A 113882-nucleotide genomic window follows, 5' to 3' on the forward strand; every position below is an offset into this window, starting at 1 on the left:
TCCCGGACCCGGCGAGACGCGAACGGGCCCACCGCCGGGCGCGACCCACTTCAGCGGGGTCGGGCCGGATCTCCAACTGCACTTGAAGCACCTGCACCGCTCACACCATCCGAACCGGCGGACACATGGCCGCGCGCCACGTGAGCCACGCAAGCCACGCGAGCACCATGACGACGAGGGCCACGATCGTAGCCATTTTCCGCATGGCCAGGACAACGGCCAGAGGCGGAGTGACGGAACGTGATTCCCTTACGAGACAGCTTGGTTGACCTACAGTCACCTCAACAAGCGCTTCGGGCATATTCCAGCGCGAAGGAGTACGCGTGCGGCATACTGTGCGACGCTTGTCGCGGGGAGTCGAACAGGCAACGCTCCCGCGCCCGTCCAGCCTGCGAGCAGGGGCGCGCACCGTCGAATCCGGCACTGCCCGGGGGGCACCACCGGCACGGCTCGCGCTCGTAGCCACTCGCATCCCACAGAAGGTACCGGAGCGGCTCCCCGACTCCGGCCCGTGACGGGTCACGCCTAGGCCACAACCGCGTTTCACCCTCCGTGTCCGGCCGCTGCCACGATCATCGACACGGCTCCCGGCCGCAACCCGTCACCGCAGGCCGACGCCCCCGGAATCCGTCAGGGACAGCAGCTCACCGGCCAACAGCTCCTCACTCGGGGTGCCGCCTCCCGCACGCCGCGTGCGCACCCACGCCCGCTTCAGCAGCAGGTGCACCTCCGCCTCCCAGGTGAATCCCATTCCGCCGTAGACCTGAAGACAGTCGCGCGCGCCGCGTACGGCGGCCTCGTCGGCGAGCAGCCTGGCCGCCGCGATGTCGGCGGGGTCGGCGGTGACCGCGGCGGCGTACACGGCCGCTCGCGCCACCTCCACCCGCACCAGCAGCTCCGCGCACAGATGCTTGACGGCCTGGAACGCGCCGATCGGCTGCCCGAACTGCTCGCGCGTCCGGGCGTGTTGCACGGCCAGCTCACACGCGCGCGCGGCACCCCCGAGCTGCTCGGCGGCGGAGAGGAGAACGGCGACGGGGTCGGGGGCGGGTCCGGGACTGGGACGGGGGCCGGGGCCGAGGTCCGGGCCGGGGTCCGGGGTGACTCCCAGAACCCCGGGCGCCCCGGGTGCCATCGGCGCCACGGGTGCCACGGGTGCCACGTGCCCCACGGATGCCACGGGCACCCGGTGCAGCGGCGTCAGCGGATCCACCGACCGCATCGCCACCGCCACCTCCCGGACGGCCCCCTCCGCCTCTCCCTCCACGTTCCCCGACACCACTTCCGCCTCCGCCAGCCACTCCACCAGGCCCCCGTCGACGGCCGTCACGACGGTCTCGCCGCTCGCGGCGCCCGGAACGCTCCCCGCCGCGAGGTGCGTGGTGATCAGCGGTCCGGGCAGCAGCACCCGCCCGGCCTCCTCGAACGCCAGCACCGCCTCCGGCAGACCGAGTCCCACGCCTCCCTCGGACTCGGGCAGCCGCAGTGCGAAGAACCCGGCGTCGCCGAGGGCCCGCCACAGGGTCCGGTCGAGCGTGCCCGGCCGACGGGTCGCCGTCCGCAGCTCGGCGGGCCCGAAGCGGCGCGCGAGCACCTCCCGCACCCCGTCACGCAAGGCCCGCTGGTCCCCGCTCAGTTGGAAGCGCACGTCATCGTCCCTTCGGCAGCCCCAGGATCCGTTCGCCCACGATGTTCCGCTGGATCTGCGAGGTCCCGGCCGCGATGGTGTACGACAGGGAGGTCAGGCGGTCGAGGACCCAGGGCCGGTCGAGGTCGAGGGCCGCGTCGCCGAGGACGTCGGCGGCGGCGTCGTACAGGTCCTGACGCGCCTGCGAGTACCTCAGTTTGAAAACTGAACCGGCCAGGCCCGGCACTCCCCCGGAGGCCTCCGCGGCGCTCACGTTCCACTGTGCGAGCCGCCACAGCGCCCGGAACTCGGCGTGGAGCCGGCCGAGCCGGCGGCGCAGCGCGGGGTCGTCCCAGCGGCCGTTGCGCCGCGCCTCGTGGGCGAGTTCGCCGAGCACCCGCCGACAGGCGACCACCTCGCCCGCGAACGCCGTGCCGCGCTCGAAGGACAGCGTCACCATCGTCACCCGCCAGCCGTCGTTCTCCGCCCCGATCCGGTGGTCGACCGGCACCCGCGCCTCGTCGAGGAACACCTCGGCGAACTCGGTGGACCCGGCGAGCGTCCGCAGCGGCCGTACGGTGATGCCGGGTGCGTCCATGGCCAGGGCGAGCCAGGTGATGCCGCGGTGCCGGGGTGCCTCCGGGTCGGTGCGCACCAGCAGTTCGCACCAGTCGGCGACCTCGGCGTGCGAGGTCCAGATCTTGGAGCCGCTGACCACGTAGTGGTCGCCGTCGCGCCACGCGCGCGTGCGCAGTGCCGCGAGGTCGGAACCGGCGCCGGGCTCGCTGAACCCCTGGCACCAGACCTCCTCGCCGCGCAGGATCGGCGGCAGCCAGCGGGCCCGCTGTGCGTCCGTCCCCTCGGCGGCGACGGTCGGTCCGGCGTGCAGCAGTCCGACGAAGTTGGCGCCCACGTAGGGCGCGCCCGCCTTCTCCGTCTCCTCCAGGAAGATCAGCCGGACGCCGGGCGGGGCGTCCCAGTGGACGTGCCCGTACCCGGCGTCGTACAGCATCCGCTGCCAGCCGAGGTCGTACGCCCGGCGCCCCGGCCAGTCGGCGCTGGACGGTCTCGGCGGGAGGGTGGGGAGCGCCTTGCCCAGCCACTCCCGCAGCCGGGCCCGGAACGCGGCCTCCTCGGCGCTGTCGGCGAGGTCCATCAGCGGTCGAGGTCGAGGCCGAGCATGCGGATGGCGTTGCCGCGCATCAGCTTGTGGACGGTCTCGTCGTCGAGGCCCTCGACGTGCTCGAGGGCGACCTCCTTGGTGTGCGGGAAGGTCGAGTCGACGTGCGGGTAGTCCGTCTCGAAGGTGGCGTTGTCGCGTCCGACGACGTCCAGCGAGGCGATCCCGTGCTTGTCGCGGAAGAAGCAGCAGAAGATCTGCCGGTAGTAGTACGTCGACGGCGGCTCGGGGACGAGATCGCGGACGCCGCCCCAGGCGCGGTGCTCCGCCCAGACGTCGTCGGCGCGTTCCAGGGCGTACGGGATCCACCCCATCTGGCCCTCGGAGTAGGCCAGCTTGAGCGTCGGGAACTTCACCAGCACCCCGCTGAACAGGAAGTCCATCATCGAGGCCATCGCGTTGTTGAAGCTGAGCGCGGCCTGCACGGCGGGCGGGGCGTCCGGGGAGGCGGCCGGCATCTGGGACGAGGAGCCGATGTGCATGTTGACGACCGTCCCGGTCTCCTGGCAGACCGCGAAGAAGGGGTCCCAGTAGCCGGAGTGGATGGACGGCAGGCCCAGGTGGGTGGGGATCTCGGAGAAGGTCACCGCGCGCACCCCGCGGGCGGCGTTGCGGCGGATCTCCGCGACCGCGAGGCCGACGTCCCACAGCGGGATGAGGCACAGCGGGATGAGCCGGCCGCCGCTGTCGCCGCACCACTCCTCGACCATCCAGTCGTTGTAGGCGCGCACGCAGGCGAGGGCGACCTCCTTGTCGTGCGCCTCCGCGAAGGTCTGCCCGCAGAAGCGGGGGAAGGTCGGGAAGCAGAGGGAGCCCTCGACGTGGTTGAGGTCCATGTCCTTCAGCCGCTCCGCCGGGTCCCAGCACCCGGGCCGCATCTCCGCGCGCGTGATGCCCTCCAGGGTCATCTCGTCGCGGTCGAAGCCGACGGCGGCGATGTTGCGCTTGTACGGGAACCGCAGGTCCTCGTAGATCCACCAGTCGGTGGGCGGGCCGTCCGGATCCATCGTGATCCGGTACCTGCCGCCGACGTAGGCCAGTTCGCCGATGCCCGCGGTGAGCGGTTTCGGCCCGCGGTCGCGGTACTTGTGGGGCAGCCAGGTCTCGAAGAGGTGTGCGGGCTCGATGACGTGGTCGTCGACGCTGATGATGCGGGGCAGTTCGGTCATGGGTCCCCTCCGCCGGGCCGACACGATCCGCTTTTCTGACGGTACGTCAGATGGGCTCTGTGGGCAGGCTAGCCCCGCACCCCTGGACCGACAAGGCGCCCGGCCCTACGCTCTGCGCACTATCTGACTGACCGTCAGCTGAATCCGGGGGTCCGCCGTGCCCGAGCCCGAGACCGACACCGAGACCACGACCGGCACCGCCGCCACGACCACGACCGGCACCACGACAGCTGCCACGACGGCCGCCGCCACCGCCACCAGCGCGGCCACCACCGACCTGAGGGCGTCCCGCACCCTCTGGGACCTGCTCGCCCGCCGCGCCGCCCTCACCCCCGACCGGCCCGTCCTCCTCCAGGGTGACCGCACCCTGACCTTCGGCGCCCTCCACGACCGCGCCGAACGCACCGCGGCGGGCCTGTACGCCATGGGCGTACGCCCCGGCACAGTCGTCGCCTGGCAGCTTCCCACCCGCCTGGAGACGGCCGTCCTGTCCTTCGCCCTGGCCCGCCTGGGCGCCGTCCAGACCCCTCTCATCCCCTTCTACCGGGACCGCGAGGTCGGCTTCGCACTGCGCGGGTCCAAGGCGCGGTTCTTCGCCGTACCGGGCGTCTGGCGCGGCTTCGACCACACCGAGATGGCCCGGCGGCTCGGCGCGCAGGGCGTCTTCGAGGCGTACGACGACCTGCCCGACGGCGACCCGGCGGCACTCCCCGCCCCACCCTCCGAGGGCACCTCGGTGCGCTGGATCTACTGGACCTCGGGCACGACGTCCGACCCCAAGGGCGTCCTGCACACCGACCGTTCCCTCATCGCGGGCGGCACCTGCCTGGCCGACGCGCTGCGCCTCTCGGCGGCCGACGTCGGCTCGATGGCCTTCCCCTACGCCCACATCGCCGGTCCCGACTACACGGTGATGCTGCTCCTGTACGGATTCCCGGCGGTGATGTTCGAGCACTTCGCGCTGCCCGACGCCCTCACGGAGTACCGCCGGCACGGCGTCACGGTGGCGGGCGGCTCGACCGCGTTCTACTCGATGTTCCTCGCCGAACAGCGCAAGCGGCCGGGCGCCCCGGTGATCCCGACCCTGCGCCTCCTCGCGGGCGGCGGCGCCCCCAAACCCCCCGAGCTGTACCACTCGGTGGTCCGCGAGATGGGCGTACAGCTCACCCACGGGTACGGCATGACCGAGGTCCCGATGATCACCATGGGCTCCCCCGACGACACGGCCGACAACCTGGCGACGACGGAAGGGCGCCCCCCGGAGGGCATGGAGATAAGGATCGTGGACGGCGAGGTACGCCTGCGCGGAGAGGCCGTCTGCCAGGGCTACCTGGACCCGGCCCAGACGAGGGAGGCCTTCGACACGTCCGGCTTCCTCCGCACGGGCGACCTGGGCCACCTCACGGACACCGGCCACCTGGTCCTCACCGGCCGCCTGAAGGACGTGATCATCCGCAAGGGCGAGAACATCTCGGCGAAGGAGATAGAGGACCTCCTCCACACCCACCCGGCGGTGGCGGACGTGGCCGTCATCGGCCTACCGGACCCGGACCGCGGCGAACGGGTCTGCGCGGTGGTGGAACAACCGCCGGACACCGAGCCACTGACCCTGGAGAAGGTGACGTCCTACCTACGAGCGGCAGGCCTGTCGACACACAAACTCCCGGAACAACTGGAGGTGACGGAGGCACTGCCACGCAACGAGACGTTGAGGAAGGTACTGAAGTACAGGTTGCGGGAGAGGTATTCGGGGGTGGTCGGAGGTTGAGGGTGGGGGACGGCGACCCTCGGGAGAGGTCCCCGCGCCGGGCGCAGGGGGCGCGGCCCCCGTGAGGGGCGCGGCCCCCGTGAGGGGCGCGCTCCCCGTGAGGGGCGCGCTCCCCGTGAGGGGCGCGGTCCCCGTGAGGGGCGCGCTCCCCGTGAGGGGCGCAGGGGACGCAGTCCCCGCCGGGGTCCGGGGCGGAGCCCCGTGACGGCTCCTCCCAACTGGCCGAGTCGGGCGGCGGGTGGGCGAGGACGGGGTCCGGGGCGGAGCCCCGTGGCGGTCGCTCTCGACCCACCGAGACGGGCGGGCGGGTGGGCGAGAACCGGGGTCCGGGGCACAGCCCCGCGACGGTCGCTCTCGACCCACCGAGACGGGCGGGCGGGTGGGCGAGGACCGGGGTCCGGGGCACAGCCCCGCGACGTCCACCTACTCCGGCACAGTGAAGTAGCGGGCGAACGCCGGCACGACCTCCGCCTCCCCCACCCTCCCGTCCGCGTCCCCGTCCAGCGCCGCCGCGACCCCCCGGGCGACTTCCTCGCTCGCGCCCAGTGCCCTCAGCACCCGCACCGTGTCGTCGACGGTGGCCCGCCCGTCCCCGTCGCCGTCCGCGACGGCCAGCGCCGCGTGCAGGAACGGCCGGGCGATCTCGGCGAACCGTTCGGGACTGTCGTGGAGCCGCTTGACCGCCCCGCCGACGAACTCGTCGCGGGTGATGCGCTGGTCCCCGTCCCGGTCGGCGATCCCGGCCATGCCCTGCCAGAACGCCTCGGCGCCGACGTACAGCGCCTGCCCCTTGTCGGACCGGGCCGGTACCCCGAACTCGGCGAGCACGGCCTTCGCCGCGGAGGCGAAGTCCAAGCGGTCGATGTAGCCGTTGCCGTCCTGGTCGAAGGTGGCGAACCGGGCGGCGATCCTGCGCTCGTACTCGCTGCTCACCATGTCTGTGGCCGCCTTACGTCATCACGTCGGGTGTGGGTCTGGTGTGGGTGTCCGCAGGGGAGCGTACGACGCCGGCGGCACCGGGACATCGGGAAGGCGACTCCTGTGCCAGGACCGGGAGGATTCCGGTACGGGAATGTGGCGGAAGCCGTGACGCGGCCCACCGGGGCCGGCTCCCGGTCTCAGGCCGACAGCGGCTCGGTCCGGTCGTCCACGGCATCGGCGACATCGACGTACACGTCGAACAGCCGGCGCACGCCCAGCGCGCCCAGGACCCGGTTGACGTGGGACTCCTCGACCGCGCCGCGTGCCGGCAGGATCAGCCGGAGGCGTCCCCGGCAGGAGCGGATCAGCCGCCGGGAGGCGATGAGGACGCCGACTCCGCTGGAGTCGCAGAAATGCACCTCGGAGAGGTCCAGGACGAGACTGTGGCGGCCTTCGGCCACCTCGTCGTGGACCCGTTGACGCAGCAGGGGCGACGTCACCAGGTCCAGCTCGCCCGACACGCGGAGCACGGCCCATCCGTCCTGCTCACCGCCGGTCACTTTGAAAGCCACCACCACGCCTTTCATCCGCCCGAACGGAAGCTGTCCCTTCGCTTCCTCGCAGCGCGGCTGCCCAGCGGCCGTTCCCCGAAACTCCGGGCGGAAAACGGCAGATAAGAGGAAGAGGCTTGTTCTGATCGCTGTCAGTCCTGTTCGATCTCATGACGTCAAGAAAGCTCGCCTCATCTCGCTCCAGCCCGATCGCCATTGATCTCGCCCAATCCCACATGATCGAATTCCAGCTCAATTCGATCCTCTTTGATCCGACTAGATCCAACCCGATCCAGTCTGACCACGCCCACGACGGGTACGCGGGCCCGCACGACGCCTTCACCACCCTCGAAGCCGCAGGGGGCGCACAATGCACCAAAGGGGCGTGCGTCGTCGGACGTGCCGACTACATTCGAGGTGACGACGCACGCAGGCTGGACAGGGACAGGCCCCGGTGGGGGCGCCGGGCACGGGCAGGGCTGAGGGGGCCGCATGGCGAAGAAGGACGCACCGCCCCGCTGGGACCGCAAGATGCAGCAGCGGCTCGCGCGCGGGGAGGCCGCCGCCCTCGGTGAGCTGTACGACCGGTTCGCTTCGCTCGTGCACGGTCTCGCCCACCGGGTGCTCGCGGACGAACGAGCCGCCGACGGGGTCACCCGCGAGGTGTTCGCGCACGTGTGGGAGCACCCGGACTCCTACGATCCCCGCCAGGGCCCCCTGCGCACCTGGGTCGCCGCCCTGACCCACCGTCTGGCCGTGCAGCGGCTGCGCGCCACGGAGACGGCGGCGCTCGCGCTGGACGGCTCCGGCGGTTCCGAGGAACTGGAGAACAAGGTCCGGCACGCCTCGGTGGCCGCCCGCGCCGACTACATCGTCCAGTCGATGCCGACGCCGCTCCGCGCCGCCCTGGAGCTGGCGTACTTCCAGCGCCGGGACTACCGCCAGACCGCCGCCGACCTCGGGGTCACCGAGGACGAGGCCCGCCGCCGCCTCCGCCTGGGCCTGCAACTGCTCTCCACGGCTCACGACGCCGCCGCTCCCGGCGCCCCGCCCGGACGCTACGGGGGTGCGGCATGACGGAGGACCACTTCGACCGGTACGACGGCGACGGTGGCGTCCGGCACGCCCCGCCGTCACCCCCGCCGTCGCCCCCTTCCTCGCCCCCGCGCCTGGAACACCCGGTGCTGAAGGCGCTGCTGGGAGCCTGGGCGCTGGCCGCCTGCTCGGCCGAGGAGACCGCCGCCGTCGAGGAACACCTCGGCGACTGCGGGGCCTGCGCCGACGAGGCCCGGCGGCTGCGCGAGGCGGTCGGCCTGCTCCAGCGTCCCGACAGCCTGGACCTGGATCCGGCCCTGCGCACCCGCGTCCTGGAGAGCTGCCTGGAGCGGCGCCCGCCGCGCATCCCGGTGCCGGACTGGGCGATGTCGTACGACGCGGAGACCGCGCGGCTGGACGCGCTGCTCCAGGACTTCGGGGACGCGGAGTGGCACGCGCCCGTGCGGCTGCGCTGGTTCCGCGGCAGGGACGCCACCAGCCGCCGTACGACCGTCGCCGGTGTCATCGCCCACCTGATCGCGGTGGACGGCCTGGTCGCCATCGCCCTGGGGCTCGACGATCCGCTGGGCCCGGTCACGGGCGCCACCGCGGGCAAGCCGGTCGGATCGCCCGCCGAGCGGACGGAGGCGTTCTGGGCAGCCTCCCACTTCCCGCCGACGCGGAGCGTGCGCGGGCCCTGGCGCGAACAGACGCATGCGGTCGTCCGCACGGCGTCCTTCACCGGCGGGGGCGCCTCCCGCGCGAGCCGGGCCGAGCGTGCGGGAGGCGGCACCATGCCCGTGTCGTACGGCGACTTCGAACTGCCGCTGCGGGACGCGCTGGTGGACCGGGCCTTCGAGTGCTGGGTGCACGCCGTGGACATCGCCCAGGCCGTCGACTACCCCTACGACCCGCCCGCGCCGCGCCACCTGCGCGGCATGGTCGACCTGGCCGCCCGGATGCTGCCGAGCGTCCTCGCCGAACGCCGGCGCGCGGGGCTCACCGGGCCGGGCGACCGCCCGCATCTAGTGACCGCGGGCCGCCCCGGCCGCAGCCTGCGCCTGGAGATCGAGGGACGGGGCGGCGGTGAGTGGCTCATCCCCCTCGACTCCCCGGCCGCGGTGGGCTCCGCCGACCACGAGGTGGCCCATGTGGCCCTGGACGACGTGGAGTTCTGCCGGCTCGCGGCCGGCCACGTCTCCCCGGAGGAGGCGGCCGCCGGCCAGGTGGGCGACCGGGCGGCCATCAGCGACGTGCTGTCCGCGGCGGCGTCCCTCAGCCGGATGTAGGAGTCCCCCGGCAGGGAGCGGGGGCAGCCCAGGGGCTGTCCCTCAGGCGAAGACGACCGTGCGCCGCCCGTTCAGCAGGATCCGCCGCTCCGCGTGCCACTTCACGGCCCGCGCCAGTGCCTGGCACTCCACGTCCCGCCCGACGGCCACGAGCTGGTCCGGCGTGACGTCGTGACCGACGCGCTCGACCTCCTGCTCGATGATCGGCCCCTCGTCGAGGTCGGCCGTCACGTAGTGCGCCGTCGCGCCGATCAGTTTGACGCCCCGCGCGTGCGCCTGGTGGTACGGCTTGGCGCCCTTGAAGCTCGGCAGGAACGAGTGGTGGATGTTGATGATCTTCCCGCTGAGCTGCTTGCACAGGTCGTCGGAGAGGACCTGCATGTAGCGGGCCAGTACGACCAGCTCGACGCTCTCCTCGCGGACGATGTCCAGCAGCCGCGCCTCCGCCTCGGCCTTGTTCTCCTTCGTCACCGCGAGGTGGTGGAAGGGGATGCCGTACGAACCGACCAGCTCGGCGAAGTCGGTGTGGTTGGACACCACGGCCGCGATCTCCACCGGCAGCGCGCCGGTCCGGGCGCGGAACAGCAGGTCGTTCAGGCAGTGGCCGAACCTGCTGACCATCAGGACGATGCGCATCTTCTCGTCGGCCCGGTTGATCTGCCAGTCCATGTGGAAGGAGTCGCCGATCGCCGCGAAGCTCGCCCGCAGCTTGTCCACGGTCACCGGCGACTCCGCCGAGAAGTGGACGCGCATGAAGAACAGTCCCGTGTCGTGGTCGCCGAACTGCTGGCTGTCCTCGATGTTGCAGCCCGTCATGAACAGGTAGCTCGACACGGCGTGCACGATGCCCTGTTTGTCGGGGCAGGACAGCGTCAGGACGTACTGGTCGGCGAGGCTCGCCGTGGCGCGGGTGGACTGCTCACTCATGCAGCACAGCGTCTCATGACAGGCCGGACCCGCAGGAACTCCGTCCGCAGGACGGAATCCGGGTCACGCCCGCGCTCCCGGCTTCCCGCCACGCCGTCCGCCCCGTCGCACCGGCGCCCCGTGACACCGCCCCGTCACACTTCCGCCCCGTCACGCCGTCCGCGTCATGATGCGCAGCACCTCGAGCGTGCGCGGTGGGGTGTCCGGCTCCTCGCCGTCGGCCACCGCCAGGCGTACGTGGGCGTCGCGCGCCGCCCGTACCGCGTCCGGCCAGCCCTCGTGGTCGACGTACGCGGAGACCGGGGCGTCCGGCCCGACCTGGTGCATGATCCGCAGGACGCGCAGTACGGCGGTGTCGACCAGCGCGGCCTCCTGCGAGTCGCGGAAGATCGTGCCGACGTACTTCTCGGCGGACCAGTTGTCGAGCCAGGTGTCCTCGACCAGGCGGTACACGGCGTCGGTGACGTCTCCGTATCCGTCGACGCCGGCCAGCCAGACGTCCCGCTGGAACACCGGGTCGGAGAGCATGTGCAGCGCGGAGCGCACATTGCTGCGCCAGCGCCACCACGGCATGTCGTTGAGTGGCATGCCGCCCATGGTGGAGGAGCGACGGCCGCGACGGGAAGAGTTCTCCGAACCTTGCACGGTCGTCGATCGTACGTTTCCCCGTCCCGCGCGCCTCACCAGCCCCCGTAATTCACCTCGCCGTCACCCCGTGTTGCCTCCGGGTCACTCGCAGGTTGGCCATGTGGCGGAATCGTGCGTGGACATGACCGGCAGGCAACGTACGCGAAGCACCTTCCTCCCCAGGTTCCTCCGCCCGACCGGGCCTTTCAGATCCGCCGCCCTGTCGACGGGTGCCCTGGCGGCCTGCGCGTCGCTCGCCGCCGGCTGCGGGATCGTCCCCGGGGCCACGGGGGGCTCCGGGGACGACTCGATCGTCGTCATGACCTGGGCCCCCGAGGACACCGCCGCCACCAACAAGCCCGGCATGCCCGCCTTCGCCCGCGCCTACGCCCGGTGGATCAACGCCAACGGCGGGCTGAACGGTCGTGAGCTGAAGGTCCTGACCTGCAACGACCACAACGACACGGTGGACGCCGCGAAGTGCGCCCGGCAGGCCGTCAAGGCGGGCGCGGTCGCCGTCATCGGCTCCTACAGCCAGCACTCCGAGTCCTTCCTCCCCCCTCTGGAAGGCGCCGGGATCCCCTACGTCGGCGGCTACGGCGTCACCAACGCCGAGTTCACCAGCCCGCTCTCCTACCCCGTCAACGGCGGCCAGCCGGCCCTGCTGGCGGGCCTCGGCAGGGAACTCGCCGCAGACTGCGGCCGCGTCACCCTCGTACGCCCCGACACCATCGCGGGCGACGCCCTGCCCGCCATGCTCGACGCCGGGCTCACGGCGGGCGGCCACGACAAGGCCGTGGACCAGCAGGCCGCGGAGGACGCCACCGAGTACTCGGCCCAGGCGGTCGCCTCCCTGGAGGAGGCGACCGATCCCGGGAGAACCGGCAAGGCCGGCAAGGCCGTCGACGGGTGCGTGATCCCCGCGCTCGGCGACCGCACCGGCACCTTCATGGACTCCTTCCGGCGCGCCCGCGAGGACTACCCCGACGTGAGCACCGCCACCGTCCTCGGCAGCGTCGACCAGACGGTCATCAACTCCACCGGCGGCGCCTCCAGCGCCTTCGAGGGGGCGTACGTCACCGGCTGGTACCCGGTGGCGGGCGACCCGCGCTGGGACCCGATGAGGAAGGTGATCAGCGAGAGCGCCTTCTCGGACACCCGGATCGACCCGGCGGACACGGGCGTGCAGACCACCTGGATCGCCTACACCGTGTTCAAGAGCGTCGTGGAGTCGCTCGGCGGCGGCGCGGTGACCGCCGACACCGTCACCGGCGCCCTCGACGACGGCCTGAGGATCGGCACGGGCGGCCTCACGCCGACCCTGCGCTGGGAGTTCACCGACCAGCTCGCCTCGATCGGCTTCCCACGCCTGGTCAACGCGAACGTCACCCTCCAGACGGTGCGGGAGGGCCGGCTGGCGGCGGCCAAGGAGGGCTTCGTCGACGTCACCGCGACGCTGGAGAACGCCGACGTCGGCTGAGACGGGGGTGCGCGTAGCCGAGGCGGGCCCGGCCGGGGCGGGCGTACCCGGGGCGGGCGTACCCGAGGCGGGCCCGGCCGACGCCGGTCGGGCCCTCGCGGGTCACAGCTGCGTCGGCTGCCGCTCGGTCAGGCCGTACGTCTTCGCGATCGTGTTCCACAGCTTGGCGGCGCGCGCCTTCTGAGCGCTGGCCGTGCCGCTCGCACGGTTGGCCTCCTGCGTCTGGCCCGTGCTGCGGGCCTGACCCTTCTTGCAGAGCTTGCCCTTCTCGCCGGCCACCTGGTCGGCCCAGGCCGCGTAGTGGTCGTCGGCCGAGGCGGAGGCCTGCCAGGCCTTGGTGAGCGCGTCGGTCAGCGCGGCGTGGTCCGGCAGCCGGTCGACGCTCAGACCGGACAGCTCGGTCACCAGCCCGGTGCGCTGCTTCGCCGCGTCCCGCAGATCGGCGGCGGCCTCGGAGAGGTTGTCGCACTTCTTCACGTCGTCCACCGCGCTGATGACGGACGCCCGGCTGCTGCCGCTGTCCGCGAGCAGCTTGTCCAGGGCGATCGCCTGCTGCTCGGCCGCGTCGGTGGACGCCGAGGCCGAACCCTGGGTGACGGGCGCCGAGGCGGCGGCGGCCTTGTTGTCGTCGCCCTGGTCGTCGCCGCCCCCGCCGGAGAGCAGCGCGCCCGCGCCGACCCCGACGACGACGAGGGCCACGCCGATGGCCGCGAACAGCGGCACCCGCGAGCCGCTGCGGCCGCCGCCCGCCCTGTGGTCGTCGTCCTCCCGCGTCGCGCGCCGCCCGCGGGAGCCGCCGCCGGGCGGGGGGTAGGAGGACTGGGCGTGGCCGGTGGGGCGGGAGCCGTAGCCGGGGGGCTCGGGCTCCGAGAAGCGCGGCATCTGCTGCGTGGACCCGGCCGGTCCGTCGTCGACCTGGCCGCCGCCGCGGAAGAGGTTGTCGAACTCGGCGGGCGGCTGTCTCTCGCCGGCGCCGTACGGGGTCTCGCCGGTCACGGGAGGGATGTACTGGGTGGCTTCGGCGTCGGCGTGGGAGCCGTGCTGCCCGCCGTGGGTGGGCAGCGGTCCCGGACCGTCCTGCCGGGCGCGGCCCAGGAAGTGGGTGGACTCCGAGGGGGACTCGGGGGGCAGGGCGCCCGGCGCGACGGGCGGAAGGTACTGCGTCGCACCCTCGTCCGCCGACCCGGGGACGGGCGGTATGTACTGCGTCGCGCCGTCGGCCGCGGGACCCGGGACGGGCGGAAGGTACTGCGTCGCACCCTCGTCCGCCGACCCGGGGACGGGCGGTATGTACTGCGTCGCGCCGTCGGCGGCGGGACCGGGGACGGGCGGAAGGTACTGCGTGACGCCCTCGTCCGCCGACGCCGGGACGGGCGGTATGTACTGGGTGGCGCCGTCGGCCATGGGCGGCAGCGGCGCGGCCGGCACGCCGTGGCCGTACGACGGGGCGGTGGCGCCCTCGGGCGGCAGCGGGCCGGCGCCCTGACCGTGCCCGGACCGGGGGGCGGCACGCCACGCGTCGGGGCCCGTGGGCCGCGGGGTGTCCCACTGCCGGTTCCCGTCCCACTGCTGCTGGTCCGTCGGGGGCGGCCAGGACTGTCCGCCCTGCTGCCCCGGCTGCTGCTGCCCCGGCTGCTGTTCGGGCCCCCAGGTCTGGTCCCAGGTCTCCCCACCGGCCGACGGGCCCGCCGACGGCGCGGGCGGTGGCGGTGCCTGCCCGCCGTACCGCTGCTGCCCGTACCGCTGCTGCTCGTACTGCTGCTGCCCGTACTGTCCGGCAGGGGGTTCCTGCCGCGGGCCCTGCGTCGTGCCCGGCAGCAGGGGTTCCCCGCCGTCGGAGGGCAGCACGATGCCTTCGCGCGCGGTCCGCGCCGAGGGCTCCTCGCCCTGTCCACTCTGCGTCACCGGGACTCCTACTGATGGGGGACCTTCGGAATCGTCGGCTCACGCTACCGGGTCCCCGGAACCCCGTGCTACGCAGCTCAGGTCCTGATCTCCCCCCTCGTGCGACGGGTGACGGAACCGGGGCGCCGTGCGCTGTGTACGCCGTCGATCACGCGAGGGCGGGCCGTCCCCGGCCGTTCACGCCACGGCACCCCGGATGTTCACGCGGCGGCCTGGAGATCCAACCGCGCTCCGAACTCCCTGACCACGGGCTCCTCCCGGAACGGCTCCAGTCGCTGCTGAAGGTCCTCCAGGTACTCGGCGCCCCGGTTGGAGCGGAGCGTCTCCAGCAACTCCACCGCCTTGAGACCGGTGTTGCAGGCCTGCTCGATCTCGCGCCGCTGCACCTGCGCCGTGGCCAACAGCACATAGCCGATGGCCCGCCTGCGGGCCCGGCTCTCCGGATGCCCGGCCAGGGACTGCTCCGCGCAGCGGGCCGCCGCCTCGGCCTGCCCGAGGTCCCGGTGACAGTGCGCCAACTCGTCGGCCAGATAGGCCTCGTCGAAGTGCTCGATCCACGCCGGGTCGTCCCCGGCCGCCGGATCGGCCGCCTCCAGCGCGGACACGGCCCGCCCGGACGCCACCTGCGCCGCCCGTACGTCGCCCATGAGGGCGTGTCCGCGGGCCTCGGCGGCGTGGAACATGGCCTCCGCGCGCGGTGTCACCCGCCCCCGCGCGCCCTCCTGCGCCGCCCGCGCCAACTGGGCGATCTCGCGCGGGTTCCCGAGCTGGGCGGCGAGGTGGCTCATGGAGGCGGCGAGCACATAGCCGCCGTAGCCGCGGTCGCCCGCCGCCTGGGCGAGGCGCAGTGCCTGGATGTAGTAGCGCTGGGCGAGACCGGGCTGGCCGGTGTCGACGGCCATGTAGCCCGCCAGTTCGGTCAACCTTGCGACCGACGCGAAGAGTTCACGCCCCACCGCCTCCCGGTACGAGCCGGCGAGCAGCCCGGAGACGACGCTGTTGAGGTAGTGCACGACGACGGGGCGCACGTGCCCGCTGCCGTACTGGTGGTCCAGGGCGACCAGCGCCCGGGTCATCGCCTTCACGGCCGCCACGTCGGACAGGCCCACCCGGGCGCCCGCCTGGCGCGCCACCTGCGCGTCGGGGGAGGAGATCAGCCAGTCGCGGCTCGGCTCCACCAGCGCGGAGGCGGCCACGGACGACCCCGAGAGGAAGTCCCGCCGGCCCACGTCACTGCGCCACAGCTCGCAGACCTGCTCGATGGCCCCCAGTACCGTCGGCGAGAACTGGAGACCGACACCCGACGCGAGGTTCTTGCCGTTGGCCATGCCGATCTCGTCGATCGTGACCGTACGGCCGAGTTTGCGGCCCAGTGCCTCGGCGATGATCGCCGGGGCGCGTCCCCGCGGCTGCTGTCCCCGCAGCCAACGGGCCACGGACGTCTTGTCGTAGCGCAGGTCGAGACCGTGCTCGGCGCCGCACATGTTCACGCGGCGGGCGAGCCCGGCGTTCGAGCATCCCGCTTCCTGGATGAGCGCCTGCAGCCGTTCGTTCGGCTGCCGCGCGACGAGAGGCCTTGCGGCCATTGGCACTACCCCCTGTGGCTGCGGTGCCTTTCCCGCGCACCGAGTTGATGTGTCTTCCACCGAAAAGTTCCGGCCGTGAAGATCAATGCCCCGCGGATACGACGAGAATGCGAGACATGCGAGGATTGCCTTGGTAAAGGCGGAAGCCGCCCCCAGCGTGCCTACCCGCTCCCGCGCTCATTCCTCTCGCGCGCCCCCGCCCATGCACCTGTGCGCCCCGGACGCGGAATCGATGCTCCTCCCCCGCGCACGTCGGCGGCCCGTAACCCCTGGTGACGCCCAGAGTTGTGTTCATCGTGGAAGAGACCATCGCGGGCGCCGAGGCCACCCAGATCCCGAAGCAGCGCGGAGAATCGCTGCTGGAGACCGCTGTTCGCTACGCCGAGGAACGTCACTGGGACGTCTTCCCGGGCACCTGGCTGGAGGCCGTCGACGGGACGCAGCTCTGCTCCTGCGCCGATCCGGCGTGCCCGGCGCCCGGGGCGCATCCGGCCCGGCCCGACTGGGCGACGCAGGCGACGGGCAGCGCCACCGTCGCGCGGCGGATGTGGCAGAAGCAGCCGAACGCGTCGATCCTGCTGCCGACCGGGCGCACCTTCGACGCGATCTCCGTGCCGGAGACGTCCGGGTTCCTGGCGCTGGCGCGGATGGAGCGGATGAAGTCGCCTCTGGGTCCTGTCACGTTGGCGCCGGACCGGCGGATGCACTTCTTCGTGCTTCCCGGGGCTTCGGTCAAGGTGGGGGATCTGGTGCGCAAGTTGGGGTGGACGCTGTCGTCCGTCGACCTGGTCGCGCTGGGCGAGGGGGCGTACGTGGCGGCGCCGCCGACGCGGTTCGGGTCGCGGGGTGCCGTGCAGTGGGCCTGCCGTCCCACGCCCGCGAACCGGTGGCTGCCGGATGTGGAGGAGTTGATCTCACCGTTGGCGTACGCGTGCGGCAGGGACCGGTAGGGGTGACGCTCCGGCCGGACGCCGGAGCAGAGGAACCACCGACGCGGGAGGGACCACCGACGCGGGACGCCGCTGCCGTCGGCGGCCGCTCGCAGGGCCGCGATCACGGCGGCGGCCCGTGCCTCTCGGTCCCGCGCCTCTCGGTCCCCTGCCCGGCGGCCCGCCCGCCGCCGGAGAGCCTGACGGCAGGGAGCGAGGCTGCCGGACGTTCAGCCCCCCGACGGCCGGTTCATCGCGCCAGCACGCCGTCCAGGAACGGCTCGATCGCCGTCCGCCAGCCCTCCGGCTGGTCGTAGTGGACGAGATGACCGGCGCCGGGCACCTCCGCGTACTCCCCGAGCGGCAGCACCCGCACCATCTCCTGCGCCTCCGCGCGCCCCAGTTCGCCGTCCAGGCCACGCACGACCAGGGTGGGGCAGCGGACCTGGGTGAGTTCCTCCCAGTGGGCGTCGTAGACCCACGTCTCGCGGGACTTCAGCATCTGTTCGGGTTCGAAGACCGGGCGCCAGCCGTCGGGGGACTCCTGCATCACCTCGGCGTAGAACTCGCCGCGCGCGGGGTTGGGGCGCTCCACCCAGGGGTCGTCCTCCCCGAACCACTTGCGGACGTCGGCGAGGGTGGCGAAGGGGACGGGCCAGGACCTGAACCAGTCGGCCCACTCGCGCTGCGAGGCCGCGCCGAGCGCGGAGGCCCGCATGTCGCAGATGATCACGCCGGAGATCAGGTCGGGGCGCTTCGCGGCGAGCTGCCAGGCGGTCAGCGCGCCCATGGCGTGGCCGACGAGGACGGTGGGGGCGAGGCCGAGCTGTTCGAGGGCGGCCTCGGCGTCCTCCACGTACGCCTCACGGGTGAAGGCGGCGGCCTGCGGCGGCTTGTCGCTCCGGCCGTGGCCCCGCTGGTCGAGGGCGACCGCGCGGTGCCGCTCGGAGAGCCAGCGGGCGGTGGACGCCCAGTGCGAGGCCCGGCCCATCAGGCCGTGCAGTAACAGCACGCCGGTGGTGCGCCCGGGCACCGGCCCGGTCCGCGCACCGCGCTCTCCGGTCGACTGGGCCGGAATCATGGCTTCCGACCGGTGGCCCGCCGGGTCGTTCTTGGCCGGGTCGTTCTTGGCCGGGTCGCCGAATTCCCAGGCCGCCAGGCGTACGCCGCCGGCCCCGGTCACGTCGATGCGTCGCGCCATAGGTCCTGGCACCCCCTCGCTGCCGCTCGGACCCCTCACTCCCGCTCGAGCAGGCCGGTCCGGTCACGCGTCGTGTCTGCCGTCGTACCGCTGTGCTGCCGGTTCACCCGCAGATTATCGAATGGCTATTCGAAAACACCCGCTTCCGTGGGCAACACCCCTCGTTCGAGTGACCACGCTCAAGGAATGATCGCCGCCGCCGAGGGGAGACCTTCAGCGGGAGGCGGACCACTCGGGGAAACCGGTCCGCAGGGAACGACCTTGAGAGCTCGGGGCTCCAGGTCGACACAGGGGAGGACAGGCCCCGGCGCCGTGAGGCGCCGGGGCTCTCCCATGGTCTGCGGCACATCGTCCCGCCCCCTCAGGTCATATGCCTCACGCCACAGCCTGGCACGCGCACCGCGTGAGCGCTGCGATTCGACACAGGGAACCACCGATTCGGCGAGATCGACAGAACGCCTCAACCGCCCCGCCCATCCCGCCTGCCCCACGATCTGAACAGCGATCAGATCGCGGTCGGCGGTGTCCCGGTGGTCGTCCCGGCCCCTTGCCCACCGGCCCGGTCAGGACTTGCCCACCGGCCGGGTCACAGCCCGGTCAGGGCTTGGCGACGAACACGTGGGAGGCGATGTCCGTCTCCAGCTCGGCCGCCTCACCGCCGCTGCCGACCAGCACACCGCCGGCCGACTCCGTCACGCTCACCACCGAGCCCGGCTGCACCCCCGCCCGCCGCAGCGTGTACATGAGCTGCGCGTCCGTCTGGATCGGCTCGCCGATGCGACGGACGACGACCGTCTTGCCCTCCAGGCCCGGGTCGAGGTCGGCGAGCGACACCATGCCCACGTCCAGGAACGGGTCGGCGATCTCCTTCTCGCCCAGCTCCTCCAGGCCCGGGATGGGGTTGCCGTACGGCGACTCGGTGGGGTGGCGCAGCAGTTCGAGGACCCGGCGCTCGACGGCCTCGCTCATCACGTGCTCCCAGCGGCACGCCTCCGCGTGGACCTGCTCCCACTCCAGGCCGATCACGTCGACGAGCAGACACTCGGCCAGGCGGTGCTTGCGCATCACGCGCGTGGCGAGGCGGCGGCCCTCGTCCGTCAGCTCCAGGTGCCGGTCGCTGGCCACCGAGACCAGGCCGTCCCGCTCCATGCGGGCCACCGTCTGGCTGACCGTCGGACCGCTCTGGTCGAGCCGCTCGGCGATCCGGGCGCGCATGGGGACCACACCTTCCTCCTCCAGCTCGAGGATGGTGCGGAGATACATCTCCGTGGTGTCGATCAGTCCGGACATACGTGCCCCTCGATGAGATTGCCGGAAGCTGGACGGCTTTCCGACTCGTGCGCTGGCCCTGGCCCTGGCACCAATTCTGCCGGATACCACTGACAAGCGTGCCGCGCCGCGGGAACGGGGGGTTTGCGTCCGGGTCGGCCCACCGGCGAGTCCGTCCCCGACGACCACGTCCGCCTCCCGTCCGGCGGCGGCGCCCTCACCGGGCGACGCCGCGGGCCCCGGACGGGTCGCGCGATCCTTCGGACGGGCCGTGCGGTAGCCGTACGGAGCCGGGACAGGCCGCGCCGTCGTCGGACAGGCGCCGTGCGGTCGTCCGCGGCGGCCCTGGGAGCGTCCGGGCCCTCCGTGGTCGATCCAGGCGGTCCGTAGGCAGTCGGGTCGATATGTAGCCGGTCCGGGCGGTCCGTAGGCGGTCCGGGCGGTCCGGGAATCCGTAGGCGGTCCCAGCGGTGCGTGGGCGGTGCGCCTCAGCCCTCCCGGTCCCGGCCACCCCTCGGACTGCCCTTGCTCCCCCATCGGCACCCCGGCCGCCTCCCCCGGCTCCTCCTCCCCGGCTCCTCCTTCACCGCCCCAGGAGTCGCCCGGCCCCCGCGCGGGCCCCTCCCCCGCCGTATTGACAGCGCGCTGGTCCAGACCGCACGGTGATCCGCGACACGGACACCGGACTCGGCAAAGGGGCCCCTCGGATGAGCGACCGCACGCCCGCCGCGCAGTTCTTCGACGCCGCGATCGGCCTGTTGCAGCGGGTTCGCGACGAGGAGGCGGGGGCCGTGGAGGCCGCCGGTGTCCTCCTCGCCGACACCGTCGCCTCCGGCGGACGTCTCTTCGCCTTCGGGGCCGGCCACTCCTCGCTCGCCGCGCAGGACGTCGTCTACCGCGCGGGCGGCCTGGCCCTGATGAACCTGCTCGCCGTGCCGGGCGTCGTCGGCGTCGACGTCACGCCCGCCACCCTCGGCTCCGCCCTGGAGCGCGTCGACGGCCTGGCGAGCGCCGTCCTGGACACCTCGCCGGTGCGCGCGGGCGACGCCCTGGTGATCGTCTCGCTGTCGGGCCGCAACGCGCTCCCCGTGGAGATGGCCCTCCACGCGCGCGCCCTCGGAGTGAAGGTCATCGGGGTGACCTCGGTGGCCTACGCCACCGAGACGACGTCCCGGCACGCGTCGGGGACGTTCCTCAAGGACCACTGCGACCTCGTCCTCGACTCGAAGATCGCCGTGGGCGACGCGGAGTTGACCCTGGACACCGTCCCCGCGCCGTTCGCGCCCGCCTCCACCGTCGTCACCACGGCCCTGCTCCAGGCGGTCATGGCCACCGCGGCCGCCTCCCTGTCGGACCGCGGCATCGAGCCGCCGCTGCTGCGCTCCGGCAACATCGACGGCGGCCACGAGTGGAACGGCCGGATCATGGACGAGTACCGGGACCGGATCTTCTACCGGCGCTGAGCACCCCGCCGGGGCGAGCGCCGCACGCGCGCCTCAGACGTCGTCACCGCTCCCGGCCGAACCGATGAGCCCGACGAGGTCGGCGAGGTCGAGGCCGGCCGCCATCCGGACGGCGACATCCTCGGCGTACGCCGAGTCGACGCGTTCGAAGGCCGTACGGCCCGCCGTGCGCAGGAACGTCACGACGCCCAGGGTGCGGCCGCGGCTGCGCAGCACCGCGCACAGCGCGTGCGCGGTGTCCTCGGGCCACAGCCGCGCGCGTGCCCACGCGCGGGCCTCGTCCGGCGCCGCCCCGCCCGCGGAGGCGCGCACCGAGCCGGCGCGGGCCACGCACTGGAGGACCGGGTGGTCTTCCGCGTACCGCACGGGCAGGCCCGCGTGCCCGGTGAGGACGCTGGGGCCCGGCGCGCCCGAAGGCGTGGCCGCCACCCGCACCAGGCGCGGCGGGGCGCCCGGTTCCCCGTCCGCCCTCGGGGCACCGGCGACCCGGTCGATCACGGCATGGTCGGCGAACCCGGCGAGCGCGAAGTCCAGATGGACGGTCGCCGCCTCGGCCGGGTCCTCGCACTCGGCGGCCGCCCGCGCGGCCCGGTGCAACTGGTTCGTCCGGAACCGCAGCAGCGACGCCTCCTGCTCGCTCCGCTTGGCCTCGGTGACGTCCTGGAACAGCCAGCCGACGCCGAGCGGCACCGGCTCCTCGGCGAGCGGCGAGGCGAGCCGCACGAAGCCGCTGCGCCAGCAGCGCCGCTTCTCGCCGTCCGGGGTCCGCACCCCCACCCACATCTCGGCGGGCGCGGGCGGGGCGCCCTCGGCGAGGACGTGGGTCAGCGCGTTCTCCAGCTCCTCGACGCCCCGGGTGAGCAGATCGCCCAGCGGACGGCCCAGGACGGCCGTACGGCCGGTGCCGAGCGCGCGGGCCGCGTGCGCGTTGACGACGGCGGGGCGCAGGTCGGCGTCGACGAGGACGACGCCCCAGGACGCGTTCTCGAAGAGGGCCTCGCTGAGCGCGATGGAGCGCTCCAGGTCGATCTGGGTGTGCACCTCGCTGAAGGCGCAGTACAGCCCGGCGGGTTTGCCGTCGGGGCCGCGGACGGCGGCGGACTGGGTGCGCACGAGGACCCGGCCGCCGTCCTTGGTGACCAGGGCGAACTCGTGCACCTGCCGGCCGGGCGAGCGCATGGCCGCCATCAGCCGGCCCTCGATCTCCTCGGCGTCCGCCTCGCGCACCGCCCAGCCGGCGAAGCCGTGCCGGCCGACCGCCTCCGCGGTGGTCCAGCCGAGGATGCGCTCGGCCTCGCGGTTCCAGTGGGTGACGACGCCGTCGGCGTCGAAGGCGCACAGGGCCGCGTCCATCCCGTCGAGCAGCGCGGCGAGCAGGTCCGAGCCGTCGGGACCCTCCGGGCCGGGCCGCTCGGGCTCGTCCGGTCCCAGTTCGTCGGTGGTCCCACTACGGCGGGAAGCACTCACCTGGACCCCCTCAGGTTCGCTCACTTGCCCTCATTCAACTTGAACGTGACGCAGCCCACATATGGTTCCCGCAAGATTGCGGGGGGAATCGTTGTACGCCGCTGCGGCCGGGTACGCCTCGGCCCGCTAGGGCGCGGCCAGCCGCAGGTCGACCCAGACATCGCTCGCGCCGTCCAGCACGTACCGCTCCGTCTCGGCGAACCCGCGCGCCTCGGCGAAGCGCAGGCCGTCCTCGTTGACGGCCAGCACGCAGGTCTCCACGATCCGGGCGCCGAGCACGCGCGCGTGGGCGAGGCCGTTGGCGTACAGCGCGGTGCCGTGTCCGCGACGGCGGTACGGCGGCAGCACCCGCGCGATGACGGTCGCCACCGCCTCCTCGCCCTCCGGGGGCCGTACGGTCGAGCAGCCGACGAGGACATCGCCGACGTAGGCGTTCTCCAGGCGGTAGCGGTCGGCACGCGCGCGTGCGTCGTCGAGGGACAGGGCGGCCGGAGGCACGATCGCGTTGTGGACGTACCGCCACTGTTCGAGCATGGCCGCACCGGCGACCGGCGCGATACGAAGACGAAGATCGGTCACGGCACCAGGCAATCGTGCGGCCGTGCCGGCGTCAACGGGGTTGCGGGTCCAGGGCGCTCGGGTCCTGGCCTCGCGGGTCCTGGGTCCTGGCCTCGCGGGTCCTGGGCTTCCGGCTCGCGCCCGGCGGGGCGGCGGGCGTACACCTCGATCTCGATTCTCGTCCTCGGGTCGGCCAGCCCGCAGACCATCATCGTGGCCGCCGGCCGCACCTCGCCGAAACAGCCGCGCAGCACCGGCCGGCAGGGCTCGAAGTCGGCCCGGTCGGGCAGCAGGTAGCGCACCCGCACGACGTCCGCGAACCCGCATCCCGCCTCCGCCAGCGCGGCCCCTATGTTGCGCAGGCACTGCTCGGCCTGCTCCACCACGTCGTCCGAGATGGTCATCGTCGTGTGGTCGAAGCCGGTCGTCCCCGACACGTGCACCCGGTCGCCGTCGACGACGGCCCGCGCGTATCCGATCCGCTCCTCGAAGAGGGAGCCGCTGAGGATGGCCCGCCGTCCGGCCATGGGAGGAGTCATGGGTGAGGTCATGGCCGGACGCTGGGCGAAAAAACAGTTGCCCCGACGACGGGACGCTTCCTAGGGTGGTGAGCACACGAGAAGGGAGGTGGTTCGGCGAATGTACGAGAACCGGACGCGTGAGGTGGCTGCGGGCTAGCCCGTCACCACACCGAGTGCGGTGCCGGACCGACGCGTGAAGACGCGTGCAGCCGGCCCAATCCCAGCAGTCACCCGACCCGCGAGTCGCCGGTACGTCCGGCCGGCCCTCCCCGGAGGACCAGACTCGCGGGTCGTCTGCGTTCACCGGCCTCCGCTGCCACGGCCGCCGCCCCGTGGAATCTTCGGTACGTGATCTGCGCCACGCGTGAATCCACGGGCAGGGAGTACGCTGACCGCATGCTTTCGCTCGTTCGGCGCCGCCACGTGGACTACGTCCGCGTCACGAGCATGGGCTGTCGACGCTCCGTCTGAGCCGTCCGGCCCCTTTTTCCGCGGTTCAGCAGCCGCTCGCGTTTCCCTTTCTCTGCCCACTTGGCACCCGTGCGCCCGCCCCACCCACGGCGCTCGCGCGGGACCCGTACACCTTGCGGACGCACCATGACGAACGTGTCGACGAATCCGTCGTACCAGCAACTGCCGATCATCGATCTCTCCGCGGCCGACCGCGGGCCGCGGGCCCGGGACCTGTTGCGCGCCCAACTGCACGGTGCCGCGCACGACGTGGGGTTCTTCCAGCTGGTGGGGCACGGAGTGAGCCAGGAGGAGACCGGGGCGCTGCTCTCCGCGATGCGGAGGTTCTTCGCGCTGCCGGAGGCCGAGCGGCTCGCGATCGACAATGTGCGCTCGCCGCACTTCCGCGGCTACACCCGCACCGGCGACGAGCGGACCGGGGGCCGGCGGGACTGGCGGGACCAGCTGGACATCGGGGCGGAGCGGCCGGCGCGGCTGCCCGGCCCCGGGGAGCCCGCCTACTGGTGGCTGGAGGGGCCCAACCAGTGGCCCGCCGGGCTGCCCGAGCTGCGGGTGGCCGCGCTGCGCTGGATCGAGCGGCTCAGCGGTGTCGCGGAGAAGCTGCTGCACGAGTTGCTCGCCGCGATCGGGGCGCCCGCGGACTTCTACGACCCGGTGTTCGGGGAGCGGGCGCACCCGCACCTGAAGCTGGTGCGCTATCCGGGGAGCGCGGGCGACGGTGCCGGCCAGGGCGTGGGCGCCCACAAGGACTACGGGTTCCTGACGCTGCTGCTCCAGGACCAGGTGGGCGGGCTCCAGGTGCAGCGCGAGGACGGGCTGTTCCATGACGTGCCGCCGCTGCCGGGGGCCTTCGTCGTCAACCTCGGGGAGCTGCTGGAGGTGGCGACGAACGGGTATCTGCTGGCCACAAACCACCGGGTGGTGTCGCCGCCGAGCGCGGTGGAGCGGTTCTCCGTGCCGTTCTTCTACAACCCGCGGCTGGACGCGCGCGTGGAGCCCCTGCCCTTCCCGCACGCCTCCGCCGCACCCGGTGTGACCGACGACCCGGCCAACCCGCTGTTCGCGGAGTACGGCTTCAACGAGCTGAAGGGCAAGCTGCGGGCCCACCCGCTGGTGGCCGAGCGGCATCACGCGGAGCTGCTCAGCCCCGCGTGATCGCCTGACGCACGGCCAGGGGCCGGCCGTCCGGTCGTCCCCGGCGGGCGCGCGACGACGGCCACGGCACCTCGCCGCGCCGGCGGAGCGCCCGAGCCCGCCCGGTGTGCGGACGCGCCTCCGCCGTGCGGCGCACCGCGTCCGACGCCGTCCGGTGGTCCACCGGGAACGACGGGACGACGCTCAGCGGGCGATGTCCGCGTATCCCTCGATCTCGTGGGGGCGGCGGGAGCCGGGGCCGGTGTAGCGGGCGGAGGGGCGCACGAGGCGGCCGGTGCGCTTCTGCTCCAGGATGTGCGCCGACCAGCCGGCGGTGCGGGCGCAGGTGAACATCGACGTGAACATGTGCGCGGGGACCTCGGCGAAGTCGAGGACGATGGCCGCCCAGAACTCCACGTTGGTCGCCAGGACGCGGTCCGGGCGGCGGGCGTGGAGTTCGGCGAGGGCGGCCTTCTCCAGGGCCTCGGCGATCTCGAAGCGGGGTGCGCCCAGCTCGCGGGCGGTGCGGCGCAGCACCCGCGCGCGCGGGTCCTCGGCGCGGTAGACGCGGTGGCCGAAGCCCATGAGGCGTTCGCCCTTGTCGAGGGCCTGCTTGACGTACGCCTCGGCGTCGCCGGTGCGCTCGATCTCCTCGATCATGCCCAGGACGCGGGAGGGCGCGCCGCCGTGCAGGGGGCCGGACATGGCTCCCACGGCGCCGGAGAGGGCGGCGGCGACGTCGGCGCCGGTGGAGGCGATGACGCGGGCGGTGAAGGTGGACGCGTTCATGCCGTGCTCGGCGGCGGAGGTCCAGTACGCGTCGACCGCGGCGACGTGCTTGGGGTCGGGCTCCCCGCGCCAGCGGATCATGAACCGCTCGACGACGGAGTGCGCCTTGTCGATCTCGCTCTGCGGCACCATGGGGCGGCCCTGGCCGCGGGCGGACTGGGCGACGTAGGACAGCGCCATGACGGCGGCGCGGGCGAGGTCCTCGCGGGCCCGCTCGACGTCGATGTCGAGGAGCGGTTCGAGGCCCCAGACGGGGGCGAGCATGGCGAGCGCGGACTGGACGTCGACGCGGATGTCACCGGAGTGGACGGGGATGGGGAACGGCTCGGCGGGCGGCAGTCCGGGGTTGAAGGCGCCGTCGACGAGCAGGCCCCATACGTTGCCGAAGGAGACGTGGCCGACCAGGTCCTCGATGTCGACGCCCCGGTACCGGAGTGCGCCGCCCTCCTTGTCCGGTTCGGCGATCTCCGTCTCGAACGCGACGACTCCTTCGAGTCCGGGTACGAAGTCGGACATCAGGCGGCTCCTCGTGATGTGTGCGACGGATGGCGCCGGTGGATCCACGGTCCGTGCGGGGACTCGCGGTCCTGGGCGGTCACCCCGGTGATGCCCCGTGCGGTCGGCGGTCACCCCTGGGATGACATCAGCACCATATCTCCGAGTGCCACCTTTGGGGAGTGTGGCGGCACTCAGTGCCACCTCCGGTGGGCGGAGGCCTGCCTGCCGGTGGCTCCGGTGCGGCAAGATGACGGCGTGGACCACGCAGAAACCGTCTCTCCCGATCCCGCCTCCATGCGCAAGCAGTACCGGGCGGAGGGCCTCGACGAGGCCGACCTGGCAGCCACTCCCGTGGAGCAGTTCGCGCGCTGGTTCCGGCAGGCCGCGACGGAGGCGCACCTGTTCGAGCCGAACGCCATGGTCGTCGCCACCGCGGACGCCCAGGGGCGGCCGTCGTCCCGCACGGTGCTGCTGAAGCACTTCGACGAGCAGGGCTTCGTCTTCTACACCAACTACGACTCCCGCAAGGCCCGAGACCTCGGCGAGAACCCCCACGTCTGCCTGCTGTTCCCGTGGCACCCGATGGCCCGGCAGGTCATCGTGCGGGGCGTGGCCCGGCGCACGGGGCGGGACGAGACGGCGGCGTACTTCCGGAGCCGGCCGCACGGCTCGCAGCTCGGCGCGTGGGCGAGCGTGCAGTCCGCGGTGATCGCCTCCCGCGACGACCTCGACGCCTCCTACGCCGAACTGGCGGCCCGCTATCCGGCGGGCGAGCAGGTGCCGGTGCCGCCGCACTGGGGCGGTTTCCGGGTGGCACCGGAGTCGGTGGAGTTCTGGCAGGGCCGGGAGAACCGGCTCCACGACCGCCTGCGGTACGTGGCGGAGACGGACGGCGGCTGGCGCGTGGAGCGGCTCAGCCCGTGAGGGCGGCCCGCCCGATCGGTTTCACGTGGAACAAGCCGGTGCTCGAAGGGACCGGCACGGGGACCCTCGTGGGGGATCGCCCGGGGCCGGCCGCTCAGCGGCCGAGGTTCTGTTCCAGCAGGGCCGCCCACTGGGCGACGACGCGGTCGCGGCGGGGGCCGTCGTCGGTGAGGAGGTTGGCGAGGCCCAGGCCGCGGGCCATGTCGAGGAGACCCTGGACGGTCTCCCTGACTCCGGGCCCGGACTCGTCGGCGCCGAGGAGGTCGACGGCTATGCGGTGGGTCTCGCGGCCGACCCGGGCCTCCAGCTCCGTGACGCGCGAACGCAGCTGTTCCTCGTTGGAGGCGGCGACCCACAGGTGCAGGGCGGCCCGGAAGAGAGGGCCGGTGTAGAGGTCGACGAGGGCCGAGACGACGGCGCGCCGGTCGCCAGCCGCGCCTTGCGGGAACAGGGCGCGCAGGGCGAGGGAGCGTTCCTCGGCGACGTATTCGACGGCGGCGGTGAAGAGGTCCTCACGGGTGGGGAAGTGGTGCTGGGCGGCGCCGCGGGAGACGCCTGCCCGTTCGGCGACGACGGAGACCGTGGAGCCCGCCCAGCCGTGTTCGGCGAGGCAGGCCACGGCGGCTTCCAGGAGCCGCTGCCGGGTGGCCCGGCTGCGGTCCTGCTTGGGGGCGCGGTCGCGGTCGACCGGGCTCACAACACCCATGCGGGTTCCCGTCGTTCGAGAAAGGCCGTCATTCCCTCGCGGGCCTGCGGGGAGGCGAACAGTCGGGCGGAGAGCGCGGTGAGATCGGCCGCGTCCCGCTCGAACGCCTCCAGCACCCTAACCGTGAGCAGCCGTTTCGTCTCGGCCAGGCCCTGGGGCGCGGCTCTGCGCAGGCCGTCCAGGACGGGGGCGAGTACGGCGTCGACGTCGTCGGCGGTCGCGGTGAGCAGGCCGATGCGGGCCGCCTCGGGGGCGTCGAAGCGTTCGCCGGTGAGGTAGTAGCGGGACAGGGCGCGGGGGTCGGTGCGCGGGAGGAGCGGCAGGGAGATGACCGCCGGGGCCACGCCGACGCGTACCTCGGTGAAGGCGAACGTCGACGCGGTGGACGCGGCGGTGATGTCGCAGGCGGCGAGGAGGCCGAGGCCGCCGGCGCGGACGTGTCCGGTGACGCGGGCGACGACCGGCCTGGGCAGTGCGACGAGCTGCCGCAGCAGGCCGACGAAGGCGTCCGGGGCAGGGGGGTCGCGCAGGTCGGCGCCGGCGCAGAAGGTCCCGCCGGTGTGGGTGAGGACGACCGCGCGGACGCCGGGGTCCTCGGCGCAGTCGGCGAGCGCGTCGGCGAGTTGGGCGACGAGGGCGGCCGAGAGGGCGTTGCGGGTGTCGGTGGCGTCGAGGCTGAGTGTCTCGACGCCCCGGTCACGGGCGCGGCCGATCAGCGAGGTCATGGGCGTTGCTCCCTCCGTGGCCGTCCGGGGCGGTCCCTGCGGTGCGGTCATGGGCGCTTCCTCAGTTCGCGGCGCAGGATCTTCCCGGAGGCGGCGCGCGGGACGGTGTCGATGAAGGTGACGAGGCGGACGCGCTTGTACGGGGCGACGCGTTCGGCGACGTACATCGCGACCTCTCCCTCGGCGAGGTCGGGGGCGGTCGGCCGGCGGACCACGTACGCGTGCGGCACCTCGTTGCCGGTGTCGTCGTGCTCGCCGATGACGGCGGCGTCGGCGATGCCGGGGTGGGTGAGCAGCAGCGCCTCCAGTTCCGCGGGGGCCACCTGGAAGCCCTTGTACTTGATGAGTTCCTTGACCCGGTCGACGACGAACAGCCAGCCGTCGGCGTCGACGCGGCCGACGTCGCCGGTGTGCAGCCAGCCGGCACGGTCGATCATGGCGGCGGTGGCGTCGGGGCGGCCCAGGTAGCCCTTCATGACCTGGGGGCCGCGGATGAGGATCTCGCCGGCTTCGCCGACGCCGAGGTCCTTGTCGGGGTCGTCGAGGGAGACGATGCGCATCTCGGTGCCGGCGATCAGCTTGCCGACGGTGCCGGCGGGGGCCTCGCGCATGGCGTCCAGGGGGACGACGTGGGTGCCGGGCGACAGCTCGGTCATGCCGTAGGCCTGGCCGAGGGGCGGCAGGTTCAGGCGCGCGGCGCAGGCGGCGGCGAGGCCGGCGTCCAGGGGTGCGGCGGCGCTGATGACGTACCGCAGGGACGACAGGTCGTACTGGGCGATCGCCGGGTGCTTGGCGAGGGCGAGGACGATCGGCGGGGCCACGTACAGGCCGGTGATGCGGTGGTTCTGGATGGCCGCGAGGAACGTCTCCAAGTCGAAGCGGGGCAGGACGACGACGGTGGCGCCCTTGCGCAGCGGCGCGTTCATGAGGGCGGTGAGGCCGTAGATGTGGAAGAAGGGGAGAACCGCCAGGACGCGGTCGCCGGGGCCCGCCGTGACCGCCGGTTCGAGCTGGGCGAGGTTGGTGGCGATCTGCCGGTGGGTGAGCATTACGCCCTTGGGGACGCCCGTGGTGCCCGAGGAGTACGGCAGGGCCGCGACGTCCTCCGTGGGGTCGATGGCGACCTGCGGCTCGGGTGCGGCGGAGCCGAGCATGTCGATCAGTGAGCGGTGCCCGGGGGCGCTGTCGCAGACGAAGATCTCCTCGACGCCGCCCGCCAGTTCGGCCGCCCGGCGGGCCGTCCCCAGCAGGGGGGAGACGGTGACGATCCAGCGGGCGGCCGAGTCGCCGAGCTGTTTGGCGAACTCCTCGGCGGTGGCCAGCGGGTGCACGGTGGTGACGGTGGCCCCCGCGCGGGTGGCGGCGTAGAACGCGGTCGGGAAGGCGATCGTGTTGGGGCTGTGCAGGGCGAGCACGTCGCCCTTGCGGACGCCGGCCTCGGCGAGAGCGGCGGCGATCCGCCGGTGGAACCGGTCCACCTGCTCGTAGGTGAGGGTGGTGCCGTCGGTGCCGTCGACGAGGGCGGGCAGGTCGCCGAAGGCGGCGGCATGCCCGAGTACGGCGTCGTGGATGGGGAGTTCTATGGGCGGGACGTCCGCGTACTCGCTGTGGAACACGGTTCCTCCTCGCCGGCCGGCGGGTGACCGGACGGTCAGTACGACTTGGGCAGGCCCAGGGTCTGGTGGGAGACGTAGTTGAGAATCATCTCCCGGCTCACCGGGGCGATACGAGCCACGCGCGAGGCCGTTATCAGCGAGGCGAGGCCGAACTCGCGTGTGAGGCCGTTGCCTCCCAGGGTGTGCACCGCCTGGTCGACCGCCTTCACGCAGGCCTCCCCGGCGGCGTACTTCGCCATGTTGGCCGCCTCGCCCGCGCCGACGTCGTCCCCCGCGTCGTAGAGGTGGGCGGCCTTCTGCATCATCAGGCGGGCCAGTTCGAGGTCGATGTGGGCCTGGGCGAGGGGGTGCGCGATGGCCTGGTGGGCGCCGATGGGCGTCTTCCAGACGGTGCGCTCGCGGGCGTACTCGATCGCCTTGCCGAGGGCGAAGCGGCCCATGCCGATGGCGAAGGCGGCCGTCATGACGCGCTCCGGGTTGAGGCCGGCGAACAGCTGGAGCAGGCCCGCGTCCTCGTCGCCGACGAGCGCCTCGGCGGGCAGCCGTACGTCGTCGAGGACCAGCTCGAACTGCTTCTCCACCGCCTGGAGTTCCATGTCGATGGGCCGCCGGGTGAAGCCGGGGGCGTCGCGCGGGACGATGAACAGGCAGGGCTTGAGGCTGGTGCGGCCGCCGTCACGGGAGGCGGTCTCCGTCCGGCCGACGACGAGGGTGGCGTCGGCGATGTCCACGCCGGAGACGAAGACCTTGCGGCCGGTCAGCAGCCAGTCGCCGCTCGCCTCGTCGCGGCGGGCGGTGGTGGTGATGCGGTGGCTGTTGGAGCCGGCGTCGGGCTCGGTGATGCCGAAGGCCATCAGGCGGGACCCGTCGGCGAGGGCGGGCAGCCACTCCCGCTTCTGCGCGTCCGTGCCGAAGCGGGCGATCACCGTGCCGCAGATGGCGGGGCTGACGATCATCATCAGCAGGGGGGATCCGGCGGCGCCGAGTTCCTCCAGGACGAGGGAGAGTTCGGCGATGCCGCCGCCTCCGCCGCCGTACTCCTCGGGGAGGTTGACGCCGATGTAGCCGAGCTTGGCGGCTTCCCGCCAGAGGTCGCCGTGGGGGGAGGCGTGGTGGTTCCTGGCGAAGCCGGACACCGCTGCCCGCAGGGCTTTGTGTTCGTCGGACTCGATGAGGGTGGTCATGGTGGCTCCTTCGCGTGCGGCTCGTCCGTGGCTGGCCGTGCGGTTCCCGACACCCCTAGGAGGCTTGCACCACGGCCAGTAGTGCGTTGACCTCCACCTGCTGTCCCGTCGTCACCGGCAGCGCCGTCAGCGTCCCCGCCGTCGGCGCCGAGATGACGTGTTGCATCTTCATCGCTTCGAGCCACACGATCGGTTCACCCGCCCGGACACTCGATCCGGTGACGAGACCGTCCGCGATCCTGACGATCGTGCCGGGCATCGGGGCCAGCAGGGAGCCGGGCGCGCGCTGGTCCTCGGGCTCGGGGAAGCGGGGCAGGGCGGTGAGGGCGGTGGCGTTCACGTGGACGCGGTCGCCGTACCGGGCCACCCGGAACCTGCGCCGTACGCCGTCCACCTCCAGGACGACGAGGGAGGCGTCGGCGTGGACGACGTGCACGCCGTCCGCCGCGAGGCCGGTCCGGGTGTGGTGGTAGCGGGCCTCGTGCTCCTCGCCCGCCATGCGGTAGCGCCGGATCTGCGGCTGGGAGGGCAGGTTGCGCCAGCCGCCGAAGCGGGAGCGGCCGGGCGCCTCGGCGAGGGCGGCCGCCAGCGGGGCGTACGGGTCGGGGGTCGGCGTGGTGAGGGTCGTGAGGTGGCGGTCGTAGAAGCCGGTGTCCATGCGGGCGGAGGTGAACTCCTCGTGCCGCAGGGAGGCGACGAGCAGGTCGCGGTTGGTGACCGGGCCGTGGACGGTCGCCCTCTCCAGCGCGCCCGCGAGGGCGCGGACGGCCTCCGCGCGCGTGGGGGCGTGGGCGACGACCTTGGCGAGCATCGGGTCGTAGTGGACGCCGATGGCGTCGCCGTCGCCGAAGCCGGTGTCGAGGCGGACCCCGTCGGGGACGGCGAGGCGGTGCAGGGTGCCGGTCTGCGGGGTCCAGTCGGCCGCCGGGTCCTCGGCGTAGAGCCGGGCCTCGACGGCGTGGCCGCGCGCGTGAGGCGGCTCGGCGGCGAGGGCGTGGCCCTCCGCGACGCGGATCTGCTCGGCCACCAGGTCGAGGCCGAAGACGGCCTCCGTGACGGGGTGTTCGACCTGGAGGCGGGTGTTCATCTCCAGGAAGTGGGCGCGGCCGTCGGCGACGAGGAACTCGACGGTGCCGGCGCCGGTGTAGGCCACGGCGCGTGCGGCCCGTACGGCCAGCGCACGCAGTTCGCCCGCGAGTTCGTCGGAGAGGCCGGGGGCCGGGGCCTCCTCGATCACCTTCTGGTGGCGGCGCTGGAGGGAGCAGTCGCGGGTGCCGAGCGCCCAGACCGTGCCGTGGGTGTCGGCGAGGATCTGCACCTCGACGTGGCGGCCGTTCTCCAGGTAGGGCTCGACGAAGACCTCGCCGTCGCCGAAGGCGCTCGCGGCCTCGGCGCGCGCGCCCTCCAGGGCGGGCGTCAGCTCCGCCAGGCGGCGTACGACGCGCATGCCGCGTCCGCCGCCGCCCGCTGCGGCCTTCACCAGCACCGGCAGGTCGGCCTCGGTCACCTCGTCGGCGGCCAGGGGGGCGAGCCCCATGAGCGCCTTGGCGCGGGTCTTGGACGCCATCGCCTCGATCGCCTCGGGCGGCGGCCCGATCCAGACGAGGCCGGCGTCCTGGACGGCGCGCGCGAAGCCGGCGTTCTCGGAGAGGAAGCCGTAGCCGGGGTGGACGGCGTCGGCGCCCGCCGCGACGGCCGCCTTCACGATCAAGTCGGCCCGCAGATACGTCTCCGCGGGCGTGTCGCCCGGCAGCCGTACGGCGGTGTCGGCCACGCGCGCGTGCAGGGCGTTCTCGTCGGCGTCCGAGTGCACGGCGACCGTCCGGATCCCGGACGCACGGCAGGTGCGGAAGACGCGGCAGGCGATCTCGCCGCGGTTGGCGACGAGCACAGAAGTGATCACTGGGGGTTCCTCACATCCGGAAGACGCCGAAGCCGCCCCGCGCGCCCTCGTAGGGGGCGGTGTGGACGGCCGACAGGCACAGGCCGAGGACGGTGCGGGTGTCGCGGGGGTCGATGACACCGTCGTCGTACAGCCGCCCCGACAGGAACATGGGCAGCGACTCGGACTCGATCTGCTGCTCGACCATGGCGCGCAGGGCGGCGTCGCCCTCCTCGTCGTAGGGCAGTCCCCTGGCGGCGGCGGACTGGCGGGCGACGATGGAGAGCACCCCGGCGAGCTGCTGCGGGCCCATCACGGCCGACTTGGCGCTGGGCCAGGCGAACAGGAAGCGGGGGTCGTAGGCGCGCCCGCACATGCCGTAGTGGCCGGCGCCGTAGGAGGCGCCCATGAGGACGGACAGGTGCGGGACCTTCGAGTTGGACACGGCGTTGATCATCATCGAGCCGTGTTTGACGATGCCGCCCCGCTCGTACTCCTTGCCGACCATGTAGCCGGTGGTGTTGTGCAGGAAGACGAGCGGGATGTCGCGCTGGTTGGCGAGCTGGATGAACTGCGCGGCCTTCTGCGACTCGGCGCTGAACAGCACCCCCTGGGCGTTGGCGAGGATGCCCACCGGGTAGCCGTGCAGGCTCGCCCAGCCGGTCACCAGGCTGGTCCCGTACAGCGGCTTGAACTCGTCGAAGTCGGAGGCGTCGACGATGCGGGCGATCACCTCGCGGGGGTCGAACGGCACCTTGAGGTCGCCGGGGACGATGCCGAGGAGTTCCTCGGGGTCGTACCTGGGCGGCTCGGCCGGTCCGGGATCCTCGTACGCCTTGCGGTGGTTGAGGCGGGCGACGATCCGCCGGGCCTGGCGCAGGGCGTCCGGTTCGTCGACGGCGAAGTGGTCGGCGAGGCCGGACACGCGCGCGTGCATCTCCGCGCCGCCCAGCGACTCGTCGTCGCTCTCCTCACCGGTCGCCATCCTCACCAGCGGCGGCCCGCCGAGGAACACCTTCGCCCGCTCCTTGACCATGATCACGTGGTCGGACATGCCGGGGACGTACGCGCCGCCGGCCGTGGAGTTGCCGAAGACGACGGCGACGGTCGGGATGCCGGCCGCGGACAGCCGGGTCAGGTCGCGGAAGATCGCGCCGCCGGGGATGAAGATGTCCTTCTGCGAGGGCAGGTCGGCCCCGCCGGACTCCACCAGGCTGATCACGGGCAGCCGGTTGGTGAGCGCGATGTCGTTGGCGCGCAGGGCCTTCCTCAGCGACCACGGGTTGCTGGCGCCGCCGCGCACGGTGGGGTCGTTGGCGGTGATCAGGCACTCCACGCCCTCGACCACCCCGATGCCGGTGACGAGGGAGGCGCCGACCGCGTACTCGCTGCCCCAGGCCGCCAGCGGGGACAGTTCCAGGAAAGGCGTGTCGGGGTCCAGGAGCAGCTCGACGCGCTCGCGGGCCGGCAGCTTGCCGCGCGCCCGGTGCCGGGCCACGTACTTCTCGCCGCCGCCGGCCAGCGCCTTGGCGTGATCGGCGTCGAGGTCGGCGAGCTTGGCGAGCATGCTGTCGCGGTGGGCCCGGTGGTCGGGGCCGTGGGGGTCCAGCGCCGAGGACAGGACGGTCACAGCAGGTCCTCCGGTATGTCCAGGTGGCGGGCGCGCAGCCATTCGCCGAGCGCCTTGGCCTGCGGGTCGAAGCGGTGCTGCGAGGCGACACCGGCGCCGAGGAGGCCCTCGACGACGAAGTTCAGGGCGCGCAGCCGGGGCAGGACGTGCCGGGTCACGGGGAACGCGCCGCTCTCCGGGATCAGTTCGCGGAACCGGTCGACGGTGAGGGCGTGGGCGAGCCACCGCCAGGCCGCCTCCGACCGCACCCATACGCCCACGTTGGCGTCGCCGCCCTTGTCGCCGCTGCGGGCGCCGGCGACGAGCCCGAGAGGCGCCCGGCGCACGGGCCCGTCCGGCGGCGGCTCGGGCAGCGGCGGCGGCGGTACGTCGGCCAGGCCCAGGGTGTCGGTGGCCGGGGGGACGGGGACGCGGCGGCCGTCGGCGAGGACGGCCACGTGGTCCACCTCGTCCCGCGGGACGTACGCGGCCTCGAACACCCCGTAGGGGGCGCCCCTGCCGGGCGGCGCGAGGACATGGAAGCCGGGATAGCTGGCCAGTGCCAGCTCGACGGCCGCGCCGCTCAGGGCCCGTCCCACCACGGCCCGGTCCGGGTCGCGGACGACGAGGCGCAGCAGCGCGCTCGCCGTCTCCTGCGTGCTCGCGTCGGGCCGGTCGGTGCGGACCAGGTCCCAGCGGACCTCTTGCGGCGCCGGGGTGGCGAGGGCCATCGCCATCTGCCCGCGCACCAGCGCCGCCTTGTCCTCGACGTCCAGGCCGGTCAGCACGAAGACCACCTCGTTGCGGAACCCGCCGATCCGTGTGCGGCCCACCTTGAGGTCCGGCGGCGGCGCCTCCCCGCGCACGCCGTCGATCCGGACGCGGTCGGGGCCGTCCTGGGTGAGCCGTACGGTGTCCAGCCGGGCGGTGACGTCCGGTCCGGCGTACCGGGCGCCGCCCGTCTCGTACAGCAGTTGGGCGGTGACCGTGCCGACGTCGACGAAGCCGCCCGTGCCCGGATGCTTGGTGATGACGCTGCTGCCGTCGGCGTGCAGCTCGGCGAGCGGGAATCCGGGTCTGCGGGCGTCGCGGTGGCCCTCGCGGAAGAAGGCGTAGTTGCCGCCGGTGGCCTGCGTCCCGCACTCCAGGACGTGCCCGGCGACGACGGCCCCCGCGAGCCGGTCGTGGTCGGTGGGGGCCCAGTCGAAGTGGGCGGCGGCGGGCCCGGTGACCAGGGCCGCGTCCGTCACCCGCCCGGTCACCACGACGTCCGCGCCCGCCCGCAGGCAGGCGGCGATGCCGAAGCCGCCGAGGTAGGCGTGCGCGGTGAGGCTGTCGGGATACCGGGGCCCCAGGTCGTCGCCCTCGACGTGCGCGACCCGTACGGCGATGCCGAGCCGGTCCGCCAGCGCCCGTACGGCGTCGGCGAGTCCGGCCGGGTCGAGGCCGCCGGCGTTGGTGACGATCCTGACCCCGCGCTCGTGGGCGAGGCCGAGGGTCTCCTCCAGCTGGCGCAGGAAGGTGCGGGCGTACCCGGCGGAGGGGTCCTTCAGGCGGTCCCGGCCGAGGATGAGCATGGTCAGCTCGGCGAGGTAGTCGCCGGTGAGGACGTCGAGTTCACCGCCGGTGAGCATCTCGCGCATCGCGTCGAAGCGGTCGCCGTAGAAGCCGGAGGCGTTGCCGACGCGCAGGGGCCGTCCAGCGCGCCGGGCCGTCACGGGGTGGCCCCCTTCGGCGGGCGGCCGGTGCCGGGCGGCCCCGCGAAGGCCTGGGCGATGGACAGCCAGCGGTCGGCGTCGGGCCCTTCGGCGCGCAGGGCGAGGTCGGTGCGGTGGGCGCGCCGGGTCACCAGCAGGCAGAAGTCGAGCGCGGGGCCGGTGACGCGCTGGGGGGCGTCCTCGGGTCCGTACGTCCACACCTCGCCTGAGGGACTGCGGAGTTCCACCCGTACGGGGTCGGCGGGGGCGGGGAGCCCGTGCACGCCGAAGGAGAAGTCCCGGGTGCGGACGCCGAGCCGGGCGATGTGCCGCAGGCGGTCGGTGGGGGCGCGGGTGACGCCGAGGGCCTCGGCCACGTCCAGGCCGTGGGCCCAGGTCTCCATGAGGCGTGCGGTGGCGAGGGAGGCGGCCGCCATCGGGGGGCCGTACCAGGGGAAGCGGGCGCCGGCCGGGGCCGTGCGCAGCGCCTCGTCGAGGGCGGCGCGGCCTTCCCGCCAGCGGGTCAGCAGTGCGGCGGGCGGGAGTCCGGCGGCCTCCTCGGCGCCCTGGTCGACGAAGGAGTCTGGGGCGGCGAGGGCGTGTTCGACCAGGGTGCGGAATCCGTCCTCGTCCGTGACGGCGAGGAGGGCGGAGTGGTCGGTCCAGGCGAGGTGCGCGATCTGGTGGGCGACGGTCCAGCCGGGGGCGGGGGTCGGCCGCGACCAGCGGTCGGGACCCGCCCCGGCCACCAGCCGGTCGAGGTCGTCGCTTTCGGCACGCAGGTCGTCGAGCACGGGCGTCGGGTCGGCCATGGGGAGGAGCATGGCAGCGCACCCAGAAACAAGCAAGCATGCTTGCATGATTTGCTGGACGGACCCCGGCCGCCCGCACCGCCGCCCTGGGAGGAGCCCTGCCGGCCCCGGCCCGCAGGGACGGACCCGGCCGCCCGCACCCCCGGAGCAGCCCGCCGGCCCCGGAGCAGCCCGCCGGCCCCGGCCCACCCCGCAGGACGGACCCGGCCGCCCGCTCGCCGTCCTCCCGCCGAGGAGCCTCCAGGCACCCCGCGGGGGCCGTCAGGCCTCCGGGACCGCGGCCGGCCGCCGCCCCACCTGCGTCCGCACCGCGCCCATGCTCGCCGCGATGACCAGGGCGATCGCTGCCGCCTCCATGGCGGACAGGGCCTGGTCGAGGATCAGGAAGCCGGCCGTCGCCGCGAGGGCGGGCTCCAGGCTCATCATGATCGCGAAGGTGGAGGCGGGCATGCGGCGCAGCGCGAGGAGTTCGAGGGTGTAGGGCAGGACGGAGGACAGGACGGCCACTGCCGCGCCCAGGCCGAGCGTCACCGGGTCGAGCAGCTTCGTGCCCGACTCGACGACGCCCAGGGGCAGGAACACCACCGCGCCCACCGCCATCGCCAGCGCGAGCCCGTCCGCCTGCGGGAAGCGGCGGCCGGTACGACCGCTGAAGACGATGTACGCCGCCCACATCACGCCCGCCGACAGCGCGAAAGCGGCGCCCAGCGGGTCGAGGTCGCGGACCCCGCCGCCGAGCAGGAAGACACCGGCGAGCGCGAGCCCGGCCCAGACGAGGTTCAGGGCGCGCCGCGAGACCACGACCGAGAGGGCGAGTGGGCCGAGGACCTCCAGGGTGACCGCGGTGCCCAGGGGGATGCGGTCGACGGACTGGTAGAAGAGGCCGTTCATCGCGGCCATGGTGACGCCGAAGACGACGACCGTGCCCCAGTCGGCGCGGGAGTGCCCGCGCAGCCTCGGCCGGCAGACGGCCAGCAGGACGACGGCCGCGACCAGCAGCCGCAACGCCACCACGCCCAGCGCGCCGGCCCGCGGCATCAGGGTCACCGCGAGGGCGCCGCCGAACTGGACGGACACTCCGCCGGCGAGCACCAGCCCGACCGGGCCGAGGGCGGCCCACCGGCCGGGCGCGGGGGCCGGGCCGGTCGGTGTGGCCGGGGCGGCGGGCTTCCGGCTCGGCGCGGCGGTGTCGCGGGTGCTCACGGGCGGTCCCAAGGTTCGGAGGGTTCGGTGGGCTCGGCGCCAGAAGACCATGGCGTCCATCACGATGTACTGCGCAGTCCAGGGTAATGGACTACGTCAGGGGTGTGAAGTGAATTCGCCACTGTCTCCGGCGCTGCACCGTGCCCGTGTGCCTCAGCGACGCGCCATGTACAGGTCCAGCGCCCGGTGGAGCAGCCGGTTCAGCGGGAAATCCCACTCCCCGAGGTACTCCACCGCCTGGCCGCCCGTGCCCGCCTTGAAGCGGAGGAGGCCGAGGAGGTGGTTCGCCTCCTCCAGGGTGTCGGTGATGCCGCGCAGGTCGTAGACGGCGGCGCCGAGTTCGTGGGCGTCGCACATCATGCGCCACTGGAGGGCGTTGTTGGGCTGCACCTCCCGTCTGCGGACCGTGGAGGCGCCGTAGGAGTACCAGACGTGCTCGCCGACGGTGATCATGGTGGCCGCGGCGAGGATCTCGCCGTCGTGATGGGCGAGGTAGAGCCGCATCCGGTCGGGTCGTTCGGCGTTGAGCGCGGTCCACATGCGGCGGAAGTAGGCCAGCGGGCGCGGGATGAAGCGGTCCCGTTCGGCCGTCTCGGTGTACAGGCCGTAGAAGGCCGCCAGGTCCTCCTGGTCGCCGCGGACGACCTTGACGCCCGCCTTCTCCGCCTTCTTGATGTTGCGCCGCCACTGCTGGTTGAGACCGCCCCGGATCTCCTCCAGCGACCGTCCGGCGTACGGGACCTGGAAGACGTAGCGGGGCTGTCCGGCCGCGAAGCCGTCCTCGCCGCCCGGCTCCGTCTGGCGCCAGCCCGCGCCGCGCAGCCGTGCGGCGACGTCCAGGGCGCGCGCTTCGACGGAGGTGGGCTCCGCGTCCCGCAGCCGCCGGGCGCCGGGATCGGCGATCGCGGCCTTCACGGCGTCGGCGCTCCAGCGGCGCACGACGACGGGCGGCCCCATCTTCACCGAGAACGCGCCCCGCGCCCTGAGGTGGGCGAGCATCGGCTCCAGCCAGCGTTCGGCCAGGTCCGCCGCGAACCAGTCGATCACCGGCCCCTCGGGCAGATACGCCAGGTACCTCTTCAGTTTCGGCAGCGGCCGCAGCAGCACCAGCCCGGCCCCCACGAGCGCCCCCCGCTCGTCGAACCAGCCGAGGCTGTCCGCCCGCCAGTCCGGCTTCACGTCCCCCCACGCGGGAATCTGCGTATGGCTGACGGAGGGGCGGCCCGCGACGAACGCCCGGTGCTCGTCACGGCTGATCGGCTGGACACGCAGGCTCATGCGCGAGGCTCCTTCGGCTGGCTTTCCGGCCAGCGTAGGAGTCGGCCGCGCCCGTGCCGGGGACCGATGCCTGAAGTGCCTGCGTGTCCTCACGCGCGCGCGCCGCGTCGGTGTCCCGGAGACCCGGATCCCGTGACCCGCCGCCGACCCCCGAACCCCCGGCCGACCCGTCCATGAGCCCGTCCCCCGGCACCTCCGCGAGCCGAGGCGGTGTGATGCCTCAGCGACCCGCATCCCGTGGCCCGCCCTCGCCCCCCGACCCCCCGGCCGACCCGTCCATGAGGCTCTCCGTGAGCCCCTCCGCCAGCACCTCCGCGAGATGCCGACCCCGCACGCCCGCCAGTTGTTCGAGCTGGGTCCGGCAGGAGAAACCGTCGGCGAGGACCACCGCGTCGGCGCCCGCGTTCCGCACGGACGGCAGGAGCGTCTCCTCCGCGCAGGCCCGCGACACCTCGAAGTGGTCCTTCCCGAAGCCGAAGTCACCGGCGAGTCCGCAGCAGCCGCCGCTCAGCTCACCGTCGAGCCCGGCGGCCTCGCGCAGGCGGCGGTCGGCCGTGTCGCCCAGGACCGCGTGCTGGTGGCAGTGGGTCTGGCCGACCACGGGGCGGTCCAGGCGGGGCGGCCGCCAGTCGGGGGCGTGGCGCTCCAGGACCTCCGCGAAGGTGAGGACCCGGTCGGCGAGGCGGGCCGCTCGCGGATCGTCGTGCAGCAGCTCGGGCAGGTCGCCGCGCAGGGCGGCCGCGCAGCTCGGCTCCAGGACGACGACCGGCGCGTCCGTCTCCAGCACCGGCCCCATCAGGTCGAGGGTGCGCCGCAGCACCACGCGCGCGTGGTCGAGCTGCCCGGTGGAGACGTACGTGAGCCCGCAGCAGACCCGCTCGCGCCGTGCCGTCAGCAGGGCCGCCGCGCTCCTCGACCGCCCGTCCCCGACCGGCCGCCCCCGCATCCGCAGGTTCGGCGGCAGCGCCACCCGCAGCCCGGCCGCCTCCAGGACCCGGACGGCCGCCCGCCCGACCGAGGGCGAGAGGTGTTCGGTGAAGGTGTCCGGCCACAGCACGACGAGAGGGCCGGAGCCGCCGACGGGCCCCCTCCCCCGCCACCACCGGGTGAACGTCCGCCGGGCCAGCCGCGGAACGTCCCTCTCCACGGCGATCCCGCCCAGCCGCTTCCCGACGTACGCCAACGGCCCCACCCGGGCCGACGCGTTCACCAGCGCCGCGGCGCGCACACGGCTCACCCACCGCAGCCACACCGGCAGGCGCCCCATGCTGTAGTGGCCGGCCGGCCGGCGACGGCCCGCGTAGTGGTGGTGGAGGAACTCCGCCTTGTACGTGGCCATGTCGACCCCGACCGGGCAGTCCGAGCGGCAGCCCTTGCAGGACAGGCAGAGGTCGAGCGCCTCCCGCACCTCCTCCGACCGCCAGCCGTCGGTGACCACCTCGCCGGCGAGCATCTCGTGCAGCAGGCGGGCACGCCCGCGCGTGGAGTGCCGTTCCTCGCCCGTGGCCCGGTAGGAGGGGCACATCACGGCGGGCCCGGACGCCGTCGCCGTACGGCATGCGGCGACGCCGACGCAGCGGCGGACGGCGGCGGTGAAGTCGCCGCCGTCGCCGGGGTAGCCGAAGGCCACGTCGACGGGTTCACGGGGCAGGACGGCGAAGCGCAGGCCGGAGTCGAGGGCGGCGGGGCGCACCAGCGTCCCCGGGTTGAGGAGGTCGTCGGGGTCCCAGACGCCCTTCGCCCGTTCGAAGAGGGCGACCATCTCCTCGCCGTACATGCGCGGCAGCAGTTCGGCGCGCGCCCGCCCGTCGCCGTGCTCCCCGGACAGGGAGCCGCCGTGCGCCACGACCAGGTCGGCCAGCTCCTCCGAGAAGCGGCGGAACCGGCCGACGCCCGCCCCGGTGAGCAGGTCGAAGTCGATGCGCACGTGGACGCAGCCGTCCCCGAAGTGCCCGTACGGGGTGCCGCGCAGGCCGTGCGCGGCCAGCAGGGCGCGGAAGTCCCGCAGATACGGGCCGAGCCGGGCCGGCGGCACCGCGCAGTCCTCCCAGCCGGGCCAGGCCTCCGTGCCGTCCGGCATCCGGGTGGCCGTACCGCTGGCGTCCTCCCGGATCCGCCACAGGGCGCGCTGCCCGGCGGCGTCCGTGACCACGGCCGCGTCCACGACGTCGGCGGCCCGCACGATGGTCTCCGCACGCGCGCGTGCCTCACCGGCCGAGTCCCCGCCCGTCTCCACGAACAGCCACGCCCCGCCGCGCGGCAGCCCCACCGCCGAGGGCACCAGGTCGGCGGCCATGCCCTCGACCGCCAGCGGCCGCAACGGCAGCAGCCCGGCCGCCGCTTCGGCCGCGGCGGCCTCGTCGGCGTACCCGAGCACCGCGAGCGCCCGCGCGCGTGGCGCCTCCACCAGAGCGACCACCGCCTCGGTGAGCACGCCCAGGGTGCCCTCGGAGCCGCAGAAGGACCGGGCGACGTCGGCGCCCTTCTCCGGCAGCAGCGCGTCCAGCGCGTATCCGGAGATGCGGCGGGGCAGCTCGGGGAACCCGGTGCGCAGCCGCGCCAGCTCCCCCTCGACGAGCGCCCGCAGGCCGTCCGGGGCCCCGGCCCACCCCGGTCCGAGCCGCAGCCGCTCCCCGCGCGCGGTGACGACGTCAAGACCACGCACGCTGTCCGCCGTCGTCCCCCAGGCGACCGAATGCGCACCGCACGAGTTGTTGGCGATCATCCCGCCGAGCGTGCAGCGGCTGTGCGTGGACGGATCGGGTCCGAAACGGAGCCCGTGCGGGGCGGCGGCCTCCTGGAGCCGGTCCAGCACCAGCCCCGGCTGCACGACGGCCGTCCGGGCCCCGGCGTCCAGCGCGACCAGCCGGTTCAGATAGCGGGTGAAGTCCAGCACGATCCCCGTACCGGTGGCCTGCCCCGCGATCGACGTGCCCCCGCCGCGCGGCACGACGGGCACCCCGTGCGCCCGGCACACCTCCAGTACGGCGGCCACGTCGTCGGCGTCCCGGGGGGCGACGACCCCGACGGGGACCCGCCGGTAGTTGGACGCGTCCATGGTGACCAGGGCCCGCGAGCCGGCATCGAACCGGACGTCACCGCGGACGGCCCTGCGCAGCTCGGCCTCGAGATCCGACATGGGTCAAGCAAACCAGCTCGTACGGCCGATCGTCAGAGGACGCCCGCCCCTCCCCGCCCGCCGCGTCCGCCCCGCCCGACCGGCGTCTCACCGGACGGACCACGTTTCGACCACGTTTCCCCACCGGATACGCTCGCCCCGTGGCTGAGATCCGGATTCCTGCTGACATCAAGCCCGCCGACGGTCGATTCGGCGCTGGCCCCTCCAAGGTGCGGGTGGAGGCGCTGGACGCCCTGGCCGCCACCGGCACGTCGCTCCTCGGCACCTCCCACCGCCAGGCCCCGGTCAAGAACCTGGTCGGCCAGGTGCGCGAGGGCATCTCCCAGCTGTTCCAGCTCCCCGAGGGCTACGAGGTGGTCCTCGGCAACGGCGGCTCCACCGCGTTCTGGGACATCGCGACCCACGGTCTGATCGAGAACAAGTCGCAGCACCTCACCTTCGGCGAGTTCAGCTCCAAGTTCGCCAAGGCCGCGAAGCTGGCGCCGTGGCTGGCCGAGCCGACGGTCATCTCCTCCGACCCCGGCACCCACCCCGACCCGCGGGCCGAGGCGGGCGTCGACGTGTACGCCTTCACGCACAACGAGACCTCGACCGGTGTCGCGGCCCCGATCAAGCGGGTCGAGGGTGCCGACGAGGGCGCGCTGGTCCTGGTCGACGCCACGTCGGGCGCGGGTGGCCTGCCGGTGGACATCGCCGAGACGGACGTCTACTACTTCGCCCCGCAGAAGTCCTTCGCCTCCGACGGCGGCCTGTGGATCGGCGTGTTCTCCCCGGCCGCGATCGAGCGCGCCGAGCGCGTCCACGCGTCCGGCCGCCACGTCCCGGAGTTCTTCTCGCTCCCGACGGCGATCGACAACTCCCGCAAGGACCAGACGTACAACACCCCGGCCCTGTCCACCCTCTTCCTGCTCAACCAGCAGCTGGAGTGGATCAACGGCCAGGGCGGCCTCGACTGGTCGACCGCCCGCACCAAGGACTCGTCGACCCGCCTGTACGGCTGGGCCGAGGAGTCCAAGCACGCGGCCCCGTTCGTGTCGGACCCCGCCAAGCGCTCTCAGGTCATCGGCACGATCGACTTCACCGACGAGGTGGACGCGGCGGCCGTCGCCAAGGTCCTGCGCGCCAACGGCATCGTCGACACCGAGCCGTACCGCAAGCTCGGCCGCAACCAGCTCCGCGTCGCCATGTTCCCGGCGATCGACCCGGCGGACGTCGAAGCCCTCACGAACTGCGTCGACTACGTGATCGAGCAGCTGTAGTACGCCCCGACACGACCCGCACGACAGGCAAGGGCGCCCGGTGCAAGCCGCACCGGGCGCCCTTCGCACGTCCTGCTCCGAAGGCCCCCTACGCGAACTGCCGCAGGAACGCCTGCCAGCTCCGACCGGACACGGCGATCAGCGGACCGTCCTGCCGCTTGCTGTCACGGACGGCACGGTCGTCGGCGGTTGTGGCGGCCACCTCGACACAGTCGCCCTGCTGTCCGGAGTACGACGACTTGCGGAAGCTGCCCACAACCTCGGTCAAGGTCAGTCTCCTTACGCGAACTGCCGCAGAAACGCCTGCCAGCTCTGACCGGACACAGCGATCAGCGGACCGCCCTGCCGCTTGCTGTCACGGACGGCCCGGCCGTCGTCGATTGTGGCAGCCACCTCGACGCAAGCGTTTTCCTGCCCCGAGTACGACGACTTCCGGAAGGGGCTTACAACCTCGGTCACAATGGATCTTCCTTCAAGCTCCGCAGTACGCCCCGGATGAGCTTCGCGCTCGCGTCCGGCGCCAACGCCGACGATCGTAGTAGGTCGTATGCATTGGCGTAAGTGGCAAGGTCCTCGGCGCCTTCGAGGACCGATGTGCCTCTCAGGTTGTCCATGGCGACCGCCTCGACCGTCGGCTCCTCGTCGAAGCTGAAGGAATAGAAGGCGGAGGAGTAGCCGGCCAAGAAGCCCGCGCTGAACGGCAGCACCTGCACAGTGACGTTCTTCCGCTTCCCGATCTCAAGAATCGCGGATAGCTGCTCCCGGTGGATATCGACGTTCACCAGCGGATGCGCGATGACCGCTTCCCAGAGAATGGCCGTGTACGACGCTCCACCCTCCTCGATCTTCGCCTGCCGCCCCACGCGCACCTTCACCAGTTGGGCGACCCGCTCTGAATCGATGTACTGAGGACCGCCGGCGATGACCGCCTCCGCAAAGGACGGAGTCTGTAGGAGCCCCGGGACCATGACCGGCTGCCACTCGCGGATGTACGTCGCGTCGTCCTCCAACGCGATGTGGTCGAGGTAGTCCGGCCGCAGGTGTGCCGCGTGCTCCAGCCACCAACCCCGACGCTTCGACTGGCGGGCCAACTCCTCCAGCTTCTGCCGGATTTCCGGGTCGCGGATCCCGTACGCATCGAGCATGGCCCGGATTTCGAGGGGCCGCGCGGAGACATGCCCGGTCTCTATGCGACTGACCCTGGTCTGGTGCGCCGCGATCACCTCGGCGGCCTGGACCTGGTCCATCTTCGCCGCCAGCCGATACGCCTTGAGCGCAGCCCCAAGTCGCCTGCTGCGCACGGTCGGTCGTCCACCCACGGGCATCCCTGACCCCCTCTCTGTCGCAGCCAAAGCGTAGAGCATGACGCAACCGAACATATATCCAATTGCATGTATGCACCTGAACTAGTTGCCCTCACCCCTTCTGCGCTCCTAGCCTCATGAAAGTCCAGTGATTTCAGTTCCGCGTCTTGACGACACGTCAGGAGGTACGGCACCCCATGCCCCCCACCGAAACCTTCCGCATCCCCAAGCACAGACGGCACGTCCCCCACGCCCGCCAGCGCGTACGCGAAGCCCTCGCAGGCTGGGGTGTCACCGCCCAACTCGCCGACTCCGTCGTCCTCCTGGCCAACGAACTCGTCACCAACGCCGTGACCCACTGCCGGGTCTCCGACGCACAGGTCCAGGTCACGCTCACCCTTCTCGGGGCCGAGGTGGTCCTGGAGGTCTCCGACCCCGACCGCGACCGGCTCCCCCGGCTGCACCACTCCGGCCCGGACGAGGAACGCGGACGCGGACTCGCGCTGGTCGCGGCGCTGGCCGATGCCTGGGGGTGCCGGCAGGAGCCGTACGCGAAGTGCGTGTGGGCCCGGTTGCTACCGGTGGGGGCGGACGCTGCGGGGAGGTCCCGTGTTCCGGTCGCTCTATGACGCGCTCGTCCGCCTCGTCGCCCGGCCCGCGCGCCACGCTCCGCCGATGGCGGACCTCACCCGCGAGGTGCGGGCACCCGACCCCTACGTATGGCGGCTCCCGGATCCCCGCGACGCGCGCTGGCGCCGCTGGTCCAGGCGCTCCCGCGCCACCGGCCGGTACCCGCCCTTCCCCCACGACGAACCCTGCTGGCAGACCCCGTCCCCGCCCGCGCCGCCGGCCTGGCGGACCCGCGACGACGTGGTGCGGGCGTACGTCCGCAACTGCCTCACCCCACCGGGGCATTGATTCCCTCGGCGGGCCGACGGACGCTGGTCCGGTCGGGCAAGCGGGCTGTCCGGAGCGTCAGGGGGAGGCGTCCAGCGTGTTGTATCGGGGCAAAGGACACTTCAGACGGCGCGACACCGGTCTCGTCATATTCCTGCGGGTGTTGATGTTGCTGGTCGCGGTGGCCGGGCTCGTCCTCTGCGTGGAGAGGGCCGAGCTTCGCCATCCGGCCGTCGTGGCCTACAAGAACGCCCCCGCGTGCCCCGTCGGCACACCGTGGGAGTCGGCCAAGGACTGCGTCGCCCGGACCGCGGGCGAGGTCACGGGCAAGGGCACCAGCGAGTCGTGCACCACGGACAGCCACGGGCTCAGTTCGTGCACCACCCACTACAGCGTGAGGGTCCGGTTCGGCGGGCGCGCGCAGTCCCTGGCCGTCGGCAAGAACACCTACGACGGGGCGGACCGGGGCGACCGGGCGGAGCTGCGTCTGTGGCACGGCGAGGTGGTGCGGATGGTCGTCGGGGGACACGTCGAGAGCTATCTGACCTCCTCGGAGTGGGCGCTCGCGGGGTGGCTGATCCTCGGGTGGGCCCTGGCGGCGACCGCCTGGCTGGCCCTGTTCGGGCTGTGGCTGTACCCGCTGCTGGCCGGCTGGCTCGTGCTGGCCGTGCCGTATCTGGCGGTCGCCTACAACCAGCTCGGGCTCAACCCGATGGGCGTGGTCGGCTGGAGCGTCACGGGCCTGTGCACCGTGGCGGGCGGGTGGATCGCCGTCCACCTGTTCAGGACCACGGTCTGACCGGCGCGGCCCGGCGGCCGGGAGGGGTGCCCGGCCACCCCCGGACACCCCCGCCTACGGCCGCACGGCTCACGCCGCCGTGCAGCTCACCGTCGGCACACCCCCGCCCCCGGGCGTCCCGCCGAAGCCGAAGCTCGCCGAACCGCCGGCCGGGAGGCTTCCGTTGTGGGCGGCGTTCGTGGCGGTGACCGTCGAGCCGCTCTGGGCGTACGACGCGTTCCACATGCTGGTGACCTTCTGCGCACCGGGCCAGGTCCACGTCACCTTCCAGGAACCGATCGCCGTGGACCCGGTGTTGGTGACCTTGACGTCGGCGTTGAAACCGCCGCCCCAGTCGCTGCTCACCGTGTACGCGGCGGTGCAGGCGGCCGTGCCCCCGCCCGGGTCGCCCGGGTCGCCCGGACCGCCGCCCCCGGCCGGGAAGCCCGGCGCCTTGACGCTCGTCAGGTAGCCGTCCTTGACCGTGTCGATGGTCTGCCAGTCGTCCTTCAGGATCCCGCCGGTGTCACCGGAGTTGGGGTTCCAGGACCAGAACGTCCAGTGGAAGGAGTCCGCGCCGTACGTCGACGTCGGCCGCAGATAGCTCACCAACGCCGACAGCCACTTCTGGTCCACCGTCGACTGGAGGGTGGTGCCGAACTCGCCCACCCACACGGGGGCGATGTTCTGCTTGAAGATGTAGCCCCAGTACTTGTCCCAGATGCCCGGCATGTTCGCCGGGAAGGCCGGGTCGCTGAACCAGCTCTGCTGGGCCACGCTGGTCGCGTAGTCGTGGGCGGAGTAGACGACCCGGTTCGGCACGTCGAGCTGCACGGGGTACTGGGCGACGCCCATCAGGTTGCCGCCCCACCAGCCGGAGACCCCGTTGAAGGTCTGCACGCCCTCCACGAAGATCAGCAGGTTCGGGTTGACGGACAGGACGGCGTTCCCGGCGCGCTGTGCGGCGAGCCGCCAGTCCTTCGTGGTGTCGCCGCAGCCCCAGCAGGCGGGATCGTGCGGCTCGTTGTGCAGGTCGATGCCCACGACGGTGGGGTTGCCGGCGTATCGGCTCGCCAGGGACTTGAGGTTGGCGATCCACGTCGACTCCGGGACCGCCGAGGTGTACCAGAGCGCCGACTGGCCGGCCCCGTCCGGGCGGTGCCGGTCGAGGATGACCTTGATGCCGTCCTGGCCGGCGTATCCGACGATCTTGTCCAGGACCTGGAGGGAGGTGAGTCCTTGCAGGTCGGCGTTCTTGCCGGCGGAGAAGTCGATACTGGCGGGAAGGGCGCCGGGCTTGAGGATGTCGTCGCTGAAGGGGATCCGGAGGGTGTTGTATCCGGTCGACCTGATCTGGTCGATCATGCTCTTGTAGTCGCGGGACCAGAGGCCGTGGACGACGTTGTTGGAGGTCTCGAAGCCGAACCAGTTGATGCCGGCGACGCGGACGGGCTGCCCGGACGCGTCCAGGATCTGCCGGCCGCTGGTGTGCCAGTACCCGGCTCCTCCGGCCTCCGCGGCGTGCGCCGACGGGGCCGTGGCCAGGGGGATCAGCGGTAGCAGGAGTGCGGCGGCGGCCGCGCACAGCGCTCTGCGCAAGGTGCGGAACATGTCGCTGCTTCCTCTCGGGGGCGCGGACCGGAACAAGTGGGAGCGCTCCCACTTCCGCACCTCCATGGAAAGAGGGATCACATGGACACGTCAAGATGGCTGACGTCACCTGGTGCACTTCGACCGCCGCGGCCGCCTCAGCGTCGACGCCGCAGCCGGCCGAAGCCGAACAGGGCGAGGCAGACGAGCACCACCGCGACCGCGCCCGCCTTCACGCTCCCGCCCGCCCCGGCACCACCGCCCTCGTCCGCGCCCGAGGCGGCCGAACCCCCGCCCCCGGACGGCGAGTCGGACGCCGTGTCGCCGGGCGCGTCCTCCGCCCGCACCTCGCTCCCGGCGCCCTCGGTGCCGTACATCAGCTTCGAGCCGTCGGCGGAGAAGGTGACGGACTCGCCCTGCCGCTGCAACGGCACGTCGAGCCGGCCGAGCCGCTTGGGGACGCCGCCGTTCCAGTCGTAGTCGATGCCGCCGAAGTAGCCCCGTACGGCGAGCCGTCGGCCGTCCGCGGAGAGGGCGGCGTCGGTGGCCCACAGGTCGATGGGCGCGACGGGCCGGAAGACGTTCTTCCCGGTGGCGGAGAGCTTGGCCGGACCCTCGTACAGGTGGCCGCCGTCCTCCTTCTTGTCGACGATGTACACGCGCCCCGTCCTCGGGTGGACAAGCAGCGACTCGGCGTCCCGGGCGCCGTCGGAGTACGTCACGACGTACTGCGTGGCGCGCACGGTCGCGTCCTTCAGCACCTTCGGCTCGGGCAGCTCGTAGATCCACACGTACGGCCAGGTGCCGCCGAGGTTGTCGCCGATGTCGCCGACGTAGAGGCGGTTGCCGGGGCCGACGGAGATCGCCTCGACGTCGCGCGGGGTGCCGATGCCGGTGAGGGTGAGGCGGGCCACCGTCTTCCCCGTGGAGCCGTCGACGGCGTAGAGGTAGGGGCCGTCGTCGCTGTCGTTGTGCGTCCAGTAGACGCCGGGGTGCAGCCGGGAGGCGGCCAGACCGCTCGACTCGGTGATCCTCGGGTCCTCGATCGTGAAGCTCTTGTCGCCGTCGGCGGCGGAGGCCGGCGCGGCGAGCGCACCCACGAGCAGGGCCCCGGCAAGCAGGGCGAACGGTCGGCACATGGCCCCAAGCCTGCCATCCCGCCCGCCTGTTCCGGGCTGGTGGTCCGACTCACATCCCACGCGCCACTCCCATCCCTCATGATGAGCGGATGCTCAGGATCATGCCCGTCGGCGATTCGATGACGATCGGCAGCGCGGGCGAGCACACCTGGCGCCACCGCGTGTGGCGGCACCTGTGCGCGACGTACGGCGGCCCGGTCACGCTCGTCGGCCCCCGCGAGACCATGTACGACAAGGCGGCGGACGCCCCCACCTCGTACGCCTACGCCGATCCCGACTTCCCCCGGCACCACCTGGCCGGCTGGGGCGAGGGCTGGCTGCACATGGCACCGCTCGTCGGCGACGCGGTCCGCGGCTGCCGGGCGGACATCCTGCTCGTCTCCCTCGGCCTGATAGACCTCGGCTTCTACACCAACGCCGAACAGACGGCGGAGAACGTCCGCGGCTTCGTGGCACAGGCGCGGACGGCGAACCCCCGGATCGGCATGGTCCTCCTGCCGGTGATCCCCAACATCCGCGCCGCGACCGACGAGCCGTTCGGCGCCCAGGTCGCCCACTTCAACGAACTCCTGGCGAAGACCGTCGCCGACCTGGACGAACCGGCCTCCCCCATCCTCCTGGCCTCGACCCCGCCGGCCTGGGACATCGACGCCCACACCTATGACGGCACCCATCCCAACGCGCACGGCGAACACCGACTGGCCGGCGCCTTCGCCGAGGCGCTGCACCAGGGGTGGGGGCTGGGCGGGACTTACCGGGCCTGAAGCCGGCGCCCGCCTTCTGGCACATGCGCGCCGCCGTGTGTCCTGGTCACGGTGCGTATCGTGGTCCTACGCGGCCGCACCCGTGCGTGGGGGCAGCCGTGGAGGAGCGCCAGATGACCATCCTGGAAGACAGTCCCGTAGTCGACCCGTAGCTCGCACTGGTAGCCGCCGTCCTTGGGCTGGGTGTAGACGGTGCACCTGCCCAGGTAGGGATCGGCGATGAGGGACAAAACTGACCGCCCGCCCTTGCATCGAGCGCACTCGAAGCCGTTGGCTTGTGCTTCATGAAGTACACGCAGCTGGGACGCACCGGACTCAAGGTCAGCCGACTGGTCCTCGGGACCATGAACTTCGGACCGCAGACAGACGAAGCCACCAGCCACACCATCATGGACGCGGCACTGGACGCGGGGATCAACTTCTTCGACACCGCGAACGTGTACGGCTGGGGTGAGAACAAGGGCCGTACCGAGGAGATCATCGGGAACTGGTTCGCGCAGGGCGGCGAGCGGCGCGACAAGGTCGTGCTCGCCACCAAGGTGTACGGCGACATGGCCGCCGGCGGCGACGTGTGGCCCAACCACGACAAGCTCTCCGCGCTGAACATCCGGCGGGCGGTGGACGCGTCGCTGAAGCGGCTCCGGACCGACCACATCGACGTCTACCAGTTCCACCACGTCGACCGGAACACTCCCTTCGAGGAGATCTGGCAGGCCGTCGACGTCCTCGTGCAGCAGGGCAAGATCCTCTACGTCGGGTCCAGCAACTTCCCCGGCTACAAGATCGCCCAGGCCAACGAGATCGCCGCCCGGCGCGGCGGCACCATCGGCCTCGTCAGCGAGCAGTGCCTCTACAACCTGGCCGAGCGGCGCGCCGAGATGGAGGTCATCCCGGCCGCGCAGGAGTACGGCCTCGGGGTGATCCCCTGGTCGCCGCTGCACGGCGGGCTGCTGGGCGGGGTCATCAAGAAGGAGGTCGAGGGCGGGCGCCGGGCGAGCGGCCGGGCCGCCGACACCCTCGCGGACGCCGGCTCGCGCGCGCAGATCCAGGCGTACGAGGACCTGCTGGAGAAGCACGGTCTGGAGCCCGGCGAGGTCGCGCTGGCCTGGCTGCTCACCCGGCCCGGCGTGACCGGGCCGATCGTCGGCCCGCGCACGGCCGAGCAGCTCGCGTCCGCCGTGCGCGCGGTCGAGCTGGAGCTGGGCGAGGAGCTGCTGGCGGGCCTGGACGAGGTGTTCCCCGGTCCGGGCCCGTCCCCGGAGGCCTTCGCCTGGTAGCGGGTAGCCTGCGGCGGGGCGTACGCCAGCGGTGTGCGGCGGTCGGTCACCTTCCGATCGCCGCCGCCACCGCGACCAGAGCGAACATCAGTACGAGCGCACCGGCCATGATCCGGTTCCGGGTCTTCGGGTCCACCCTTCGAGCCTAACCGGCCCCGCCGAGCGCCCAGCGGCCGACCGGCTGGTAGCGCGGCCGCTCCCCCGGCACCCCGGACCTCGGCAGGTCGCTGCGCACGAGCAGCAGCTCCCGTACGGTCCACTCCCGGCCGGCGAAGGCGTGCAGCGAGTCGACGTACGGCCGGGCGTCGACGGCGTCGCGGCTGCGGGCCACCGTCAGGTGGGCCCGGTAGCGGCGGTGCTCCCCGAGGTCCAGGCCCGCCTTGCGGCCCGCCGCCTCCGCCCGGTCGGCCAGCAGCCGCAGCGTCGCCGTCCCGCCCGCCGTCCCGGTCCACAGGGCCCGGCCGTGCCCGAACTGCCCGCCGCCGCGCAGGGCCAGCGTGAAGGGGGCCGTGCGCCGCGCGGCCCGCTCCAGCCGTGCCGACAGCTCCGGTACGGCCTCCTCGGCCACCTCGCCGTAGAAGGCGAGCGTGAGGTGCCAGCCCGGGCGGTCGGTCCAGCGCAGCCGGTCCGCGCCGGGCAGCTCCCTCAACGCGGCGACCTCGGTGGCGAGTTCGCCGGTCACCTCCTGCGGGGGCAGCACGGCGGCGAAGAGTCTCATGGGGCCAGTGTGCCCTCCGTCGCCGGCCCCGAGCCGGTCATGCCACGGCCGCCAGCTCCTTCCGCCGCTCGCGCGGCACGAACCGCACGGTCGGGTGGCCGTGGCACCAGCCGACCGAGAGGCGCAGGCCGCCGACGCGGGCCAGGACCAGGCCGATGACCACCGCCGCGAGCGCGGAGACGGCGCCGCCCGCCGCCAGGCCCGCCCGGACGCCGTACACGTCGGTGATCCAGCCGGCGATCGGGGCGCCGACCGGGGAGCCGCCGAGGAAGACCATCATGTAGAGGGCCATGACGCGGCCGCGCATGGCCGGGTCGGTGCCCATCTGGATGGTGGTGTTGGCGGTGACGTTGACCGTCATGCCGAACATGCCGATCGGCGCCATGAGCAGGGCGAACAGCCACAGGGACGGGGCGACGGCCGCGACCAGCTCCATCACGCCGAACGCCACCGCCGCCGCGATCAGCACCCGCATCCGGGAGGTTCCGCGGCGGGCCGCGAGCAGCGCGCCGACCAGGGAGCCGACGGCCATCAGGGTGTTGAAGAGGCTGTAGGAGCCGGCGCCCGCGTGGAAGACGTCGTCGGCGAAGGCGGAGAGGTAGACGGGGAAGTTGAAGCCGAAGGTGCCGACGAAGCCGACCAGGACGATGGTCCAGGTCAGGTCCGGGCGGCCGGCGACATAGCGCAGGCCCTCGCGCAGCTGGCCCCTGGCGCGCGGCGCGCGCTCGACGGCGTGCAGTTCGCGGGAGCGCATCAGCAGCAGGCCGGCGATGGGCGCGACGAAGGACAGGCCGTTGGCGAGGAACGCCCAGCCGGTGCCCACTCCGGTGATCATCAGGCCGGCGACGGCCGGGCCGACGAGGCGGGCCGACTGGAAGTTGGCGGAGTTGAGGCTGACGGCGTTCTGGAGCTGGTCCGGGCCGACCATCTCGGAGACGAAGGACTGGCGGGCCGGATTGTCCAGGACGGTCGCGAGCCCGACGGCCAGGGCGGCGACGTAGACGTGCCAGATCTCGACGTGTCCGGAGAGGGTGAGCAGGGCGAGCGCGATCCCGGTGACGGCCATGGCCATCTGGGTGAACAGGAGGGTGCGGCGCTTGGACAGACGGTCGACGAGGACGCCGCCGTAGAGGCCGAACAGGAGCATCGGCAGGAACTGGAGGGCCGTGGTGATGCCGACGGCGGTGGCGGAGCCGGTGAGGCTGAGCACCAGCCAGTCCTGGGCGATGCGCTGCATCCAGGTGCCGATGTTGGACACGACCTGCCCGGCGAAGAACAGGCGGTAGTTCCTGATCCCCAGAGAGCTGAACATCGAGGAACCGCGGGTGCCCCCGGACGGGCCGGGGGGAGATTCGTGGGTTGCCGGTGCGGGGGCGGAGTCTGCTCCGGGTCCCGAACTCAAAAGGGTCGCCTCCTCGTGAAGTGCCTACAGATGCGCGAGCTTCTCCAGCACGGGGGCGGCGGCGCGCAGTTTCGCCCACTCGTCCTCGTCGAGACCGTCGACCAGGGTGGCCAGGAAGGCGTTCCGCTTGACGCGGCTCTCCGCGAGCATGGCCTCGGCCTGCTCGGTCTTCGTGACGACCTTCTGGCGGCGGTCCTCCGGATGCGGCTCCAGCCGGACCAGGCCCTTGGCCTCCAGGAGCGCCACGATGCGGGTCATCGACGGCGGCTGCACGTGTTCCTTGCGGGCCAGCTCACCGGGGGTGGCGCTGCCGCACAGGGAGAGGGTGCCGAGCACCGACATCTCGGTGGGGCTCAGCGACTCGTCGACGCGCTGGTGCTTGAGCCGACGGGACAGCCGCATGACGGCGGAGCGCAGGGAGTTCACGGCGGCAGCGTCGTCGCCATGGTTGAGGTCCGGCATGTATTTAGAGTAACTCATTACTCTCGCTAAGGACCAACTCGCGGGCGCGCTGTTCCCGTGACGCGCGCCACTGAACCGCCGGACCACCTGAATATCACTCGTACGGGTGGTGCGAGCGCGGAACGTCACCCACGGGCCATGACCGTGCCGCGACCCTCGTAGCCATGGGGACCGATGTGCTCAGCCTGCGAATAGACCACGAACTGCTCGAACGGCTCCGGCACCATGCCGCCAAAAGAGGAATGAGCGTCCAGGACTATGTCGTCCAGACGCTCATTCGCGACGACTTCGACGAGCGGTTCCAGACCGCCGTCGAGGAGACGGAGAGGTTCTACGGCCTCACGTGAGCGCGCGACGCGGCTCCCGCGGGGCCCGCGGCTCAGGTCAGGCCCAGGGCCGGCATCAGGTAGTAGAAGGCGAACACGGCGGAGACCACGTACATGGGGACCGGGACCTCCCGGCCGCGGCCGGCCGCCAGGCGCAGCACCGCGAAGGTGATGAAGCCCATGCCGATGCCGTTGGTGATCGAGTAGGTGAACGGCATCATCACCATCGTGATGAAGGCCGGGATCGCGATGGTGTGGTCGGCCCAGTCGATCTCCTTGACCGAGCCGGCCAGGATCAGGAAGCCCACCGCGAGCAGGGCCGGGGTGGCCGCCTGGGAGGGGACCATCGTGGCGACCGGGGTGAGGAACAGCGCGACGGCGAAGAGACCGCCGGTGACGATGTTCGCGAAGCCGGTGCGGGCGCCCTCGCCGACGCCCGCCGTGGACTCCACGAAGGCGGTGGTGGCGGAGGAGGAGCTGGCGCCACCGGCGGCCACGGCGAGACCGTCGACGAAGAGGACCTTGTTGATGCCGGGCATCTGGCCCTGCGCGTCGGTGAGCCTGGCCTCGTCGCTGACCCCCATGATCGTGCCCATCGCGTCGAAGAAGCACGACAGCAGCACGGTGAAGACGAAGAGGACGCCGGTCAGTACGCCGACCTTGTCGAAGCCGCCGAAGAGGCTGACCTCGCCGATGAGCCCGAAGTCCGGGGTGGCGACCGGGTTGCCGGGCCACTGCGGGGTGGTCAGGCCCCAGGTCGGGACGGTGGCGACGGCGTCGACGACCAGCGCCAGGGCGGTCATCGCGACGATCGAGATGAGGATCGCGCCGGGCACCTTGCGGACGATGAGCGCGAGCGTCAGCAGCGCGCCGAGGACGAAGACGAGAACCGGCCAGCCGTTGAGATGACCGTCGCCGCCGAGCTGGAGCGGCACGGTGGTGTGGGCCACGTCCGGGATCCGGGTGACGAACCCGGAGTCGACCAGGCCGATCAGCATGATGAACAGGCCGATGCCGATGCTGATGGCCTTGCGCAGGCCGAAGGGCACGGCGTTCATGACGCGCTCGCGCAGGCCGGTCGCCACCAGCAGCATGACCACGAGACCGGCGAGGACGACCATGCCCATCGCGTCCGGCCAGGCCATCCGGGGAGCGAGCTGGAGCGCGACGACGGAGTTGACGCCGAGACCGGCGGCCAGGGCGATGGGCACGTTGCCGATGACGCCCATCAGCAGCGTCGTGAACGCGGCCGTGACACAGGTGGCGGTGACGAGCTGGCCGTTGTCGAGCTGGTGCCCGTACATGTCCTTCGCGCTGCCGAGGATGATCGGGTTCAGCACGATGATGTACGCCATCGCGAAGAAGGTGGCGAAACCGCCCCTGATCTCGCGGGGCAGGGTGCTGCCCCGCTCGGAGACGCGGAAGAAGCGGTCGAGCGCGCCGTACGCGGGCGTGCCGCCCGGTTCTCCGGGCGCGGGAACCTTGGCGGGAGCCGAGGTGGACATGGGGAACCTCATCACCGGCGGACATCCCCCATGCCGCTTTGGTGCTTTCTACGAAAGAATATGGTCACAGGCAAACCGTTTCAGTATGAACGCATAAATCGGGGAGCACCATCTCCGCGCGTAGAACTGATCGCCTCGTAGGCTGTCCCCATGGCGAAGTGGACCCCCAAGCACGAGGCGCCGGAGCCCCTGGAGGGCCCCGTGGTCGCCACCATCACCGGCGGCACGATCCTCTGGTTCGCCCTCTTCCTCCTCCAGCTGCCCTTCTACGGCTGGTACGACGACCACGGCCGGCTGTGGTGGCTGTGGACCTGCCTCGCGGGCGGCGGCCTCGGATTCATCGGCATTTGGTACGTCCGCAGGCGGGACAGGGCGATCAAGCGGGGCGCCGCCGAGGAGGACTGAGGGCGGTCCCGGCTGGTCCGCGCCGTCCCGTCGTCCACGCCGTCCCGTGCGCCGCGCCGTCCCGTCATCCCCGCCGTCCCGTGCGCCGCGTCCGCCGGGGTTCACGGGAGGAACCCCCAAGGGTCCGCGTAGTACCGCCGCACGACGGCCGTCCTCCCCAGGTCGGATCTTCCGGACCTCCGGCGGGTGAACGACCCCCTCGGCACGTACCGTCGATTCCATGACCCATACCGACGCCGCCGCCACCGCCACGGCCCCCACGGCGACCGGGCTCACCACCGCCGAGGTCGCCGAGCGCGTGGCGCGCGGTCAGGTCAACGACATACCCGTCCGCAGCAGCCGCTCGGTCGGCGAGATCGTCCGGGCGAACGTCTTCACCCGGTTCAACGCCATCATCGGCGTCCTCTGGGTCGTCATGCTGTTCGTCGCGCCGATGCAGGACAACCTCTTCGGGTACGTGATCCTCGCCAACACCGGCATCGGCATCGTCCAGGAGTGGCGGGCGAAGAAGACCCTCGACTCCCTCGCCGTCGTCGGCGAGGCGCGCCCGACCGTCCGGCGCGACGGTGCCGCCGTCGCGGTCGCCACCTCCTCCCTCGTCCTGGACGACCTCATCGAGATCGGCCCCGGCGACAAGATCGTGGTGGACGGGGTGTGCGTCGAGGCCGACGGCCTGGAGATCGACGAGTCGCTGCTCACCGGCGAGGCGGACCCCGTCGTCAAACACCCCGGCGAACAGGTGATGTCCGGCAGCTTCGTGGTGGCCGGCGGCGGCGCCTTCCGGGCCACCAAGGTCGGGCGCGAGGCCTACGCCGCCCAGCTCGCCGAGGAGGCGTCCCGCTTCACCCTCGTCCACTCCGAGCTGCGCACCGGCATCTCCACGATCCTCAAGTACGTGACGTGGATGATGGTCCCGGCCGCGATCGGCCTGGTCGTCACCCAGCTGTTCGTCAAGGACAACGACCTCAAGGACTCGATCGCGAGAACCGTCGGCGGGATCGTGCCGATGGTTCCCGAGGGTCTGGTCCTGCTGACCTCCGTCGCCTTCGCCATCGGCGTCGTCCGGCTCGGCCGTCAACAGTGCCTCGTCCAGGAACTGCCGGCCATCGAGGGCCTCGCCCGCGTGGACACCGTCTGCCTGGACAAGACCGGCACCCTCACCGAGGGCGGCATGGACGTCACCGAGGTCCGCGCCCTCGACGGCAGCGACGCCGCCCACGTGCGCGAGGTGCTCGGCGCGCTCGGCGCGTCCGATCCGCGGCCCAACGCCTCCCTCCAGGCGATCATCGACGCCTACCCGAGCGCCGGGGACTGGCGCCGCACCGCGGCCCTGCCCTTCTCCTCCGCCCGCAAGTACAGCGGCGCCGCCTTCAGCGACGGCGACGGCGAGAGCAGTACCTGGCTGCTCGGCGCCCCCGACGTCCTCCTCGCCGCCGACGACCCCGCCCTCGCCGAGACCGAACGGCTCAACGAGCAGGGCCTGCGCGTGCTGCTGCTCGCCCGCGCCGTGCGCGACCTCGCCGACCCCGAGGTGGCCCGCGGCGCCCACGCCACCGCCCTGGTCGTCCTGGACCAGCGACTGCGCCCCGACGCGGCCGACACCCTGCGCTACTTCGCCGAACAGGACGTCCGCGCCAAGGTCGTCTCCGGCGACAACGCGGTGTCCGTGGGCGCCGTCGCCGCCAAGCTGGGCCTGGACGGCCGTACGGTGGACGCGCGCCGGCTGCCCGCCGACCCGGAGTCGATGGCCGCGGCGCTCGACGAGGGCACGGTGTTCGGACGGGTCACCCCGCAACAGAAGCGGGACATGGTCGGCGCCCTCCAGTCACGCGGGCACACCGTCGCGATGACCGGCGACGGCGTCAACGACGTCCTCGCGCTGAAGGACGCGGACATCGGCGTGGCGATGGGATCGGGCTCGGAGGCCACGCGGGCGGTCGCCCAGATCGTGCTGCTGAACAACAGCTTCGCCACACTGCCGTCGGTGGTGGCGGAGGGCCGGCGGGTCATCGGCAACATCACCCGGGTGGCCACGCTGTTCCTGGTGAAGACCGTGTACTCGGTGCTGCTGGCGCTGCTGGTGGTGTGCTGGCAGGTGGAGTACCCGTTCCTGCCCCGCCATCTCACCCTGCTGTCGACGCTGACCATCGGCGTCCCGGCGTTCTTCCTCGCCCTCGCCCCCAACAGGGAACGCGCGCGGCCCCACTTCGTACGGCGGGTGATGCGGTACTCCGTCCCGGGCGGGGTGCTGGCCGGGGCGGCGACCTTCGTGACCTACCTGATCGCCCGTCACCACTACACCGGGGACGGCGCGTTGGAGGCCGAGACCAGCGCGGCGACGCTGACCCTGTTCCTGATCTCGATGTGGGTGCTGGCCATCATCGCCCGGCCCTACACCTGGTGGCGGGTCCTGCTCGTGGCGTCCATGGGAGCGGCCTTCGTGCTCGTGCTGGCGGTCCCGTGGCTCCAGGACTTCTTCGCGCTCAAGCTGGTCGGGATGACGATGCCGTGGATCGCGGTGGGCGTCGCGGCGGTCGCGTCGGCCGTCCTGGAACTCCTGTGGAGAGGGGTCGACCGCCGCGCGGCCGCCTAGCGCTCGGTGGGTGCCCGGGAGGCCGGGGTGCTCGGCCGACCGCGGGCGTGTCGCCGACCGCGGGCGTGTCGCCGGCCGCGGGCGCGTCGCCGGCCGCGGGCGCGTCGCCGGCCGCGGGCGCGTCGCCGGCCGCGGGCGCGTCGCCGGCCGCGCGGTCCCCCGCGCGGCCCTGGCGGGATCACCGCCGTTCGTCACCGCACGCGGCCGAGGCCGTCCGCCGCGCCGGCCGGCGCCCGTACCGACGACCACGGGAAAGGCCGGGTCCCCCGCGGGCTGCGGGGGACCCGGCCTTCACGAGCGGTCCGCTGTCACCGGTTGCGCCCTGTCACCAGGGGTCCGCGAGGGGTCCGGTGACGTCAGCGCACGTCGATGAAGTCACCGGCGGCGGTGGCCGCCGGGGTGGTCGAGGTGCCCGCGAAGGTGAAGCGGAAGTAGCCGTCCACGGTCGCCTTGACGGTCGTCCTCAGGGCGCCCGTCGTGGTCGTCTTGATGGTCTTGACCGTGGTGTAGGCGCTGGCGCCCTTCTTGCGGAACTGGAGCTTCACCGGCTGGGTGGAGTACCCGGCGTAGGTGTTGCTGTCCCAGTTGGCGCGGGAGAGCTTGCCCGTGACCGTGATGGTCTTGCCCTTCTTCACCGGCTCGGGGGCGGCGTTGGCCGTGAGCTTCGAGGCGCGCAGCACCTTGACGGTACCGAAGCCGCCCTTGGCGGTGACGCCGCTGTCGCCGATGGCGACGGCGCCGATGTTCCAGGTGCCGGCGTCCGAGTTGACCAGGTCGTCGAAGTCGTCGGACTTGGCCGGCCGGAACTGGATCGTGGCCTTGCACTTCAGGACCGTGGAGGAGGCCGCCGTGCAGGTGCCGGGGTTGTCGCCGGCGAGCAGCCGGTTCTCGACGTTCACCGTGCTGCCGCGGTAGAGGACGGGGCCGCTGACGAAGGAGGCGGCGCTGAGGTTCGCGGGCTTGGTCACCGTGTAGCTCGCGGAGACCGTGACCTTCGCGGTGGGGCCGACGACGACGGCCTTGCTGTTGACCTTCACGTTGGAGAGGGTGACCGCCGGACCGGCCGGCGCGGCCTGCGCGGCCGGCACGGCGAGGGCGGAGAGGGCGACGGCGCCGATGACGGCGGCGACGGTGGTGGTGGCGCGTACGCGCATGAAGGTTCCTCGGAGAACGTAGGAGTGTGGGAGTGGGCGCGGCGGAGGCCGGCTCCCCGACCGATGCGGGGCCGGGCCCCGCCCCGCGGGGTCGGTGGCGTCAGCGCACGTCGACGAAGTCACCGGCGGCGGTGGCCGCCGGGGTCGTCGAGGTGCCCGCGAAGCTGTAGCGGAAGTAGCCGTCCACGGTCGCCTTGACGGTCGTCCTCAAGGTGCCGGTCGTGGTCGTCCTGATGGTCCTGACCGTGGTGTAGGTGCTGCTGCCCTTCTTGCGGAACTGCAGCTTCACCGGCTGGGTGGAGTAACCGTGGTACTGGTTGTCCTCCCAGTTGGCGCGGGAGAGCTTGCCCGTGACGGTGAGGGTCTTGCCCTTCTTCACCGGCTCGGGGGCGGCGTCGACGGTCAGCCTGGAGGCGCGCTGGAGCTTGACGAGCGCCAGGGCGTCGCCCTCCGCGTAGCCGACCTTGCTCCAGTCGACGCTGTCGTCGGAGTAGGGGTGCTGGTCGTTCCAGTCGAACGCGTACCCCAGCGCCTTGAAGGTGGTGGCGTCGGAGTTCAGCAGGTCCCCCTCGAGGGGACGGATGTCGACGGTGCTCCTGCAGGTGGCCACCGTCGCGGAGACGTCGACGCAGCTCGGCCGGTAGTCGCCCCACACGGTGTTGCTGGGGCTCGTGAGCGACCCGCGGTACAGGAGCACGTCGAACTCGACGTCCTCAGCGCTCAGGTCGATGTCCGCGGCGTGCGTGACCCGGAACGACACGGGGGCCGTCACCTTGCCGGTGGTCCCGACGACGATCGGCCTGCCGTTGTTGACCTTCACGCCGGAGAACGCCAGGTCCAGGGCGTAGGGGGCGGCCGCGGTGGTCGAACCGGTGAACGCGGTCCGGCCGGAGGCGGCGCGGTGCGCGGCCTGGAAGAGGTCGGCCTTGCCCGGCGCCGGCTCGACGGCGCCGGCGGCCGGAACGGCGAGCGCGGAGAGGGCCAGGGCGCCGGAGACGGCGGCCACGGTGGCGCGGATGCGCATGCATTCCCCTCGATGGAGAAAGGGGCCCTGGCGGGCGTCGTTCCTACAGCTCGTCTTCGCTCAGGGCCCAAGTGATCGCGGAGCCTGTTGGCTCATCCGATCAGATGCGCGACGGATGTGAAGGGTTGTGCGAACTGATGGAGATTTACCGAACAGAGACACGACGCTCGCGGGGCCCGGCCGTGCGGCCACGCGCACGGGCTCGCGCGGGCGCCCCGGAGTCACCCGGGGGGCCCGCGCCCGTGCGCCATCGCCTCAGTCGAACCAGCGGTCCCGCGCCAACTCCCCCGTCCTGGACGGGTCCTCCAGCAGGGCCGCCACCTCGAAGCGGCGGGGCCACTGGCCGGCCGCCCAGGCCAGGCCGGCGGCGACGCCCTCCAGGGTGGCGGCGTGCAGGACGCCGTCACCGGTGAGGCGCCAGTCGATCTCCACGCCGTCGACGACGAGTTCCTCGTGCTCGACGTAGGTACCGGGGGTGCTCGGGCCGAGCAGGGTGCGCACCGGGTCCGGGACGTCGTGCGCGGTGCCTTCGGAGTGGATCTCGCCCGTCACGGACTCGCTGAGACGCCGGACCTGGAACAGCTCGGCCAGCTCCGCCGCCCGCGCGGGCCGTACGGGGAGCAGCGGGACGCCCGCCGTGAAGGGCAGCAGGTCGGGCGAGTCGACCACGACCGCCTCGGCCGCGTCCACGATCTCCACCCGGCCGTCGACGACCGCCCGCAGCTCGTCCGGCAGGGTCACCCGATCCGGGTCCAGTTCCGCCAACGCGCTGTACAGGCCGTGCAGTTGGCCGGCGCTCACCGGGCGGTCGGGATCGGCGAGCCGGTCGAGCAGTTCGGCCGCGCCGCCCGGCTCGTCGAGGAGGGCGGCCACGGAGGTGCGTACGCCCAGGGCCCGCAGCACCTGCTCGTCGTCGAAGCCCGTCGCGTCGGCCTGGTCGTACAGGCCGTGCAGGAGGGGGTCGCCGCCGGCCGCGAGCAGGCCCGCCGGGCGGCGGCCGTCGAGGACGGGGTGACCGCGCAGCCACCATGCCGTGTACGGGCGTACGACCTCGTGGGTGCCGTCCGCGAGGAGGATGCGGACCGGCTGGGTGAGGGCGTCGCGCAGGGGGGGCCGGGCGAGCAGGGCGAGGGCCTGCGGCCAGTGGTCGTCGTCGACGAGGTCGAGGTCGCGGACGGCGACCAGTTCGGTGGCGACCGGCGGGACGGGCGTGTCGGGGAAGCGGTCGAGGATGTCCTCGGCCCACACGTCCACGGCGTCCAGCAGTCCCGCGTCGTCGGGTTCGGCGAAGTCGCCCTCGCGGGGCTCGAGTTCGTCCGGGTCGAGGACGACGTCCGTGGCCCGCACCAGCGCGAAGCCGCTGAGGACGCCGCAGGCGGCGAGGGGCTGCTCGCCCCACTTGTCGGCCAGCTCCTGGTCGACGTGGGCGAGTTCGTCCTCGCGCACGACCCGGGCGAACGGGCTGCCGGGGAGGACGAGTTCACCGGCCGGGGCCAGCTCCCCCTCCTCGTCGGGCAGCGCCAGGGCACCCAGCCAGGGCTCCTCGCCGGGTTCCAGGCCCGCGTCGCGGACGAGCGCGAGGACGGTGTCGGCCAACTCCTCGGCGTCCGGCGTGTCCTGGTCGTCCCAGGCCCCGCCGTCGTCGTCCAGGGACGCGGCCACGGCCGCCCGCACCTGCGGGGTGGTCAGGACCGCGCGCGGCGTCGCGGGCAGCGCCCCCAGCTTCTCCAGCAGCGGATGGGCGGCGTCCGGGTGGGCCACCTTGAGGCCCAGGCGGGCCAGGACGTCGGCGTCGAGACGGGCCGCGTCCGAGGTGGGCAGCAGCACCTGCCGGGGGCCGATCGTCGTCCGGCCGTCGGCCAAGGGGACCGGAAGCCCGGAGAGCCGGTCGGGATCGACCCCGGCGAGGCTCTCGTAGAGCCGGTACCACCACTGCGCGTCCTTCTCCAGCCCGGCCAGCCGGTCGACCGCGTCGGCGAGCGGGACCCGGGCCACCCCCAGCGTGCGCAGCTCCACCCGGCGTTCCAGCCCGGCGGGCAGCAGCGTCGGCAGCACCTCGGCGAGCACCCGCACGGTGTCGGCGCCCGCCCCCTCGACGACCTCCGCGTCCCGGGGCCGCAACGCCTCGGGCAGCTCGTGCTCGTCCTCGCCCTCGTCGTCCTCGCCCTCGTGGTCCACCGGCTCGACGGCGGGCGGCAGGAACGCCGTACGCGGCAGCCGCTCCAGGATCGCCTGCCGCAGCGCGCCGTCCAGTTCCCCCTTGCCGAGCGGGCCCGGCACGAGGTCGATGACGCCGGTGCTCACCGGGCGCCAGCCGGCCAGCAGCCCGGCGTACGCGTCCGCCGCCCGCTGCACGAGATGGTCGGTGAGCGGTCCGGGCGCCGCGTGCCGCCGGGTGGGGTCGAGGGGGAAGGAGGCGATGAGCAGCGCGGGCACGCCGAGGGGCTCGTCGCTGGGGGTGGGCGCGTGCACGACGGGGCGGGTGCGGGGCCGGGCCGGGGAGCCGTCCGCGTCGACCGGTACGGCCCACGTCACCGACCAGTGGGGCCGCAGCCGCTCCTCCACCGGCCGGTCGGTGAGCAGATCGGGCGTGAGGGGCCCGTGCGCGGCGGCGATCCGCCACCGGGTCGTCCCCTCCCGCGTGTCCGCCACGACCGTGAGGGCGCCGTCGGTGTTCCGGGTCAGGGTGCGCGGGGCCGCGTCGCCGACCTCGATCACGATCTCCTCCAGGCCCGGCAGGGCGAGGAGGAGGGCGTCGTCGACGGCGGTGAGGAGCCGTTCCGCGAGATCGGCGGCGGCGGCGTCGCGCAGGGGCAGGATGACGGCCGTGTCGTACGGGTCGGGGGCGGTGCCCTCGGCCGCGAAGGGCAGCCGCAGCAGCGGCACGTGGCCCTCCCTGCGGCGGATCTCGTCGCCCAGGCCCGGACTGTGCCGGGCGGTCTCCGAGGCCAGCACGCGGGCCTCCGCCAGGGACCAGCGGACACCGCCGTGCCGGCCGACGACGGCGGGCTCGTCGGTGACGGCGAGAACGGCGGCGAAGCCGACGCCGAAGCGGCCGATCGCCGACTCGTGGGTCTCGCGCTTCGCGGAGGCGCGCAGCGTGGAGAGGGACTCCACTCCGGCCGCGTCCAGCGGGGCGCCGGTGTTCGCGGCGACCAGGACCCCCTCACGCAGGGTGAGGCGCAGCCGGCCGGGCGTACCCGCGCGGGCGGCCGCGTCGGCGGCGTTCTGCGCCAGCTCCACGACGAGGCGGTCCCGGTAGCCGCCGAGGACCAGATCCTCCTCGGCGTTGGCGTCCTCCCGGAATCGGGCGGGACTCGTGGCCCAGGCGTCCAGCACTCCGCGCCGCAGTCGGGCCGTTCCGAACGGATCGGCCCCCTCGGCCGCGGGCCGCACGAACTTGCTCACGTCGGTTCACTCTCCTCATCGCCGTGAGCTCGAAGGTACCGCGAGCGGCTCCGCCGGTTCCGCATCGGTGGGCCCGGCCCCTTCCGGCCCCCTGCGGCCCACGCCCGACCCGGTCACCTGCCACGGGCCCGCCACCCGATCCCGTCGGCCGCCGGCCCGTCCGCGGGTGCCCGGCCGGGGGGAGTCCGGCCAGGGGGTGCCCGCCAGGGGGAGTGCGGCCAGGGGGAGTCCGGCCACGACGCCGTCCACGCCAGGTCAGGGCCCAGGGGCGGCAACCCGTTCGCCTCGGTGGAACCGGCCCCCTCCGGCCCACGCCCCCGACCCGGTCACCTGCCGCGGGCCCACCACCCGACCCGATCGGCCGCCGCCGGCCTATCCCCAGGGCCCCCGCCGAGGGAGCCCGGCCACAATGCCGTCCACACCGGGTCAGGGCCCAGGGGCGGCAACCCGTTCCGCATCGGTGAGACCGGCCCCCTCCGGCCCACGCCGCGACCCGGTCACCTGCCGCGGGCCCGCCACCCGACCCGATCGGCCGCCGTCGGCCGGGCCCAAGGGCCCCCGCCTGGTAAGTCCGGCCACAACGCCGTCCACCCCGGAGCCAGGGCCCCGGGCGCACCCGCCGGGGGCCGGGTCGGGAAGTGGGCGGCGGGGGCGAGGAGGACGCCTGCGCTACGAGTGGCCCAGCTCCGCCGACTCCTCGTCGGTCGCCGCCGGGACGGACCCGGAGTCGGGGGCGGGCCGCAGCGGGAACGGGTCCACCCGGTTCTCGTCGATCACCGGCAGCGCCGGCCGGGGCGGCGTCGGCATGACCGCCGCCTCCGAGTGCCCACCACAGCCGTACGCCAGCGACACCACACGCCCGTCGGCCGGCGAGAACTCGTTGGCGCAGATCCCGAAGGCCTGCCCCAGGGAGCCGCCGATCGGCGTCAGGAAGCCACAGCTGACGCAGGACGCCGGCGCCGCCTGCGCCATCGGCGTCTTCGCACCGAACGCCTCGTCCCAGCGGTCGGCGGCCGTGTGCAGGCCGTACCGCGACAGGACGCGCGCCCGGCGCATCCCCAGCTCCTCCGCCACCGCCGCGACGGTGCCGCGGGCCGGGACCGCCGGCAGTGCCGCCGGCGGATCGGCCGTCACCTCGGCGTCCTCCGCCTCCACCAGCTCCGCCATCTCCCGCGAGACGGCCGAACTGGGCAACGGGGCGTCCTCGCCGGTGTAGCCCGGCTCCAGACGCAGGTCGTCCGCGTCCGTGGGAAGGAGGTCGCCTGGGCCCATGTCGCCGGGGCGCAGGCGTTCGCTCCACGGGACCCACTCGGGGGCCAGCACCGCGTCCGGGCCGGGCAGCAGCACCACCTCGTCCAGCGTCACGGCCTTCGCCCGCGAGGCCCGCGCGACGGTCACCGCCCAGCGCCAGCCCCGGTAGCCGAGTTCCTGGCACTCGAAGAAGTGCGTCACCACCCGGTCGCCCTCGGAGAGGACCCCTACGTGCTCGCCGACCACGCCGGGCGCGGCGGCCTCCTCTGCCGCCGCGCGGGCGAGGTCGACGGCCTCGGCGCACAGGCGGTCGGGGGTGCGGCTTCGCGTGGTCGCTGCGCTCACAGGTATCGCTTCTCTCCTACGCCGTCACTCGGGTGCGGTTGCCACCGGCGGCGGAGCGGACGGAGCGGACCAGTGGGCCGCGTCGACGTCCGCGTCCGATCGCGCTCGGGCGCACCTGTGCCATCCATTGTGGGGGATGGCTGAGATACGCACGCTACCTGTTCGCGGCCGCTCATCCCACACCGACGGTGCTTCTACAGCACTCCGCGCCGAGTTTCCGCGCACTCGCCCCCCTGCCGGACCCCCCGCCGACGGCCCTTCCCAGCCCCTCCCCGGCCCCTTTTCGGCCCCTCCCCGGCCCCTTTTCGGCCCGTCCCCGGCCCATCCCCGGCCTGTCGGCGAGCCGCCCACAAGCCGACCGTGAGCCGTCCACCCGCCGTCCACGAGCCGGAAAGCGCGCGCCCATAAGTGCGGCAACCGCGCTACATCCGGCTTTCTCGGGGCACTATGGCGGAGTGGCTACCGCGAGGACATCCCAGGGCGCCACCGGGACCGGTGGGGCGAAGGGCGACAAGGGCAAGGGGAGGGGCCGGGTGAGCGGTTCGGGCCGAATGAACGGGTCCGTCCGCGCGATCGGCCGTGCCCTGCACCTGCCCTTCACCGGAACCGCCCGTGGCATCCGCAAGGCCACGCACGCGCACGGCGCGGGCGAGTCCGGGCTCGGCAAACTGATCGAGCTGCACGCCGTGAACGGCGCGGGCGATGTGATGATCACCATCGCGCTCGCCTCCACCGTGTTCTTCTCGGTCCCCACCGACGAGGCCCGCGGCCGCGTGGCGCTCTACCTCGCCATCACGATGGCACCCTTCACCCTCCTCGCCCCGGTGATCGGCCCGCTCCTCGACAAGCTCCCGCACGGCCGCCGCGCGGCGATGGCCGGTGCGATGGTCGCGCGCGCTCTCCTCGCCCTGGTGCTGTCCGGCGCGGTCGTCACCGGCAGCATCGAGCTGTATCCGGCGGCCCTCGGCGTCCTGGTGGCGTCGAAGGCGTACGGGGTGGTCAGAAGCGCCGTCGTGCCCCGTCTGCTGCCACCGCGCTTCTCCCTGGTGAAGGCCAACTCCCGAGTGACCCTGGGCGGCCTCCTGGCCACCGGCCTCGCCGCGCCCGTGGGCGGCGGCCTCCAGCTCCTCGGCCCCCGCTACCCGCTCTACGGCGCCTTCGTGATCTTCGTCGCGGGCACCTTCCTGTCCTTCTCGCTGCCCCCGAAGGTCGACTCGGCCAAGGGCGAGGACAGGGCACTGCTCGCCTCCGACGAGACCCATCTGCACGGCCCCCACATCCGCCCCGTCAAGCGCCCCGGCCTCAGGACGGTCGGCACCGCCGTCATCAACGCCCTGGGCGCCAACGCGGCCCTGCGCTGGCTGTCCGGGTTCCTGACGTTCTTCCTGGCCTTCCTGCTGCGCGAGCACCCGCTGACCGGGCAGGGCGCGGCGGTCTCCCTCGGCATCGTCGCCGTCGCGGCCGGCGTCGGCAACGCGCTGGGCACCTCCGTGGGCGCGGCCCTGCGCTCACGCGCACCGGAACGGATCATCGTGACCGTGGTCGCGGTCGTGCTGGGCGCGGCGATCACCGCCGCCGTCTTCTTCGGCGCGTTCCTGGTGGCCTGCCTCACGGCCGTCGCCGGCTTCTCGCAGGCGCTGTCCAAACTGTCCCTGGACGCGCTGATCCAGCGGGACGTGCCCGAGCTGGTGCGCACCTCGGCGTTCGCCCGCTCGGAGACGCTCCTTCAGGTGTCATGGGTGTTCGGCGGCGCCGTGGGCATCGTGATGCCGCTCAACGGCGCCCTGGGGCTCTCCGTGGCCGCCGTGGTGATCGCCACCGGCTGGGCGGTCACCGCCCGGGGCCTGATCGGCTCCGCCCGGCACGGCGGCTCACCCCGGACGACGGTGGCCTGACCGGGTGGGGCGGGGCCCGCGTGGCGTAACCCGCGGCCGCGCCGCACCCCACGTAGAGGGAGGGCCGGACGTGCCAGATAGCCTTCGCCCCATGACCTCGATGCGATCCGTTGTGCGACGCCGCCGCGCCGTCGCCGCCGCCGGCGCCGTTTCCGCCGGACTGCTCGTCCTGTCGGCGTGCGACAAGCCGACTCCGATGTCCACTCTCACCGTCGGCTCCTCCTCGGTCAGCTCGGAGGCCACCTGCGGCGGCGAGGACGGCGTCCTCAAGCCCGCGGAGGTGACCGAGTGCCTGGCGGAGAAGGACATCAAGTCCATCACCGTCGACCCGGACGAGAGCGTCCGCTTCGGCGTCGACCCGGACGTCGCCGACCAGCGCTGGACGATCCTGATGAACGGTCAGCCGCTCACCGAGGACAGCGACAAGACCTACCGCGTCATCCCCGGCAGCGTCTTCTTCAACGCCCAGTACGGCGCCCAGGGCGACTCCACCCTGGTCACCATCAAGGCGGGCGACGGCAAGAAGGACAGCCAGGCCGCGACCGGCCTGTGGTCGTTCAAGCTCAAGAAGGACGACTGACCACGTCCCGCGTCCGCGTCCTCGTGGCCACCGCGGTCCCCGCCGAACGGGACGCGGTGGCAGGGGCCTTCGTGGAGCCCGCCCACGTGGTGCGGCTGCCCGGCACCGCCCTGTCCCTGTACCGCCCCGACGTGGCGTACGACCTCCTGGCCGCCGGTGTCGGCCCCGCCCTCGCCGCCGCCCGCACGGCCACCGCCCTCACCGCGGCCGCCCTCGCGGGCACGCCGTACGACCTCGTGGTGTCCGCCGGGATCGCCGGCGGCTTCGCGCCCGGAGCGCCGGTCGGCTCCCTGGTCGTCGCCGACGAGATCACCGTCGCCGACCTGGGCGCGGAGACCGCCGAGGGCTTCCTGCCGGTGACCGAGCTGGGCTTCGGCACCGTGACCCACCGTCCGCCCGCCGCCCTCGTCCGGCTGGCCGCGAACGCCACCGGGGCGCGTACCGGCACGGTCCTGACCGTCTCCACGGTCACCGGGACCGCCGCCCGTGCCGACGCCCTGCGCGAGCGCCACCCCCGGGCCCTCGCCGAGGCCATGGAGGGCTTCGGGGTCGCCGAGGCGGCCGCCGCGCACGGGGTGCCCGTGCTGGAGGTCCGCGCGGTCTCCAACCCGGTGGGCCCCCGCGACCGGGCCGCCTGGCGCATCGGCGAGGCGCTCGCCGCCCTGACGAAGGCCTTCGGGAAGCTCGCGCCCGCCCTGGAGAGTTGGAACCCCCATGACTGAAGACCCGTTGCGCATCGCCTACTCCCCCTGCCCGAACGACACCTTCGTCTTCGACGCCCTGGCCCACGGCCGCGTCCCCGGCGCGCCCGCGCTCGACGTGACGTTCGCGGACATCGACATCACCAACGGCATGGCCGAGCGCGGCGAGCACGACGTGCTGAAGGTGTCGTACGCCGTGCTGCCGTACGTCCTCGACGACTACGCGCTGCTGCCCTGCGGCGGCGCGCTGGGGCGGGGCTGCGGGCCGCTGGTGCTGACCAGGGAGACCGGGGCCGGGGACGCCTCCGAGTCCTTCGGCGGCGGGGGACTGACCGGCCGTACCGTCGCCGTGCCGAGCGAGAGGTCGACGGCGTACCTGCTGTTCCGGCTGTGGGCGGCGGACATGGTTCCCGGAGGGGTCGGCGAGATCGTCGTCCTGCCGTTCCACGAGATCATGCCGGCCGTGCGCGACGGGAAGGTCGACGCCGGCCTGGTCATCCACGAGGCCCGCTTCACGTACCGGAACTACGGGCTGCACAAGCTCGCGGACATGGGCGAGCACTGGGAGTCCACCACCGGACTGCCGATCCCGCTCGGCGCGATCATCGCGAAGAGGTCGCTCGGTACGGCCGTCCTGACCCGCCTCGCCGAGTCGATCCGCACCTCCGTACGCGCCGCCTGGGACGACCCCGAGACCTCCCGCCCGTACGTCATGGAACACGCCCAGGAAATGGACCCGGCCGTCGCCGACCAGCACATCGGGCTCTACGTCAACGAGTTCACGGCCGATCTCGGCGAGGACGGCTACGCGGCCGTGCGCGGACTGCTCACCCGCGCGGCGGCCGAGGGGCTGGTGCCGCCCCTCGGCCCACGGTCACTCGATTTCCCGTGAACCGGGTCGCACGACCGGATCAGGGATTCCTGGTGACGTTTCCGCTCACACGTCCAACTGGTCCGCGACCGCGCGCAACAGGCCCGCGATCTTCTTGCCGGAGGTCTTCTCGGGGTAACGGCCCTTCTCCAGCATCGGCGTGATGTTCTCGAGAAGGGTCGTCAAATCCTGGACGATGGAGGCGAGTTCGTCGGGCTTCCTCCGCTGGGCCGCCGCGACCGAGGGGGTCGGATCGAGGACCACGACCGAGAGCGCCTGGTCACCGCGCTGTCCGGCCACGACGCCGAACTCCACGCGCTGGCCCGGCTTGAGCGCCTCGACTCCGGCGGGGAGGACCGAGGAATGGACGAAGACGTCACCGCCGTCGTCACGGGAGAGGAAGCCGAAGCCCTTCTCGCTGTTGAACCACTTGACTTTGCCGGTAGGCACGTCTGTCCTCGTCCTCGTACTCGTCGGAAAACCGCAGGGGAAAACGGCGCTGGACAACACCGAGGCGGGTCGACCCCGACCCGCCGCTACCAAGGCTAATGGTCTTCGCCCGGGTGACAAGACGTCCCCCGGTCGTTCCTTCGCGCTGGGAACTACCCTGGTCGGGTGCGTGACAAAACCCAGACGAATTCCGCCGCGCCCGGTGACCGACTGATCCGTGCCGGTGCCATCGTGTTCTTCCTCGGTGCCGTGGCCACACTCGTCACCGTGGCCCCGCTGTTCCTCGACGCGACGCCCTTTCCGACGTACATGTTCGGCCTGAGCATGCTCATGGGCGTCGGGTTCCTGATCGCGGGCGCGGGGGTGTTGCAGTCCGTCGCGGCCGGGCGCCGGCAGGCGCGCGGGGGACGGTAGCCGCGGTCAGGCCGCCCCGGCGGCCGTGTGGTCCGCGAGCCAGGCCGGGAAGCGCGTGAGGTCCGCGAGGACCACGTCGGCGCCGGCCTCGCGCAACTCGTCCGCGCCGCAGGGGCCCGTCGGCACGGCCACCGACAGCGCGCCGGCGGCGCGGGCGCCGCGGACGTCTCCGACGTGGTCGCCCACGTAGACGGTCGCGCCGTGCTCGCGCAGCGCCACCGCCTTCTGCTCGGCCCACAGGTTGCCGATGACGGCGTCGGCCTCGATGCCGAGATGCGTCAGGTGGAGCTTGGCGTTCGGCTCCCACTTCGCGGTGACGACGATCGCCCGCCCGCCGGCCGCCCGCACCGCCTCGACCGCCTCCCGGGCGCCGGGCATCACGGAGGTGCGGGTGACGGCGTACGCCGGGTAGATCTCCCGGTACAGACCGGCCATCCCCGCGACCTGCTCCGCCGGGAACCACTGCGCCATCTCCTGCTCCAGCGGCGGTCCCAGCCTGGTCACCACCAGATCGGCGTCGATGTACGTCCCGCTCCGGGCGGCCAGCTCCACGTAGGCGGCGCGGATGCCGGGCCGGGAGTCGATGAGGGTCATGTCGAGATCGAACCCGACGACGGGAGCGACGGAACGCGGCGAGGTCATGCCGCCCATTGTGCCGAGCCCGCCACCGCGCCCGTCCAGCGCCCGTCCAGCGCCCGTCCCGAGCAGGTGCCCGGCGCCGGCCCGCGGCTCCCTGCCGGCCGCCACGGACGGCCGCCGCACCGGGCCGGCCCACGCCCCGCCCCGCGCCGCCGACCTGCGGGCGGCTCGCCCGGCGCCTGCTCGCGGGCCGGGGGCGGCCCTCGCGAGCCGTGGGCCCGCGCCGCCTGGGGGACGGGGTGCGGCGGGTGGGCCGCTACTTGGTCCGCTGGGAGCGCCAGACCAGGAACAGGGCCGAGGCCAGCGCCGCGCCCCGGAGCACCCACGGCCACGTCTGCGCCACTGCCTCGTTCATGTGGCCCTCGGGGATGGGGGTGCCCCAGCGGCCGGCCGTGCGACCCCAGAGCCAGACGACGCCCCCGGTGGCCGCGAGGCCGGGGAGCACCATGACCGCCCACTTGGTCTCGCGGTCGGACAGCCGCCGGGAGGCGTAGGCGATGACCCAGCCGACGAGCAGCGCGAGCCACTGCCCGGTCACCACACCGGCGACCAGGCAGGCGGCGGCCAGGAGCAGGAGGGGGTTGGTCCAGCGGCCGGGGCGCAGCGCGGTGCGGAGGCGACGGCGGGCGGCGGGCTCCTCCGCGTCGGGCGGCGCCGCTTCCGGCTCCGCCTTCGTCGCCGGAGGCACGGGAGGCGCCGGCGGCTTCAGCATGTCCGCGATCTCCACCCCGCCGACGAACCCCGGCACCTCCTCGCCCAGCCCGAACGGGTCCGCCTCGCGGCGCCACCAGTCCGGGGTCTCCCCGACGTCACCGAGTTCGTGCGCGCCCGCGCGGTGCGGCGGCGACGGGATGTCCGGGGCGGAGGCGGGCGCGTCGGGGCGCGGCCGGGGGCGGGGGACGACCCGCCGCAGTCCCTTGGGGCGGCGTCCGGCGGCGTCCGGGGGTTCCTGCCGTTGGACGGGCACGGCCGCGGGCGGGGCCTGCGGAGCGGTGCCGCTCCGGGTGCCGCCGCCCACCGCCGAGACGACGTCGTCGGGGCTGCCGAGCCGGTCGAGGATGCGGCGGACGGCGGCCGGGCTGTCGACGGGCGCCTTGGCGCGGCGCCGGTCGATCTCGTTGCGCAGCTCGGACACGAGCCGCATGCGCGTGGCGGACGACAACTGCCGCTGCTGCGCCACGTCGCCGACGCGGCTCAGATACTCGTAGACGACCTGATCGCTTTCGATACCCACGAAGTCCCCTCCGGGGCCGGTGCCTTGGATACCCCGGAGACGACGTTAGCGCAGCGTGGCGGCCGCCCCGCCGTTCAGGACGGCTCGCACCCGCAAGGGTGGTCCGGCTTCGAGGGAGTCGGCCCAGGGGTTCGCCGTCGGCCGGGCCAACCGGTCCGCGGGCAGGGGTGGTCGCCGTGCCCGACGCCGTCGGGGTGGGCAGGTGGCGTTGGGCGGCGGGGTGCGGTGCGGGACCACCGGGGCGCCTTCGCGCTCGCCCTCCGCGTGCCGTGGCGTTCGCCGTCCGTGCGCCTTCGCGTTCGCCCTCCGCGTGCCTTGACGTTCGTCTTCCGTGGTCCTTCGCGCTCGCCTTCCGTGGGCCCAGCCCGCCGGGGCCCGGTCCCCGGGGCGCCCCTCCCCGGCCCGTCACCCGCTACCGTTGAGCGGATGAGCAGCGACGAGAAGCCCTCGGCCCCGCGTTCCCTCGCGGAGGCGCTCCGTGCCCGGGACGACGCGTCCCTGGCCGCGCTCCTGCGTGCCCGCCCCGACCTCATCACCCCGGTCCCCACCGACCTCACCCAGCTCGCCACCCGCGCCGGGACCCGCGCGTCGGTGCTGCGCGCCCTGGAGCGCCTGGACCGGTTCGCCCTCCAGACCGCGGAGGCGCTGGCCGTGGCGGCGGAACCGGCGGCGTACGAGGAGCTGCTGGAGCTGATGGCCGGTGACGAGCGGGACGCGGCCGTCGTCGCCGCCCTGCCCGGGGCGGTGGCCGTGCTGCGCGAGCAGGCCCTGGTCTGGGGCGACCACGACCGGCTCCGGCTGGTCCGCACCGCCCGCGAGGTGCTCGCCCCGTCCCCGCAGCACCCCTCGCCGACCGGGCTCGGCCCGTCCGTGCGGGAGGCCACCGCGGGCATGTCGCCGGGCCGGATCCAGGAGATCGTGACGGCCGCCGGGCTGCCGTCCACCCATGACGCCGTCTCGGCGGCCTCCGCGCTGGCCGACCTGTTCGGTGACCGGCGGAGGATGGGGGCGCTGCTCGCCGAGGCTCCCGCCGAGTCCCTGGAGGTCCTGGAGCGGCTCGTGTGGGGGCCGCCCTACGGGCAGGTCACCGCCGATCCGGGGGCCCGGCTGCGCTGGCTGCTGGACCGGGGGCTGCTGCTGCCGACCGCGCCCGGCACGGTCGTCCTGCCGCGTGAGGTGGCCCTGCATCTGCGGGCGGGCCGCGCCCATCGCACGCCCGAGCCGGTGCCGCCCGCGGTGGAGCCGGCCGCGACCCACCGTCCACAGGTGGTGGACGCGGCGGCGGCCGGGCAGGCGTACACCGCGCTGGCGACGGTCGAGGAGTTGATGAAGGACTGGGACGAGGGCGGCCCCGCGGTGCTGCGGGCGGGCGGCCTGAGTCTGCGGGACCTGAAGCGCACGGCCGTCGCGCTGGACGTGTCGGAGCCGATGGCCGCGTTCTGGGTCGAGCTGGCGTACGCCGCCGGGCTGATCGCCTCCGACGGCGAGGCCGACGAGCGGTACGCGGCGACCCCGGCCTACGACGAGTGGCTGGAGCGTCCGGCCGCCGACCGGTGGGTCCGGTTGGCGGAGGCCTGGCTGACGGGGACCCGGACGCCGGGGCTGGTCGGCGGGCGGGACACGAAGGAGCGGACGCTGTCGGCGCTCGGGCCGGGCCTCGACCGCTCGGCCGCCCCGGAGGTACGGCGCCGGGTGCTGGCGCTGCTGGCGGGACTGCCGGAGGGCACCTCGCCGGCCGCCGAGTCGGTGCTCGCCCGGCTGAGCTGGGAGCGTCCCCTGCGCGGCCCCCAGCGCGACGACGACCTGCGCGCCCGGCTGGCCCGCTGGACCCTGTCGGAGGCCGAGCTGCTGGGCATCACGGGCAGAGGCGCTCTCGCGTCCCAGGGCCGGGCCCTGCTCGGCGCGGCGGCGAACCGGCCGCCCGGCGCGGGCGGGAGCGCCGCCGGCCGGAGCGGCGGGACGGGACCAGGTGGTACTCCCGGCGTGGACGGCTCCGCGGGAGCGGGCGGTCCGCAGGGTCCCGGCGACAAGCTCCCCTTCCACCACCACACCGAGCCGACGACCGCGACCGCCCTCGCCCTCGGCCCCCTTCCCGCCGCCGAGCAGGCCGTCGCCTCCGCGGCCGCCGTGCGGCTGCTCGCGCCGCTGCTGCCCGAGCCGCTGGACCACGTGCTGCTCCAGGCGGACCTCACCGCGGTCGCGCCGGGTCCGCTGCTCCGGCCGCTCGCCGACATGCTGGGCGTGCTCGCCGACGTCGAGTCGAAGGGCGGGGCGACGGTCTACCGTTTCACGCCCGGTTCGGTACGGCGTGCCCTGGACGCCGGCCGTACCGCCTCCGACCTGCACGCCTTCCTCGCGGAGCACTCGCGTACGCCGGTCCCGCAGCCGCTGACGTACCTGATCGACGACGTGGCCCGCCGGCACGGGCATCTCCGGGTGGGCGCGGCCTCGGCGTACGTGCGCTGCGACGACGACGCCATGCTGAACGAGATCCTCGCCGACAAGCGCGCCGCCGCCCTGCGGCTGCGCCGGCTCGCGCCGACCGTGCTGGCGGCGCAGGCCGACCCGGCGGCCCTTCTGGAGGGGCTGCGGGCGATGGGGTTCGCGCCGGCCGCCGAGTCCGCCGAGGGCGACGTCCTGATCACCCGCGCCGACGCCCACCGCAGCCCGCCGCGCACCGCCCCGGAGCCGGTCCCGGAGGGGCCGCCCGTCCCCGACGGCACGCTGCTGTCGGCCGCGGTCCGGGCGATCCGCGCCGGTGATCTGGCGGCCACGGCCCCCCGCAAGCCCGCCGACGACGCCGCGGCGCAGGCGCCCGGGGAACTGCCCCGCACCTCCTCCGCGGAGACCCTCGCCACCATGCAGGCCGCCGTCCTCACCGGCGAGGCCGTGTGGATCGGCTACGTCAACGCCGAGGGGTCCGCCAGCCAGCGGGTGATCGCCCCGGTCCGGGTGGAGGGCGGCTTCGTGACGGGGTACGACCACACGGCGGACGAGGTCAGGACGTACCCGCTGCACCGGATCACGGGGGTGGCGGAGCTGGCGGACGACGAGGCGTAGCCGGGTGCCGGCGCAGGGCCTCGACGCCGTCGGGGGCGGACGCCGGCGCCCGGTCATGTCCGTCCCACGGCTCGCCGCTGGTGCCCCGGGCGGACCGGCCGGTCTCCGCCGGGCCGGGGGTCGGAGCCGGTGGTGACGACCGCTTCGCGGCCGGCGCGCCGGTAGGGCTGCCGGCTCCAGGGAAGGGCGGGTGGCTCCCCGGTGCAGGGAAGGGCGGGTGGCTCCCCGGCACAGGAAAGGGCCAAGGGGGCTGCCGGCTCCCCGGCACAGGGCACTCGGTGACGAGCCCGACCGGAGCCCGCACGGCCGGTTCCCTCGGCCGGTTCGCGGGCGGCGGCCCGCTCGTGGTCCTCGTCGTCCTCGACGCCTCCGCCGGTCGGCGCGTCGTGCCGGCCGGGGAACGTCGTCGCCATCGACCGCTTCGAGGGTGAGATCCCCTTCGCGAACCCGCCGAAGCGGGACGTGTCCCGCGAGGCCGGTGCCCGAGGGCCGGTGCCCGAGGGCCCGGCCGTTCGCGTCCGGCGGACGGTCGTCGCGAGGCGGTGCGGCCGGCGGTTCGCGAGGGCCTTCGCACGGTCCACGACCCCGATCACCCGGTGCCGCTCCTCGACGCGTTCGATCCGCTCACCCGTGGCTGTCACGAAGGCCACTCCTCGCACCCCGCCCCGGTCCTGGCCGGTAGGGCACACTGGACGTTTGGCTTGCGTTCCACGGCCGTGAAGGAAAGGGTGCCGCGCGTGAATGGTCCACTCATCGTCCAGTCGGACAAGACCCTGCTCCTGGAGGTCGACCACGAGCGGGCCGACGCGTGCCGTCGGGCCATCGCGCCGTTCGCGGAACTGGAGCGGGCGCCCGAGCACATCCACACCTACCGGCTGACCCCGCTGGGCCTGTGGAACGCGCGCGCCGCCGGGCACGACGCCGAGCAGGTGGTCGACGCGCTCGTGGAGTTCAGCCGGTACCCGGTGCCGCACGCGCTGCTGGTGGACATCGCCGAGACGATGGACCGCTACGGGCGGCTGACGCTCAGCAAGCACCCCGCGCACGGCCTGGTGCTGACCACCACGGACCGGCCGGTCCTGGAGGAGATCCTGCGCTCCAAGCGGGTCGCCCCGCTGGTCGGGGCCCGGATCGACCCCGACTCGGTCGCCGTGCACCCGTCCGAGCGCGGGCAGATCAAGCAGACGCTGCTGAAGCTGGGCTGGCCCGCCGAGGACCTCGCGGGGTACGTCGACGGCGAGGCGCATCCGATCGAGCTGGCGGAGGACGGCTGGGCCCTGCGGCCGTACCAGAGGCAGGCCGTGGAGAACTTCTGGCACGGCGGGTCGGGAGTCGTCGTCCTGCCTTGCGGCGCGGGCAAGACGCTGGTCGGGGCGGGGGCGATGGCGCAGGCCAAGTCGACCACGCTGATCCTCGTCACCAACACCGTCTCCGCGCGGCAGTGGAAGCACGAGCTGATCAAGCGGACGTCGCTGACCGAGGAGGAGATCGGCGAGTACAGCGGCACGCGCAAGGAGATCCGCCCCGTCACGATCGCCACGTACCAGGTGCTGACGACCAGGCGGAAGGGCGTCTACCCGCACCTGGAGCTGTTCGACTCCCGCGACTGGGGGCTGATCCTCTACGACGAGGTGCACCTGCTGCCGGCGCCGGTCTTCAAGTTCACCGCCGACCTCCAGGCGCGGCGGCGGCTGGGCCTCACGGCCACGCTGGTGCGTGAGGACGGCCGCGAGTCGGACGTGTTCTCGCTCATCGGGCCGAAGCGGTTCGACGCTCCGTGGAAGGAGATCGAGGCGCAGGGCTACATCGCGCCCGCGGACTGTGTCGAGGTCCGGGTGAACCTGACGGACTCCGAGCGGCTCGCGTACGCGACCGCCGAGGCCGAGGAGAAGTACCGCTTCTGCGCCACCACCGAGACCAAGCGGAAGGTCACGGAGGCGATCGTGCGGCGGTTCGCCGGGCAGCAGATCCTCGTCATCGGGCAGTACATCGACCAGCTCGACGAGCTGGGGGAGCATCTGGACGCGCCGGTCATCAAGGGCGAGACGTCCAACGCCCAGCGGGAGAAGCTGTTCGAGTCGTTCCGCCAGGGCGAGATCAGCGTGCTCGTGGTGTCGAAGGTCGCGAACTTCTCGATCGACCTGCCGGAGGCGACGGTGGCCATCCAGGTGTCGGGCACCTTCGGCTCGCGTCAGGAGGAGGCACAGCGGCTGGGACGGGTGCTGCGGCCGAAGGCCGACGGGCACCAGGCCCACTTCTACTCGGTCGTGGCCCGCGACACGCTGGACCAGGACTTCGCCGCTCACCGGCAGCGCTTCCTCGCCGAGCAGGGATACGCGTACCGGATCATGGACGCGGACGAGGTGCTGGCGGAGGGCGCCTGACCGTCACGGCCCGGAGCCGCCGACGGGGGCCGGTGTCCGTGAGCCCGGGGAGCAGGGTCCGGGGACCGGCGACCGGGTCATCTGCGGCGGACACCCACCTCCTCGCCGTACTCGCCGAGGACGACCACGCCGAAGGCCGCGCCCGCGAAGACGCGTATCGCGTGCAGGGCGTCGCCGAGGCGGTGGTGGTGGGTGCCGGAGACGGTGGTCGCGCCGGGCGGACGGCCCGGGGCGGGGGCTGGGGTGAAGGTCGCTGCGCTCATGCCTCCATGGTGCGATCGGGGACACCGAGGGGGCATCGGCCTGGGGAGCCACTTCGGGCGGGCTCCCCGTCCACCCACGGGTTGAGCGGCTCCCCGGGAAGTAGGGGGTCTGGTCCCCTAGGGGACGGCAGGGAGAAACCCGTTGGCGGACGGCAGGGAGAAACCCGTTGGCCCCGCGAGCCCCCAGGTCCTAGAATCTCCGCTCTTGCCCGCCTCCGCACGGAGCGCCGCCGCCCGGACGGAAACCGGACGGCTTCCCGCAGTCAGCCCTTTCCGCAGGCCCGGAGGCACCCCCTTGTCCACGCCCGTGTCCGCTGCCGACCCGCTCTCCCGTGAGCGCTCCCACCTCGCCGCCTCCCGTGCCGCGCTGCGCGCCATGCGCGAGGACGTCCAGTCCCTCGACATCAGCGACGTCACCGCGAACTGGGTCAACGCGCAGATCCTGGAACGCCAGATCGCGGACCGCGTCAAGGCGCTCGCCGACCTCAGCGACACCCCCCTGTTCTTCGGCCGGCTGGACTACCTCCACGCCCCCGGCGCCGACCGGGCCGAGGGCGCCGAAGGCGAACGGTTCTACATCGGACGCCGGCACGTCCACGACAACGACGGCGACCCGATGGTCATCGACTGGCGGGCGCCCGTCTCGCAGCCGTTCTACCGGGCCTCGAAGAAGGACCCGATGGACGTCACGCTCAGGCGCCGCTTCGGCTACACCGGCGGCGACCTCACCGCGTACGAGGACGAGGACCTCTCGGACCCGGCCGAGGCGGCCACCACCAGCAGACTGCTCCAGCGGGAGATCGAGCGGCCGCGCGTCGGTCCGATGCGGGACATCGTCGCCACCATCCAGCCCGAGCAGGACGAGATCGTCCGCAGCGGGCTGGGCGGCTCGGTGTGCGTCCAGGGCGGCCCCGGCACCGGGAAGACGGCCGTCGGCCTGCACCGGGTGGCCTATCTGCTGTACGCCCACCGTGAGCGGCTGGCCCGCACCGGCACGCTGGTCATCGGGCCGAACCGGTCCTTCCTCCACTACATCGAGCAGGTTCTGCCCGCTCTCGGCGAGTTGGCGGTCGGCCAGGCCACCGTCGACGACCTCGTCGGGCAGGTGGAGGTGCGGGGCACGGACGAGGTCCCGGCGGCGGTCGTCAAGGGCGACGCGAGGATGGCCGAGGTACTGCGGCGGGCCCTGTACTCCCACGTCAGCCTGCCGACCGAGCCGGTCGTCGTCGTGCGCGGGTCGCGCCGCTGGCGGATCCCGGCGTACGAACTGGAGGAGCTGGTACGCGAGTTGCGTGCCCGCGACATCCGCTACGGGGCCGCCCGCGACGCCCTCCCGCAGCGCGTCGCGCACGCCGTGCTGGTCCAGATGGAACGGGCCGGTGAGGCGCCCGACGACCGGGTGCAGGACGCCGTGGCCCGCAACAGTGCCGTCAAGGCGGCCGTGAAGGCGGTCTGGCCGCCCGTCGACCCGGCCAAGCTGGTGCTGCGGTTGCTGACGGACGCGGAGTTCCTCGCGGAGCACGCCGACGGGATCCTCACCGAGGACGAGCGCAGGACGATCCTGTGGGCGAAGCCGGTGCGGACCGTGAAGTCGGCCAAGTGGTCGGCGGCGGACGCCGTGTTGATCGACGAGGCGACCGACCTGGTGGAACGCACCCACTCCCTGGGCCATGTCGTCCTCGACGAGGCGCAGGACCTGTCCCCCATGCAGTACCGGGCCGTCGGCCGCCGCTGCACCACCGGCAGCGCGACCGTCCTGGGCGACCTGGCGCAGGGCACCACGCCCTGGGCGACGCGGAGTTGGGAGGAGGCCCTCGCGCACCTCGGCAAGGCCGACGCGGTGATCGAGGAGCTGACGGCCGGTTTCCGCGTCCCCACGGACGTCATCGCCTACGCCTCCCGGCTGCTGCCCCACATCGCACCGGGGCTGACACCGGTCGCCTCGGTCCGCGAGAACCCCGGGTTCTTCGAGGTCCGCGCGGTGACGGAGACCGGGGACGTCATCGCCGCCTGCGAGGAGTTGCTGCGCAACGAGGGGTCGACGGGCCTCATCGCGGCGGACGCCCGCGTGCCGGTCCTGGCGGAGGCCCTCGAGGCCGCGGGGATCACCTACCTGGCCCCCGGTGAGGAGACCACCCGGGAGACCCGCCTGACCCTGGTGCCCGCCTCCCTGGCCAAGGGCCTGGAGTACGACTACGTCGTCCTGGACGAGCCGAGCGCGGTGGTGGCCGCCGAGCCGGACGAACGGACGGGGCTGCGACGCCTGTACGTGGCGCTGACCCGAGCGGTGTCGGGGCTGGTGGTGGCCCACGCCACCGACCTGCCGGACCAGCTGACCCAGCCGTGACCACCCGTGCGGCGCGGGACCACCCGTGCGGTGCCTGACCGCCCGTGCGGCGTGCGACCGCCCGTGCGGCGTGCGACCGCCCGTGCCGCGGCGGCCGCACGGGCTGCCCGCCGCGTCCGCGCGCATGCCTGCCACCTGGGACACACGGGGGGGGGCGCCGCCCCGCCCGGCGCGGCATCGGTGGGCGGCGGGCCCGCCCGCACGGCACAGGTGACGGTGGGACCGGCACGGCACAGCTCGACGCCCACCCGACACGGCACAAGTGGCCACCGAGGGGCGCCCGCTCGGCCTGAGCGAGAGTCGAGGAGGCGTGGGGTGGCGCCTTCGGCGACGCCGGGCCGCGCGACCCGCCCCGGTCGGCCCACCCGTCACGCCCCGTCCAGGCCCCCGTCACGCCCCCGTCAAGGCCCCCCGTCACGCCCCCGTCCAGGCCCCCCGTCATCCCCCGTCCGGGCCTCCCGTCAGCCCCCGTCCAGCACCCGCCGCCACTCCCCCACGGCTCCGGCGGACACCGGCCCCGTCCAGCCGTCCGGGCGAGCCGCTCCGCCGATGTGGAACGCGTCGATCCCGGCCGCCCGCAGCTCCGGCAGATGGTCGAGCCGTAGCCCTCCGCCCACCAGGATCTCCTGCTCGTACCCCTGCTCCCCGCGCCGCCCTGCCTCCGCGACCAGTACGGCCAGCCCGTCGTCGACGCCCGCCGCCGATCCGGCCGTGAGGTAGGCGTCCAGTCCGGGCAGCCCCTCGCACTGCTTGCGCAGGGCGTCACGGTCGGCCGTGTGGTCGATGGCCCGGTGGAACGTCCACGGGCAGCCGTCCAGCTCCGCGACCACCCGCTCGACGGCCGCCAGGTCCACGCCGCCCTCCGCGTCCAGGAAGCCGAGCACGAACTGGTCCGCGCCGGCCGCCCGCAGCTCCGCGGCGGCCCGGACGAGCCGTCCGGCGTCCCCGGCGGCGAACCCGTCGGTCGGGCGCAGCATCACGCGCAGGTCGATGGAGACGGCGGCCCGAATGGCGGCGAAGGCCTCGACGGGCGGGGTGAGCCCGTCGGCGGCGATGTCGGTGACCACTTCGAGGCGGTCCGCGCCTCCGGCCTGGGCGGCGACCGCGTCCCGCGCGTCGAGGGCGATCACCTCCAGGACTGCACGCTTGCTCATGGGACCCCATTCGTCGACGGCTCTACAGGTCTAGTCCAATTCCAGAGTACGCCTGTGAGCCGCCGCGCTCACCCCCGCGTCCCCGGCGGCCGGGCGAGAATGACCGCATGGCCGACCACCCCGAAACCGCCGCCAGCCGCGCGACCCCCGAAAGCCTGCGCACCCGCTTCGCCCGCACTCTGGAAGCCGCCCGCGGCCCGTCCCCCGAGGCCGCCCCGGACCCCCTCCCCTACGCCGACGACCTCCTGCGCCGCTGGCAGGAGCCGCAGCGCCGCTACCACACGCTCACCCACCTCACCGCGGTCCTCGACCGGATCGACCTGCTCCAGGGGTACGCCGACGACCCCGACGCCGTCCGCCTGGCCGCCTGGTTCCACGACGCCGTCTACCTCCCCGACCGCTCCGAGAACGAGGACCGCTCCGCCCGCCTCGCCGAGCGCGCGCTGCCCGAGGCCGGACTGCCGGAGGCGACGACCGCCGAGGTGGCCCGCCTGGTCCGGCTCACCGTCTCCCACGACCCGGCCGACGACGACCGCGACGGCCAGGTGCTGTGCGACGCCGACCTCGCGATCCTCGCCGCGCCGCCGTCGGCGTACGCCGCCTACACCGCCGAGATCCGCCAGGAGTACCACTTCGTCCCGAACGACGCCTTCCGCGAGGGCCGGTCCGCCGTACTGCGTCATCTCCTCGGCCTGCCGCGCCTGTTCCGCACTCCGCACGGGGCGCGGGAATGGGAGGCGACCGCCCGTCACAACCTGCGCGCGGAGCTGGAGATGCTGTCGCTCTGACCCCGCCCCCACCTACGCTGCACCCATGCGCGCATGGGGCGGGGATCAGGTGACGGAGGCCGTCGCGGGCAGCGTGGAGCTGCTGCGGACGGTGACGGACAGGGACTGGACGGGCGTGCGGGCCGGCCGGCTGGAGTGGACCTGCCGGCGGACGGCGGAGCACATCGCGAGCGACCTCCTCGCCTACGCCGGCCAGTTGGCGGGCCGCGCGCAGACGGCCTACGTCCCCTTCGAGCTGGGGTTCGAGGAGGGCACCGACCAGGCGGGCGTCCTGGAGGTCATCGAGACCACCGGCGCGCTGCTCGCCGCCACCGTCCGCACCACCCCGCCCCGGGTCCGCGCCTTCCACCCGTACCCCTTCCGCAGCGCGAACCGCGAGGGCTTCGCCGCGATGGGGATCGCCGAGGTCCTCCTGCACACCCATGACATCGCCGAGGGCCTGGGGCTGGCGTACGAGCCGCCCGCCGGGTTGTGCGAGTCCGTCCTCACCCGGATCTTCCCGCACGTGCGACCGGGCCCGGAGCCCTGGCCGACCCTGCTGTGGGCCACCGGCCGCGGCGACCTGCCCGGCCGCGCCCCGGTCACCGGCTGGCGCTGGAACAACAACCTGGTGCTGCCCACCGGGCGCCTCACCCTCGAAGGCGTCACCCCGGCCGCCGCCGCCGACCTGGCCGCGGGCGGCGACGGCGGTTTCGTCTGGCTCGGCGACGCCCCCTTCGAGGGCACGCGGGAGGTCGCCGCCGGCCTGCTCAAGGCGTACGACAGCGGAGTGCACCGGCCCGAGTTCGGGGCGCTCGTGCTCGTCCGGCGGGAGGACGGCCGGGCCGTCGGCAGCCTGGGCTTCCACGGGGTGCCCGACGAGGAGGGCCGTGCCGAGATCGGCTACGACCTGGTGGAGTCGGCCCGGGGCCACGGCTACGCCACCGAGGCGCTCAACGCCCTCGCGGAGTGGGCGCTCGCACGGGACGGCGTACGCCTGCTGTACGCGACGGTGGAGGAGGCCAACACCCCCTCGCAGGGCGTCCTGGCCCGCGCCGGGTTCGTCCGGGCCGACGTGCTGGAGGAGGAGCCCCTCCTGGCGGACAGGACGCTGCGGCTGTACACGCGTCGGGCGTAGCGCCCCGGCCCGCGGCCGTCACGCGCGGGGGCGGCCCTTCGGCCGGCGCAGACCCGAAGCCGTCAGCAGCCGTACCACCTCGCGGCTGCTCACCCGCACCGCGCCGGCCGCGACCACCTCCGGGTACCGGTGCGAGGGAATGTCGTAGTGATCGCGTTCGAACGCGCGCCGGGGCACCCCCAACCGGTCGGCGAAGGCGTGCAGTTCGTCGAAGGACACGTCGCTGACGAGGTGGGACCACATCCGCCCGTGACCCGGCCAGTCAGGCGGATCGACGTAGATCGTCACGCCCGCCTCACGAGGCCCCGGGCCGGCCGGACGCCGACCCCAGCGCCCCGACCGCCGCGACCTTCACACCGGCCTTGTGGCACACCCAGTGCGGGTCGGGCCCGAGTTCGGGCTCGACCTCCAGGGCGTGCGGGTCGCCCGAGCCGCACACCGGACAGATCGGCCAGCGGCCACGCCGCTCCAGCAGGGCGTCCTGCACGTCCTGCGCCACCAGCCCGGCCACGAAGTCGACGCCGTCCGGCCACTGCTCGACCCACCAGCGCCGCTGGGCCACGGACTCCTCGACCAGGGACACCACGTCCGCCGCGGCCACCTCCCCCGAGGCGAGGTCGGCGAGGACGAGGGCACGCGCCGCGTGCAAGGCCTGTTCCAGTGGGCTGATGGAGGTGTGGGAGGGGTCCATGCACCCATTGTGCGCACTCTTGACCGTGACACCGAGCCGAAAATATCTTTCCCCCGTGTCCCAGGACGTGAAGGAAATCTTCGGCGGCGCTCTCGCCGCCAAGGTCCGCGCGCTCGCCCCGTCCATGACCCGCTCGATGCAACGCGTCGCCGAGACCGTCGCGGGCGACCCCGCGGGCTGCGCGGCGCTCACCGTCACCCGCCTCGCGGAGCGCACCGGCACCAGCGAGGCCACCGTCGTGCGCACCGCCCGCCTCCTCGGCTACTCCGGCTACCGCGACCTGCGGCTCGCGCTCGCCGGACTCGCGGCGCGGCAGCAGTCCGGCCGCGCCCCCGCCCTCACCACCGACATCGCGGTCGACGACCCGATCGCGGACGTCGTCGCCAAACTCGCCCACGACGAACGGCAGACCCTCGCCGACACCGCCGCCGGTCTCGACACCGTGCAACTCGGCGCGGCGGTGGTGGCACTGGCCTCGGCCCGCAGGACCGACGTGTACGGCGTCGGGGCGTCCGGGCTCGTCGCCCAGGACCTGGTGCAGAAGCTCCAGCGGATAGGGCTCGTGGCCCACGCGCACAGCGATCCGCATCTCGCCGTGACCAACGCCGTACAGCTGCGGGCGGGGGACGTGGCCGTCGCGATCACCCACTCCGGGGCGACGCGGGACGTCATCGAGCCGCTGCGGGTCGCCTTCGAGCGGGGCGCCACCACCGTCGCCGTCACCGGGCGGCCGGGCGGGGCGGTCGCGCAGTACGCGGACCAGGTGCTGACGACGTCGACGGCACGGGAGAGCGAGCTGCGGCCGGCGGCGATGTCCTCACGGACCAGTCAGCTGCTGGTGGTGGACTGCCTGTTCGTCGGCGTGGCACAGCGGACCTACGACACGGCCGCGCCGGCGCTGGCCGCCAGTTACGAGGCGCTGGCCCATCGGCATCGGTAGGCCGTAGGACTGATCGTCCGTGGACATGTGCGGCGCGCCGTGGCGGCTGGTGGCGCCCACGCCGCGGAGCCGCGTAGGAAGACAGCCCGCGCGCCTGAGGTACGCACCCACCCCCCGTCGAAAGGGCCGCGTCTCATGACCTCCGCTTCCTCCCCGCACGACCTGCGCTCCCAGTTGGAGCACCTCACCACCGAGGCGTTCCGGCCGGAACTCGCCGAGATCGACCGGCTGCCCACCCTGGACATCGCCCGGCTCATGAACGGGGAGGACGCCGGCGTGGCCGGGGCCGTGGCCGCGCGGCTGCCGGAGATCGCCGGCGCCGTCGACGCGATCGCCGCGCGGATGGGGCGGGGCGGCCGGCTGGTGTACGCCGGGGCGGGCACGGCCGGGCGGATCGGCGTGCTGGACGCGTCCGAATGCCCGCCGACCTTCGGCACGGCCCCCGGTCAGGTCGTGGGCCTCATCGCGGGCGGGCCGCGCGCGACGGTGACGTCCGTCGAGGGCGCCGAGGACTCGCCGGAGCTGGCGCGGGCGGATCTCGCCGGCCTGGCGCTGACCGCCGAGGACACGGTGGTCGGGATCTCCGCCTCGGGGCGCACGCCGTACGCGATCGGGGCGGTGCGGTACGCGCGCTCGGTCGGCGCGCTGACCGTCGGGCTGTCCTGCAACCAGGGCAGTGCGCTGGCGGCCGCCGCCGAACACGGGATCGAGGTGGTCGTCGGACCGGAGCTGCTCACCGGGTCGACCCGGCTGAAGGCGGGCACGGCGCAGAAGATGGTGCTGAACATGCTGTCGACGATCACGATGATCCGGCTGGGCAAGACGTACGGGAACCTGATGGTCGACGTACGCGCCTCGAACGAGAAGCTGCGGGCCCGCTCGCGGCGGATCGTGTCCCTCGCGACGGGCGCGCGGGACGAGGAGATCGAGCGGGCCCTCGCGGCCACCGACGGCGAGGTGAAGAACGCCATCCTCGTGCTGCTCGCCGAGGTGGACGGGCCGTCGGCCGCCCGCCTTCTGGAGGACTCCGGCGGCCATCTGCGTGCCGCGCTCGCCGCCGCGCCCTCCTGAGCCGCACGCTCGGCGGGTGCCCATCGATTCCCGTGCCACCGCCGCCGCCCTCCTGCCCCTGGTCGGGGGCCCCGCGAACGTCACCTCCGTCGCCCACTGCATGACCCGGTTGCGGCTCGGCCTCGCCGATCCCGCCCGGGCGGACGGGGAGGCGCTGCGGGCGGTGCCCGGGGTGCTGGGGCTCGTCGTGCACGACGGCGGGTACCAGGTGGTGCTCGGACCGGGCGTCGTCGCGACGGTGGCGGCGGCGTTCGAGGAGCTGGTGGGCCGGCCGACGGTGGCGGCCGAACTGGCCCTGCGGGGCGCCGAGTCGAAGGCCGAGCGGCGCCGGCGCAACGCCACGCCCGTCAGGACGGCCCTGCGCCGCCTGGCCGCCGTCTTCGTGCCCCTCATCCCCGCCCTGATCGGCTGCGGGGTCCTCGCGGGCGTCAACGGGCTGTTGCTGAACGCCGGCCTGCTGCCGTGGCTGACGCCCGCGCTGGCCGCCGTGGCGTCCGGGTTCATGGCGCTGATCGCGGTGTTCGTCGGCGTCAACACGGCGAAGGAGTTCGGCGGCACGCCCGTGCTGGGCGGCGCGGTGGCGGCGATCGTGGTCTACCCGGGCGTGGCGAAGGTCACCGCGTTCGGGGTGACCCTCGCCCCCGGCCAGGGCGGCGTCCTGGGCGCGCTGGCGGCGGCGCTGCTGGCGACGTACGTGGAGAAGTGGTGCCGGGGCCGGGTCCCGGCGGCCCTGGACGTCCTGGTGACCCCCACGCTGACGGTCCTCGTCGCGGGGCTGGCCACGCTGTACGGCCTGATGTGGGCGGCCGGCGCGGTGTCGACGGCGATCGGCACGGCGGCGAACTGGCTGCTGTCCACGACGGGCGCGTTCGCCGGGCTGGTCCTCGGCGGGCTGTTCCTGCCGCTGGTGATGCTGGGCCTGCACCAGGCGCTCATCCCCATCCACGCCACGCTCATCGAACAGCAGGGCCACACCGTGCTGCTGCCGATCCTGGCGATGGCCGGCGCGGGCCAGGTGGGCGCGGCCCTCGCCGTCTACGTCCGTCTGCGCCACGACACCTCGATGCGCACGACGATCCGGTCGGCGCTCCCGGCGGGCCTGCTGGGCGTGGGCGAACCGCTCATCTACGGCGTCTCGCTCCCGTTGGGCCGCCCCTTCCTCACCGCCTGCGTGGGCGGGGCGGCAGGCGGGGCCTTCGTCGGCTTCTTCGCGATGCTCGGCGACCAGGTCGGGGCCACGGCGATCGGCCCGTCCGGCTGGGCCCTCTTCCCCCTGCTCTCGGGGGACCGGGGCTGGGGCACCCCGCTCGCGATCTACGCGGGCGGGCTGCTGACGGGGTACGCGGTCGGCTTCGCCGCGACGTACCTCTTCGGCGTCACCGACCGCGTCATGGCCACCGTCGGCACCCGCCCGGCCGCCACCCCGTCCGACGCCCCGACCCCGTCACGGTCCACCTGACGAACCCGTCCGGATCCTGATCGACGTCGTGGCCTTCGGCGCCGACGGCCGGCCCTCGGTTGGCGGCCCTTGTCGGCGGGCGGGCTGCTGACGGGTGGGCGGTCGGCTTCGCCGCGACGTACACCTTCGGCGTCACCGACCGCGTCATGGCCACCGTCGGCACCCGCCCGGCCGACGCCCCGACCCCTTCACGGTCCACCTGACGAACCCGTCCGCATCCTGATCGACGTCGTGGCCTTCGGCGCCGACGGCCGGCCCTCGGTGGCGGCCCTTGTCGGCGGGGTGTGCGACGGTTGAGTCCCCGGGGTCGGTCCGACCGCACCCGGGCCGCCGGAAAGCGCACCGCGGGAAGCGGACCGCGGAACGCCCACCGCAAGGAGCGCCCACCGCGCGGAGCGCGCCGCACCCGCACGAAGCACGCCGCAGAAACGGAGACGCCCGTCATGAACCACGCCCAGCTCACCCACCTGGGCCGTGCCCTGCGGCTGCTCGGTGAGCACGGGGACGCCCTGACCGCCGACACCCCCGACACCAAGCTGCACGAGGTCAAGGCCGACCTGCGGCGCGCCCTGGAGCTGCTGGAGGAGGGCGTGACCTCGGCCGCGCCCAGCACCCGGTGCGCCGAACACCCCAACGGCCCCGTGGACAAGGCCGCCCCCGACCTGTGCCTGCTGTGCGAGACCCGGCGGCGGGCGGCCCGCCGCGCCGAGTTCAACGGGCCGGCCCCGCGGACCCCGCACGCCACCGCACCGTCCCGCTACGGCACCCGCGGCGACCGCCCCCAGCCCCAGCAGCGCTGGCTGCCGGAGCTGTGGAACGGCCAGGAGTGGCAGCTGTGCGGCACCCCGAGGCGCGACCGCCAGGAGGCCGAGCTGTACCTGGCCGCCCTGCGCCGGGGCTCCCGCCCGGCCATGGCCTACCGCCTGGTGCACGAGTTCACCGACTACGAGGTGCTGCGGGTCTGGGGCATCCCCGTGAAGGTCGACATCGAGCCCATGGGCAACATCTAGACCGTGCCGGAAAGGGCCGGCCCCGGGACGGAAAGAGCCGGGGCCGGGACGGAAGGAACCGGCTCAGGGGGGTCGGCGCCTCGCCTCGTCCCGGCTCTCGCCGGTCTCGCCGGTCTCAGCTCAGGGTCTTCAGCGCCGCCACGTCGTACGGCTTCAGCTCGTCCAGGCGGCCGGCCAGGACCTTGGCCGCCCACTCCGGGTCCTGGAGCAGCGCGCGGCCGACGGCCACCAGGTCGAACTCATCGCGCTCCAGCCGGTCGAGGAGGTCGTCGAGGTTCTTGACGGCGGACCCCTCGCCCTGGAACGCCCTGATGAAGTCGCCGTCGAGGCCGATCGAGCCGACGGTGATGGTGGGCCGTCCGGTCAGCTTCTTCGTCCAGCCCGCGAGGTTCAGGTCGGAGCCGTCGAACTCCGGGACCCAGTAGCGGCGCGTGGAGGCGTGGAAGGCGTCGACACCGGCCGCGGCGAGCGGGGCGAGGATGGCCTCCAGCTCCTCGGGGGTCTCGGCGAGACGCGCGTCGTAGGCCTCCTGCTTCCACTGCGAGTACCGGAAGACGACGGGGAACTCCGGGGACACCGTCTGGCGTACGGCGGCGACGATCTCCGCCGCGAACCTGGTGCGGGAGACGGGGTCGCCGCCGTAGGCGTCCGTGCGGCGGTTGGTGCCCGCCCACAGGAACTGGTCGACGAGGTAGCCGTGGGCGCCGTGGATCTCCACGCCGTCGAAGCCGATGCGCTCCGCGGCCGCGGCGGCCTCGGCGAAGGCCCCGATGACGTCGTCCAGGTCGCGCCGGGTCATCACCCTGCCGGTGCCCTCGGTGCCGTCCGGACGCACACCCGAGGGGCCGACGGCGGGGGCGTCCGCGACGGGCGGCTCGCCCTGCTTGCGCACCATGCCGATGTGCCACAGCTGCGGCATGATCGTCCCGCCGCCCGCGTGCACGGCCTCGGCGACCTTCGCCCATCCGGCCAGCTGCTCCTCGCCGTGGAACCGCGGCACCCGGTCGCTCTGCCCGGCCGAGTCGTGGCCGACGTACGTGCCCTCGGTGACGACGAGGCCGACACCGGCGGCGGCGCGGCGGCCGTAGTACGAGGCCACGTCCTCACCGGGGACGCCGCCGGGCGAGAACATGCGGGTCATGGGCGCCATGGCGATGCGGTTCGGGACGGTCAGGCCGTTGAGGGAGACGGGACGCGCGAGGATCTCGGCGGCGCGGGAGGCGGCGGTGGTGGCGGTCACGGCAGGGGACTCCTCGGGGAGGTCGCGGTGGACGGCGGGCAGGACGCCGGGCGATCGGACATTCCGGACGGTATGTGCACATGCAAGAACTGCCCTCTCCGGTCAACGGCGCGCCCCTCCCCCGCCATTCCGCCCACCTGCCCCCATCGGCTGTGATCCGGGCCACGCCGGCAGCGCCCGCCACCCGGAGAACGCCCCCGCGCCGAAGCCCTCACCGGTGGCCTCCCCCGCACGAGCCGCTCCGGCCCCGCGGAGCGCGGGCGGGAAACGCCCGAGGGCGGTACCCCCCGCGTCAGCAGGGGGTACCGCCCTCGGTGGAAGACCGGGCCCGATCGGAGATCAGGCTCAGAAGTCCATGTCACCGCCCGGCATGCCGCCGCCGGCCGGAGCCGCGGACTTCTCCGGCTTGTCGGCGATGACGGCCTCGGTGGTGAGGAACAGCGCGGCGATCGACGCGGCGTTCTGGAGCGCGGAGCGCGTCACCTTCGCCGGGTCGATGATGCCCTCGGCGATCATGTCGACGTACTCACCGGTCGCGGCGTTCAGGCCGTGACCGACGGGCAGGTTGCGCACCTTCTCGACGATGACGCCGCCCTCGAGACCACCGTTGACGGCGATCTGCTTGAGCGGGGCCTCCAGGGCGAGCTTCACGGCGTTGGCGCCGGTCGCCTCGTCACCCTCGAGGTCGAGCTTCTCGAAGACCGAGGTGGCCTGGAGCAGGGCCACGCCGCCACCGGCGACGATGCCCTCCTCGACGGCCGCCTTCGCGTTGCGAACGGCGTCCTCGATGCGGTGCTTGCGCTCCTTCAGCTCCACCTCGGTGGCGGCGCCGGCCTTGATGACGGCCACGCCGCCGGCCAGCTTCGCCAGACGCTCCTGGAGCTTCTCGCGGTCGTAGTCCGAGTCGCTGTTCTCGATCTCGGCGCGGATCTGGTTGACCCGGCCCGCGACCTGCTCCGAGGAGCCGGACCCGTCGACGATGGTGGTCTCGTCCTTGGTGATGACGACCTTGCGGGCCTTGCCCAGGAGGTCCAGGGAGGTGTTCTCGAGCTTGAGCCCGACCTCCTCGGAGATGACCTCGCCGCCGGTGAGGATGGCGATGTCGTTCAGCATCGCCTTGCGGCGGTCGCCGAAGCCCGGGGCCTTGACCGCGACGGACTTGAAGGTGCCGCGGATCTTGTTGACGACCAGGGTCGACAGGGCCTCGCCCTCGACGTCCTCGGCGATGATCAGCAGCGGCTTGCCCGACTGCATGACCTTCTCCAGGAGCGGGAGCAGGTCCTTGACGTTGGCGATCTTGGAGTTCGCGATCAGGATGTACGGGTCGTCGAGGACGGCCTCCATACGCTCCATGTCGGTCGCGAAGTACGCCGAGATGTAGCCCTTGTCGAAGCGCATGCCCTCGGTCAGCTCGAGTTCGAGACCGAAGGTCTGCGACTCCTCGACCGTGATGACGCCTTCCTTGCCGACCTTGTCCATGGCCTCGGCGATCAGCTCGCCGATCTGGGTGTCGGCGGCGGAGATGGAGGCCGTCGAAGCGATCTGCTCCTTGGTCTCGACATCCTTCGCCTGCTCGAGCAGGGCACCGGAGACGGCCTCGACGGCCTTCTCGATACCGCGCTTGAGGGCCATCGGGTTGGCGCCGGCGGCTACGTTGCGCAGACCCTCGCGGACCAGCGCCTGGGCCAGCACGGTGGCCGTGGTCGTACCGTCGCCGGCGACGTCGTCCGTCTTCTTGGCGACTTCCTTGACCAGCTCGGCGCCGATCTTCTCGTACGGGTCCTCGAGTTCGATCTCCTTGGCGATGGAGACACCATCGTTGGTGATCGTGGGGGCGCCCCACTTCTTCTCGAGGACGACGTTGCGGCCCTTGGGGCCGAGCGTCACCTTCACGGCGTCCGCGAGCTGGTTCATGCCGCGCTCGAGGCCGCGCCGCGCCTCCTCGTCGAACGCGATGATCTTGGCCATGTGAAGTGGTCCCTCCAGGACTGGGGGTGATTCCTTCGGACCGCGCCCGCGCCCGCGACGGACGGCTCGCCTGCCCTGTGGTTCCTTGCCCCACCTGGCCTGCGGGCCTCACCGACCCGGTCCTTCGTTGTCACTCTCACCATCAGAGTGCTAACGCCAATGATTAGCACTCGACCCGGCCGAGTGCAAGGTGCGCCCGCGCGGCGGAGCCGTCGGGGCGTGGCGTTCCGGGCGCCGCAGGGCACCTGCGGCACCCCGGAATCCGCAGGTGGAGGGAGCCGTACCACCGTCCGGCCGGCCGCACGGACACGCCGCGGGGCCCGCACCGGACATACCGAAGGGCCCGCGCCGGACACGCCGAGGGCCCGTACCGGACATGCCGAAGGGCCCGCACCCCGGGAGGTGCGAGCCCTTCGACGATGGAACAGAAGAACGTCGCTGCAAGTCGGCGCGTGCTTCAGCCGGTCGCGAGCCGGACCATGTCCGCCTGCGGCCCCTTCTGACCCTGCGAGATCTCGAAATCGACCCGCTGGCCCTCTTCCAGGGTGCGGTATCCGTCCATCTGGATCGCGCTGTAGTGGACGAAAACATCCGCACCACCGTCGACCGCGATGAAGCCGTACCCCTTCTCCGCGTTGAACCACTTGACGGTGCCCTGAGCCATGCCTAACTCCCCTATTACTGGCCCTTGCACAGATCCGCACTTCGCGAATCCGGGTCAGACCTCACCCCCCAAGTTGGTTGGGGGCGTGCGCCGGAACGCGTCGACCGCGGCCGAATGTATCTGTCCAACTGCCCTCTGCAACAGGTCAATCGGACGAGAATTCTGGACGCGGAGGGTCCGGAGAAGAGTGAGGATTCGCCTGGATTCAGGGCAAGTCGGGCCCCGCAAAGGGAATGAAAGGCGCAAAAGGCATGCACACTTTGGCTACTTCTCATCGCCCGCACCGACGGAACATCTCTGTGGTCGGCGTGCAATGGGCGGCGTGTTCCCCAACTGTACCGCGCTCAACCACACTGAATTGCCCCCTCCGTTTCTCTCGCGGAGGGGGCAATTCGATGAACTCTCGGTCATTACCGTTACCGACGGTTACTACCGGCGGGTACGGAACGTGTGTCAGCCGCCGGCCACGGCCGGAATGATCGAGACGCCGGCGCCGTCCGGGGTCACCGTGTCCAGCCCCTGCTCGAAGCGGACGTCGTCGTCGTTGACGTACACGTTGACGAACCGGCGCAGCTTGCCCTGGTCGTCGAGGACGCGGGCGGCGATGCCGGTGTGGTTCTTCTCCAGGTCGGAGATGACCTCGCCGAGGGTCGCGCCCTCGGCCGCGACCTCGGCCCTGCCGCCGGTGTAGGTGCGCAGGATGGTGGGGATGCGGACGGTCACGCTCATGCGAGGCCAGCCTCTCGGAAGGAGTCCAGGTTCGGGCGGATGGTGGCGGTGAGGCCGGTGCCGGCCACCGCGTCGAGGGTCTTGAGGCCGTCCCCCGTGTTGAGGACGACGGTGGTCTTCGTCGGGTCGAGGAGACCGTTCTCGATCAGCTTCCTCGTCACGCCCACGGTCACGCCACCCGCCGTCTCGGCGAAGATGCCCTCGGTCCGCGCCAGCAGCTTGATCGCGTCGACCACCTGCTCGTCGTTCACGTCCTCCACCGCGCCACCGGTACGGCGCGCGATGTCCAGGACGTACGGGCCGTCCGCCGGGTTGCCGATGGCGAGGGACTTGGCGATGGTGTTCGGCTTCTGGGGCCGCACGACGTCGTGGCCGGCCTTGTAGGCGGCGGACACCGGGGAGCAGCCCTCGGCCTGCGCGCCGAAGATCTTGTACGGCCTGTCCTCGACGAGACCGAGCCTGATCAGCTCCTGCAGACCCTTGTCGATCTTGGTGAGCTGCGAGCCGGAGGCGATCGGCACGACGAGCTGGTCGGGCAGCCGCCAGCCGAGCTGCTCGCAGATCTCGTACGCCAGCGTCTTGGAGCCCTCGGCGTAGTACGGCCGCAGGTTGACGTTGACGAAGCCCCAGCCCTCGCCGGCCGGGTCGCCGATCAGCTCGGAGCAGAAGCGGTTCACGTCGTCGTAGTTGCCCTCGATGCCGACGAGTTCGCCGCCGTAGATCGCGGCCATGACGATCTTGCCCTGTTCCAGGTCGTGCGGGATGAACACGCAGGAGCGGAAGCCGGCGCGGGCGGCGGCGGCGCCGACGGCACCGGCCAGGTTGCCCGTGGAGGAGCAGGACAGGGTCGTGAAGCCGAAGGCGCGGGCGGCCTCGATGGCCTGGGCGACGACGCGGTCCTTGAAGGAGTGCGTCGGGTTGCCGGAGTCGTCCTTGACGAACAGCTTGCCGGCGTCGACGCCCAGCTCGCGGGCCAGGTTGTCGGCCTGGACGAGCTTGGTCCAGCCGGGGTTGATGTTCGGCTTGTCCGCCACGTCGGCCGGGACGGGCAGCAGCGGCGCGTAGCGCCAGATGTTCGCGGGTCCCGCCTCGATGCGCTTGCGGAGTTCCTCGGTCTCATAGGACGAGAAGTCGTACGCGATCTCGAGCGGGCCGAAACACTCCTCGCAGGCGAAGACCGGGCCGAGGGGCACGCGGTGTCCGCACTCGCGGCAGGAGAGCGCCGCGGCGGGACCGAGATCGACGGAGTTCGTGGTGGTTCCAACTGTCTGCGCAGCCATGTGAGGCGAGGCCCTTTCTCCTCATCTTCCTCACGACGCATCTCGCCGTGAGACGGATTTGGCACCTTCCCTAGCCGGGAGCCTCGCCACGTCAACGTGCCGAGACCGGCTGGAGGGTTGCCGGGGCTTCATCGGGCCGTATCCCTCTGCCCCTCTGGATGAGCGGTATGAAGTTGTGAACAACGGCGACCTCGGACATGCGATGGTCATCCGCGTTGTTCAAGACTGTAACCGAAGGCCAGGACAGTTGAGATAGACGTCCGAACCGCGAGATGGATCACACCGTCACCCCGCGTGCACCACGTGTGATCACGACTGTGAGGAGCCGCAGACCGTGCTGAAAGAAGCTGAAGCCTGGCTGGCCACCCGCTCCTGGTCCGTGACCGACCGCCCGCTGCACCGCGTCCTGGCCGCGAAACGTGCCTCGGGCCAGACGGTCTCCGTGGTGCTGCCCGCCCTGAACGAGCAGGAGACGGTCGGTGACATCGTCGCGGTCATCCGCCACGACCTGATGCAGCAGGTTCCCCTGGTCGACGAGATCGTCGTGGTCGACTCGGGCTCCACCGACCGTACGTCCGAGGTCGCGGCGGCGGCCGGGGCGCGCGTCGTCCACCGGGACGCGATCCTGCCCCGGATACCGGCCGTGCCCGGCAAGGGCGAGGTGCTGTGGCGGTCGTTGCTCGTCACGACCGGGGACATCGTCTGTTTCGTCGACGCCGACCTCAGGGACTTCTCCTCCGACTTCGTCACGGGGATCGTCGGACCGCTGCTCACCGACCCCGGAGTCGATCTGGTCAAGGCCATGTACGACCGCCCGCTGGACGGCGCGGCGGGCCAGGGCGGCCGGGTCACGGAACTCATGGCCCGCCCCCTGCTCAACATGCACTGGCCGCAGCTGGCCGGTTTCGTGCAGCCGCTCGGCGGCGAGTACGCGGCCCGCCGCAGCCTGCTGGAACAGCTGCCGTTCCCCGTCGGCTACGGCGTGGAGCTGGGCATGCTCGTCGACGCCCTGCACCTGGTCGGCCTGGACGCCCTCGCCCAGGTGGACGTCGGCGTGCGCAGGCACCGCCACCAGAACGGGCAGGCGCTCGGCCGGATGGCGGCGGCGATCTACCGCACCGCGCAGCTCCGGCTGGCCCGCGGGCACCTGATCCGGCCCGCGCTCACCCAGTTCGAGCGGGGCACGGACGGCTTCGAGCCGCGCACCTACTCCGTGGACACCGAGGAACGCCCGCCGATGGCGGAGATCGCGGAGTACGCGGAACGCAAGGTCGCCTAGCCGTATCGCCCTGTCGTCGTCGCCTTCCCGCCTGCCCGGCGGGAAGGCGCGACGCGCTCCGGCCCGCGTCCACGGCGGGTCCGGCCCGCGTCCACGGCCGGTCCCGCCCGCGTCCACGGCCGTTCCCGCCGTACCCGGCCGGGTGTACTCCGTCCGCGGACCGCATCCGTACGTTTGAGCGTTTAGGGACCGGGCTAGGTTGTGGCGTATGGCTTTTACGCGTGGTGCTGTTGACGAGGGTGCTCAGGTACTGGTCGCGTCCAATCGCGGCCCGGTCTCCTATCAGGTGCGCGAGGACGGTTCGCTGCACGCCAAGCGGGGCGGCGGCGGACTGGTCTCGGGTCTGTCGGCGATCGGGCCGGACGCGGGCGCCCTGTGGGTGTGCTCGGCGCTCTCCGACGGCGACCGCGAGGCGGTGCGGCGCGGGGTCGGCGAGGACGGCGTGCGGATGCTCGACATCCCGGCCGACGTGCACGCCGACGCGTACAACGGCATCGCCAACTCCGTGCTCTGGTTCATCCACCACCTGCTGTACCAGACCCCGCTGGAGCCGGTCTTCGACGCGGAGTTCCGGCGCCAGTGGGCGTCGTACGAGAGCTACAACCGCGCGTTCGCGCAGGCGCTGGCCGAGGAGGCCGGACGGGGCGCGGCGGTCCTGGTGCAGGACTACCACCTCTGTCTGGTGCCGGGCATGCTCCGCGAGCTGCGCCCCGACCTGCGCATCAGTCACTTCTCGCACACCCCGTGGGCGCCGGCGGACTACTTCGCGCTGCTCCCCACCGACATCCGCGCGCAGCTGCTGCGCGGCATGCTCGGAGCGGACCGCCTGGGCTTCCTGACCCGGCGCTGGGCGGACGCGTTCGCCGCGTGCTGCACGGAGTTCGCGGGCGGGACGGGCAGTACCGAGATCGGGGTGCACGGCCTGGGCGCCGACGCCGACTTCCTGCGCGCCCGCTCCCACGAGAGCGACGTGGAGGAGCGGATCGTCGCCCTGCGCGAGGAGATCGGCGAGGGCCGCAGGACCGTCGTGCGGGTCGACCGCACCGAGCTGTCGAAGAACATCGTGCGCGGTCTGCTGGCCTACCGGCAGCTCCTCGACGACCACCCCGAGTGGCGCGAGCGTGTCGTGCACGTGGCGTTCGCCTACCCCTCCCGCCAGGATCTCGCCGTCTACCGCGACTACACGGCCGAGGTGCAGCGGGTCGCGCGCGAGATCAACGAGGAGTACGGCACGCCGGGCTGGACCCCGGTCGTCCTGCACGTCAAGGACGACTTCGCCCGCTCGCTCGCCGCGTACCGCCTCGCCGACGTGGCCCTGGTCAACCCGATCCGGGACGGCATGAACCTGGTCGCCAAGGAGGTCCCGGTCGTCTCCGACCAGGGCTGCGCGCTGGTGCTGTCACGCGAGGCCGGGGCGTACTGGGAGCTGGGCGAGGACGCCCTCGTGGTCAATCCGTACGACGTCCTGGAAACCGCCCGCGCCCTGCACGAGGCGCTGACCATGGCGCCGGAGGAGCGGGCGGAACGCGCCAAGAGGCTGACGGCGGCCGCGACCGCCCTGCCCCCGGCCCTGTGGTTCCTCGAGCAGTTGCAGGCCCTCCAGGCACTGCCCCGCGACTGACCGGAGAGCGCCCGCGAGCCCCGCGGTCCCGGCGGGGCCGCCGAGGCCGCTCGCGGGCGCTCCCGGTCGGTCAGCGGAACCGGCCGGACAGCGCCCGCAGCAGTCCCACGACCCCGGCGGGACCGTCGACGACGAGGTCCGCGCGCTTCGACAGCTCGGTCACCTCGGAGCTGCCGCTGGCCACCAGCAGACCGGGGACGCCGTCGGAGCGCAGCTTCTCGACGGCGGCGAAAGCGGGCAGGTCGCCGAGGTCGTCGCCGGCGTAGAGAACCGCAGTGGCGCCGATCTCGCGGACGTGCTCCGTCAGGGCCACGCCCTTGTCCACGCCCGGCGGCCGCAGCTCCAGCACCATCCGGCCGGGCTCGACGATCAGCCTGTGCCGGGCGGCGAGGTCGGCGAGCGGCCCGCGCAGCGCCTCGAACGCGGCCTGCGGGTCCTCGGCCCGGCGCGTGTGCACCGCGACGGCCCGTCCCTTCTCCTCCACCCAGGTCCCGCGCCACGCCCCGGCGGCCTCCAGCACACCGGGCAGCTCGGCCCGCACCGCCGCGACACCGGGGTGCGGGGCGGGGGCGGAGACGGTACCGGTCCGGGCGTCCCACCGCTCGGCGCCGTAATGCCCGAGCACGGTGAGCCGGTCCAGCCCCGGCACCCCGGCGAACCCGCCGTTGCGCACGGCCACCGCGGCGGGCCGCCCGGTCACCACGGCGACGGAGGCCACCTTCGGCGCCAGCTCCGCGAGCACGGGGAGAGCGTCCGGGTGCGCCCTCGCGTCGTCGGGATTCTCGACGATGGGCGCGAGCGTCCCGTCGAAGTCGAGGCCGACCAGGGTGCCGCGCGGCTCGGCGAGGATCGCGGCGAGCGCCTCGCGGCCGTGGGGGGTGGTGGGAGTGGGGAGGTGGGAGTCCGTGGAGTGCGTCTCTTGCGTGCCCATACCGGTGACGATAGCCAACGCCGGCGGCGATCGGTCCGGTCGGGGCGTACCCCGTCCGGCGCTCGCGGGCGAGGCCCCGTCAGGGCCGACGGCGGGGGGCCTGGGCCGCGCCCGGCGCCGCCCCCTGCCCACCCGCACGGCTCACCGCTCCGCCCGGCGGGCCTCCCGCACCCGGCGGAGCCGGTTGACGGTCACCGGATCGTGCGCCAGCGCCCTCGCGTCGTCCAGCAGCGCGTTCAGCAGCTGGTAGTACCGCACCGGCGACAGGTCCAGCTCCTCCCGGATCGCCCGCTCCTTCGCGCCGGGCCCCGGGAACCCGCGCCGTTCCAGGGCGAGGATGTCCCGCTCCCTCGCCCCGAGGCCGTCTTCGTCCGCTGCCCGCTCCATGCCCCGCACGGTAACGCAACGGCGCGCGACGGAGCGCGGGCCGGCTCAGCCGGCGGAGCCGCTCTCCACGGTCGTCGCCGTCGTCTGGAGCTGGCCGAGGATCCCGGCCGGGCTGCCACCGGGCTGCACGGCCTGACCGATCCGCTTCTTCACCTCCGCGCTGACCGCCGCCCAGGAGGTGCGCCCCACCGGGTACAGCTCGGACACCGGCAGCTGGTCGAGGAAGGGCTTGAGGTCGGCGTCCTGGGGCGCGGCGGTCATGGTCTGGGAGGCGGAGTTGGTGACGGGCAGCAGGTCGTACTCGCGGGAGAAGTCGAGGACGTTCTTCTCGCTGTAGACGAAGTTGAGGAAGTCCTTGATCTGCTCGGCGTGGCCGTTCTGCTTGAAGGCGGTCATCCAGTCGGCGACGCCCATGGAGACCTTGGTCGGCCCGTCGACGCCGGGCATGGGGACCATGCCGAACTTGACGCCCTTCTGCGCGGCCGTCTTCATCAGCGAGGGGTGCCCGTTGAGCATGCCCACCTGCCCCGCGGCGAACGCGGCGAACGCGTCGGCCCGGTTGAGCCTGCCCGGCGCGACCGGCCCGGTGAGGCCCTTGCCGACCAGCTCGTCCGCCAGCCAGGTGAACGTGTCCACGTTCGCGGTGGAGTCGAGGCTGTAGCCGGTGGCGGTCTCGGTGTAGCCGCCCCCGCCGCTGAGCAGCCACTGCATGGTCTCGGCCTGCGCCTCCTCGGGGCCGAGGGGCAGGGCGTACGGGTACTTCACGCCGTCCGCCTTCAGCGCCTCCGCGTCCTTCGCCAGCTCCTCCCAGGTGGTGGGAGCGGTGACGCCGGCCTTGGCGAAGAGGGTCTTGTTGTAGAACAGCAGCCGCGTGGAGGAGGCGAACGGCATGCCGTACTGCACGCCGCGGACCTCGCCGGCGTCGGCGAGCTGGGGGACGAAGTCGGCCTGGACCGGGATCGAGAGGACGTCGCCCGCCTTGTAGAGGAGGTCCTCGGCGGCGTAGTCGGCGTAGGCGCCGATCTGGGCCATGTCGGGGGCCCTGCCGGCGTCGACCAGCTTCTTGACCTCGCGGTCGACGTCGTTCCAGGAGTGGACGGTGACCTCGACGGTGACGCCGGGGTGGTCCTTCTCGTAGGCCTCGACCAGCTCGGCCCAGTACTTCTCGGAGCTGTTGGCGTCGCTGTCGCCGTAGTCGGCGGCCACGAGTCTCAGGGTGACGTCGTCGGAGCCGCCGGTGACCCCGCAGCCGGCGAGGACCGCCGTCATGCTCAGGGCGGTTGCCACCGCGATCGTTCCGGACTTCGCTGCCCGCCGCTGCACTGTGTTCTCCCGCTCCCCTGGTGGCCGTGCACCGTACGCACACACCGCGCACATGAATGCTCCGACCAATGAAACCGTTATCCGGATTAAGGTCTACACCACGTAAGTGGACTAGACCTCTTGTGGGTCCTCGGGCCACACTGTCTCCGTGAGACACGTCATCGCCCTCGATGTGGGCGGCACCGGGATGAAAGCCGCCCTCGTCGGGGCGGACGGCGCGCTGCTGCACCGGGCCCGCCGCGCCACCGGTCGCGAGCGCGGCCCGGACGAGGTCGTCGCCGGCATCCTCGACTTCGCCGCCGAGCTGCGCGCGTACGGCGTCGAGCACCTCGGCGAGAGCGCGGTCGCGGCGGGAGTCGCGGTCCCCGGCATCGTCGACGAGGCGAACGGCGTCGCCGTCTACGCCGCCAACCTCGGCTGGCGCGACGTCGGCCTGCGGCGGCTGCTCACCGGCCGGCTCGGCGGCGTCCCCGTCGCCCTCGGCCACGACGTCCGCACCGGGGGACTCGCGGAGGGGCGCATCGGCGCGGGTCAGGGCGCCGACCGCTTCCTCTTCGTGGCCCTCGGCACGGGCATCGCGGGCGCCATCGGCGTGGACGGCCGGGTGGAGGCGGGCGCGCACGGCTTCGCGGGCGAGATCGGCCACATCGTCGTACGCCCCGGCGGAACGCCCTGCCCCTGCGGGCAGCGGGGCTGTCTGGAGCGGTTCGCGTCGGCGGCGGCCGTCGGCGAGGCGTGGGCGGCGGCCTGCGGAGACCCCGGGGCGGACGCCGCCGACTGCGCGAAGGCCGTCACGTCCGGCGCCCCGGACGCCGTCCGGATCTGGCAGCGGGCGGTCGACGCCCTCGCCGACGGCCTGGTCACCGCCCTCACCCTGCTGGACCCACGCACCCTCATCATCGGTGGCGGCCTGGCCGAGGCGGGGGAAACCTTGTTCACACCGCTGCGGAACGCCGTCCGCCGGCGGGTCACCTTCCAGAAACTCCCGCTCATCGTCCCGGCGGCCCTCGGCGACACCGCCGGATGCCGGGGCGCCGGACTCCTGGCCTGGGATCTGCTCGAATCCACCGACCGCACGGAGGTAACGTCCTGATGGCCACCCCCTCAGGGGCGCCGGACGCCGCGTCACGCGGCTCCGCCGCGTGGGCGCCACCGGCCACCACGCGCCCGCAGGTACTCACCGGCGCCAGGGTGGTACTCCCCACCGGCACGGTGCCCGACGGCCGTGTCACCGTCGACGGCACCCGGATCGCCCCGGACACCACCGCCCGGGACGGGAACGTCATCGACGTGCGGGGCCACTGGCTGGTCCCCGGCTTCGTCGACCTGCACAACCACGGCGGCGGCGGCGCCTCCTTCGCCGGTACCGCCGACGACGTGCTGAAGGCCGTCCACACCCACCGCCGCCACGGCACCACCACCCTCGTCGCGTCCACCGTCACCGACGACATGGACGTCCTGGTGCGCCAGGCCGGCCTGCTCAGCGAGCTGGCCGAGCAGGGCGACCTGGCCGGCATCCACTTCGAGGGCCCGTTCATCTCGCCGTGCCGCAAGGGCGCCCACTCGGAGGAGCTGCTGCGCGACCCCGACCCGGCGGAGGTGCGCAAACTGATCGACGCGGCGCGCGGCAGGGCGACGATGGTGACGCTGGCGACCGAGCTGCCGGGCGGCCTCGACTCCGTACGGCTGCTGGCCGAGCACGGGGTGATCGCGGCCGTCGGCCACACGGACGCCACGTACGAGGAGACGGTGCGGGCGATCCAGGCGGGCGCGACGGTCGCCACCCACCTCTTCAACGCGATGCCGCCGCTCGGGCACCGCGCGCCGGGCCCGATCGCCGCCCTGCTGGAGGACGAGCGGGTGACGGTCGAGCTGATCAACGACGGCGTCCATCTGCATCCGGCCGCGCTGGAGCTGGCGTTCCACCGGGCGGGCGCGGCCCGTGTCGCCTTCATCACGGACGCGATGGACGCGGCCGGCGCCGGTGACGGCCGTTACCTGCTCGGCCCACTGGAGGTCGAGGTCAGCGAGGGCGTGGCCCGGCTGGTGGAGGGCGGTTCGATCGCCGGCTCCACGCTGACCCTGGACCGCGCGTTCAAGCGGGCGGTGACGGTGGACCGGCTGCCCGTGGAGGACGTGGTCGCGGCACTCTCCGCGAACCCGGCCCGTCTGCTGGGCATGGACGACCGGGTGGGCTCCCTGGAGCCCGGCAAGGACGCCGACCTGGTCCTGCTCGACGAGGACTTCGACGTCAGGGGCGTGATGCGGCAGGGGGTCTGGGTGGTGGATCCCCGACTGGGCTGAGACCTCCGCCCGCCCGGGTGCGCCGAGAGGCGGTGGCCGATCCCGTACTGGGCCGGCCGCCGTCTCTTTGGCATGATCAGGACGTCCACAAGGACGGATTCACGCGAACGGAAGGCGCATGCCGGTGATCGGGGGAGGTCGGGCCGGATGATTCTCACGGTCACGCTGAACACCGCTCTGGACGTCACCCACCGGATCCCCGCCCTGCTCCCGCACGCCACGCACCGGGTGACCGAGGTGGCGGAACGGCCCGGCGGCAAGGGACTGGACGTGGCACGGATCCTGACCGCCCTCGGCCACGAGGTGACGGTCACCGGCTTCGCGGGCGGCCCCACCGGCCGGGTCGTGAGGGAGCGGCTCACCGGTGCGACCGACGCGCTCGTCCCGTGCGCCGCCCCGACCCGCCGCACGCTCGCCGTCGTCGACGACCGCACCGGCGCCGCCACACGGTTCCACGAACCGGGCCCGGTCATCACCCCCGCCGAGTGGTCCGCGTTCCAGGAGGCGTACGAGCGTCTGGTGGGCGGCGCCGAAGCGGTGGCCCTGTGCGGCAGCCTGCCGCCGGGGGTGCCGGTGGGCGCCTACGCGGGCCTGGTGCGCACCGCGCGGGCCGCGGGCGTACCGGTGCTGCTGGACACCGGCGGTGAGGCGCTGCGCCGCGCGGTGGCGGCGCGCCCCGACCTGATCAAGCCGAACGCCGACGAACTGGCCGAACTGACCGGCTCGCACGAGCCGTTGCGCGCCACCCAGGACGCGCGGCGACGCGGGGCCCGCTCGGTGGTGGCGTCCCTGGGCGCGCAGGGCCTGGTCGCGGCGACCCCGGAGGGCCGCTGGCGGGCCACCCCGCCGGCCCGGCTGCGCGGCCATCCGACGGGCGCCGGGGACGCGGTCTGCGCGGGCCTGCTCTCGGGCCTGGTCGAGCGTCTCCCGTGGTCCCGGACCCTGGCCCGGGCGGTCGCCCTGTCCGCCGCGACGGTCCTGTCCCCCACGGCCGGCGACTTCGACCGGGCCGCGTACGAGGACCTGGCGGGCAGGGTGGCGGTGACCGGGGAGGCCACCGCGGCCTGACCGGGGCTACTTCTCGACCTGGCCCTTCTTCAGCCAGAACTGGTCCAGGAGCACGTTGCACTTGTCGCCGTTCTCACAGGAGAGGCTGATGGTGTTGGTGCCCTTGGTCAGGCTGGGCCAGGCGAAGGTGGTGGTCCAGCCCTTCGCGAAGTCGCCCTCGGCGGCATGCGCGAAGTTCTTCATGCTGAGCGGCTGGCCGAACTTCTTGCCGTTGACCGTGAGGGTCATCGACTGGTCCTCGCCGGCGGTGCTGTAGTGCGCGAACAGCGTGTAGGCGCCGTCCTCGGGGATGCCGTCGACGCTCCAGGTGACGGAGTTGCCGACCTGGTTCAGGGCGACGTAGATGCCGCCGTCCGCCTGGGCGCCCTCGACGCCGGAGGCCAGGGCCGCGACGCCGCCGAGGCGCAGGGCCTTGGCATCGACCGCCGGCAGCTCGACCTCGTCCTCGGCGGAGCCACTGCTGGAGGCGCTGGGCGAGGCGCTCTGGGAGACGGTGGGCGCGGCGGAGACCTCGCCGCCGGCCTTGTCGTCGTCGCCGGAGTCGCCGTTGGCCATCGCCACGGCGATCCCGATGACGACGGCGGCGACCACCGCGACCGCGCCGATCAGCAGCCCCTTGGTGTTGGGGCCGCGGCCCCGGCCGCCGCCGATGCCCTCCTGGCGGTTGCCGGTGGGCGTGCCACCGCCACCGGAGTGGCTCGCGGGCGCCGCGTAACCGGCGTTCGGCTGGCCGTAGGCGCCCTGCTGGGGCGGCACCGTCTGCTGCCCGTACTGCGCGGTCTGCTGCTGGCCGTACTGGCGCTCGCCGACCGGGCGCACCCGGTTCACCGACGGATATCCGTAGCCACCGCCGGACGGAGGCTGTGCTCCGTTGGCCTGGCCGTCGGCGTAGAGGTAACCGAACGGGTCGTCGTCCTCGGGCGTGCTCGCGCCGTTGTTGCCGGGCGTCATCCCTTCGTACTCCTCAACAGGTGCGGGGCGGATGCGGTCCGCGTATCCCTACGCGTCCATACGTGCGGAGAAGAGCGAGCCTACCCGCTCCCGACCCGCCGAACGGGTGACTCGGATCGCATCGTTCCGGGGAGCGGGGCGCTGACCTGGTGATCATCCCGCGCGTCGGTGCTGTTTGGGACGAGATCGTTTCTCTACGTACATCCGCTCGTCGGCGGACTTCAGCACCTCGTCCGCGGTCATCCCGCAGTGCGCCCAGCCGATGCCGAAGCTGGCTCCCACCCGGACGGCCCGTCCCTCGGCCCGGATCGGCTGGATGATCTCGTTGCGCAGGCGTACGGCGAGGTCCTGGGCGTCGGCGCTGCCGAGGCCGTCGGCGAGGATCACGAACTCGTCGCCGCCGAGCCGGGCGACGGTGTCGCCGTCGCGGACGCCGCGCGAGAGCCTGCGGGCGACCTCGATGAGGACCGCGTCCCCCGCGTTGTGCCCGAACCGGTCGTTGATCGACTTGAAGCCGTCGAGGTCGCAGAAGAGGACGGCGAGCCCCTTGGTGCCGTCGTCGCGGGCGCCCTCGCCGGGGGCGACGGTGTGCACGTGGTGGTCGTAGGCCTCGAAGCTCTCCGCGCCGTCGGTGCGGAAGTCGAAGCCGTGCCCGTTGGCGTCGAAGGCGGGGTGGCCCTGGGCGTCCATCGCGTCGACGGCGGCCGGGTGGTCGGACCGCGGGCGCTTGCAGAGCCGGGAGGACAGGCGGGAGCGCAGTTCGGCCGAGTTCGGCAGACCGGTCAGGGAGTCGTGGGAGGCGCGGTGGGCGAGCTGGAGCTCGCGGCGCTTGCGGTCCTCTATGTCCTCGACGTGGGTGAGGAGGAAGCGGGGACCGTCGGCGGCGTCGGCGACGACGGAGTTGCGCAGGGAGACCCAGAGGTAGGTGCCGTCGCGGCGGCCGAGGCGCAGTTCGGCGCGGCCGCCCTCGGCGGAGGTGCGCAGCAGGGTGCCTATGTCCTCGGGGTGGACGAGGTCGGAGAAGGAGTAGCGGCGCATCGCGGAGGCGGGGCGGCCCAGCAGCCGGCACAGGGCGTCGTTGGTGCGCAGGATGCGGCCGTGCTGGTCGCCGCCCATCTCGGCGATGGCCATGCCGGAAGGGGCGTACTCGAAGGCCTGGCGGAAGCTTTCCTCGCTGGCCCGCAGCGCCTGCTGCTCGCGTTCGAGGCGGACCAGGGCGCGCTGCATGTTGGCGCGCAGACGTGCGTTGCTGATCGCGATGGCGGCCTGGAAGGCGTACATCTGGAGGGCTTCGCGGCCCCAGGCGCCGGGCCGCCGGCCGTTGCGCGGGCGGTCCACGGAGAGGACGCCGATGAGTTCGCCGCAGGCGCCGTTGCCGCCGGGGGCGGCGGGCGTGTACATGGGGGCGAACAGCCGGTCGGAGGGGTGCCACTCGTCCTCGAAGCGGGGTGCGGGCCCGTCGGTGTACCACTGCGGTACGTCGTCGTCGTCGAGGACCCAGCCCTCGGTGTGGGGTATGAAGACCAGGTCGCCCCAGGTCTCGCCCATGCTCAGCCGCCGCTCCCAGGACTCGCGGGAGCCGACCCGGCCGGTGATGAGGGCCTCGGCGGCGGGGTCCCCGGAGACGGCGGCGACGACGAGGTCGCTGTCGGAGCGTACGAGGTTCACGCACGCCAGTTCGTATCCGAGGGCGGTCACGACGCCGTTGGCGACCGTCTGCAGCGTGTCGGCCAGGCTGCGGGCCGTGTTCATGTCGGCCATGACCTGGTGCAGTTGTCGCAAGGACGCAAGACGGACGTAAGGCTCCGACTCGGCCTCCATGCTCGCCCTCCCCCCGAGACTTCGCAGCGAATCAAGGGTTGTCTTCGGCGTAACGTCGTTTCTGTCGTTGCGCATGTCGTTGTGTCTGTACCTGTGACGCCTCCGCCACTGAATCACAGCGCGCTGCCCACTCGGTACACAGGGTCAACAATTACCGACCCTTGTGACTCAAGTCACAGAAGAACATGAACAATTCCGGGGGGTTTCTGCTTTTCCCCTGTGTGTTTACTGAGCGTACGACTCCCCTGCCGGAGAGCGTACGGGAATCGGTCCGGGGACCTACGACCGCACTCGGGCGAAGGTCCGATGCGCGGCGGCCGAACCGGCGGCTAGCGTGCGGAGCGTGCTTCCCCATCTGCTCACGACCTCATCCACCGCGCCCGCCCCGGCCGGCCCCTCCGGGCATGCTGTGGGGGTGAGCAACGACGAGTTCCGAGCCGCCATGTCCCGGCTGGCCGGCGGTGTGGTCCTGGTGACCGCGCGGGAGGCCGCGCTGGACCCCGACGACCCCGGGTCCCCCGAGGGCGAGAACGCCGGGATGACGGCCACGGCGTTCCTGTCCGTCTCCCTGGACCCGCCCCTGGTGCTGGTCAGCCTGCGCACGGGCTCCCGGATGGACGACCTGCTCGACGAGCAGCCCCTGTGGGCGGTGTCGGTGCTGTCGGAGAGCCAGCGGCACATCGCCGGACGCTTCGCGATGAAGGGCCGGCTCAGCGACCGGCTCCTCTTCGAGGACATCCCGTACACCCGCGGCGAGGCCACCGACGCGCCCCTGGTCGGCGGCGCGCTGGCCGCACTGGAGTGCCGTACCGAACAGCGGGTGGAGGCCGGCGACCACACCCTGGTGATCGGCCGGGTGCTGCACGCGCGCGTGCCCGACGCGGAGGGCGGGCCCCTGCTCTATTTCAAGGGGCGTTACCGCCACCTGGACTGAACGGTAATTCAGTGGCCGGGCGCTGAACTCCCTCCATACGCTCCCCGCATGACCACCCCGCCGGCGACTTCCGCCCCCCGCCTCGAAGAAATAACCGCCGCAAATCTGGAAGCCGCTCTCGGCATTCGGGTCCGCCCCGAGCAGGAATTCGCGGTGTCCTCCGTGATGAAGTCGCTCGCCGAGGCGTATGTGCATCCCGGGGTCGCCTGGCCGCGCCTGATCGTCGACGGCGAGCGGCCCGTCGGCTTCCTGATGGCCTTCCTCGGCATCGACTGGAAGGCGGACGGCAGCCTCGTCCGCTCCGGCCTGTGGCGGCTGAACATCGCGGCGGACGAGCAGGGCCGCGGCTACGGCCGGTTCGCCGTCGAGTCCGTGGCCGAACAGATCCGCGACCGCGGCGGCGAGGAGATGTACGTCACCTGGCACCCCGGCGACCACGGCCCCGAGAACTTCTACCTCGGCCTGGGCTTCCGCGACACCGGGGAGCGGAGCGAGGGCGAGACGGTCGGGGTACTGACGCTGGACCGTGTACGAGCGTGAAGCCCGCCGCGGACCGCCGCCCGCCGGGCGGCGGGACGCCCCACCCCGTCAGCCCCAGTCGCGCCCGGTCCTCCCCCGCTTCGTGTCCGACCGCTGCTTCTTCTGCCGCAGCCGGCGCTCGTTGATCCCGCGCGGGACGCGGGTGGGTCGGCGCGGCCTGGGCGGCGGGGCCGTGGCCTCGGCGAGCAGCGACGCCAGGCGTACGGCGGCGGCTTCGCGGTTGCGCCACTGGGAACGGTGCTCGGAGGCGCGGACGGAGATCACGCCGTCGACGAGGCGGCCGGCGAGCCGCTCCAGCGCGCGCGCCTTCCACACCTCGGGCAGCGCCTCGGTGCGCGCCAGGTCGAAGCGCAGCTCCACCTGCGAGTCGCTGGTGTTGACGTGCTGCCCGCCGGGCCCCGAGGACCGCGAGAAACGCCACACCAGCTCGCCCTCGGGAAGGGCGACGGAGCCTCTGATGACATGGGGACCGGACATGCCGTACATGTTCCCCCGCCTGACCCGTCCACGTCACGCGAATTAGGGTTTGGCAAAGAAAGTAAAGACACGGGGAACCTTGGCGCCCCCTCGCGGCGTTCATAGGGGTAGCTGTAGCTTCGTGCCCGTTACACAACTAGGGAAGGACTCCCAACAATGGCTGTAAGCCTGTCCAAGGGTGGCAACGTCTCGCTCACCAAGGAGGCTCCGGGCCTGACCGCCGTCACCGTGGGCCTCGGCTGGGACGTCCGCACCACCACCGGCACGGACTTCGACCTCGACGCCTCGGCGATCGCGGTCAACCCGCAGGGCAAGGTGTACTCCGACGGCCACTTCGTCTTCTTCAACAACAAGCAGACGCCGGACCAGACCATCGTCCACACCGGTGACAACCGCACCGGCGAGGGCGCGGGCGACGACGAGGCGATCAACGTCAACCTCGCCGGCCTCCCCGCCGACGTGGAGAAGATCGTCTTCCCGGTCTCCATCTACGACGCGGAGAACCGCTCGCAGAACTTCGGCCAGGTCCGCAACGCCTACATCCGCATCGTCAACCAGGCCGGCGGCGCCGAGATCGCCCGCTACGACCTGTCGGAGGACGCGGCCACGGAGACGGCCATGGTCTTCGGCGAGCTGTACCGCAACGGCGCCGAGTGGAAGTTCCGTGCCGTCGGCCAGGGCTACGCCTCGGGCCTGGTCGGCATCGCGCAGGACTTCGGCGTCAGCGTCTGAGTCACCCGCACGCCTCGGCGGAGCCCCCGGCCGGCCGGCCGGGGGCTCCGCCGTGCTCCGGCCGGGGCAGGGCCGGCTCCGGGCGGACCGCTCGCCGCCGGCCCGGTGACGGCCCGGCGGCGAGCGGATACCGGGTGAGCGGCTATGCCGTGAGGCAGCCGATCGAGCCGACGGGAAGGTTGTTGCCCGTCGACGTAGCGGTGAAGCCGAACGTGACACTGCCGTCGGCGGGCACCACGCGGTTGTAGTCCATGTTGCGGACCGTCACCGTGCCGTCCGTCGCGGTGGACGGCGTGCCGTTCCACACGCTGCTGATCCTGGTGCCCGCTCCCGGCTTCCAGGCCACGGCCCAGCCGTCGAGCGGTGCGGTGGAGTGGTTCATGACCTCGACCGAGGCCTGGAACCCGCCGGTCCAGGAGTTCTGCACGCTGTACACGGCCATGCAGGAACCGGTGTGCGGGTCCGTCGGGGTGGAAGTGGGCGTCGGGGTCGGGGTGGGCGTCGGGGTGGGCGTCGGGGTCGGGGTGGGGGTCGGCGTGCTGCCGGAGCCGCGGATGCCGGTCACCTCGCCGTGGCCTCCGTCGAAGATCACGTCGGAGCAGGAGAAGAAGTTCTCCTGGCTGTCGGAGCGGACCCACTGGATGAAGATCACGGCGTCACCGGAGCGGCCGGAGGGCAGCTTGAGGTCCCAGTAGTAGTGGCCCCCGTCGGTGCCCGGCGAGCCCTGCTGGGGCGGGTTGGTGACCGTCTGGACCAGTTCCAGGTCGTTCCAGCCCAGCGACGACGCCGGCGACCAGCCCGGCTTGCTGACGTACACCCGGAAGTCGCCCGGGTGGGCCGCCCAGTTGCTGTACTGCGCCTGGATCGTCGCTCCGCTGGTCAGGTGGGTCCGCGGCCAGTCCGAGCGGGCGGCGTTGTATCCCTTGAAGTCGTACGGCGACCGGTCGCCGGCGCTGCACAGGGTGCCGTCCGGCACGTAACCGGCTCCGCGGCCACCGGCGTGGGAGTCGAGGACGGCGAACCAGTTGTACAGCGCGGTGGCACCGCTCTGGGCCAGCGCGTTCCGGCAGGCCGGGTTGGTCGGGTCCAGACCGCCGGTGGCCGTGCGGGCGTCCAGGTAGCACAGGTAGGTGCGGGAACCGGGCAGCATCGCCACCCCGTGCGCCTTGGCGCTTCCCTGGCTCAGGAAGACCAGACCGAGTGTCGTCAGCAGGGTGGCCAAGGCCGCCGCCAATGACGCGTACACGTTTCGTCGAGCCATGTGCTGTTCTCCTTCCCTTGTCTCACCGTGGGGACCTCGCCCGCCCGGGGAAGGTGCCACCCGGGCGGGCGAGGACGCGGGACCGTGCGCGGGCGGACCCGGCACGCGGTCGGTCGTCGGGCGGTCGGTGCCCCCGGACGGGTGTGATGCCGAGGGACGCCGGGACCGCCGGGGTGTCGGTGTACGTGGTGGAGGTGCCGTGGCCGTGGTTCACGGCGTGGCACGGGGACGCCGCGTGGTGGTGCGGCGCGGTGCCGGGCGGGGCCCCCGGAGAGTGCGGTCGCCGGGGGACGAGCGGGGCCGCGCCCGGCCTGCGTTCAGGTGCCGGAGCAGTGCGGGGCGGGTGCGCCCGCGGTGCCGTTCGCGGTGAGGCCGAACGAGGTGGTGGCGCCGGGGAGCAGCGAGCCGTTGAAGGCGGTGTTGCGGACCGTGGCCCGGCCCTGGGCGGTGGTCAGCGAGCCGTTCCACAGGCTGCTGACGGTCGAGCCGCCGAGGTCCCAGTCGACCGACCAGCCCGTCAGCGCGGCGGAGCCGGTGTTCCTGACGGTGATCTCGGCCTGGTACCCGCCCTGCCACGACGAGGCGGTGCGGAACTGTGCGGTGCACGCCCCCGGGGTCGGGGTGGGCGTCGGGTCGGTGCCGCCGTAGGTCAGCCCGAACCCGTACGGGAACAGCGGCGTCTTGCCGTCGCCGTCGTTGACGGGCTCCTGGGAGGCGCTCCGCATCCACGTCACCGGCAGCCTGCCGGTGGGAGCGCGGTCGCCGAACAGGACGTCGGACACGCCGGCGCCCTCGGTGCCGGGCAGCCAGGCGGCCAGCAGCGCCCTCCAGTCCGGGAGCTGGGCGGCGATGTCCAGCGGACGGCCCGAGACGAGCACCACCACGACCGGCACGCCGCTCGCCTTCAGCCGGCCGAGCGTCTGCAGGTCCTCCTGGTCGAGTCCCAGGCCGTTCGGCCGGTCGCCCCGGCCCTCGGCGTACGGCGTCTCACCGACGACGGCCACGGCGGCGGTGTAGGTGGGGTCGATGCCGTTGCCGTAGCGGTCGTAGGTGATCCGTGCCGGGTCCGTGACGGTGGCGCGGATGCCCTGGAGGACGGTGGTGCCGTCGGTGACGGGGCCGCTGCGGCCCTGCCAGCCCACGGTCCAGCCGCCGCTCTGGTTGCCGATGTCGTCGGCCGACTTTCCCGCGACGAACAGCTTGGCCGACTTCGGCAGCGGCAGGATCCCGCCCTCGTTCTTCAGCAGGACCTGCGAGGCGCCCACCGCCCGGCGGGCCAGCGAACGGTGCGCGGCCGACCCCACCGTGCCGGTGTACGAACGGTCGGTCAACGGCTTCTCGAACAGGCCCAGCCGGAATTTCTCGGTGAGGACCCGGCGGTTGGCGTCGTCGATCCGGGCCTGCGGGACACGGCCCGCGGTGACCTCGCCGCGCAGCAGGGTGAGGAACTTCCGGTAGTCGTTCGGCACCATCACCATGTCGACGCCCGCGTTGACGGCCGTGGCGATCTCGGCACCGGTGAAGCCGGTCTGCCCGTCCAGCTGGTCCACCGCGGCCCAGTCGGAGACGACGAACCCGGTGAAGCCCAGCTCGCCCTTGAGGACCTCGGTGACCAGGTACTTGTTCGCGTGCGACCTGACGCCGTTCCAACTGCTGTACGAGAGCATCACGGAGCCCACCCCGCGACGCACCGCCTCCTTGAACGGCGGCAGGTGGACCGCCCTCAGCTCGGCCTCCGACAGTCGGGTGTCGCCCTGGTCCACGCCGCCGGTGGTGCCGCCGTCGCCGATGAAGTGCTTGGCGGTGGCGAGCACCGACGCGGGACCGGCGCCCAGCGTCTCCCCCTGGAGTCCGGTGACGAACGACGTCATGGCCGCGGGCAGTTCGGGCGTCTCGCCGTACGACTCGTAGGTGCGGCCCCAGCGGTCGTCGCGCGCCACGCACAGGCACGGCGCGAAGTCCCAGTCGATGCCGGTTCCCGACACCTCCTCGGCCACGGCCCGCCCGATGCTCTGGACCAGGGCGGGGTCGCGGGTGGCGCCGAGGCCGATGTTGTGCGGGAAGATCGTGGCCCCGCGCACGGCGTTGTGGCCGTGCACGGCGTCGATCCCGTAGATCATCGGGATGCCGAGCGGTGTGGTCAGGGCGGTGCGCTGGAGGGAGTCGTAGGTGTCGGCCCAGGTCTGGGCGGTGTTGGGGCTGACGGTGGAGTCGCCGCCGGACAGCACGGAACCGATGCGGTAGGTGGCGAGGTCGGACCGCGGGACGAGGGCGTCCTTCTCGATCTGCGTCATCTGGCCGAGCTTGTCGTCCAGCGACATGCGCGACAGCAGGTCGTCGACACGGTCGGCCACGGCCAACGAGGCGTCCTGATAGGGGAGGGCGGCGGCCGACGGGGCGCCCGCCGGCTCCGGGGCCGCGACGGCCGGGCCGGTGAGGACCAGTGCCGTGACGCAGAGGGCCAGGGCCGTCACCGGGCGGCGGGTGGGCAGAAGGCTCATGCGGGTGGGCCTTTCCGGGGAGGGGTCCGGGGCGGTTCCGAGGAGCGAGGGGGGGCGGTGCG

At 73.2% G+C, this 113882-nt stretch carries 99 protein-coding genes and 1 riboswitch (1 of these 100 running past the window's edge); of the genes, 39 read left to right on the forward strand and 60 right to left on the reverse strand.

Translation table 11 applies throughout. From position 1 onward, the window contains the following. The 4 genes from ACFYO5_RS30540 to ACFYO5_RS30555 form a co-directional block, all read right to left on the reverse strand. Nucleotides 1–82 carry the start of an ATP-binding protein gene (locus ACFYO5_RS30540; RefSeq protein ID WP_388715300.1) on the reverse strand. 431 nt of this gene lie to the left of the window's left edge, so only the first 82 of its 513 coding nucleotides appear in the window; the start codon lies at nt 80–82; its stop codon lies off the left edge, out of view. A gap of 519 nt (nt 83–601) precedes the next feature. Next, nucleotides 602–1648 carry an acyl-CoA dehydrogenase family protein gene (locus ACFYO5_RS30545; RefSeq protein ID WP_388714867.1) on the reverse strand — a complete coding sequence of 349 codons (1047 nt, stop codon included), beginning with the start codon at nt 1646–1648 and terminating at the stop codon, nt 602–604. Nucleotide 1649: 1 nt separating this feature from the next. Next, nucleotides 1650–2783: an acyl-CoA dehydrogenase family protein gene (locus ACFYO5_RS30550; RefSeq protein WP_356565066.1), complete on the reverse strand. Its 1134-nt coding sequence runs from the start codon at nt 2781–2783 to the stop codon at nt 1650–1652. Beyond that, a complete protein-coding gene (locus ACFYO5_RS30555) occupies nt 2783–3976 on the reverse strand; it encodes an amidohydrolase family protein (protein ID WP_388714870.1) in 1194 nt (397 codons plus the stop codon). The genes ACFYO5_RS30550 and ACFYO5_RS30555 overlap by 1 nt, the downstream gene beginning before the upstream one ends. A gap of 277 nt (nt 3977–4253) precedes the next feature. On the opposite strand from ACFYO5_RS30555, the gene ACFYO5_RS30560 reads away from it, so the two are divergent. Next, nucleotides 4254–5744 carry a class I adenylate-forming enzyme family protein gene (locus tag ACFYO5_RS30560; RefSeq protein ID WP_388715303.1) on the forward strand — a complete coding sequence of 497 codons (1491 nt, stop codon included), beginning with the start codon at nt 4254–4256 and terminating at the stop codon, nt 5742–5744. A 423-nt stretch (nt 5745–6167) separates the two neighbouring features. Here the strand turns inward: ACFYO5_RS30560 and ACFYO5_RS30565 are convergent, their stop codons facing one another. Next, nucleotides 6168–6680, reverse strand: coding sequence for an EF-hand domain-containing protein (locus ACFYO5_RS30565; protein WP_356565062.1), 513 nt, complete (start codon nt 6678–6680; stop codon nt 6168–6170). A gap of 182 nt (nt 6681–6862) precedes the next feature. Beyond that, entirely contained in the window at nt 6863–7243 is a 381-nt protein-coding gene (locus ACFYO5_RS30570; RefSeq protein WP_356565060.1) for an STAS domain-containing protein, read from the reverse strand. A 465-nt stretch (nt 7244–7708) separates the two neighbouring features. On the opposite strand from ACFYO5_RS30570, the gene ACFYO5_RS30575 reads away from it, so the two are divergent. Both ACFYO5_RS30575 and ACFYO5_RS30580 read left to right on the forward strand, forming a co-directional pair. Then, nucleotides 7709–8293: a sigma-70 family RNA polymerase sigma factor gene (locus ACFYO5_RS30575; RefSeq protein WP_356565058.1), complete on the forward strand. Its 585-nt coding sequence runs from the start codon at nt 7709–7711 to the stop codon at nt 8291–8293. Beyond that, a complete protein-coding gene (locus tag ACFYO5_RS30580; RefSeq protein ID WP_388714875.1) occupies nt 8290–9540 on the forward strand; it encodes a zf-HC2 domain-containing protein in 1251 nt (416 codons plus the stop codon). Before ACFYO5_RS30575 ends, ACFYO5_RS30580 begins: the two co-directional genes overlap by 4 nt. 42 nt (nt 9541–9582) lie before the next feature. On the opposite strand, the gene purU is transcribed toward ACFYO5_RS30580, so the two are convergent. Both purU and ACFYO5_RS30590 read right to left on the reverse strand, forming a co-directional pair. Next, nucleotides 9583–10467, reverse strand: a complete 885-nt coding sequence (gene purU / locus ACFYO5_RS30585) for a formyltetrahydrofolate deformylase (RefSeq protein ID WP_356565054.1) — start codon at nt 10465–10467, stop codon at nt 9583–9585. 150 nt (nt 10468–10617) lie between these two features. After that, nucleotides 10618–11064, reverse strand: coding sequence for a hypothetical protein (locus tag ACFYO5_RS30590; protein ID WP_356565052.1), 447 nt, complete (start codon nt 11062–11064; stop codon nt 10618–10620). A 172-nt stretch (nt 11065–11236) separates the two neighbouring features. On the opposite strand from ACFYO5_RS30590, the gene ACFYO5_RS30595 reads away from it, so the two are divergent. After that, nucleotides 11237–12574 carry an ABC transporter substrate-binding protein gene (locus ACFYO5_RS30595; RefSeq protein ID WP_388714879.1) on the forward strand — a complete coding sequence of 446 codons (1338 nt, stop codon included), beginning with the start codon at nt 11237–11239 and terminating at the stop codon, nt 12572–12574. Nucleotides 12575–12676: 102 nt separating this feature from the next. Here ACFYO5_RS30595 and ACFYO5_RS30600 read toward each other — a convergent pair whose 3' ends face one another. Then, entirely contained in the window at nt 12677–14479 is a 1803-nt protein-coding gene (locus tag ACFYO5_RS30600; protein ID WP_388714882.1) for a hypothetical protein, read from the reverse strand. A gap of 200 nt (nt 14480–14679) precedes the next feature. Beyond that, complete coding sequence (locus ACFYO5_RS30605; RefSeq protein ID WP_388714885.1) at nt 14680–16065, reverse strand: transcriptional regulator; 1386 nt, start codon at nt 16063–16065, stop codon at nt 14680–14682. 287 nt (nt 16066–16352) lie between these two features. Between ACFYO5_RS30605 and ACFYO5_RS30610 the strand changes: the two genes are divergently transcribed. Beyond that, a complete protein-coding gene (locus ACFYO5_RS30610; RefSeq protein ID WP_356565304.1) occupies nt 16353–17015 on the forward strand; it encodes a bifunctional DNA primase/polymerase in 663 nt (220 codons plus the stop codon). A gap of 229 nt (nt 17016–17244) precedes the next feature. Here the strand turns inward: ACFYO5_RS30610 and ACFYO5_RS30615 are convergent, their stop codons facing one another. After that, a complete protein-coding gene (locus tag ACFYO5_RS30615) occupies nt 17245–18195 on the reverse strand; it encodes an alpha/beta fold hydrolase (RefSeq protein ID WP_388714888.1) in 951 nt (316 codons plus the stop codon). Between the two features lie 597 nt (nt 18196–18792). Further along, entirely contained in the window at nt 18793–19485 is a 693-nt protein-coding gene (locus tag ACFYO5_RS30620) for a metal-dependent transcriptional regulator (protein WP_356565043.1), read from the reverse strand. A gap of 686 nt (nt 19486–20171) precedes the next feature. On the opposite strand from ACFYO5_RS30620, the gene ACFYO5_RS30625 reads away from it, so the two are divergent. Continuing rightward, nucleotides 20172–20927: an SIS domain-containing protein gene (locus ACFYO5_RS30625; protein WP_356565041.1), complete on the forward strand. Its 756-nt coding sequence runs from the start codon at nt 20172–20174 to the stop codon at nt 20925–20927. A gap of 33 nt (nt 20928–20960) precedes the next feature. On the opposite strand, the gene ACFYO5_RS30630 is transcribed toward ACFYO5_RS30625, so the two are convergent. The 3 genes from ACFYO5_RS30630 to ACFYO5_RS30640 all read right to left on the reverse strand — a co-directional run bounded on the left by ACFYO5_RS30630 (nt 20961) and on the right by ACFYO5_RS30640 (nt 23503). Further along, nucleotides 20961–22394 carry a PAS domain-containing protein gene (locus tag ACFYO5_RS30630; RefSeq protein WP_388715306.1) on the reverse strand — a complete coding sequence of 478 codons (1434 nt, stop codon included), beginning with the start codon at nt 22392–22394 and terminating at the stop codon, nt 20961–20963. Between the two features lie 126 nt (nt 22395–22520). Then, on the reverse strand, nt 22521–22973 hold the full coding sequence (locus tag ACFYO5_RS30635; RefSeq protein WP_388714892.1) for a GNAT family N-acetyltransferase: 453 nt from the start codon (nt 22971–22973) through the stop codon (nt 22521–22523). Then, complete coding sequence (locus ACFYO5_RS30640; protein WP_388714895.1) at nt 22970–23503, reverse strand: RidA family protein; 534 nt, start codon at nt 23501–23503, stop codon at nt 22970–22972. The genes ACFYO5_RS30635 and ACFYO5_RS30640 overlap by 4 nt, the downstream gene beginning before the upstream one ends. A gap of 567 nt (nt 23504–24070) precedes the next feature. On the opposite strand from ACFYO5_RS30640, the gene ACFYO5_RS30645 reads away from it, so the two are divergent. After that, complete coding sequence (locus ACFYO5_RS30645) at nt 24071–25099, forward strand: 2-oxoglutarate and iron-dependent oxygenase domain-containing protein (RefSeq protein WP_356565036.1); 1029 nt, start codon at nt 24071–24073, stop codon at nt 25097–25099. Between the two features lie 183 nt (nt 25100–25282). Here the strand turns inward: ACFYO5_RS30645 and ACFYO5_RS30650 are convergent, their stop codons facing one another. Beyond that, nucleotides 25283–26383, reverse strand: coding sequence for a citrate synthase 2 (locus ACFYO5_RS30650; RefSeq protein ID WP_356565034.1), 1101 nt, complete (start codon nt 26381–26383; stop codon nt 25283–25285). Nucleotides 26384–26659: 276 nt separating this feature from the next. On the opposite strand from ACFYO5_RS30650, the gene pdxH reads away from it, so the two are divergent. Next, nucleotides 26660–27289, forward strand: coding sequence for a pyridoxamine 5'-phosphate oxidase (pdxH, locus tag ACFYO5_RS30655; protein WP_388715309.1), 630 nt, complete (start codon nt 26660–26662; stop codon nt 27287–27289). Between the two features lie 94 nt (nt 27290–27383). On the opposite strand, the gene ACFYO5_RS30660 is transcribed toward pdxH, so the two are convergent. The 11 genes from ACFYO5_RS30660 to ACFYO5_RS30710 form a co-directional block, all read right to left on the reverse strand. Continuing rightward, the gene (locus ACFYO5_RS30660) at nt 27384–27995 is read right to left on the reverse strand and encodes a TetR/AcrR family transcriptional regulator (protein WP_388714898.1); all 612 of its coding nucleotides are present in this window, start codon (nt 27993–27995) and stop codon (nt 27384–27386) included. Further along, nucleotides 27983–28720, reverse strand: coding sequence for an enoyl-CoA hydratase family protein (locus tag ACFYO5_RS30665; protein ID WP_388714900.1), 738 nt, complete (start codon nt 28718–28720; stop codon nt 27983–27985). The genes ACFYO5_RS30660 and ACFYO5_RS30665 overlap by 13 nt, the downstream gene beginning before the upstream one ends. A 47-nt stretch (nt 28721–28767) precedes the next feature. Then, nucleotides 28768–30336: a 4-coumarate--CoA ligase family protein gene (locus tag ACFYO5_RS30670; protein WP_388714903.1), complete on the reverse strand. Its 1569-nt coding sequence runs from the start codon at nt 30334–30336 to the stop codon at nt 28768–28770. Between the two features lie 35 nt (nt 30337–30371). Further along, a complete protein-coding gene (locus ACFYO5_RS30675; protein ID WP_356565027.1) occupies nt 30372–31520 on the reverse strand; it encodes an acyl-CoA dehydrogenase in 1149 nt (382 codons plus the stop codon). A gap of 55 nt (nt 31521–31575) precedes the next feature. Further along, nucleotides 31576–33423 (reverse strand): biotin carboxylase N-terminal domain-containing protein, encoded by a 1848-nt coding sequence (locus tag ACFYO5_RS30680; RefSeq protein WP_388714906.1) that lies wholly within the window; start codon nt 33421–33423, stop codon nt 31576–31578. Between the two features lie 10 nt (nt 33424–33433). Further along, the gene (locus ACFYO5_RS30685) at nt 33434–35032 is read right to left on the reverse strand and encodes an acyl-CoA carboxylase subunit beta (protein ID WP_388714909.1); all 1599 of its coding nucleotides are present in this window, start codon (nt 35030–35032) and stop codon (nt 33434–33436) included. Next, nucleotides 35029–36729 carry an acyclic terpene utilization AtuA family protein gene (locus tag ACFYO5_RS30690; RefSeq protein WP_388714912.1) on the reverse strand — a complete coding sequence of 567 codons (1701 nt, stop codon included), beginning with the start codon at nt 36727–36729 and terminating at the stop codon, nt 35029–35031. Before ACFYO5_RS30690 ends, ACFYO5_RS30685 begins: the two co-directional genes overlap by 4 nt. Beyond that, entirely contained in the window at nt 36726–37520 is a 795-nt protein-coding gene (locus ACFYO5_RS30695; protein ID WP_388714915.1) for a TIGR03084 family metal-binding protein, read from the reverse strand. Before ACFYO5_RS30695 ends, ACFYO5_RS30690 begins: the two co-directional genes overlap by 4 nt. 261 nt (nt 37521–37781) lie before the next feature. After that, nucleotides 37782–38723: a DMT family transporter gene (locus tag ACFYO5_RS30700; protein WP_388714917.1), complete on the reverse strand. Its 942-nt coding sequence runs from the start codon at nt 38721–38723 to the stop codon at nt 37782–37784. A 153-nt stretch (nt 38724–38876) separates the two neighbouring features. Further along, nucleotides 38877–40001 carry a lipid II:glycine glycyltransferase FemX gene (locus ACFYO5_RS30705; RefSeq protein WP_388714920.1) on the reverse strand — a complete coding sequence of 375 codons (1125 nt, stop codon included), beginning with the start codon at nt 39999–40001 and terminating at the stop codon, nt 38877–38879. Between the two features lie 220 nt (nt 40002–40221). After that, nucleotides 40222–43140 carry an FAD-binding and (Fe-S)-binding domain-containing protein gene (locus tag ACFYO5_RS30710; protein ID WP_388714923.1) on the reverse strand — a complete coding sequence of 973 codons (2919 nt, stop codon included), beginning with the start codon at nt 43138–43140 and terminating at the stop codon, nt 40222–40224. Between the two features lie 140 nt (nt 43141–43280). On the opposite strand from ACFYO5_RS30710, the gene serC reads away from it, so the two are divergent. After that, on the forward strand, nt 43281–44399 hold the full coding sequence (gene serC / locus ACFYO5_RS30715) for a phosphoserine transaminase (protein WP_388714926.1): 1119 nt from the start codon (nt 43281–43283) through the stop codon (nt 44397–44399). Between the two features lie 88 nt (nt 44400–44487). Here the strand turns inward: serC and ACFYO5_RS30720 are convergent, their stop codons facing one another. Genes ACFYO5_RS30720 through ACFYO5_RS30730 form a run of 3 tightly spaced genes read right to left on the reverse strand, consistent with a single transcriptional unit; the run spans nt 44488 to nt 45724 of the window. Then, nucleotides 44488–44667 (reverse strand): DUF397 domain-containing protein, encoded by a 180-nt coding sequence (locus ACFYO5_RS30720; protein ID WP_388714929.1) that lies wholly within the window; start codon nt 44665–44667, stop codon nt 44488–44490. A gap of 11 nt (nt 44668–44678) precedes the next feature. Continuing rightward, nucleotides 44679–44858, reverse strand: coding sequence for a DUF397 domain-containing protein (locus ACFYO5_RS30725; RefSeq protein WP_388714932.1), 180 nt, complete (start codon nt 44856–44858; stop codon nt 44679–44681). After that, entirely contained in the window at nt 44855–45724 is an 870-nt protein-coding gene (locus ACFYO5_RS30730) for a helix-turn-helix transcriptional regulator (protein WP_388715312.1), read from the reverse strand. Before ACFYO5_RS30730 ends, ACFYO5_RS30725 begins: the two co-directional genes overlap by 4 nt. A gap of 176 nt (nt 45725–45900) precedes the next feature. On the opposite strand from ACFYO5_RS30730, the gene ACFYO5_RS30735 reads away from it, so the two are divergent. From ACFYO5_RS30735 to ACFYO5_RS30745, 3 genes are all read left to right on the forward strand, one after another. Continuing rightward, nucleotides 45901–46332, forward strand: coding sequence for an ATP-binding protein (locus ACFYO5_RS30735; RefSeq protein WP_388714935.1), 432 nt, complete (start codon nt 45901–45903; stop codon nt 46330–46332). A gap of 46 nt (nt 46333–46378) precedes the next feature. Then, entirely contained in the window at nt 46379–46621 is a 243-nt protein-coding gene (locus ACFYO5_RS30740) for a hypothetical protein (protein WP_388714938.1), read from the forward strand. Between the two features lie 139 nt (nt 46622–46760). Then, on the forward strand, nt 46761–47399 hold the full coding sequence (locus ACFYO5_RS30745) for a hypothetical protein (RefSeq protein WP_388714940.1): 639 nt from the start codon (nt 46761–46763) through the stop codon (nt 47397–47399). Nucleotides 47400–47468: 69 nt separating this feature from the next. Here ACFYO5_RS30745 and ACFYO5_RS30750 read toward each other — a convergent pair whose 3' ends face one another. Beyond that, nucleotides 47469–48989, reverse strand: a complete 1521-nt coding sequence (locus tag ACFYO5_RS30750; RefSeq protein ID WP_388714943.1) for a cellulase family glycosylhydrolase — start codon at nt 48987–48989, stop codon at nt 47469–47471. A gap of 137 nt (nt 48990–49126) precedes the next feature. After that, nucleotides 49127–50107 carry a WD40 repeat domain-containing protein gene (locus tag ACFYO5_RS30755; protein WP_388714946.1) on the reverse strand — a complete coding sequence of 327 codons (981 nt, stop codon included), beginning with the start codon at nt 50105–50107 and terminating at the stop codon, nt 49127–49129. An 89-nt stretch (nt 50108–50196) separates the two neighbouring features. On the opposite strand from ACFYO5_RS30755, the gene ACFYO5_RS30760 reads away from it, so the two are divergent. Both ACFYO5_RS30760 and ACFYO5_RS30765 read left to right on the forward strand, forming a co-directional pair. Then, nucleotides 50197–50871, forward strand: coding sequence for a GDSL-type esterase/lipase family protein (locus ACFYO5_RS30760; protein ID WP_388714948.1), 675 nt, complete (start codon nt 50197–50199; stop codon nt 50869–50871). 284 nt (nt 50872–51155) lie between these two features. Continuing rightward, nucleotides 51156–52148, forward strand: a complete 993-nt coding sequence (locus tag ACFYO5_RS30765) for an aldo/keto reductase (RefSeq protein WP_388714951.1) — start codon at nt 51156–51158, stop codon at nt 52146–52148. Between the two features lie 145 nt (nt 52149–52293). Here ACFYO5_RS30765 and thpR read toward each other — a convergent pair whose 3' ends face one another. Genes thpR through ACFYO5_RS30780 form a run of 3 tightly spaced genes read right to left on the reverse strand, consistent with a single transcriptional unit; the run spans nt 52294 to nt 54730 of the window. Further along, the gene (thpR, locus tag ACFYO5_RS30770; RefSeq protein WP_388714954.1) at nt 52294–52866 is read right to left on the reverse strand and encodes an RNA 2',3'-cyclic phosphodiesterase; all 573 of its coding nucleotides are present in this window, start codon (nt 52864–52866) and stop codon (nt 52294–52296) included. 37 nt (nt 52867–52903) lie between these two features. Then, on the reverse strand, nt 52904–54268 hold the full coding sequence (locus ACFYO5_RS30775; protein WP_356564993.1) for an MFS transporter: 1365 nt from the start codon (nt 54266–54268) through the stop codon (nt 52904–52906). A 24-nt stretch (nt 54269–54292) separates the two neighbouring features. Next, complete coding sequence (locus ACFYO5_RS30780; protein WP_356564991.1) at nt 54293–54730, reverse strand: MarR family transcriptional regulator; 438 nt, start codon at nt 54728–54730, stop codon at nt 54293–54295. A 164-nt stretch (nt 54731–54894) separates the two neighbouring features. Here ACFYO5_RS30780 and ACFYO5_RS30785 point away from each other — a divergent pair, with 164 nt between their 5' ends. Then, nucleotides 54895–55077 (forward strand): ribbon-helix-helix protein, CopG family, encoded by a 183-nt coding sequence (locus ACFYO5_RS30785; protein WP_356564989.1) that lies wholly within the window; start codon nt 54895–54897, stop codon nt 55075–55077. A 32-nt stretch (nt 55078–55109) separates the two neighbouring features. Here ACFYO5_RS30785 and ACFYO5_RS30790 read toward each other — a convergent pair whose 3' ends face one another. Next, entirely contained in the window at nt 55110–56561 is a 1452-nt protein-coding gene (locus ACFYO5_RS30790) for an NCS2 family permease (RefSeq protein ID WP_388714960.1), read from the reverse strand. A 150-nt stretch (nt 56562–56711) separates the two neighbouring features. Between ACFYO5_RS30790 and ACFYO5_RS30795 the strand changes: the two genes are divergently transcribed. Both ACFYO5_RS30795 and ACFYO5_RS30800 read left to right on the forward strand, forming a co-directional pair. After that, entirely contained in the window at nt 56712–56966 is a 255-nt protein-coding gene (locus ACFYO5_RS30795; RefSeq protein ID WP_388714963.1) for a DUF2530 domain-containing protein, read from the forward strand. Between the two features lie 220 nt (nt 56967–57186). Continuing rightward, nucleotides 57187–59559, forward strand: a complete 2373-nt coding sequence (locus ACFYO5_RS30800) for an HAD-IC family P-type ATPase (RefSeq protein WP_388714966.1) — start codon at nt 57187–57189, stop codon at nt 59557–59559. Nucleotides 59560–59915: 356 nt separating this feature from the next. Here ACFYO5_RS30800 and ACFYO5_RS30805 read toward each other — a convergent pair whose 3' ends face one another. The 4 genes from ACFYO5_RS30805 to ACFYO5_RS30820 form a co-directional block, all read right to left on the reverse strand. Then, nucleotides 59916–60713: a hypothetical protein gene (locus ACFYO5_RS30805; RefSeq protein WP_388714968.1), complete on the reverse strand. Its 798-nt coding sequence runs from the start codon at nt 60711–60713 to the stop codon at nt 59916–59918. A 100-nt stretch (nt 60714–60813) separates the two neighbouring features. Next, complete coding sequence (locus ACFYO5_RS30810; RefSeq protein WP_388714971.1) at nt 60814–61737, reverse strand: hypothetical protein; 924 nt, start codon at nt 61735–61737, stop codon at nt 60814–60816. 255 nt (nt 61738–61992) lie between these two features. Then, nucleotides 61993–65145, reverse strand: coding sequence for a sacsin N-terminal ATP-binding-like domain-containing protein (locus ACFYO5_RS30815; protein ID WP_388714974.1), 3153 nt, complete (start codon nt 65143–65145; stop codon nt 61993–61995). A gap of 669 nt (nt 65146–65814) precedes the next feature. After that, nucleotides 65815–66741 (reverse strand): DUF3027 domain-containing protein, encoded by a 927-nt coding sequence (locus tag ACFYO5_RS30820; RefSeq protein WP_356564976.1) that lies wholly within the window; start codon nt 66739–66741, stop codon nt 65815–65817. 455 nt (nt 66742–67196) lie between these two features. Here ACFYO5_RS30820 and ACFYO5_RS30825 point away from each other — a divergent pair, with 455 nt between their 5' ends. From ACFYO5_RS30825 to ACFYO5_RS30840, 4 genes are all read left to right on the forward strand, one after another. Beyond that, nucleotides 67197–68636, forward strand: coding sequence for an MFS transporter (locus tag ACFYO5_RS30825; protein ID WP_388714977.1), 1440 nt, complete (start codon nt 67197–67199; stop codon nt 68634–68636). 100 nt (nt 68637–68736) lie between these two features. Further along, the gene (locus ACFYO5_RS30830) at nt 68737–69216 is read left to right on the forward strand and encodes a DUF2771 domain-containing protein (protein WP_388715315.1); all 480 of its coding nucleotides are present in this window, start codon (nt 68737–68739) and stop codon (nt 69214–69216) included. Next, the gene (locus tag ACFYO5_RS30835; RefSeq protein WP_388714980.1) at nt 69186–69938 is read left to right on the forward strand and encodes a futalosine hydrolase; all 753 of its coding nucleotides are present in this window, start codon (nt 69186–69188) and stop codon (nt 69936–69938) included. Before ACFYO5_RS30830 ends, ACFYO5_RS30835 begins: the two co-directional genes overlap by 31 nt. Further along, nucleotides 69931–70809, forward strand: a complete 879-nt coding sequence (locus tag ACFYO5_RS30840) for a 1,4-dihydroxy-6-naphthoate synthase (RefSeq protein ID WP_388714983.1) — start codon at nt 69931–69933, stop codon at nt 70807–70809. Before ACFYO5_RS30835 ends, ACFYO5_RS30840 begins: the two co-directional genes overlap by 8 nt. A gap of 45 nt (nt 70810–70854) precedes the next feature. Here ACFYO5_RS30840 and ACFYO5_RS30845 read toward each other — a convergent pair whose 3' ends face one another. After that, a complete protein-coding gene (locus tag ACFYO5_RS30845; protein ID WP_319263315.1) occupies nt 70855–71238 on the reverse strand; it encodes a cold-shock protein in 384 nt (127 codons plus the stop codon). A gap of 165 nt (nt 71239–71403) precedes the next feature. On the opposite strand from ACFYO5_RS30845, the gene ACFYO5_RS30850 reads away from it, so the two are divergent. After that, on the forward strand, nt 71404–71652 hold the full coding sequence (locus ACFYO5_RS30850; protein WP_356564965.1) for a hypothetical protein: 249 nt from the start codon (nt 71404–71406) through the stop codon (nt 71650–71652). A 6-nt stretch (nt 71653–71658) separates the two neighbouring features. Here the strand turns inward: ACFYO5_RS30850 and ACFYO5_RS30855 are convergent, their stop codons facing one another. Next, complete coding sequence (locus tag ACFYO5_RS30855) at nt 71659–72294, reverse strand: HAD family hydrolase (protein WP_388714987.1); 636 nt, start codon at nt 72292–72294, stop codon at nt 71659–71661. 253 nt (nt 72295–72547) lie between these two features. Next, entirely contained in the window at nt 72548–73525 is a 978-nt protein-coding gene (locus ACFYO5_RS30860; protein ID WP_388714990.1) for a hypothetical protein, read from the reverse strand. A 426-nt stretch (nt 73526–73951) separates the two neighbouring features. On the opposite strand from ACFYO5_RS30860, the gene ACFYO5_RS30865 reads away from it, so the two are divergent. After that, nucleotides 73952–76585 carry a helicase-associated domain-containing protein gene (locus ACFYO5_RS30865; protein WP_388714993.1) on the forward strand — a complete coding sequence of 878 codons (2634 nt, stop codon included), beginning with the start codon at nt 73952–73954 and terminating at the stop codon, nt 76583–76585. A 737-nt stretch (nt 76586–77322) separates the two neighbouring features. Next, a complete protein-coding gene (locus ACFYO5_RS30870; RefSeq protein ID WP_388714996.1) occupies nt 77323–78969 on the forward strand; it encodes a DNA repair helicase XPB in 1647 nt (548 codons plus the stop codon). Between the two features lie 77 nt (nt 78970–79046). Here the strand turns inward: ACFYO5_RS30870 and ACFYO5_RS30875 are convergent, their stop codons facing one another. Then, nucleotides 79047–79232: a hypothetical protein gene (locus tag ACFYO5_RS30875; RefSeq protein WP_388714999.1), complete on the reverse strand. Its 186-nt coding sequence runs from the start codon at nt 79230–79232 to the stop codon at nt 79047–79049. Between the two features lie 295 nt (nt 79233–79527). Here ACFYO5_RS30875 and ACFYO5_RS30880 point away from each other — a divergent pair, with 295 nt between their 5' ends. Then, the gene (locus ACFYO5_RS30880; RefSeq protein ID WP_388715002.1) at nt 79528–81579 is read left to right on the forward strand and encodes a HelD family protein; all 2052 of its coding nucleotides are present in this window, start codon (nt 79528–79530) and stop codon (nt 81577–81579) included. 461 nt (nt 81580–82040) lie between these two features. Here ACFYO5_RS30880 and ACFYO5_RS30885 read toward each other — a convergent pair whose 3' ends face one another. After that, nucleotides 82041–82733 carry a copper homeostasis protein CutC gene (locus ACFYO5_RS30885; RefSeq protein WP_388715005.1) on the reverse strand — a complete coding sequence of 231 codons (693 nt, stop codon included), beginning with the start codon at nt 82731–82733 and terminating at the stop codon, nt 82041–82043. Nucleotides 82734–82840: 107 nt separating this feature from the next. On the opposite strand from ACFYO5_RS30885, the gene ACFYO5_RS30890 reads away from it, so the two are divergent. Together ACFYO5_RS30890 and ACFYO5_RS30895 are read left to right on the forward strand one after the other, a co-directional pair. Further along, a complete protein-coding gene (locus tag ACFYO5_RS30890; RefSeq protein WP_388715008.1) occupies nt 82841–83521 on the forward strand; it encodes a hypothetical protein in 681 nt (226 codons plus the stop codon). Nucleotides 83522–83546: 25 nt separating this feature from the next. Beyond that, nucleotides 83547–84638, forward strand: a complete 1092-nt coding sequence (locus ACFYO5_RS30895; protein ID WP_388715011.1) for a GNAT family N-acetyltransferase — start codon at nt 83547–83549, stop codon at nt 84636–84638. An 18-nt stretch (nt 84639–84656) separates the two neighbouring features. Here ACFYO5_RS30895 and ACFYO5_RS30900 read toward each other — a convergent pair whose 3' ends face one another. Then, nucleotides 84657–84926: a DUF4031 domain-containing protein gene (locus ACFYO5_RS30900; RefSeq protein WP_356564948.1), complete on the reverse strand. Its 270-nt coding sequence runs from the start codon at nt 84924–84926 to the stop codon at nt 84657–84659. Nucleotides 84927–84933: 7 nt separating this feature from the next. Then, entirely contained in the window at nt 84934–85329 is a 396-nt protein-coding gene (locus tag ACFYO5_RS30905; protein ID WP_356564946.1) for a hypothetical protein, read from the reverse strand. A 55-nt stretch (nt 85330–85384) separates the two neighbouring features. Here ACFYO5_RS30905 and ACFYO5_RS30910 point away from each other — a divergent pair, with 55 nt between their 5' ends. From ACFYO5_RS30910 to ACFYO5_RS30925, 4 genes are all read left to right on the forward strand, one after another. Beyond that, entirely contained in the window at nt 85385–86269 is an 885-nt protein-coding gene (locus ACFYO5_RS30910; protein ID WP_388715014.1) for a MurR/RpiR family transcriptional regulator, read from the forward strand. 135 nt (nt 86270–86404) lie between these two features. Then, nucleotides 86405–87340, forward strand: a complete 936-nt coding sequence (gene murQ, locus ACFYO5_RS30915; RefSeq protein ID WP_388715017.1) for an N-acetylmuramic acid 6-phosphate etherase — start codon at nt 86405–86407, stop codon at nt 87338–87340. 16 nt (nt 87341–87356) lie between these two features. After that, nucleotides 87357–88799 (forward strand): PTS transporter subunit EIIC, encoded by a 1443-nt coding sequence (locus ACFYO5_RS30920; protein ID WP_388715020.1) that lies wholly within the window; start codon nt 87357–87359, stop codon nt 88797–88799. A gap of 443 nt (nt 88800–89242) precedes the next feature. Next, complete coding sequence (locus ACFYO5_RS30925; protein ID WP_356564940.1) at nt 89243–89809, forward strand: hypothetical protein; 567 nt, start codon at nt 89243–89245, stop codon at nt 89807–89809. A 115-nt stretch (nt 89810–89924) separates the two neighbouring features. On the opposite strand, the gene ACFYO5_RS30930 is transcribed toward ACFYO5_RS30925, so the two are convergent. From ACFYO5_RS30930 to thrC, 5 genes are all read right to left on the reverse strand, one after another. Further along, complete coding sequence (locus tag ACFYO5_RS30930) at nt 89925–91049, reverse strand: NADH:flavin oxidoreductase (RefSeq protein ID WP_388715023.1); 1125 nt, start codon at nt 91047–91049, stop codon at nt 89925–89927. Between the two features lie 345 nt (nt 91050–91394). Next, on the reverse strand, nt 91395–93017 hold the full coding sequence (groL, locus tag ACFYO5_RS30935; protein WP_356564937.1) for a chaperonin GroEL: 1623 nt from the start codon (nt 93015–93017) through the stop codon (nt 91395–91397). 457 nt (nt 93018–93474) lie between these two features. Further along, nucleotides 93475–93681 carry a cold-shock protein gene (locus tag ACFYO5_RS30940; protein WP_007493268.1) on the reverse strand — a complete coding sequence of 69 codons (207 nt, stop codon included), beginning with the start codon at nt 93679–93681 and terminating at the stop codon, nt 93475–93477. 453 nt (nt 93682–94134) lie between these two features. Beyond that, on the reverse strand, nt 94135–94410 hold the full coding sequence (locus tag ACFYO5_RS30945) for a MoaD/ThiS family protein (protein WP_356564935.1): 276 nt from the start codon (nt 94408–94410) through the stop codon (nt 94135–94137). Continuing rightward, on the reverse strand, nt 94407–95690 hold the full coding sequence (gene thrC / locus ACFYO5_RS30950) for a threonine synthase (RefSeq protein WP_356564934.1): 1284 nt from the start codon (nt 95688–95690) through the stop codon (nt 94407–94409). The genes ACFYO5_RS30945 and thrC overlap by 4 nt, the downstream gene beginning before the upstream one ends. Nucleotides 95691–95708: 18 nt before the next feature. Next, nucleotides 95709–95855: riboswitch (SAM riboswitch) on the reverse strand. A 169-nt stretch (nt 95856–96024) separates the two neighbouring features. Here thrC and ACFYO5_RS30955 point away from each other — a divergent pair. Both ACFYO5_RS30955 and ACFYO5_RS30960 read left to right on the forward strand, forming a co-directional pair. Next, nucleotides 96025–96969: a glucosyl-3-phosphoglycerate synthase gene (locus ACFYO5_RS30955; protein ID WP_356564932.1), complete on the forward strand. Its 945-nt coding sequence runs from the start codon at nt 96025–96027 to the stop codon at nt 96967–96969. Between the two features lie 208 nt (nt 96970–97177). Beyond that, complete coding sequence (locus ACFYO5_RS30960) at nt 97178–98590, forward strand: trehalose-6-phosphate synthase (protein ID WP_356570112.1); 1413 nt, start codon at nt 97178–97180, stop codon at nt 98588–98590. Between the two features lie 70 nt (nt 98591–98660). On the opposite strand, the gene otsB is transcribed toward ACFYO5_RS30960, so the two are convergent. From otsB to ACFYO5_RS30975, 3 genes are all read right to left on the reverse strand, one after another. After that, nucleotides 98661–99521, reverse strand: coding sequence for a trehalose-phosphatase (gene otsB, locus ACFYO5_RS30965; protein ID WP_388715029.1), 861 nt, complete (start codon nt 99519–99521; stop codon nt 98661–98663). Nucleotides 99522–99662: 141 nt separating this feature from the next. Then, a complete protein-coding gene (locus ACFYO5_RS30970) occupies nt 99663–99908 on the reverse strand; it encodes a DUF3263 domain-containing protein (RefSeq protein ID WP_356570110.1) in 246 nt (81 codons plus the stop codon). Between the two features lie 45 nt (nt 99909–99953). After that, nucleotides 99954–101177 carry an extracellular solute-binding protein gene (locus ACFYO5_RS30975; protein ID WP_388715318.1) on the reverse strand — a complete coding sequence of 408 codons (1224 nt, stop codon included), beginning with the start codon at nt 101175–101177 and terminating at the stop codon, nt 99954–99956. A 202-nt stretch (nt 101178–101379) separates the two neighbouring features. On the opposite strand from ACFYO5_RS30975, the gene ACFYO5_RS30980 reads away from it, so the two are divergent. The 3 genes from ACFYO5_RS30980 (at nt 101380) to ACFYO5_RS30990 (ending at nt 104603) form a co-directional block, all read left to right on the forward strand. Then, nucleotides 101380–102324: an ROK family protein gene (locus ACFYO5_RS30980; RefSeq protein WP_388715032.1), complete on the forward strand. Its 945-nt coding sequence runs from the start codon at nt 101380–101382 to the stop codon at nt 102322–102324. Beyond that, entirely contained in the window at nt 102324–103535 is a 1212-nt protein-coding gene (gene nagA / locus ACFYO5_RS30985; RefSeq protein WP_388715035.1) for an N-acetylglucosamine-6-phosphate deacetylase, read from the forward strand. The genes ACFYO5_RS30980 and nagA overlap by 1 nt, the downstream gene beginning before the upstream one ends. 147 nt (nt 103536–103682) lie before the next feature. Beyond that, nucleotides 103683–104603 (forward strand): 1-phosphofructokinase family hexose kinase, encoded by a 921-nt coding sequence (locus ACFYO5_RS30990; RefSeq protein WP_388715038.1) that lies wholly within the window; start codon nt 103683–103685, stop codon nt 104601–104603. Nucleotides 104604–104609: 6 nt separating this feature from the next. On the opposite strand, the gene ACFYO5_RS30995 is transcribed toward ACFYO5_RS30990, so the two are convergent. Both ACFYO5_RS30995 and cdgB read right to left on the reverse strand, forming a co-directional pair. Then, nucleotides 104610–105554, reverse strand: a complete 945-nt coding sequence (locus ACFYO5_RS30995) for a carbohydrate-binding protein (RefSeq protein ID WP_388715040.1) — start codon at nt 105552–105554, stop codon at nt 104610–104612. Nucleotides 105555–105707: 153 nt separating this feature from the next. Then, nucleotides 105708–107375: a diguanylate cyclase CdgB gene (gene cdgB / locus ACFYO5_RS31000; RefSeq protein ID WP_356570105.1), complete on the reverse strand. Its 1668-nt coding sequence runs from the start codon at nt 107373–107375 to the stop codon at nt 105708–105710. 442 nt (nt 107376–107817) lie between these two features. Between cdgB and ACFYO5_RS31005 the strand changes: the two genes are divergently transcribed. Together ACFYO5_RS31005 and ACFYO5_RS31010 are read left to right on the forward strand one after the other, a co-directional pair. After that, the gene (locus ACFYO5_RS31005; RefSeq protein ID WP_388715321.1) at nt 107818–108309 is read left to right on the forward strand and encodes a flavin reductase family protein; all 492 of its coding nucleotides are present in this window, start codon (nt 107818–107820) and stop codon (nt 108307–108309) included. Between the two features lie 48 nt (nt 108310–108357). After that, nucleotides 108358–108849, forward strand: a complete 492-nt coding sequence (locus ACFYO5_RS31010; RefSeq protein ID WP_388715043.1) for a GNAT family N-acetyltransferase — start codon at nt 108358–108360, stop codon at nt 108847–108849. Nucleotides 108850–108897: 48 nt separating this feature from the next. Here ACFYO5_RS31010 and arfB read toward each other — a convergent pair whose 3' ends face one another. Beyond that, complete coding sequence (gene arfB / locus ACFYO5_RS31015) at nt 108898–109335, reverse strand: alternative ribosome rescue aminoacyl-tRNA hydrolase ArfB (protein ID WP_356570103.1); 438 nt, start codon at nt 109333–109335, stop codon at nt 108898–108900. A 147-nt stretch (nt 109336–109482) separates the two neighbouring features. Between arfB and ACFYO5_RS31020 the strand changes: the two genes are divergently transcribed. Continuing rightward, the gene (locus ACFYO5_RS31020) at nt 109483–110058 is read left to right on the forward strand and encodes a TerD family protein (protein ID WP_121402233.1); all 576 of its coding nucleotides are present in this window, start codon (nt 109483–109485) and stop codon (nt 110056–110058) included. Nucleotides 110059–110200: 142 nt separating this feature from the next. Here ACFYO5_RS31020 and ACFYO5_RS31025 read toward each other — a convergent pair whose 3' ends face one another. Both ACFYO5_RS31025 and ACFYO5_RS31030 read right to left on the reverse strand, forming a co-directional pair. Further along, nucleotides 110201–111319: a lytic polysaccharide monooxygenase gene (locus ACFYO5_RS31025; protein ID WP_388715046.1), complete on the reverse strand. Its 1119-nt coding sequence runs from the start codon at nt 111317–111319 to the stop codon at nt 110201–110203. A 317-nt stretch (nt 111320–111636) separates the two neighbouring features. Further along, the gene (locus ACFYO5_RS31030) at nt 111637–113820 is read right to left on the reverse strand and encodes a glycoside hydrolase family 3 N-terminal domain-containing protein (RefSeq protein ID WP_388715049.1); all 2184 of its coding nucleotides are present in this window, start codon (nt 113818–113820) and stop codon (nt 111637–111639) included. Nucleotides 113821–113882 lie beyond the last annotated feature (62 nt).

Source organism: Streptomyces sp. NPDC006259, from assembly GCF_042870975.1.
Taxonomy (GTDB): Bacteria; Actinomycetota; Actinomycetes; order Streptomycetales; family Streptomycetaceae; genus Streptomyces.

Bases quoted from the DNA above. Each gene is read 5' to 3' on its own strand.
- ACFYO5_RS30550 (WP_356565066.1), bottom strand. From the start codon at position 2,783: ATGGACCTCGCCGACAGCGCCGAGGAGGCCGCGTTCCGGGCCCGGCTG.
- ACFYO5_RS30555 (WP_388714870.1), bottom strand. From the start codon at position 3,976: ATGACCGAACTGCCCCGCATCATCAGCGTCGACGACCACGTCATCGAG.
- ACFYO5_RS30565 (WP_356565062.1), bottom strand. From the start codon at position 6,680: ATGGTGAGCAGCGAGTACGAGCGCAGGATCGCCGCCCGGTTCGCCACC.
- ACFYO5_RS30575 (WP_356565058.1), top strand. From the start codon at position 7,709: ATGGCGAAGAAGGACGCACCGCCCCGCTGGGACCGCAAGATGCAGCAG.
- ACFYO5_RS30580 (WP_388714875.1), top strand. From the start codon at position 8,290: ATGACGGAGGACCACTTCGACCGGTACGACGGCGACGGTGGCGTCCGG.
- purU (WP_356565054.1), bottom strand. From the start codon at position 10,467: ATGAGTGAGCAGTCCACCCGCGCCACGGCGAGCCTCGCCGACCAGTAC.
- ACFYO5_RS30590 (WP_356565052.1), bottom strand. From the start codon at position 11,064: ATGGGCGGCATGCCACTCAACGACATGCCGTGGTGGCGCTGGCGCAGC.
- ACFYO5_RS30595 (WP_388714879.1), top strand. From the start codon at position 11,237: ATGACCGGCAGGCAACGTACGCGAAGCACCTTCCTCCCCAGGTTCCTC.
- ACFYO5_RS30605 (WP_388714885.1), bottom strand. From the start codon at position 16,065: ATGGCCGCAAGGCCTCTCGTCGCGCGGCAGCCGAACGAACGGCTGCAG.
- ACFYO5_RS30615 (WP_388714888.1), bottom strand. From the start codon at position 18,195: ATGGCGCGACGCATCGACGTGACCGGGGCCGGCGGCGTACGCCTGGCG.
- ACFYO5_RS30620 (WP_356565043.1), bottom strand. From the start codon at position 19,485: ATGTCCGGACTGATCGACACCACGGAGATGTATCTCCGCACCATCCTC.
- ACFYO5_RS30625 (WP_356565041.1), top strand. From the start codon at position 20,172: ATGAGCGACCGCACGCCCGCCGCGCAGTTCTTCGACGCCGCGATCGGC.
- ACFYO5_RS30640 (WP_388714895.1), bottom strand. From the start codon at position 23,503: ATGACCTCACCCATGACTCCTCCCATGGCCGGACGGCGGGCCATCCTC.
- ACFYO5_RS30645 (WP_356565036.1), top strand. From the start codon at position 24,071: ATGACGAACGTGTCGACGAATCCGTCGTACCAGCAACTGCCGATCATC.
- ACFYO5_RS30650 (WP_356565034.1), bottom strand. From the start codon at position 26,383: ATGTCCGACTTCGTACCCGGACTCGAAGGAGTCGTCGCGTTCGAGACG.
- pdxH (WP_388715309.1), top strand. From the start codon at position 26,660: ATGCGCAAGCAGTACCGGGCGGAGGGCCTCGACGAGGCCGACCTGGCA.
- ACFYO5_RS30660 (WP_388714898.1), bottom strand. From the start codon at position 27,995: ATGGGTGTTGTGAGCCCGGTCGACCGCGACCGCGCCCCCAAGCAGGAC.
- ACFYO5_RS30665 (WP_388714900.1), bottom strand. From the start codon at position 28,720: ATGACCTCGCTGATCGGCCGCGCCCGTGACCGGGGCGTCGAGACACTC.
- ACFYO5_RS30675 (WP_356565027.1), bottom strand. From the start codon at position 31,520: ATGACCACCCTCATCGAGTCCGACGAACACAAAGCCCTGCGGGCAGCG.
- ACFYO5_RS30695 (WP_388714915.1), bottom strand. From the start codon at position 37,520: ATGGCCGACCCGACGCCCGTGCTCGACGACCTGCGTGCCGAAAGCGAC.
- ACFYO5_RS30705 (WP_388714920.1), bottom strand. From the start codon at position 40,001: ATGAGCCTGCGTGTCCAGCCGATCAGCCGTGACGAGCACCGGGCGTTC.
- ACFYO5_RS30710 (WP_388714923.1), bottom strand. From the start codon at position 43,140: ATGTCGGATCTCGAGGCCGAGCTGCGCAGGGCCGTCCGCGGTGACGTC.
- ACFYO5_RS30730 (WP_388715312.1), bottom strand. From the start codon at position 45,724: ATGCCCGTGGGTGGACGACCGACCGTGCGCAGCAGGCGACTTGGGGCT.
- ACFYO5_RS30735 (WP_388714935.1), top strand. From the start codon at position 45,901: ATGCCCCCCACCGAAACCTTCCGCATCCCCAAGCACAGACGGCACGTC.
- ACFYO5_RS30740 (WP_388714938.1), top strand. From the start codon at position 46,379: ATGGCGGACCTCACCCGCGAGGTGCGGGCACCCGACCCCTACGTATGG.
- ACFYO5_RS30750 (WP_388714943.1), bottom strand. From the start codon at position 48,989: ATGTTCCGCACCTTGCGCAGAGCGCTGTGCGCGGCCGCCGCCGCACTC.
- ACFYO5_RS30755 (WP_388714946.1), bottom strand. From the start codon at position 50,107: ATGTGCCGACCGTTCGCCCTGCTTGCCGGGGCCCTGCTCGTGGGTGCG.
- ACFYO5_RS30760 (WP_388714948.1), top strand. From the start codon at position 50,197: ATGCTCAGGATCATGCCCGTCGGCGATTCGATGACGATCGGCAGCGCG.
- ACFYO5_RS30765 (WP_388714951.1), top strand. From the start codon at position 51,156: ATGAAGTACACGCAGCTGGGACGCACCGGACTCAAGGTCAGCCGACTG.
- thpR (WP_388714954.1), bottom strand. From the start codon at position 52,866: ATGAGACTCTTCGCCGCCGTGCTGCCCCCGCAGGAGGTGACCGGCGAA.
- ACFYO5_RS30780 (WP_356564991.1), bottom strand. From the start codon at position 54,730: ATGCCGGACCTCAACCATGGCGACGACGCTGCCGCCGTGAACTCCCTG.
- ACFYO5_RS30785 (WP_356564989.1), top strand. From the start codon at position 54,895: ATGGGGACCGATGTGCTCAGCCTGCGAATAGACCACGAACTGCTCGAA.
- ACFYO5_RS30790 (WP_388714960.1), bottom strand. From the start codon at position 56,561: ATGTCCACCTCGGCTCCCGCCAAGGTTCCCGCGCCCGGAGAACCGGGC.
- ACFYO5_RS30795 (WP_388714963.1), top strand. From the start codon at position 56,712: ATGGCGAAGTGGACCCCCAAGCACGAGGCGCCGGAGCCCCTGGAGGGC.
- ACFYO5_RS30800 (WP_388714966.1), top strand. From the start codon at position 57,187: ATGACCCATACCGACGCCGCCGCCACCGCCACGGCCCCCACGGCGACC.
- ACFYO5_RS30805 (WP_388714968.1), bottom strand. From the start codon at position 60,713: ATGCGCGTACGCGCCACCACCACCGTCGCCGCCGTCATCGGCGCCGTC.
- ACFYO5_RS30810 (WP_388714971.1), bottom strand. From the start codon at position 61,737: ATGCGCATCCGCGCCACCGTGGCCGCCGTCTCCGGCGCCCTGGCCCTC.
- ACFYO5_RS30830 (WP_388715315.1), top strand. From the start codon at position 68,737: ATGCGATCCGTTGTGCGACGCCGCCGCGCCGTCGCCGCCGCCGGCGCC.
- ACFYO5_RS30840 (WP_388714983.1), top strand. From the start codon at position 69,931: ATGACTGAAGACCCGTTGCGCATCGCCTACTCCCCCTGCCCGAACGAC.
- ACFYO5_RS30855 (WP_388714987.1), bottom strand. From the start codon at position 72,294: ATGACCTCGCCGCGTTCCGTCGCTCCCGTCGTCGGGTTCGATCTCGAC.
- ACFYO5_RS30865 (WP_388714993.1), top strand. From the start codon at position 73,952: ATGAGCAGCGACGAGAAGCCCTCGGCCCCGCGTTCCCTCGCGGAGGCG.
- ACFYO5_RS30875 (WP_388714999.1), bottom strand. From the start codon at position 79,232: ATGAGCGCAGCGACCTTCACCCCAGCCCCCGCCCCGGGCCGTCCGCCC.
- ACFYO5_RS30885 (WP_388715005.1), bottom strand. From the start codon at position 82,733: ATGAGCAAGCGTGCAGTCCTGGAGGTGATCGCCCTCGACGCGCGGGAC.
- ACFYO5_RS30890 (WP_388715008.1), top strand. From the start codon at position 82,841: ATGGCCGACCACCCCGAAACCGCCGCCAGCCGCGCGACCCCCGAAAGC.
- ACFYO5_RS30895 (WP_388715011.1), top strand. From the start codon at position 83,547: ATGCGCGCATGGGGCGGGGATCAGGTGACGGAGGCCGTCGCGGGCAGC.
- ACFYO5_RS30905 (WP_356564946.1), bottom strand. From the start codon at position 85,329: ATGGACCCCTCCCACACCTCCATCAGCCCACTGGAACAGGCCTTGCAC.
- murQ (WP_388715017.1), top strand. From the start codon at position 86,405: ATGACCTCCGCTTCCTCCCCGCACGACCTGCGCTCCCAGTTGGAGCAC.
- ACFYO5_RS30925 (WP_356564940.1), top strand. From the start codon at position 89,243: ATGAACCACGCCCAGCTCACCCACCTGGGCCGTGCCCTGCGGCTGCTC.
- groL (WP_356564937.1), bottom strand. From the start codon at position 93,017: ATGGCCAAGATCATCGCGTTCGACGAGGAGGCGCGGCGCGGCCTCGAG.
- ACFYO5_RS30940 (WP_007493268.1), bottom strand. From the start codon at position 93,681: ATGGCTCAGGGCACCGTCAAGTGGTTCAACGCGGAGAAGGGGTACGGC.
- ACFYO5_RS30945 (WP_356564935.1), bottom strand. From the start codon at position 94,410: ATGAGCGTGACCGTCCGCATCCCCACCATCCTGCGCACCTACACCGGC.
- thrC (WP_356564934.1), bottom strand. From the start codon at position 95,690: ATGGCTGCGCAGACAGTTGGAACCACCACGAACTCCGTCGATCTCGGT.
- ACFYO5_RS30960 (WP_356570112.1), top strand. From the start codon at position 97,178: ATGGCTTTTACGCGTGGTGCTGTTGACGAGGGTGCTCAGGTACTGGTC.
- otsB (WP_388715029.1), bottom strand. From the start codon at position 99,521: ATGGGCACGCAAGAGACGCACTCCACGGACTCCCACCTCCCCACTCCC.
- ACFYO5_RS30970 (WP_356570110.1), bottom strand. From the start codon at position 99,908: ATGGAGCGGGCAGCGGACGAAGACGGCCTCGGGGCGAGGGAGCGGGAC.
- ACFYO5_RS30975 (WP_388715318.1), bottom strand. From the start codon at position 101,177: ATGACGGCGGTCCTCGCCGGCTGCGGGGTCACCGGCGGCTCCGACGAC.
- nagA (WP_388715035.1), top strand. From the start codon at position 102,324: ATGGCCACCCCCTCAGGGGCGCCGGACGCCGCGTCACGCGGCTCCGCC.
- ACFYO5_RS30990 (WP_388715038.1), top strand. From the start codon at position 103,683: ATGATTCTCACGGTCACGCTGAACACCGCTCTGGACGTCACCCACCGG.
- ACFYO5_RS30995 (WP_388715040.1), bottom strand. From the start codon at position 105,554: ATGACGCCCGGCAACAACGGCGCGAGCACGCCCGAGGACGACGACCCG.
- cdgB (WP_356570105.1), bottom strand. From the start codon at position 107,375: ATGGAGGCCGAGTCGGAGCCTTACGTCCGTCTTGCGTCCTTGCGACAA.
- ACFYO5_RS31005 (WP_388715321.1), top strand. From the start codon at position 107,818: ATGTCCCGGCTGGCCGGCGGTGTGGTCCTGGTGACCGCGCGGGAGGCC.
- ACFYO5_RS31010 (WP_388715043.1), top strand. From the start codon at position 108,358: ATGACCACCCCGCCGGCGACTTCCGCCCCCCGCCTCGAAGAAATAACC.
- arfB (WP_356570103.1), bottom strand. From the start codon at position 109,335: ATGTACGGCATGTCCGGTCCCCATGTCATCAGAGGCTCCGTCGCCCTT.
- ACFYO5_RS31020 (WP_121402233.1), top strand. From the start codon at position 109,483: ATGGCTGTAAGCCTGTCCAAGGGTGGCAACGTCTCGCTCACCAAGGAG.
- ACFYO5_RS31025 (WP_388715046.1), bottom strand. From the start codon at position 111,319: ATGGCTCGACGAAACGTGTACGCGTCATTGGCGGCGGCCTTGGCCACC.
- ACFYO5_RS31030 (WP_388715049.1), bottom strand. From the start codon at position 113,820: ATGAGCCTTCTGCCCACCCGCCGCCCGGTGACGGCCCTGGCCCTCTGC.